Origin of the sequence: Paenibacillus sp. 2KB_20, from assembly GCF_052115765.1 — a bacterium.
GTDB lineage: Bacteria > Bacillota > Bacilli > Paenibacillales > Paenibacillaceae > Paenibacillus_AQ.
Genome location: NZ_JBFRHH010000011.1, coordinates 1 through 115,343, shown reverse-complemented (window position 1 = coordinate 115,343; position 115,343 = coordinate 1). Strand labels below are relative to the sequence as shown.

Genomic DNA, 115,343 nt, shown 5'->3' with positions numbered 1-115,343 from the left:
GCGTATCATCCAAAAAAGTATAGCGTACATGGAGCAGCATCTGGAGGAGCAGCTGACCCTCGCGGATATTGCATCCTATGCCGGTTTTTCGCCATATCACTTCCACCGCTTGTTTCGGAAGGAGGTCGGTATGAACATCGCGGATTACCTTAGAAAACGAAGACTCTGTTATGCGGCACAGCTACTGCTGCACTCCGAGGCTGCGATTATCGACATTTCCCTGCACTGTCACTTCGAAAGTCAGGAGTCGTTTACGAGAGCATTCAAAAAATTATACGGCATGCCGCCGGGGCGTTACCGGAGAATCTTTGCGGTTCACGCTCAACACGCAAGCTACTTTAAAGGAGAGGATCACATGGAGCAGCAATCTCAATCCGCATTAAAAGGCTGGTTTCTGAGCGGAAGCCACCCGCATGATTATGAAATCGGTGTCGATCGGTCCACCGTCCACCAAGGAAGCACTTCCGGTTACCTAAAAGCCCTAACCCCAATGGAGGCTGGCGCTTTTGCGACCATGATGCAGCAGTTCAAAGCCGATAAGTATGCGGGCAAACGGATGCGGTTCTTCGGATTTGTCAAAACCGAGAACGTCAAAGAATACTGCGGGCTGTGGATGCGTGTTGACAACAGAGCGGAAGACGTACTCCAGTTCGACAATATGAACGATCGGCGCATTGTGGGCAGCACGCACTGGAATCACTATGCCATCGTGCTCGACGTACCCGAGGACAGCGCCACGATTTCGATCGGTGTTCTGCTGATGGGGGCAGGCAAGGTGTGGCTGGACAGCCTCCGCTTTGAAGAGGTGGATCTTAGCGTACCGACGACGAACTTTGATTTTCACTATGAGCTCCTGGAGGAGCCTACCAATTTATCGTTTGAAGAGTGAGGCGCAGGGCTCCTGGCTTTCACACACCATTACAGAAATGAAATGACCCTAGCGCGCTGATGGATAGGGGAAGCTCCCATTCAACTATAACCTGGAAGTCTCTCCAAAAACGGAGGGCTTCTTCTTTTTTCTTCAAGGATGGATGGTGGTTGCGTTGCATCATGTTTACTCCTATGATGGGTCTTGAGCAATGCTCCCTACTATAGTAATAATATTGAATCCTTATGCTTTTTTTGTTATAATTCCCAAATGGCGGTGGTGGATTCGATGGATATTTATATGGTTATTCAGCAGTTATATCCGAGTTTCTCGAAGAAAGAACAGTTGGTAGCGAACTATATTCTTCAAGAAGGTCAATCGATTAATAACATGAATATATCTGTGCTCGCGAACCATGTTGGTGTCTCGAATGGGACAATCACGCATTTTTGCAAGAAGATTGGTTGCAATAATTTTGCCGAATTAAAGGTTCAGTTGGGCAGGCTACGAACTGCGACGGCTCCTTCGGTGGAGGACAATATTCTCATTCAAGTATCTAAATTCTATCAGACAGTTATTGAGCGTTCGAATCAATTACTGGACATTACATATTTGCATCAGCTTGCTGAAACGATTAAGGGCGCAGCACGGATTTTCATATACGGGATCGGAAGCTCGGGACTTTCAGCGAAGGAAATGATGCTTCGTTTGCTGCGTATGGGCTTCAATGTGCAGAGTATAACGGATTCGCATTTAATGCTGATCAATAGTTCGATAGTGAATGAGAATGATTTCGTTATTGCGATTTCCAGTTCAGGGGAAACGTCTGTCATTGTCGACGCAACCAGAATTGCAAAGAATAATCGGTGCAAAGTCATCTGTCTGACCAGCTTCTCCGAGAGTACGCTGGCGCAGCAAGTGGACTCTTTTATTCTGGTCCCGAATACATTGTTTGTTGATAAAGAAAGGTTTGTAAATAGTCAATTTTCCGTCATGTATGCGATCGATATTTTATGTATGATCTTACTCGCGGATGCGGATTTGAATAGACGGATGCAAATTACAGTTAATACGATTCTTGAACATAATCGAATGGATTACCAATAAAGCATTCATCGTACCTGTGAACCTCAGAAGTTGACGTATTTATCGTCTACTGGAGGGGCACAGGTTTTTTTATTAGTGAGTTGTTCATACTAAGGGTTGTCATGGATTTAATTTCCAGGCAATAATAAAATTATTTTAATAAAATTATATTTACTAAAATAATTTCATGATGTAGAATCGACATATCGCGATGGAAGTACAATGCTTGATCTAATAGGAGGAAAATCCATGTTTAAACAGTTGCAAAAGCTTGGTAAGTCATTTATGTTACCGATTGCAATCCTACCTGCTGCGGGTTTGCTGCTTGGGATTGGCGGATCCTTATCGAATGCAAATACGATTGCGGCATATCCGATTCTGAATACGCCGTTTTTACAAGCTATTTTTCAAATTATGTCAGCAGCCGGCAACGTTGTGTTTACCAACTTAGCGCTAATCATGTGTATTGGTCTTGCCGTGGGATTAGCGAAAAAAGATAAAGGTACTGCCGCACTGGCAGCAGCCGTCTCGTTCCTAGTTATGAATGCATCGATTGGTGCAATGATCACGGTATTCAATCCAAGCGTTGAGTCCATTGACACCGGGGTTGTAGGGGCTATTGTCATTGGTATCCTGGTTACTTATTTGAATAATCGATACCGGGGGATTCAATTACCTTCCTTTCTAGGATTTTTTGGGGGCTCGCGGTTTATTCCGATCGTCTCATCGTTTAGTGCTATTTTTGTAGGCGGGATCTTCTTCTTAATCTGGCCTACGTTTCAAGGATGGCTGGTAGCGGCAGGAACTGCTATTGCCGGCATGGGATATTTCGGAACCTATTTATACGGATTCTTGCTTCGTCTTACAGGTGCTGTCGGTCTACACCATATGATTTATCCGATGTTCTGGTTCACAGAGCTGGGCGGTGTCGCCACGGTTGCAGGTCAGCAAGTGGTGGGTGCGCAGAAAATCTTTTTTGCCGAACTGGCTGATCCGAATCATGTTGGAATGTTCTCCGAAGGAACCCGTTTTTTTGCAGGGCGTTTTGCTACGATGATGTTTGGTCTTCCTGCGGCATGCCTTGCGATGTATCATTGCGTACCGAAGAACCGTCGCAAACTTGTGTTTGGTTTGTTCTTTAGTGCTGCGCTGACATCGTTCCTGACAGGGATTACGGAGCCGATTGAGTTTATGTTCTTATTCGTCGCTCCATGGTTATATGTGATTCATGCGGCTCTGGACGGTCTATCCTTTATGATCGCGGATATGTTATCCGTTCGTATCGGGAATACCTTCTCTGGCGGGGCCATCGACTTTTTGCTCTTCGGGGTTCTGCAGGGGAATGCCAGAACTAATTGGATCTATGTCATCATTATCGGGCTCTTCTGGGCGATCATCTATTACCTTGTGTTCCGCTTCTTAATTACGAAATTCAATGTGGCGACACCTGGACGTGAAAGTGATGGGGAGAGCGTATCGGTTGAATCCAAGGACAGTATTGGAGATACCGCGATGAAAGTGCTGAGTGCGCTTGGCGGCAAGGAGAACCTGGAAGATGTCGATGCATGTATTACAAGACTTCGTGTTGCCGTCAAAGATGTATCGAAGGTAGATAAGGATACAATCAAAGAACTGGGTGCTACCGCAGTATTGGAAGTAAAAGGCGGGATTCAGGCTGTATTTGGCGCCAAAGCCGACTTAATTAAACAAAAGATAAATGAGACTATTGGTGAAGAATAAAACAGGATAGGGCATGGAGGGAACATATTGTGAATCGAGGATTAATTGTATCATGTCAGGCTTTGCCAGGCGAACCGTTGCATAGTTCATTTATTATGGGGCGTATGGCCATTGCGGCTGCCGAATCCGGTGCGGTGGGGATTCGTGCTAATAGCGTTGAAGACATCGAAGAGATTAAGAAGCAAGTTGAGTTGCCCATTATTGGCATTATCAAAAAAGAATACCCGGGTATGCAATCGTTCATTACAGCGACCATGACCGAAGTGGATGCGCTTGTTGGCACGGGGGTTGAAATTATTGCTGTGCAAGCAACGATGGATCAGGATGAGGCATTCCTGCGATCGATCTTTACAAAATACCCTTCGCAGAAGTTCATGGCGGATATCTCCACCACGGAAGAGGGGTTGCGAGCAGATCGATTGGGTTTCCACTACATTGGAACGACACTTATTGGTTATACACCGCAGTCTCAGCATGTGGAGAAGTTCACCGTGCTGGAAGAACTGATTAAGCAGTGTAAGAAACCAGTCATTGCAGAAGGCAACTTCAACACACCGGAGCAGGCTGCAAAAGCGATCAAAATGGGGGCTCATTGTGTGGTTGTAGGCAGCGCCATAACAAGGCCGCAAATCATCGCGAAATGGTTCTCTGATGAGGTAAACGAAGTTCTATAACAAAAGAAGCATAGAGGAAAGATTTGTTATGATATAGTCTGTCAATACCATAGCCATCCGCGCACTTTTAATAAAACAGGGCTGTCCCAGAAGTCATGAAAGATGACTTTGGGACAGCCCCTTTATACGTGCCCGAGCACCTCTAGGATTGTAAACGGTACTTGTAGAACGGTTTTACAGATAAAGCACCAACGCAATAATAGCAGCGAGCACGATCCGATAGATCGCAAACGGCACCAGCTTGATCCGGTTAATCAGCTTCAGGAAGAAGCGGATGGAGATCAAGGCGAAGACGAAGGCTGCCACGAATCCGGTGATGAAGAATGGAAGAGCCTCCAGCGTGAAGTATTCCCAGTTCTTCAGCAGCGACAGTAAGCTGGCTCCGAACATGATCGGCACCGCCATAATGAAGGTGAAGTCCGCCGCCGCGCGGTGACTCATACCGAGCATGACGCCTCCGGAGATGGTGGAGCCGGAGCGGGAGAAGCCTGGCCAGAGCGACAAACACTGAATCAATCCGACGCTGAATGCCTGTTTGTACGTTATTTGGTCGACAGTGACCACGTTCGGCTCTCTTTTCGAGCTGACTTTATCGGCAACGATCATGAAGATGGCCCCAATTACAAGTCCGATCAGCACCGTTTCGGTAGAAAACAAATGCTCGTCAATAAGGTCTTCGAACAAGACGCCCAGAACACCAGCCGGAATCAAACCGACGATAACCTGGCTGAGCTTCAGTCTGCCCGTAACCGCCGGTACGCCGGCTTCAGGCTTTTTGCGCTTGAGGCCCAAGAGATCCAGGAAGCGGTCCTTAAACACAACGAGGACGGCTAGAATGGAGCCGAGCTGAATGACAACCTTAAAGGTGTTGGCTACGTATTTCGTCAGAAACTCCTCGGATTTCAGCCACATATCATCAACGATGATCATATGACCGGTAGAGGATACAGGAGCGAACTCGGTCAGTCCCTCGACGATTCCCAGAATAATTGCTTTGAGGATGGTTAAAAAATCCATGACCTATAGCTCTCCCTTACTAAAATGTTAAATGTAATGATATGAATGATCAATGGCATGAATATGCGTAACTTTAAGCTGACTTTCTCCGCTTGCGGAAGAAAAAGAACAGGAACGCAATTACGGCCACAGCTATTACAGCATAAGCGATATTGGAATAGACGTCCATGAAGGCTACGATTTTTTCCCATGAATCGCCGACAGCGGCTCCCACGCATACCAGAATAATGTTCCAGATCAGGGTGCCGATGGTCGTGAAGAGGAGGAACATGCCGAACTTCATGTTGGACATCCCTGCCGGGATGGAGATCAAGCTTCGGATCAGCGGAATCATGCGGCAGAACAGCACGGTCCAGTAGCCGTATTTATCAAACCATGCATCCGCCTTGCGGATGTCTTCTTTTTTGACACGGAGGATATGCCCCCAGCGATCCACGATTTTTTCAAGCCGCTCGACATCGAGCAGGCGACCAATCCCGTACAGAATAACAGCACCGACGACAGATCCGATCGTAGCGGCAATGATAACGCCAGGCACCGTCAGTTTCGTGTAGGTGGTCATGAATCCGCCGAAGGTAAGAATGACTTCGGAGGGGATCGGAGGAAACACGTTTTCCAGAGCAATCATCAGCAGGATGCCGATATAGCCGAACTGCTCCATAATATCCGTAATCCAGTTTTCCAAGGGTTACACCTCTTTCAAAATAAGGATGCTGCTGCATCCTTTATATAAGGGTCTGCTTCAGCTTGCGCAGATATTGACTGCGGATAAAGAAGAAATACAGGACCTGCATCATCAGGAAGCTGATCAACACGATGCCCATTTCAGCTGCAATGGATAAATAGAAGTAGCTCTGCAGCGCGATAAAAGCAAAGATGCTGTGCACAATCGCAAGGCTGATCGGTACAAAAAACAGCAGCGCCAGCTGTCCGGTGACGATCCGCCGGAACTCCTTATCGGTCATTCCAAGCCGGGATATCGTGGCATAATGCCTGCGGTCATAATCCAGATCGGCATAGAGGCGGAAGTACAGGAAACTTCCTGCCGCGATAAAAAACACCGTGCCCACAAGCAGCGCCGCAAAGAGCAGCATATTGTACAGGCTGTCTCGAAGGGCAAAGAGCGTGCCGCTGACCGCCAGCGCATAAGGCTGGCCCATCTCATAACGCACCGCCCCGCGCGGGGCCAGATGGGGGACGATGCCCTCCGTCTCTGTGAAATCATCCACATAGAAGCCGGTGTACCGCTCTAGCCGGACCGGATTCGTGATGGCGGCGAAGGCTTCGTCACTGACCACAAGCCCGCCGAAGCGAGAATCGTCGTCCATTTCCAGCAGCAAATATTCCGGTACGCCGACATGATCGGAATAACCGATTTCATGCAGGAGAAGTTCGGAATCATGGATTCGGTACGAAGCGTGCTCCCGGTCGCGGATATAAGCCCTGTCATTTTGCGAAGCAATGAGGACAAGCGCATCCTCACCGCTTAGCGGCTGTTCATCAAATGGCAGTCCCGCCATTAGCACCGCCGCCTTATAGTCGGAGAAGGAGATCAGTGCCAACGGATTTTGCAACTGCCCGACCTGTGCGGAAGCTGGCTCAACTTCCGTATATTTCACGCGAAACGATAGCGTTTCAAACGGTATTTTTTTCGACTCAAGCTCCTGCCGGATTTCATGTAAATGCTGCTTCTCGGAGGTGTCCCCCGCTTTGGCGAGATAACCGATGGCAGCAGGGAAATCCTCGTTGAATTGCTTCGTGAGCACCGGGATGGAGGCAAATACGCCTACCGAGCAAAAGGAAACAGCCAGCACGATTGTCACCATCGAGAACATCTGTGCATGATCCCTAAGCCGGTAATGCAGGCTGGATAGCGAGACCAGCTTGGTCCTTCTCCAGGCTAACCGGCGGCTCTGCTTCAACCTTCGCACGAGAGCAACCCCTAGCTGCGTATACAACAGATAAGTGCCGATCATCGTCATTAAGGTAACCGGGAACATGCGCAGCGCCAGGGTCGACGCGCTTGTCGTGGCGGCCAAGCTGTAGCTGACCACCAGCAGCACGGCTGCCAATATCGATAACCAGGGCGATGTCCTGGGCGCGGTTTTCGGCCGCTGTCCGGACTGAAACAGATCGATCAACGCTTTAGGACGCAGCAGCCTAGAGGTGCACAGCGAGATAATGATAAACAGCAGCACATAACTTGCGACCGTCAGTCCAAGCGCACGCAGGGGCAATCGAAACGGCAGAGGCGGGATTCCAAGAAAGGCCGAGCCTGCCATCAGAAACAGCTTGCCTGTAATGATGCCGAACAGGATGCCTGTAGCAATGGCGCTTACGCCGATGATCATATTTTCGAGAAACACCATCTTGTTAAATTGGCGATCCGTCATGCCATGCATGAACAGAATGCCGAACTCGCGCTTGCGCGTCTTTAGAAAAGCACCCACGGAATACAGCACGAAGAAAAACGAGAATACATACATGATCAGCTCGGCCCCGAGCATCGCCTGGATAACAACCGGATAGAACATCTCGTCCGCTATCGAGGGATGGAACAGGAACAGCGCACACACGAAGAAAATCATGACGGAGAATGCGCTGCTTAAGAAATAGGCAGCATAGGTCCGCTTATTCCTCAGGACATTCCTAAAAGCGAATTGTCGAAAGGTCATGACTGCCTCCTCCCAGTAAAGCCAGCATGTCGATGATTTTCTGGAAAAAGGCTTGGCGGTTGTCACCGCAGTACATTTCATTATAAAGTTGTCCGTCTTTGATGAACAAGACGCGGTCACAGTAGCTGGCTGCCACCGGATCATGAGTGACCATGAGAATCGTTGCGGAAGCCTCTTTACTCGAAGCAGAAAGCGTCTGCATCACCTCTTTGGAGGCTTTGGAGTCTAGGTTGCCGGTGGGCTCGTCAGCGAGAATTAGAGAGGGCTCCTGAATGAGCGCCCTGGCAATGGCGGTACGCTGCATCTGCCCGCCGGATATCTCATAGGTATGCTTATGCAAAATGGACCCGATGCCGAGTCGATCTGCGATCCGGCTCAGCCGGATGCCCATTTCGTCAAGCGGCATGCCCTCCAGCGTCAACGGGAGAACGATATTTTCCTCAACGGTCAGCGTATCCAGCAGATTGAAGTGCTGGAAGACGAAGCCAAGCTCCCGGCGCCGGAACAGAGCGGTGTCGCTTCTGCTGAGAAGATGAGGATTGCGCCCGCCTATGATCACTTCTCCGGCTGTGGGCTGATCAATGGTTGCAATCAGATTGAGGAGCGTGGTTTTTCCGCTGCCGGAAGGACCCATAATGCCGACGAATTCCCCTTTGGTGACGTTGAAGTGAATATTGTTCAGCGCTTGGAACGCCACTTTGCCCTCATAGATTTTAGATAGATGCTTGACGCTCAGGATGGGCATATCTTCACTCCTCTATAACGATGATATCATTGTAAAAGATTCCTTCGCGTTCATGCCATATTCGTAACTTACAGTTACCTTACAACCTTGTAAGGTTTCTTTAACTGCCGTAAGTTAGATCAGGAACTGCCACTGCTATCGTTTCCGAATGGGCAAAAAGCGCTGCCCTGCCTGTCGTTGAACTTTATTGTGCAATGTGGCCTGAAGAATCCGCAAAAATGATGCGAACCGTCGTTCCTTCATCCACTTTGGATTCGATTTCGAAGGCATGTCCTAGCTTATCGCATATTTGTTTGACAAGAAACAGCCCCATGCCTGTCGATTCCTGGAACCTGCGCCCGTTCTCCCCGGTGAAATAGGGGTCGAACACTCGCGGCAGGTCGCTTTGGGGAATGCCGATGCCTTCGTCCCGGATTTCAAGTACAACTTGATTCTCGCGGGTGTAGCCGTTAAAAAAGAGGGTGCCTTGTTCCTTCAGCGTATACCGAACCGAATTGGTCAGCAGCTGTGTCAGCACAAAAGAGAGCCATTTCTCGTCCGTGGCCACCGTTAGTCCGGAATCGATCTGGATGGACGGATAAATTCTCCGCCGGATGAACAGACGCTTTTGCTCGGAAGTGACATTCCGGACGATTCGCTGAAGTGGCAGGTTCTCCACGTGAAAATCATGCTCGAACGTATCAAGCCTGGCGGTGTACAGCACCAGATCAAGCCCTTTTTTGAGTCGATCCAGCTCGTCGCCGATCGCGGCAAACCGGGGATCATCATCATCCTGAAGAATCAGGTGAATGACCGAAATCGGCGTTTTCATCTGGTGGGCCCATTGATTGATGAACTGAAGATGGCCCTCAATCTTATGCTTATAGTTATGCAGATCCGTGGTGTAATGCCGGAACTGGGTTTTCAGCAGTTGATGAAGCGCTTCGGCGAGCGGGGTATGGGAGGATTCTGCCGAGGATTCGCCGGTAAGGGATTCTCCCGGGAGCGGCTGTTCTAATCGTTTATAGAATGAACGGTTGGCTATAAATCGGAAGGCCAGATAGCCGAGAAGCAGCAGCAAGCTGATGATGCCTGCGTACAGACTAACCATCAAATTGCGATAGCCATCCAGTCTGTAAATGAGTGTTATCACGAGAAGCTGGGCTATGTAGACAATCATTAAGGGACGCTGTTCTTGCAGGAATAGCCTCATGCTTCGTCCCCCCAGTTCGGTACCAGTCGATAGCCGCGACCGCGCACGGTTTGAAGGCCATCCTCGATCCCAAGGGCAGCAAGTTTCTTGCGGACGCGGGTGATGTATACATTCAGTGTATTATCGTCCACGAAGGCCTGATCATCCCATATTTTCTCCAGAAGCCGGTCCCTGCTGATGATCTGCTCGGGCTTCTTCATTAACTCGTCCAAAATTTTGGCTTCAGTATGGCTGAGCTCCGTTTGGTTCTGCCCAAGCGACAGGGAGAGACGTTCAACGTCGAGCGTGAGTCCGGCAACGCTGAGCACGCGCTCATTCTGAGCGACAGCATAAGAGCCGTAGGCACGCCGGAGCTGGCTCTTGATTTTGGCCATGGCAATCTCGTAGTCAAAGGGTTTGGTTATATAATCATCGGCACCGTTCTCCAGCGCCATCACCTGATCCATTTTCCCGTCGCGGGCGGAGATGAAGATGATCGGGCAGGTGGAGAGGCTTCGGAACTGGCGGCACCAGTAATAGCCGTCGTATTTTGGCAGATTGATATCCAGAAGCACAAGGTGGGGGTCATACGATTCAAATTGATCGCGTACCGTCTCGAAATCATGAACGGACTGCGTCATGTAACCGAATTTATGAAGATACTCTTTCAGCAGGTTGACCAGCCCGGTATCGTCTTCGACAATAAAGATTTTGAACATATCGATCATAGTCCCTTCATTTTACATTCTTCTAGTACCGAGTGTATTGTACCAAATTGTCAGGATATAAGGAAAAATACGTTAGCAAAGACAGTGGGACATTAGGGAGAGCGGTGGGAAGTTATGTCTTGCGCACATCGTGATTTCTCTTAAAAAATGACTTGACGCTTGTGTCATCTGCTGATAATATACTTGGTAATTCCAATCGAATAACTATGATAAATTCAATCGACCAGTCTACTGGAGATCATGAGCATCCTTCATGATCTCCTTTTTTTTGTTGTTATGATCTCATATTATTTAGCAATCAAGGAGGGGGGATCATCGATTGCGTGCAAATGAGGAACTCAAACTGACGGCCGATGTTCTCGTCATTGGTGGGGGCCCGCCGGAGCTTGTGAAGGGGGATTTCAGGCTAAGGACTGAATGATACCCGGCCACTCGGCACGAAAAACCGTTCCTTGGTTGACCGTGCTGTCCACGCTCATCTGACCGCCATGTGCGGCAATGATGGATTGGGTAATGGATAATCCAAGACCCGCACCGCCGTGCTGTCTGGTCCGGGATTCATCGATGCGGTAGAACCGCTCGAACAGATGGGGCAGATGCTCCTCCGGAATCCCGGCTCCATTATCGCTAACCAGCAGTACGGCCTGGTCCTTGGTTTTATTAACCGTAAGGGTAATCCGCCCTATGGCAGAATCGGTATGCTGTACCGCATTATGAAACAGGTTATAGATGACCTGTTTGATCTTATCGGGGTCACACCGGCACAGCACCGGTACCGCTTGAATCGTTACAATCCTGCCTTGGGCAAGCATCCTCAGATGGGGCTCCATCTCAAGCAGCAGCTGATCCAGCCGGGTTGCCTGCAGATGGAGCTCCGGCTTGCGGTCAAGCTTGGCTAACAGAAGCAAATCCTCGACCAATTTCTTCATGCGCTTGGATTCCCCGTGCATGCTGGATAGTGCAGCATGCAGCTGCTCCGGGTTGTCGGCAGCACCGCGGCCAAGCACCTCCAGAAAGCCGTGAATGGAAGTGAGCGGCGTTCGCAGCTCATGGGAAGCATCGGCAATAAACCTCCGCATCTGCTCTTTGGCTTCTCGTTCCGTTTCAAACGCATCCTCGAGCCTTTCCAGCATGCCGTTAAACGATTCGGCCAAGCGGTCAATCTCCCGTTGACCCTGCACGGCAGGAAAACGCTCCGCCAAGTTCCCGGCGTCTGTGCGTTTTACCGCTTCGACCATTCGGTTCAGGGGGTGGAGCGTTCGGCGCAGCAAAGGCAGGTACAATGTAACCCCTGCAGCCATGGCCAGTAAAGCCAGTACGGCAAAAATCAGCAGCTGCCGCAGCAGAACGGCATGCAGGGGCTGCGTATCCAATCCAAGCTGCAGTACACCCGAGGGGCTGCTCGGATTGTCGTAAGGGCGAAAAACAATGATCTGCTCGGTGCCCTCGGCATTTTCGATTACTTCATACGGAATAGGCAGACGCTTCTGGAATTTCTCCAGGATCGCTGAATAAACCTCAGCTGTCAGCTTTGGCGCGGACAGACCGTTATCAGCGGCCAGGTCGGTGTAGTCTCCGTCGGTTTCGATCTTGGCAAGCGACATATTCGGCAGAAAGAACATCGGTCTGTCCCCCTTACGCGTATTTTCCGGAAAGGCTTCGTTATTTCGCCCTGCAGGCCGGTTACGCGGCTCCCGATCAGCCTCCCATAGCTCCACGGGGATCGACCGAGCCTGAAGGGAAAGCGCCTCGGCTTGATTGCGGAACAGGGCATTTTTCATTAACACATATTGCAATGCGCCGATCAGCACAAGCAGAAGCGCCAAAACGATGAGGGATCGTGACAAGAGCTGCGTACGTAGAGACGTAGGCCCGGATGAACGTGTACGGTTTCGCAAACTCATGGCAAATCGACCCGGTAGCCGGCTCCGCGAAGCGTGCGAATGACCCGGTGTTCCTTATCGCCGAGCTTCTCGCGCAGGGATCGGATATAAACCTCAACGATGTTATCCTCTCCGCCAAAGTCGTAATCCCACACAATATTCAAAATGTTCGTTTTACTCAAAACGCTGCCGTGTTTGGTCACAAGCAGATTAAGCAGCTTATACTCCGTGGGCGACAGCTCAAGGGCCTCCCCCTGGTATGCAATTTCCTTCTTCCGGTCATCGATGGTGAATGGGCCAAGCCGAATTTCACCCAGCAGGCTCGGGAACTGATTGCGCAGCCTTGCTTGAATTCGGGCAAGCAGCTCTTCGAAACTGAAAGGCTTGGCCATGTAATCATCCGCTCCGATCATGAGGCCCTTCACACGGTCATCAATCTCGTCCTTCGCGGTAAGCATAATGATCGCGACATCCCGCCCCTCCTCTTTCAACCGTCTGCATACCGAAAGTCCGTCCATTCCCGGCATCATCACATCCAGAACGATGATATGCGGCTCGAAGCGGCTTGCTTCCATTATCGCACGTTCCCCATCCGGGGCCGTTCGCACCTCAAACCCTTCATTTTGGAGACCAAGCTCCAGAAACTGCAGGATATGCGGCTCGTCGTCCACTAGCAAAACACGAATACGATGCGTTGATTCCATAGCACAAAACTCCCCTTATCTCATTCCTTCAACTTTATCATACGTGCTCTAGCTGAATGAAGACTGAACGTGAACTGAAAATAAACTGAAAAGTGATTCGCAAATATGCATCCGCAAGAAGGGAATTTAAGGATGTTGATATATATTCTGTTATCGTTGATACTATCTTAAAGCCGAGATAATCAATGGAGCACCTGTTCAAGGTCCATCATGGATGGGTGAAAGGAGGAGACTGGACATGATAGGAAATGTATATCCACCCGAGAATCAGAGCACGGGCTCTCTCGATGGAGGAAGGATAACGGAGCAGAAGCCGATCGGTTTCTCCGGAGAAGGGTCTGCCGTGACCCGGGTGGGGCCACTTTTCTATTGGTCCTGGTTCCGTTCGCCCGTCGAAGGTTATATTGCGCCTCATCCCCATCAGGGTTTTGAAATCGTGACTTATATGATTCAGGGAAAGGGCGTTCATAAGGATTCGCATGGCACGCACAGTGAGTTGGGGCCTGGAGGCCTGCAATTGATGAGGGCCGGTTCCGGGCTAACACACGAGGAACGTTTGACTGGACCGGATGCAGAAGGATTTCAGATTTGGTTCGAGCCGTATCTTCGCGATTCATTGAAACAGAATCCTGCCTGTCGTCAGTATCGACCGGATTCCTTCCCGGTAACCCGCATACAGGGTGGACTGGTCAAAACGATGATTGGCGGTTCTGCACCAACCGATTTATCCGTAGATGTGAGGATGCTGGATATTCAGATTCTGGCTGGTAATGAAGCTCAGTATGAACTGAAGTCCGGCAGGAGAGCGGCTGTGCTTGCCGTAAGGGGAACTGGCAGCTTTTGTGCCGAAGAGGAAAGCCTTCAATTTCGACAGCGGGACTTTATGGTAATGGATACAAAGCTGGACGAGACGCTAAGCCTTAAGGCGCAAGACAATGTCAGGGTTATCCTGATTGACGTACCGGAAAACCCTGGGTATCCGCTCTATTCCAAGAGGCCATAAGGTCAAATGTTTACAAAATTGTAGTGGAATGAAATTTAGGATGTACGATAAACTAAAGTCTGTCAGATGGGGATACCCGTCTGGACAGGCTTTTTTAGCTGTAGGAAGGATCGCAATATATACTCTCCTGCAACAATAGTAAGAAAAAATACGTATATATGGTAAGTAGAAAGACCCAACAGAGAATTCCGGCGTTTGTTATACCGGGCTGGTTGGGTTATTTTGGCATGTATTATTTCTATAATAATCTATTTATACTAAATTTAAGCATAAAAAGAGACTATAGTCCCCCTCTTTACCAATAGTTGGCATGCGTTTTTGTGAGGATGGTAGCATGCGTCCCGAGACATGGCCTGTCTATAATGATTGCGGGATCACGAAAATGACAATTTCGTCATTCCACAATCTAACGAGATGGGGGAGATCATTATTTTCTCGAAAAAAAGCTTTAAACAATTGATGGCCGGAGCGCTTCTATCAGCAGCGGTTCTTGGTTCTTACGGATATGGTTCTGTGAATGAAGTGGCTGCTGCCAGCGTGCAGTCTGCAACAAACGGCGTGGCAAGCTCGAATGTGTATATGCGCAATAAGGCTTCGACTTCGGGTAAAGTCGTTGACCGCGTGCATAAGGGTGACCGCGTTCAAATTCTGGGTAAGAGCTCAGGCTGGTATAAGATCAAAACTTCGGACGGCAAGCAAGGATATGCTTCGTCTAAATATATTAACCAAAGCAGCGGCTCTTCTAACAATTCCGGCAATTCGGGAAGTACTGCGCCTTCTGCCAGCGCCAGCGTTGAAAAAGTAATCAGTGCAGGCATGAAGTATCTTGGCACGCCGTACGAATTCAGTTCTAACCGGAATTCAACGAAGACCTTTGACTGCTCCGCTTTTGTTCGCCGCGCATTCATGGACGGCGCTAACATTACGCTGCCAAGCGATTCCCGCAAACAAGGGCAATACGTCAAGGATAAAGGAACGGCTGTTTACAACGTCAATCAATTAAAGCGCGGGGATCTTGTATTCTTCATGAGTTACAAAGGTTCATCGGCTTCCGCTTATGCCGGATTGGACAAGTCCAAACAACGGATTACGCATGTAGCGATATACCTGGGAGACAACAAGCTGCTGCATACGTACTCGAAACAATCCGGTGGTGTCCTCGTAGGTAACTTCGGCGATTCCTGGAAAAATCGCTTCATGCATGGCGGAAGCGTCCTGTAGCGCATCATAATTTTTAATTGGGTATGTGCCCGTACTTAGAATGAGATAGAAGGACTGTCCGATTCGAAGATCTGAATGATCTTTTAACGGGCAGTCCTTTGTTGTTTGGAATTTGCTTTTCAACCTTGATTTCAGTAAGGTGGACAATAGAGAATGGACAGTATCAAGAAATGGACAGGAGGGACAACGATGAACGGTGGGCAGCGTTCCAATATCAAACCGGGACTTGAGGTTGATATCGTATTGAAGCAGGATCAGCGAACGGGCAAATTAGCCCGCGGCGTGGTCAAGGATATTCTGACCAATTCCCCGAACCATCCGCATGGCATAAAAGTACGCCTTCAAGATGGCCAGGTGGGACGGATAAAGAACATTTATGAGTCTTGAAATTCGAAGCAGTCCTGTGGCCGTCAAAAAACTCAGGCTGCTATAAATAGAACAGTTTGATTATAAGTCGATCCAAAACTTCGCAATTCTGAGGAGTTTTGGATACGGCTTTTTTGCAGTTCTGTGCAACATTGCCCTCTGACCATCCGTCTGGAAGTTGAGGTGAAAATGAAGATGAAAAGATACCTTTATATGGGGTTTATCTTGATGTTGATGCTAACAGGTTGTGTGAAGCAGGAGACGCTAGGGGCGGCTCCGTCTGATCCTCCATTGAATATAGCTGCCAGGGGACATTATGCGGAAGTTCCTGACGGGGACTTCGTGTATCGCCTCGTTAGCGAGAAGGAGCAGTACGAGCATGGAGATCAGGTTCGAGTATACGCGGAGCTGGAGTATGTCGGCGAGTTGGATGAGGTTACGATCGGCCATGCGGCCTCCGCCTTTTATTTCCCGATGAAAGAGCTCACAAGGAACTATAACATTAGTTACGCCATGAATGAGCCCTATATTACAACCACGCTGAAGAAGGGCAAGCCCCTTCGCGAATATTATAAAATCGGCGGTGGTTACGACAGCAGTGACGACAAGAGGTTTAAAGATTTCGTCCGTTCCCTGAAGGATGGCTTTCCGGATGGGGACTACGTCGTCTATGGATCTGCTGATTTTGTGATTGATTCACAATCGCACCGCGCGGACCAAGGCGATTCGAACGGGGAAGAGCCAAAGAGGTATAAGATACAAGCTGAGATCGAATTCAGAGTAAGTGAAGAGAAGAAGTAGATAACAAAGAGAAGAAGTAGATAACGATAGAAGGGGTATCTCGTTAGGTCTTATCGACCTATGAGATACCCCTTTTAACATTTTTATTGGAAGCCTTGGCCTTGGTGTGTGTTAGGAAAACCCTGTTGGCCAAATGAAGGCTGAATGTGTTGTGTTTGGTTGTGAGCTTGCACGGAATTCTCGACTTGTCTAACGATTTGTGAGATTTGCTGATACTGCTGCATCGCCTGTTGATGTCCTTGAAGGGCAGACTGGATCATCTGTGCCGCTTGACGCTCACGTTGAGCGAGCTCCTCCAGGCGGGCTGCATTTTGCTGCTCTTGCTGCATCAGCTGCTGGTACATAGCCGAACCCTGCTGTGTTTGCTGGGTCAATTGCTGAAGAATTTGCTCGCACTGACGAATTTGCTGCGAAATTTGCGAGTTGTTGTTATTCATTTGATACATAGCTTGTATTCCTCCTAAGAATTGTGGTTTCAAATCCTTGGTTAGTGTACGGAAGAATACGTAAAAACATCCTGATTATAAAGTGAGCTGACCTTCCAATATATGGACAAACTCCTCCAGAAAAGCTTGATCCTCCTGATCGAAACGGTTCTTTAGCGGACTATCGATATCGAGAACGCCATACAATGCGCCATCCACCATGATCGGAACAACAATCTCGCTGTTCGAAGCTGCATCACAGGCAATGTGCCCGGGGAATTCATGTACATCGGCAACTAGCAGTGTCGTCTGTTCAGCCGCAGCCGTGCCGCAAACGCCACGATTCATTGGAATCCGAATGCAAGCGGGCAGTCCTTGGAACGGCCCGAGCACCAGTTCTTTACCATCATAGAGATAGAAGCCGACCCAATTCGTATCGGACAGAAACTGCTTGAGCAGCGCCGAGGCATTGGACAAATTGGCAATGGCATTGGGCTCATCGTGTATAAGTGCTTTTAACTGGTTCAGGACCTGGGCATATTGCTCGCTCCGGGTGCCTTCGTAGGGTGTGTTTTGAAACATGTGATTATCCGCCCTTCCTTTATTTTCGCGTTGGTTCCATCACCTTAGTATAAGTATATGATATTCGTCAAGAGACAAGCCAAGAGGAAGAAAGCTCCAAGTGAATCCAACTGATTCCTCTTCTAGGCGCAAGGGTAATGTATGACATGACCAGGTATCAATTTAATCAGGTGGAGGGAGAGAACCTTAATGCGGGCAGACGTACAGAATTTGTTTATCGGTATTCATATGCTCTATCACGCCCATGAGCGGGACCTTACGATCAGCGAAATGCAGCCCGAGCTGGAGCGCCATGGATATAAGGTTGGCGATAGGGAGGTTAAGCATGAGCTCGAACGATTGACCGAGGAGAACTTCCTGACGGCGCACGGTGAAGGATACAGCCTCACGGGAGCCGGAATCGAGGAGTTCAAGGAAATCCAGAGCAGGCTTAAGGAGCTTTGCGATGAAGTGCTTAAACCGGTGAATCCCAAGAAGGAAGACTCCATGGCGTAAGTAGATAACGGCATAACAATTGAAGAAGCCCCCGACTCACGCTGGTTTTTATGCGTGCAGGCGGGGGCTTTTTTGAAGAGATAAGAAAGGGTTAGAGCCAGCGGACTATATCGTTTCAAGCGAGCCGTCCAACTCCAACTGGAAAGGATGGGGTACAGGTGCAGTTTCTTTTTCCGGCTGCGTTGCTCGTTCAGCTTCCGCCTGCGGTACTCTCACGGGTTGATCTATATGTTCGCGAAGGAAAGAGTGCACGCTTTCCCGATATAACTTGGGATCAACATGATAAGCGTTCGCATGGATAGCGCCTTCGATAAGAAGAAGTTTTTTCGGGTCCGGTTTAGCCTCGAACATGTCGATACTCATTCGGGTAGGCACGTAATTATCCTTGGTGCCATGGATAAACATAACCGGCAGCGTGCTGTTCCGAACAGCACGGATCGGACTGACTTGATCGAGGCTGAACCCGGCTTTGCGCCGAATTCTGGCGTTGACCCAAGACAGGAACGGCACCGAAGGGATTTTGTTAATGCGCGTAAGCTGATGCCGCATTAAATCCGTCAAATCGGAATACGGGCAATCGGCGATGACAAGTTTAACCTGCGGCTCGGCAATGGACAAGTATTCAAGCACGGTTCCGCCTCCCAGCGATTGACCATGCAGCCCGATGGCCACATCCTGGCCATACTGCCGAATAAGCCAGCGTACCCACGCTTGCACATCGTGTTTCTCATAATAGCCGTAGGTGGTATAACGTCCTTCGCTTCGTCCATGCCGGCGTTGATCGATGAGGAGTACATTATAGCCCTCTTCTGTGAACAAATCGATAAATTGAGTGGATACGGCTCGGGATCCGGTATAACCGTGAGCGAGAAGCATCCAATGCTTGGAGCCGGGATTGTTCTCAATGGCTGCGCCGCACAGCTTCAATCCGTCAAAACTCGTGATAACCACTTCGTTCTTCTGAAGCGACTCATATTGCTTTCTGCTGTATAGTCCGGCTTTTTCGAGAACATTGAACAGCTTAAGATCGTTCTTTACTCTCATCCTTGTAATTTGCAGATATCCGATTTGTGTAATGGCAGCGGCAATGACAACGACGGTGAACAGCAAGACAATCGCGATATACATACTCAGATGATTTTCCTCCTTCTTCCGTACTGTACAAGGGGGGCCGTAACATGCGTATTGACGGAAGCCTCCCGAATCCATCAATATAGATACATCTAGGTTCTGAGATGCAGATGGATGACCAGGACACGGATTAAATGTTCGCTATACTCTTTTATACACGCACATAGTATCACCGGAAACAGCCCTTACAAGTCAGTTTTTTTGCAAGGAGGTGGGAAAGCCATGTATGTTTGCGAGGGAATCATTCCGGAAATAAATGGCGGGCGAATACGGCTGCGAAGGATGGAGGCGGATGATGCGGAAGCGATGCTGCGCTGTTGGTCCGATCCGAAGACGAGCGCTTTTCTGGATTTGCCTGCCATGCATTCGGCTGAGGATGCAAAGGCATTGATTCATTGGCTGCATCTGCTTGCCGAGCAGGACGAAGCCATCCGCTGGGGCATCGAAGTCATCGACACTGGCCAATTGATCGGCAGCTGCGGGTTTAATATTTGGCAGCTGGAGGGCGCATTCAAGGGCGAGTTCGGCTGTGAGCTCACAAGCGCTTATTGGGGGCAGGGCTTCATGTCGGAGGCGGCCGAAATGGTTGCGGCATTTGGGTACACATCCATGGGACTAAACCGGATTGAAGCTTTTGTTGATCCGAGAAATGAACGGGCATGTCGATGGTTTACGGGGATCGGCTATACGCGCGAAGGACTATTGCGGGATTATCGCCATACGCCAAGCGGTTATGTGGATGCCGTCGTTTTTTCGCGATTAAGAAAAGATTGGCCGATAGAGAGGCAGGAGTCGTAATATGCTGATTCAATATGAGAAGGGGAACACGCTTCTTCATCGATATGATCCATTAAGCAAGCTGGTGATATTATTTTGTACCGCTGTGATAGCCATGCTGCTTGACCAGGCCTGGCAGCAGGCAGTATTCCTCCTGCTATGCATCGGACAAGCCCGATTTGCAGGCCGGGTATCGGGCAAACGGCTGCTGGGTGGGATCCGGCTGATTGCGATGGTTGCCGTGCCCTATTTCATTCTGACCAGCCTGACGGTCACAGGAGAGACGGTATGGCTGCAGTGGGGACCCATCTCCCTGACGGTGGAGGCGTTAAACGCTGCGGGCGCCATGACGCTCCGGATGTTTACCTTGTTTCTAACCTCGATGGCTTATATCTTGACGACAGATCCGAGAGAACTGGTCGCCGAATTGACCCGACGTCTTCGAATCCCTTATCGGTTTGCGTTTGGCATATCTGCTGCGCTAACCTTCATCCCGCTGTTGGAGGAAGAGGGAACTCATATTCTGGCTGCCCAGCAAGTAAGGGGCCATCGACCTCCCAGGGGCCTCGGTAACCGAGTGCGCTACGGCTTGAAGTTTGTATCGGCTGTACTGCTCAATGCGCTGCGGCGTGTGCAGCAAACGGCGGGTGCCATGGAGTCCAAAGGCTTTGGCGCGTATCCGGACCGAACGTACCGCACGGAGGTTAACATCCCATCTTGGGCGGTCATATCGGCTGTCATGTATGTACTGGCAACCGTTTTCGTGTGGTGGATTGTCTAAATTGTTAACCGATAATAATAAAAATTAGGTTGACGTTAAGGACTGAAGCATGCAAAATATGAAATGAAGCATTCGAAAGCGCTAGTACAGCCGCCCATGGCTGGAAATAAGGAGGACTACATTTGAATTCATCATCATCCCCAAAAAAATGGTTTGCTTTTACGACGCAGGAAATTATTCTGATGGCGATGCTCGCTGCCGTCAATGCTGTTCTAACTGTATACATAGGGCCGGTTAACAAGCTGCTGAACAGTCTTGGCGGACCCATCGCAACCTCGACGACGACGGGCATCTACATGGTATATGGGCTCTTGGCCTATTACATCATTCGTAAACCGGGAACGGCGGTTGTCACGTTTGCGATCGGCGGCACGATACAGGCTCTGACGGGCACGGTATACGGCATCGCTTCGTGTTTTGTGGCCGCAGGCTGCTATATGATCGTGGCAGAGACGATTTTTGCCATCTACCGCCACAAAAAGTGGAGTGCCGGCGTGCTCATGCTGGTTGGCGGCGCGATGGTACCGTTATGGTTCCTATTCGCGGCCAATATGTTCGGATATACGTCCTGGCCGCTTGAAGTGCTTGGCATCGCGCTGGTTGTGCGCATTCTGAGCGGCGTGCTTCTCTGCGGTCTGTTAACCAAAGTGTTAGGAGAGGCGTTAGTGAAGACAGGCCTGCTTCGCCGGTTTGCCGTCGCCGTGAAGGGATAGTTCCATGTCGGGAACAACGGTAACATGCCGGGAACTCGGGTTTATCTATGATGGAGAAGAGCGCCCGGTTATACAGGATCTCCATCTGGAGATCGAGCAGAACGGGTGGGTCGCTATCCTTGGGGCAAGCGGCAGCGGGAAGTCGACGCTTTGCCAGCTGCTGTGCGGACTTCTTCCACGGAGCGGCGGAGGCACAAGAACAGGGGAAGTGCTGCTGGATGGCATTGATCCTGCAGCGGCGCCGATTGCCGACGTGGCTGAGGCGGTAGGGGTATTGTTTCAGGATCCGGATGCGCAGCTCGTTCAAGGCATCGTAGAGGACGAGGCGGCCTTCGGTCCTGAAAATATGCGGGTTTCACCCGCGGAGATCGAGGAGCGGGTGGTGCACTCCCTTACGGCGGTCGAGTTGCTGGAGCGCCGGATGGATCCGGTGCGCAGCCTGTCGGGCGGACAGCGGCAGCGGACGGCCATTGCCGCGGTGCTGGCGCTGCGCCCGCGGCTCTTCGTCTTCGACGACGCCTGCGCCAGCCTGGATGCCGCGGCGCAGGCGAACTTCCTGCAGCTGTGCCATAAGCTGCAGGCGGAGGGCCGGACGCTTGTCACCGCGTCCGGCCGCTTTGACGATGTCGCGCGCGCCGCGCAGCGCGTCATCGTCCTGGATGGCGGGACCGTCGTGCTTGACGGTCCGCCGGAGGAGCTGCTGCACCGCTGCGGGGAGCAGCTGGTGCAGCTGGGCTTGCTGCCTCGGCCCGCAGGCGAGGCAGCGGGTGCGTCCGCCGGAGACAATCCTGTCCCGGCGGCGACTCCCCCGCAATTGGCTGCGCGCCATGCGGGCAAGCCGATCGCCGCAGGTGCCATGCCTGCGGCGGTACCCCATGCAGAAGGCGGTAGGGAGTCTGCCGCCTCCCCGCTGCTCGAGGTCGATTCGCTAACATTTGCCTATCCCGGGGGCCGGGAGGCGCTGTGTGATATCCATGCGAACATTTACCCCGGCGACTGGGTGCTGTTAACGGGGGAGAACGGCTCCGGCAAAACAACCCTCAGCCGTCTGATCATGGGGCTGCTGCCCGCTCCGGCAGGCAGTATACGCTGGCAAGGGGAAGATACGAAGGGAATGGCCGTCTACCGCAGAGCCGAGATGATCGGTTATGTGTTCCAGCAGCCGGAATATATGTTTACCGCCCCGAATGTATGGGAGGAGCTGATCTACAGTCTTCATGGAGGGCTGCCCATGAAGAAGCGTCCGGAGCTGTCTGCCAGCCAACAGCAACGAGCGAGGTTCCTGTTGGAGAAGGCGGGACTTGCGGATCGGCTTCAGATGTCACCCTACCTGCTCAGTCAGGGTGAGAAGCGCCTTCTGAGCATCATCAGCCAATTGATGCTGGAGAGATCGCTGTACATCCTGGACGAGCCGACCTCCGGGATGGACTATGCCGCCATCGATAAGGTGATCGAGCTGTGTCGTTTTGTCATTGGGGAAGGCTCGGCCATATTGATGATCACTCACGATCCAGAACTCATGAAGAAACATGCTACATCGTTCATTCATCTGAAGAGCGGGAAAAAGTGACTGTGCAACCTTCAAGGTAACCTTTATAATAGGAAATATTACATGATATGAAAGCGCTCCTGGTATCGGGAGGCGCTTTTTATGCTGTTGGCCCCGGGCGCACCTTATTTTCTCTATTAAGGATACATGCCAGAAACCTGTTGCAGCAGGTCTGGGATTATGCCGGGGCTGTCTAGAGTAAAGGGGACGAAGGAACGTGGGTGTATTAAAACAAGACAAACGCGGTTATATCTTGGTTGGTATTCTGTTATCCACCTTTATGGCTGCGATCGAGGGAACGGTTGTCGGTCCGGCAGGTCCGGCGATTATCAGCAGCTTCGGCAGCGTGAGTCTGATGAGCTGGATCTTTACGGCCTATCTGCTGACGATGGCTGTGACGACGCCGATCTTCGGTAAAATAAGCGATTTATATGGACGCAAGCCCGTATTTTTATACGGCTCGCTGATCTTTCTCGTAGGCTCATTACTGTGCGGCCTGTCGCAGAACATGACGCAGCTGATCATATTCAGGGCGATCCAAGGGATCGGGGCGGGCGCCGTGATTCCGGTGACCTTCACGATTGTTGGAGATATTTACAATCTGGAGGAGCGCGGTAAAATTCAGGGGATGATCAGCTCCGTATGGGGAATCTCCTCTCTGATCGGCCCGCTGCTTGGCGGTTATTTTGTCGATTACCTGTCCTGGCACTGGATCTTTGTCTTTAATGTACCGTTTGCGCTGTTATCGATATGGCTGATTTTCCGTTATTTCAAAGAGGAACGCACCATCCGCGAGGTGTCGATCGATTACGGGGGAGCGGCTCTGTTTACCGTTGGGATGACAGCGCTGCTATTTGCGCTCGCGGTAGGAGGCGGAGAGACCTATTCCTGGACTTCTCCATTCATGCTCAGTCTGATCATCGGTTCCGTGGTGCTGCTGCTTGCATTCCTGGTAGTGGAGAGCAAGGTGAAGGAGCCGATGCTGCCGCTGCATCTGTTCAAGATCAGGGATATTACGGTATCGACGGTGGCCAACATTCTGGTCAGCGCGCTTATCATCGGGTTGACCACGTATTTGCCGCTGTGGATTCAAGGCGTTCGAGGCGGCAACGCGACCTTGTCGGGACTGACATTGGCCCCGATGTCGATCGGATGGCTCATCGGTTCGATTATCAGCGGCCGTTTGATCGTTAGATCCGGTTCCCGGAAAACGGCGATTATCGGCGTCGTATTCCTAATGATCGGAGCGGTGGGGTTGGCTTATATGCATAAGGATACAGCGCTGGGCGTGCTGCTGGTCTTTACTTTCATTTATGGCGTCGGCTTCGGATACATCTCGACGTTGTTCCAGATCATTGCACAATCCTCGGTGGGTTATCAGGTTCGGGGAGCGTCCACGGCGCTGAACTCCTTCATTCGGACGTTCGGTCAGACCGTGGGCGTAGCGGTGTTCGGATTATGGGTCAACGCGGGAATTGCGGGCAGACTTGCGGCGGAGCCGGATGCTGCAGGCATTACCAGCGACGACATTAACAAATTGCTCTCTCCGCATGGAATGGCTGAACTGCCTGAAGGGTCAGGCGGTCTGCTGAGCGGAATACTGGAGGGCAGTCTGAATTCGCTGTTTGTAGTGATGGCCGTAATGGCCGTGATCTGTTTGTTTATCGTGGCCGCCTTCCGCAATGCTCCTCCTGAACCGGAGGCGGAAACGGAAGAGGCGCAGACTTCAATGAAATGATAGATAGACTCTTATTAATAAGAAGAACCCTGATTCCGAGAAGGAGGAAGGGTTCTTCTCTTTGTTTTTTCAGCCTTGCTGGCGTACGATTTGCACCTGTTCCGCATGTTTGCCCATTTTACTCAGAAGCCCAATCAGTTGATACTTCTCTTCCTCATCCAATCCACCCAGGGCATGCTGGATGTGACGTTCATGCAGGGGGTAAAGCTTCTGCATCAATTGTTCTCCGGGCGGAGTCAGCTCGGCGTAAATCACTCTTCTGTCCTCGGGACAGGGCTTGCGGCGTACATATCCTTTTTCGACGAGCTTATCAACCACATAGGTTACGTTTCCGCTCTGCAGGAGCAGCTGTGCCCCGATCTGCTGGATGGGCTGGCGGCCTTTATAGAACAGTACTTCCATTACGGCAAATGAAGTTGGATTAAAGCCTTCGATTTTACTGCCATTCACGACATGTTCGTTGACGCTCTTGAATGACTTGGCAAACACCCGATACAGGTGCATAGCAAGCTGTGTATCGCGTTCATGTGACACCTTCATACATTCTCCCGCCTTTGATATGGACTCATGTCCTGAATTACTTCAAATCTAAGATTACGCTGAAATGAATAAATTCAACATGTGATTTGTCACAATGCAGCCGAAACATTTTCATTCTCCGGCTCCGTATCAACTACACCTCCAGCCCGATACGCCTTCTGAACGCCGATTTTATAATGAAATTATTCAGATGGGATGAAAAGGGTGGGGAACATGAATCAAGCACAAACCGTGGAATCAGAGGGATTAAAACCGCTGCTGCGCAATCGGAACTATATGTTATTGATGGGATCTCAGTTGGTGTCCAACATGGGAGAGTGGCTGTATATCATTGCGCTCTTGACGCTTGTCGGATTGAAATGGCAGGCCGCGCCCTGGGAAATAACGGCGATGACATTATGCATGGCCATTCCCGTCTTGATTGGCGGCCCTGTGGCAGGATGGATCGGTGACCGGTATGACCGCAAAAAAATCATGGTGATATCGGACGGGGTCAGAGTTTTTATCTTGATTGGGGTTTTGTTTGCAGGCAATCTAATACAAATTTATATACTGCTGATCGTTAAAGGCCTGATGGATGTCCTGTTCTCTCCTGCCAAGAGCGGCAAGATTAAAGAGATCGTAGACCCGAAGCACATCGATCAGGCGGTGACGATCAGTTCATCGATCGAGCAGTTGTCCAAGATCATCGGGCCGTCCTTGGGCGGTTTATTACTGGCGTTGTTCGGCATTCAGTTATGCTTCATTATCGATGCCGGCGCTTTTGTCGTATCGGCACTGTTTCTGCTTGGCGTGCCGGGTCGGAAGCAGCTTAAGCAGAAAGGATTGACCGGTGAGTCGCCAAATGAAGGGCGTAGTGGACATGACGGACGAAAAAAATCCTTCTTCAAGGAAATCGGGGAAGGGGTGCAGCTGATCTATGGCATACCGCTGCTGCTGGGAGGCGTCGTTACGATATGCGCAGTAGTACTGGTGCTGCAGATGGCTGATTCTCAGATTGTAACCTTGTTCCGGTTGATTCCGAATATATCAGAAGATCTGCTTGGTTACTGTATTTCCGCCAGCGGCCTGGGCACGTTGATCGCAGCTATGTTTGTCCGCAAGTTGAGCTGGAGCACGCTTGCCAAGATGGGAATAGGCGCTGCCGCAGCGGGTTTGGTGTTTGCCGTATGTGCCGTAGTCGTCGTGACCGAAATGCCGCATCTGCTGCAGAGCGTGGTGCTGTTCGGATCCTTCTTTCTGGCGGGTGCAGGCGGAGGCTTCGTGCTTGTACCGTTCCAGATGCTGCTGATGAAGAGGACCCCGGAGCATATGACGAGCCGCGTATTCGGAACGGTCAATAGTCTTACCAGCGGTGCGGCGATCATCGGACCTACGCTCGGCGGCGCTCTCGTTACAGGCCTGGGACCTGTGCCGACTTATATCGTTGCAGGGCTTGGAACTGCTGCAGTGGGTGCCGTGCTGCTGCTGTTCAAAGGCAGAATCGAACGGAAGGATGAAGCCTCTGCCACAGGGAATGGAGTCCATAGGGTCCCTGAAACTTCTACGATGTAATGTAAGAGTATTTCACTAAATGCAACGAATCCCCGTCCATCTGCGTAATACTGAGAATAGGATTAATGGATGGGGTGTTAAGATGCATAAGATTCAAGAGAATGGACTTGAGCCCGAGCCGGTGCTGAAGGTGGATATTCAGCAGGCGGGTTACGAACCAGGTCGCCCACGGATACGGGATATATCGTTTCAAGTGGTACCCGGCGAACTGCTGGGGTTGATCGGACCGAATGGAGCCGGAAAAAGCACGACCATTAAAACGGTGCTGGGGCTGCTTAAAGATAGTAAAGCCGACGTCTTTATTGCAGGCCATCCTCCCCGATATGCTTACGTTCCCGAGCAGCCGGTGTTTTACGAGGAATTGACGCTATGGGAGCATCTGGATTTGGCAGCTGCCGCATTTGGAATGGATGATGAACATTTCGAAGCACAGGCTGATCAGCTTCTCCGTCAGTTTGGAATGGAGTCGGTGCGCAATGAACTGCCAGGAGGCTTCTCCAAAGGAATGAAGCAGAAGATGATGCTGATGATCGGCTTTCTCTCCAAGCCAGACGTCTATATTGTAGATGAACCGTTTATCGGATTGGATCCCCGGGCCACCCGAGATTTTTTGAATCTGCTGCTTGAGGAGAGACGCCGGGGAGCCGGTGTATTGATGTCTACCCATGTGCTGGATACCGCAGAGAAAATTTGCGATCGCTTTGTGCTCATATCCGGCGGCCGGATTGCTTCGGAGGGCACGTTGGATCAAATCCGCCAGGCCGCTGATCTTCCCGGCGCATCGTTGTTTGATTGCTTCGATGCGCTGACATGAGGGAGGTGATGGATATGGATCGATCCTATCATTTTAGCCATCCGGGCGCCCTCTTTTGGCGAAGGGTAACTGCTCATTGGAAGAATCAACGCGATAATCTGGCAACCGTGGTCGACTGGACCGTGATGCTGTACATCATTGTTCCGGGTCTGCTGCTGGGAGGCGGGCTCTACCGCGAGTTATGGACGAGCCCGCTTCCCGGATGGGCACAGTTCTTCCCGCTGCAGGCGGTGGTAGGCATCCTGCTCTTTATGTTCTCCGGCAGAGTTCTGCTGTTCCTTGAAGAGGCTGACGTGTTGTTTCTTCGGCAGCAGGGGGGATGGATGAAGGGCTTAATGATCAGAGGCATGGTATACAGCCATACGGTCTCAGCGATCAAGGGATTGGTCGTTACAGTGCTTGCGCTGCCAATCCTGGTCAGGGAACATGGGATAACCGGTATTGTTCTGGTGACCTTGCTGATGATTACAGCTGTATGCGCCTGGTGCGCGAATCTATTAACCGCTATGATTCGTTCCAGCTATAAAGGCTGGCGGAAACATGTGCTGACTTATATCGTACGCTGGCTCTCATTCGGACTGCTGGCGCTGCTTGTTACATTTTGGCTTGAGTCCTACGTTGTACTATGGGCAGCTTCCTTGATTCTGCTCTTGGTGCTGTTTCTTCTTAGCCGCAAGCGTCTTGCCATGCAAGGGACCTTCATCGCAGATGCGCGTGAGGATGCGAAGACAAGGATCCAGTTGACGGAGAAGCTGCTCATTCAAGCTGTCGGTAAACCTCCCAGCGTACGAAGTAAAACCTGGTTTATGCGCAAGTCCGGCCGGTTGTTCAAAGGTACGGCGGAGAAGAGGCTTGCCGATGCGGGGTTAAAGGCGATTTTGCGCCACTCTGAGAGCTTATTATTATATATTCAGATTACGCTGGTCGGCATCCTGGCCGTCTGGCTGCCGCCGCCGATCATCAAAATCATCGTATATCTTGCTCTGGTATTGATGATGTCATATTGGCTGAATACAAGGTGGGCATTGTTCGCCAAAGCCGAATTTATGCAGGTGCTCCCGTTTACGAATCAGCAGCATCGTTCGGCTGGTGTTCTCGCGGTCCGAACCTTACTCGCTCTTCCCGCCTTTCTTTATTCGCTCATGACAGGGCTAACGCTTTTACAAGGGGGAATGGGATGGCTCGCCGCGCTTGTATTGACTGTGCTGGCTGTCATGGTCGCGCCCTCGCTCATGTCCTGGCCGGTCTACAAGGAGGAGAGACACCCGCAAGAATAATAAAAAGCGCGCTGGAATGCTCCAATGGATGGGGCATACAGCGCGCTTTATTTAAGATATCAGAAAGTATAAACTTCGAAGCTTGTGACTTCATGATATCGCAAGAAAAACTTCCTCTAACTGCGGTCTGTCATCTGTGAGAGTACGTCGATAGACGTTTTTCTTATTATTTGTTTATCACTGCGGCTTCGGCTGCATGCTTGCCTGCCGTATAACCGGTTGCAAAAGCGGCCGTAATATTGTAACCGCCGGTGTATCCGTGAATATCCAGAATTTCACCACAGAAGAAGAGCCCGGGCATCAGTTTGGATTCCATGCTTTTGGGTTGGACTTCCTTGAGGCTGACGCCGCCGCCTGTCACGAAGGCCTCCTTCAGCGAACGGGTGCCCGAAGCGCGGAACGTGAACTTTTTTAGAATGGAGGCAAAGGTTGTCAGCGCCGTTTTGGAGATACCGCTGCAGATCATGTCGCTGTCGATGGACGTCTTGGATAGCAGCAGGGGGATCATTCGTTCCGGGAGCATGCCTTTGAGCATGTTTTTGATGCTCTTTCTTGGCTCATCCTCCAGTCGACCTTTGAGCTCGGCCTCAAGCTCCGATTGGGAGCGGTCGGGGAACATATCGATGCCCATGTCCACATTCACGATATCAAACCTCCGCTGCACCTGGCGGATGAACTGACTGCAGCGCAGCGCGATCGGACCGGACAATCCGAAATGGGTGAACAGCATATCTCCCCGGTGGGCAATCACTTTTTTTCCTTTCGGATTCCAGACGGACAGCTCAACATCCCGCAGTGACAAGCCCTGCAGTTCTTTAGAGGCAATAAAAGGCTCGGTAGAGACGATAGGCACTTCAGTTGGATACAGCTCCGTGATGGTATGTCCTGCCGCCTCAGCCCATGGATAGCCGTCCCCCGTGGAACCGGTTTGAGGCACGGATTGTCCGCCCGTTGCAATAATCACACAGGAAGACTTGATTACTTCCCCGGATTTCAGTTCGACCCCGGCCGTCCGGCCGTTCGCATAGAGAACGCTCTTCACCGGACTGTTTGTCCGGATACCGGTACCAAGCTCCTTCACTTTGCCAATCAAGGCATTCACAACGCTCGAGGCTTTATCCGTCACAGGAAACATGCGCCCGTTGTCCTCTTCTTTGAGGCGAATGCCAAGCCCCTCAAAAAAAGACATGATATCTTTGTTGTTCCAATGCTGAAAAGCACTATATAAGAAACGGCCGTTTCCCGGGATGTTGGCAATCAATTCATCCTGTTCTTTGGCATTCGTCACATTGCATCTTCCGCCGCCCGATATGCCAAGTTTACGGCCCAGTTTATCTCCTTTGTCGATTAGCAGAACGGAAGCCCCTCTTTCCCCTGCAGCAACGCAGGACATCAATCCGGAAGGTCCGCCGCCGACGACAATAATATCATAATCAAGCATGTTTGCTCATAGCTCCTTTGGGGGTATATCAATTAATAGATGAATCTTATTATATAGGATATTTGCGAATTATCCCAAACCTCATGAAAAGGACACAGGATGGAGTTTCCCCAGACTTCGAATGAGAAATTACAATATATTGTAATATGATGTCGCCTATGCTTTAATCAGAAATATTAGATGCGTTGTCCAATTGAGGTGATCGATCGCTGTGCTGAGCCTATGGAAAGATATTTTGCTGCAAGTTTTGCTGTCTGGTACACTCATCTTTCATCTGCCGCTTCTCCTCGACAGACATCTAAAGTGCCTGAACAAGAAGAATCCGGATGATCTGCTTCGATTTCGCCAACATATTGTCATTGCATGCGGAATCAGTACTGTATTATGCGTCTTGATCTCGGCTATGAACGATTATTACGTTCCGATCCATCTTGGCGTAATCCCGTTATTTTTAGGCATATTATATGGAAGTCGGCGTTCAGGTCTATGTCTTGCAGCTATATATATCACAAGCTATGGGCTGATGAACGGCTGGTCCACGATCGGCCTCATTCTGTATATGCTGGTTCTAGGGTACTCGCTATTACCCTGGATTACCTCCAATTTCAAGAAAGGCTCCATGACCGAAAAGATTTGTTGGCTGTGGAGCGCGCTTATTCCGGCTATGCTGATTATTGTAGCCTCCCACGCGATTGAAGGAAAGGTTAACCAGGATGCTTTGAATCCGGATACGATTCTGGTAACCATTCTGTATATGCTGATCGGTATTTTTTATTCTGGAATGATTGTGTACTGGATCGAATTAACATGTGAGCGCCTAGGTGCAGGTCAATACGATGTGAAGGTCAAAGAGTGGTCATCTTTAACAAAAATGATGGAGATGATTCCTTTAGGAATGGTTGCGGTGGATCGAAGCGGCAATATCATCGCCTTTAATCAACCGCTTATCCGCAGCTTTCGAAACGTCTTTCCTAATCTGACGACCAAGGATGTCATCGACAGACCATTATTTGACTTATTGGACGGCATGATTCAAAAGGAGCATCTGCGCAGCCGGTTTCATAGAGCTATGGATGGAATCGAAAGCACCGGCGAGATTATGCGAAGCGCTACCCGGGTGTATTCCACCGGCATCTATCCACTTATACATAATGGGAACGGAGACATCTTGGGTGCGGTAGGAGTTATGGAAGACATTACGGAGCTGGAGAGGCTTCGCACGGAATTTATGAATGTAGAGCGTTTAAGCTTGGTTGGCCAAATGGCGGCAAGTATTACCCATGAGATTCGCAATCCGATGGCTGTCGTGCGCGGATTTTTGCAGCTGATGCAGGAGAAGAGTCCTGATACGCTGGACCATTATTACCGGATTGTCATGGAGGAGCTTGATCGGGCCAACGGTATCATCAGCGATTTTTTATCCCTCGCCCAAAACCGGGTGGCAGAAAAAGAAGAGTGTCACCTTCATGACATTATCCATGAGCTCAATCCGCTCTTGTGGGCCGACGCGAATTTGCGCGGACAGAGCATTGAGCTGAAACTCGGAACCGAAATTCCCCATCTGTACCTGAATACCAAGGAAATGAAACAGCTGATTCTGAATTTATGCCGAAACGGGATGGAGGCTATGGACGATAAGGGAACGTTGACGATTGAAACTCGGATGGAAGGAGACCGGGCGCAGCTGTACGTTGCGGATACCGGAATCGGCATCTCGGAGAATGAGCTGGAGCGCTTGTTTGAACCATTCTTTACGACGAAGAGTAAGGGAACGGGGCTTGGACTCGCCCTGTGCATGAGCATTGTACAGCGTCATCATGGAACCATTGATGTGAAGTCGAAGCTTGGCGAGGGAACGGTTTTCATTATTTCTTTTCCTCTTCACTCGTACCCGCAAGGTTTGCCGGAAACCCAGAGCGCTGCCGCTTTCGAATAAACGGATTGGTAATTAGGCATCATAAGGCAGAGCTTAGGGTAAAGGAGGGATTCGGATGAGTAAAAATGATTCCAAGCAACAGGAGCAGCAGGAGCGTGAAAACAAAGATCGCCGTGGTGAGCCCATCGTTGACAAGAAAAAAGATGGGGTAAACTATCCTGCTACCTAGTTCAACCAATGGAACATGAAAAACGGGCGGTATCCTATTTTGTGATGCTGCTCGTTTTGTATTTTCTTGCTTTCACTCTTTAGGATTGTATAATATAGATATCGATGAGCTGTTATAATTCGAACAATCTTGTTTATATAAGGAGTGAAGAGTTATGGGTATGTCTTTTGACCGATATATGCGCGATATGGTTCAACCGATGCGGGATGAGCTGACCAGCTTGGGAATCAAGGAACTGACAACACCTGAAGAGGTAGAGGAAGTTCTTCCTACAGCGAAAGGTACAACGCTGGTCGTTGTAAACTCCGTATGTGGCTGCGCAGCAGGGCAAGCGCGTCCTGGTGTAGCCATAGCGCTTGAGAACCAGGTGAAGCCGGATCAATTGTTTACCGTGTTCGCCGGACAGGATAAGGAAGCAACGGCTAAAGCGCGTGAGTATTTTGCTCCGTATCCTCCATCCTCCCCATCGATTGCTCTGTTGAAGGACGGGGAATTGGTGCACTTTATTGAGCGTCATCAAGTGGAGAATCGTTCTGCAGAAGAAATCGCGGCGGATTTGACCGACGCATTCAATCGCTACTGCCAGTAATCCGGCAGTTACATAGGCCCCGAAGCATTCGGCATATTCCGAAGCCGCGGGGCTTTTGTTATAGATATAGAATTTATAAGTTATCTAGCTACGCTGATGAAATTCTATATCGCAAGAAAAACTTCCGCTAAATGCGGTCTGTCTTCTGAGAAAGTACGTCGATAGACGTTTTTCTTTTATCAATGAAGTACTTCAGAAAGAGAGAACATACTGAAAGGAGTCATATATCATGAGCCTACAAGAACAAATTATCGCAGAGCTGGGTGTTAAACCTACCATTAATGTGGAGGAAGAGGTTCGCAAGCGCGTTGACTTTCTGAAAACCTATGTAAAGAACTCGGGCACTTCCGGACTGCTGATCGCCATTAGCGGCGGGATTGATTCGGCCGTGGCTGCCGGTCTGTGCAAGCGGGCCACCGATGAACTCACGGAGGAGATTGGCAAGGAATACAAGACACTCGGGGTGTTCCAGCCATACGGCGAGCAGGCTGATATTTCAGACAGCTATGCGACAGCAAATGCCTTCGATTTGAAACATACCGTCGAGACGAATATCGAGGAAACGGTGAACGAAATAGCTTTGGAGGTTGAGCATGGCCTGAAAAATATCGGGGTCCATAAGCATATGAGTATTCCGGGTAAAGGCAATGTGAAGGCCAGAGTGCGTATGGTGGTACAATATGCGCTGGCATTCGAGCAGAATTTGATCGTGGTCGGTACGGATCATGCTTCCGAGGCGATTACCGGCTTCTATACCAAGTGGGGCGATGGAGCAGTGGACATTACGCCGCTGAGTTCCCTGAACAAGCGTCAGGTTCGTATGCTTGCATCCTATTTAGGAGTTCCGAAATCGATTCTGGATAAAGCCCCTTCTGCCGGCCTTTGGGAAGGTCAAACAGACGAGAAAGAGCTCGGAATCAGCTACGAGGATAACAGCGATTACCTGGAAGGTAAGACGATTGATCCTGATGTTCAGCAGAAACTCGAGAGTTATTACGTCAAAACCGCACACAAGCGCAATACGATTCCAGGCATCTAACATACGAATATCCAGGCAACCAGCCTTCCGGTGGAATAACCTCCGGAAGGCTAGTTTATTTAGCGCGGCACTAGGTATATATGATATTGTAGGTCGGTTTGAGAACGCCGTTGGCATATTGCTTCATATCGACCAGTTCGAGTTTTAGCCGCGGTTTGACACTGCCGAACAACGGAACCCCGTCACCAACCATTACCGGGTTTACCTTTAATACAAGCTGATCGATCAGTTGATGCTGAAGCAGGCTTCCTGCCAATTCCCCACCGCCGCACAGCCATAGCTTGCCGTCTGTCTGTTGTTTAAGATTATGGATGTACGGGATGGCGTCCTCCTTGACTAATTCAACTTCTTCATTGGATTCGAATTCTAATGAGCGTGAGAATATATAATGCTTGAGTCCTTTGTAACCAGGCTCTCCTGGCTTAGCCCCCATCTTAAATCCAAACTCATACGTTTTACCGCCCATCAGCACAGCCTCAAACTCCTGGATTTCTGCCAAGAAGTCCGGAACATGCTCTCCATCGAATAAAAAGAGAGTTCGGTCGATCCTTCCATCCATCATGGCTTGATCGGCGATAAAATAGTCAAGCGAAACAGCCACGTGATAAATCAATGAGCCCATAATATGGTTCCCCTTTCACCATGCTATTTTGTACAGTCTATATAGATGAAATTTGAAATACAACAAATTTATTTAATTCATGTTGTTGTAACACCGTTGGTCTCGCGTTGACGTACATCGACTGATACAATAAGTAAGTGTATATTTTTTGGACAGGAAGACTGGATCCATGAAGGAGAGCGGACGATTGTGATCTACGGAATCGGACATGATGTGCTGGACATGAAGCGAATGGAGATGTTGATGACAGGCCCGCATGGAGAAAGATTCATGAAGCGCGTGCTTACGCAGGGTGAGCAGGTCATTGCCGCCGGTAAGGGGGCGAAACGGACGGAGTTTGTTGCCGGGCGCTTTGCTGCCAAAGAGGCGATATCCAAAGCCTTTGGCTCCGGAATTGGAGGTATAATCGGGTTCCGCGACATAGAAGTGCTGCCGGGTGTTCTTGGCAGGCCTGAGACTCGACTATCCCAGGAAGCCTGGGATCGCCTCGGAATGGAGGAGTCCGCACATTATGCGATTCATTTGACGATTTCGCATCAGACCACGCTGGCTTCCGCTTTCGCCGTGGTTGAGAAGATAAAGTAAGGTTGACGAAGGAGATTACTTATAGATGCATAATACGGAACACAAACAATACTTCAGCCAAGAGCTGCTGGATTGGTATGAGATCAACAAAAGGGATTTGCCATGGCGCCGGCATCGTGATCCCTACTATATATGGGTATCTGAAATTATGCTGCAGCAGACCCGGGTGGACACGGTAATCCCATATTTCCACCGGTTTATCGAGCGGTTTCCAACGATTCAGTCGCTTGCGGATGCGCCGGAGGACGATGTGTTGAAGTGCTGGGAGGGCCTTGGCTATTATTCCCGGGCACGCAACCTACAGGCTGCCGCAAGGCAGGTGACAGAGCAGTATGGGGGCGTTATGCCGAGCGGCAAAGATGAAGTGTCGGGACTTAAAGGCATTGGTCCATATACCTCGGGTGCCATTCGCAGCATTGCATTCAATATTCCTGCCGCAGCAGTGGACGGTAACGTCATGCGTGTGCTGTCCCGCTATTTTTTGATTGAAGAAGATATTATGAAAGTGAAGACCCGCACCAAGATGGAGGAGCTGGTGCTGACGCTGGTTCCGGATGGGCGAGCATCGGATTTCACTCAGGCGTTGATGGAACTGGGGGCGTTGATCTGTACGCCGAAGTCCCCCAAATGTCTGGTATGCCCTGTGATGGAGCATTGTACAGCACGGTTTGAGGGCAAAGAGGAGTCCCTTCCTATTAAGACGAAGGCCAAGCCGCCACGTCCTGAATACCGCCTCACGGCCATTGTAGAAGGCACTGGCGTGCACGAAGGGAAGATTCTGATCCGCAAGCGTCCATCCACCGGTTTATTGGCAGGGATGTGGGAGCTGCCACATGTGATCGTGTCGACTGAGGGGAGCGGCGTACCGGCCGTGATGTCCGAGGAGACGGCGATGAGCCGCTTGCGTCATGCCTTGCTGGAGGAAGGAGTTCCGATCCTGCCGATGGGCCATGTGATGGACGCCGAGCATACCTTTAGCCATATTCAATGGCATATGGGCGTGTACCGCTGTAAATGGCAGGATGTGCCGCCGGAAGCCCTGGAAGTAGCAGAGAGTGCAGCGGCATATGAGACAGGCGAAGAGAGCTTTCGCTGGATTCACGTTCATGACATGGAACGCTACGCATTTCCGAATGTGTTCATTCGGATTCTGAACTCGTATTTCTCATCTTAAAGCCGTATTTCCCTTGCAATGGGAGAATGTTGAAACGGCTTGTAAGGAGTAGTGAAGATTTTGCATAGCTGGAAGAATGCGCTTCTTTACATTTTTGGCATCGGGGTTTCCAATCTGGGAAACTGGATCTATCTGGTAGCGATTAATTTGCTTGTGCTGCATATGACAGGTTCTCCTGCGGCAGTGGCTGGATTGTTTATCATCCGGCCGCTCGCAACCCTGTTTACCAACTCCTGGGCGGGCAGTATTATTGACCGGGCAAATAAGCGCAGGCTTATGATCACCACCGATGTGATCCGGGGGGCTTTGATTGCCCTTATCCCCTTCATGTCCTCGGTTTGGGGCATCTACTGTATCATGTTTCTGATTAACGTTGCGGGGGCTTTCTTCGGGCCTACGTCCATGACATATATAACGAAGCTGATCCCGGCAGAGGAACGAAAGCGGTTCAACGCATGGTCCAGCTTTACGACATCCGGCGCGGTGCTGCTTGGACCCGCTATATCCGGTCTATTGATCGCTTATACGGACATTCGGATCAGCATCTTCATCAATGCCGTATCTTTCTTCATCTGCGCACTTGTCATTTACTTCCTTCCCGATGTGGATGGAAAGGAAAGCGCAGGCAATGGGCGGGATGCCATCACAATGAAGACACTGCTTCAGGACTGGGCTGCGGTTATTGATTTCGGAAAAGCGGCGAAGTATTTTATGCTTGTATACTCGTTATTTCAATCTGCCATGCTGCTAGGCTTCGCGCTCGATTCCCAAGAGGCAACCTTTATTAAACAGGTGTTGCTCCTCGGCGACGAGGATTACGGACTACTCGTCAGCGTAGCCGGAGCTGGGTATTTGGCCGGCTCAGCGGCTGCGTCTCTAACTGTCAAATGGCTATCATTGCGCATGTTTATCGGGGCTGGTGTGCTTCTATCGAGTGCCGGGTATATGATCTTCTATGCCGCATCCGGCCTCCTGACGGCCGTTATCGGCTTTATCGCGTTTGGTTTCTTCTCTTCGTATGCGAATGCGGGATATACTACCTTTTTTCAAAATCAGGTGCCTATTGATCTGATGGGGCGCTTTACGAGCGTGACCCGCTTATTGGAAGGGATGCTGCAGATTCTCTTAACACTTCTGCTCGGTTTTGCCGCCGATGCCTGGCCGCTGCAGGCCGTATGCCTGATCGGTGCAGGTGCAGCCGTCCTGATCTCGGTCATTCTGCTGGTGGTCATCTATGCACCATCCAAGGTCCGCCATTATGAGTCAGGCTCTGCAGCAGCGGTAAATAACACGTAACAGCATGATATAGATATAGAGAAAGGCTGCTTTCGCAGTAGACAGGGTCTACAGCTGAAAGCAGCCTTTTTTGGTATGATATCGGTTTTTAGTTAAGCGATATTATTTCGCGTTATCGTAACGTTTGCCGACTTCTTCCCAGTTCACTACATTCCAGAATGCGGAGATGTAATCAGGGCGTTTGTTTTGATATTTCAGGTAGTAAGCATGCTCCCAAACGTCCAGGCCGAGGAGAGGTGTTTGACCTTCCATGATCGGGCTGTCTTGGTTCGGTGTGCTGGTTACTGCCAGTTTGCCGTCTTTAACAACGAGCCAAGCCCAGCCGCTGCCGAAACGGGTTGTAGCCGCTTTTGCGAAATCTTCTTTGAATTTATCAAAGCCGCCCAGTTCACTGTTGATGGCATCAGCCAAAGCGCCAGTCGGTTGTCCGCCGCCGTTTGGTCCGATAACTTCCCAGAACAGGGAGTGGTTAGCATGGCCGCCGCCGTTGTTGCGAACCGCTGTGCGGATGCTTTCCGGTACAGCGTCAAGGTTAGAGATCAGATCCTCAAGGGATTTGCCTTGAAGCTCAGGAGCGTTCTCAAGAGCAGCGTTCAAGTTGGTTACGTAGGTATTATGGTGGCGATCATGGTGGATCTCCATCGTTTGTGCGTCGATATGAGGCTCGAGCGCGTCGTTTGCGTAAGGAAGTGCTGGTAATTGAAATGCCATAGTAAAAAACCTCCTGTAAATTTAGTTTTTGGTTATGATGAAAGGGTCTTCCTTCATCAGGAAGTCTTTATCATCCCGGAGACGTAATATGTAATCCGGCTACACTACATATATTAAACCGTTTTGGGTGATTAAATCAACTTTTATGTTTGAAAAGTCCGAGAGGGCTGATTTATTGCATGAACGAAAGTTGTGACATCGAAAATTAATGGAAAACTTTTCTGTGAAATTTGTCGTTATATATATAGTCTTGAACAAATCTATGATCGAAACGTCGATATAGAAGGGATATGTCGAGGTAGAAAGGAGTCGGTACATAACATGAATAGTACAAAGCTCAGAGTGACTGCCATTCTGATGGCTGCCATTCTGGCTGCGGCACCGCAAGTGGAAGCTGCAGCAACTAAGACACAGCCATCGCAAATCACGAAGTCGACTGCACAGAAGGGTGCAGCTCTGGCCTGGAGCGTGCAGCTTGGGAACAACGTCACAGCAAAGCTTGACCATGCCGACGTATGGCAGCAGACCGGCACGAATGTGGCGGTATTTACACTGACTTATAAAAACGGGGGGAAAAGCGCAGCGCGCCTGGTATCTTATTTTCCCAAGGTGGTGCTTCCCGGCGGTTCCGTGACGGCGGCCAATCCCATATCCAAGGATCTGGCCAAGAAGAAGGTAGAGCCCGGGCAAAGCCTGAGTGTAACCTACTATGCGAAGACCGAGAGCAGCTCATTGTCCGGCATGAAGCTGGTGATGGACGTATGGAATCCGCAAGTCAAAGGCTACCTGCAGCGTGTCGGAACGTACAGAATGCCCGCCAATTATACAGCAGCCGTACCATCTGGTTCGAGCTCCAAGCTGAATCTGGGCGGCACTCCGGTTACCGTACAGGCTGAATCACTGGAGATCATCAAGTATGACGGCAAAGTCATCGCCAAAGTCGGGATGTATATGACGAACCATGGTGGAAAGGTATGGAATGATCGGGGGTTCGAACCGTATTTGGCGACGGCAAGTGGCAGTTCGTTCCTTCTGCGTCATGAGGCAGGGGCTGAGGGTGTGCCTGTTCAGCCGAAAGAAAAGAAACTGGTTTATTACATAACAGAAGTTCCCTCTTATCTTAAAACGACCGGTTTGCATTTCCTGTGGACCGAAAACGATGAAACGCTGAAGCTGTCATTGCCGGTCGCATCCTTCAAGCTACCTGCGGCAACAGCTCCAAAGTGGGATGTTGCGGCGGGCGCGGCCAAGAAGTTGACCATCAAGGGGATTCCGGTCGATGCCAGAATCCTCCAAGCTTCGCTGCGTGCCTCAGGGGGGCAGGGCATATGGAATATCGAGATGGCCTTCAAGAATAAAGGAAAAAAATCGGTGGAGGTTCCGGCCTACGAATTTGCGATTAAAGCATCCGAAGGCTCCTTTCATCCTTACACTCCGGATAACAAAGCGGGTTTGACGCTGCGTCCCGGGGAAGAGAAAACGATGGTGATGGAAATAACGCTCCCGCTAGATCTCAAGCAGGACCGATTGAAGCTGCAAATGATCGGGACATCTGGACCAGCCAGCTCATCTAAACCGCCGGCGAGCTCGGGTGAACCGGCCGGTGAGCCGACCACCGAGGTCCAGGAGTCATTGACCCTGCCGATTGCATACTTTGCCATCCCTTATCAAACGGAACGCAAATCATCTATCGGTGTGGAGTACGACGCGCAGACAGCCAAAGGATTTGCGTACACGCTGGAATCCATCCAGCGCCTGCCATGGCAGGATCAGGATCTGATCGTTGCAAAGCTGCGCCTGCGGAATACGCAGGAATCCAAATCGCTGCCGCTGCCTGAGCTTAAAGTGAACGTCACAGCGGACGAAAAAACAAGTCTGGCTGGTTCGGAGGTTATTGCGGAGGAGCAGGGTTCCCTGATTTCCCCGGGGTCATCAACCGAGGTATATGTCATGGCCCGGATCCCGTATACCAAGGATATCCGTTCGCTTCGCTTCGAGCTGTTTACGCAGCAGGATACGGCCAAAACGTCGTTCCTTACCATGACCACGTCCGGCATGACGCAGTCGATCAGCACTTTGGAGAAAGGGAAGCCGTATACCGTTACCGCGATTGGTAAGCGCGCAGAGGCGCAGGAACGGCGGACGGTCATCTATGAAGGTGTGGACTCCGATATTGTCTATTCCGAGTTCTTGCTGACCAGCAATGAACAGCGCCGCGTCCAAGCAGCGGTGCTGAAGGGGTATTTCCAAAGCACGGATGGAAAGATCTATGAAGCGGAAACCATTCAGCCTGAAGCCTCGCTTCAGCCGGGGTCCAAGCAGTCGATTGTCTTTTGGGCCAGAGTACCGAAGGGGGCTGCAAGCGAACTGGGGCTTGCTCTGGGTACGGCGATGACCGGAGGCAAGTTTGCTGAAACGGGTAAAGATGCTACCGGCGTCATGGGCATGAAAAAATTGATGCTGAATCCGATCAGACCTGCCATAAGCTCCGGACTGACAAACCTCGATTGGTATCCTTACCACGTTTCGGTTACGAAAGCGGTAGGACATCTGCAGGAAGGCAGCTCATCCATTCCGCTGAATATCACGATTGATGTAAAACGCAGCGAGAGCATCATTGCGGCGGACTCCGGCCACAAGCTGATTTTAATCATCAAGGATAACCTCGGGCAGACACAGGAGCGCACGCTCACGCCAGGAACCGATATCCAGGTCCCAGGCACCCGGTCGATGTCGATCGAGCTGTCGGATGAGCAATACAAAAAACTTCGAGGCGGCTGGTTTAACTTGACCCTGGTGGATGAATTCCAGGATGAGCGGATCACGCTGGGCAGTCAAAGCTACAATCTGATATTCACACCTACAGCAGTTCCTGACGAGGAGAGTTAAATTAAGAACCGGAAAGGAATAGCGAACATGTTGCGTTTGGAGAATGTATCGCACAGCTTTAAGAACGGTAACGAAGTATTAAAAGTGCTCCATAATATCCAGTTCGAAGTCCAGAAGGGAGAGATGATTGCCCTGCTGGGCAGCTCCGGGTCGGGCAAGTCCACGCTGCTCAACTTGATGGCAGGACTGATGAAGCCGACGGAAGGCCATATTTATATTGCCGATCAGGATATTGTCAAGTACGGGGAAAACAAGCTTGCTGTCTTCCGGCGCAAGCATATCGGCTTTATTTTTCAGGCCTATGAACTGATCCCGACGCTCACGATTCGTGAAAACGTGGAGCTTCCCCTGGTCTTTCAATCCGTTTCTCCGTCCAAGCGCCGGAAGAAAGCGATGGAGCTTCTGGAGATGACGGGGATCGGCGATAAGGCTTCACTATACCCGTCCCAACTGTCAGGCGGACAGCAGCAGCGCGTTAGTATTGCGCGCTCGTTGATTACCGAGCCTTCCGTCATTTTTGCGGACGAGCCGACGGGTAACCTGGACACCAAAACGGAAGAGGAAATTATCCGAATCATGATGGCGCTGAACGAGTCCATGAAAACGACATTTGTCATCGTTACTCACGAGATGGAAGTCGCTGCCCAAATGAAAAAAACGATTATGCTCCGTGACGGTTATCTGGTTCAGCCGGAGGACTATACAACGCCAGCAGCAGGTCAACGGGGGCCAAACGGCCCCTCGTCCCTGCCTGGGGTCCCGGTTCATACGGAGGGGGCAGGTGAGGTCAGCTGATAATTTTAGACAGCATACGGCTGGCATGGGGACAGATTAAACGTCGTAAAGTGGTGACAGCCCTGTGCATGACTGGTATTTCGATTGGATGCGCGGCTATTATCGTAGCGATCAGCATTGGGAACGGCGCCCAGAATTATTTGGAGACGGAAATTATAGGCGGCATGAAGCTTGACGAGATTACGGTGACTCCACAGGGCTCAAGCGGGCAAGGAGAAGGCAGCGGCCCCGCGGCCGGAGCTGACCGGGGATTGCTAACGGATGATAAAGTTCAGGTGATTCAGGGCTTTGATCATGTCAAATCCGTTATAGCCACCAAGCAGCTCGGGTATTTTAGAGCCATTTCGTCCGACAACCTGATAAACGACGGCTTCAATGTCGTGGCCGTGGACCTGTCAAAGCTCAAAGAGCAGGGTAACAGGTTCAAGGAAGGTGGCGCGCTTGAACAGATTGGTGCCATGGTGCTCAATTACGGAGCAACAACCGGATGGAAGGATGCAGAGACGAGCGAAAGATTGATGAATATGATAAATACCGATCCCAATAACCCGAAGCTATGGGAAGAATATCAGATGTATGAGAGCACCGTTTCGGAGATGAACGGTAAAAATATTCAGCTGGAGTCGATGAACGCAGACAAGAAACAGCTTAGCCCACAGCTTTATGTTGGCGGCGTGCTGGATGTGCCTTCGGGGAGAGATGCCCAGTTTGCGTTCTACGATCGTCAGGCCTATATTTCCTTTGACACGGCGGAATGGCTAACAAACAGTTTGAACCTGCAAAATGGGACAACTTCGAAACAGCGAGTATACGATAGTCTAACCATCAAAGTGGATGATCTGCAGAATATTAAACCGCTTGAGGATTTAATCTCAAAACTTGCGCTGAATGCGAGCGACAATCTGGCCATGCGTGATCAGGTCGCTTCCCAATTGGATACATTCAAAGCGATCGCTCTCGGCATAGGCGTATTTATACTGTTATTGGCCTCGATATCAATCATCGTAGCCATGACGATGTCTACGCATCAGCGCCGTAGGCAAATCGGCATTATGAAGGTCCTTGGGGCGAATATGCCGCAAATCCGCAACATGTTCATCGTAGAAGCCAGCCTGCTCGGTTTGCTTGGTGGATTGCTTGGCATCGTATTCGCATTTTTGATCATCAAGGGACTGAATTCATTCATTATGGCTTCGGCGGGCATGTCAGGGCTGCAAATTGCGGTTACGTTGGAGACGCTGCCCATCGGCATCGCATTCGCTGTGATGACCGGAATCTTCTCGGGGATCTATCCGGCGATCAGCGCAGCAAGAACGAATGCACTTCTGGCCATCAAGCGGGATTAGGATAATGAGCATCGGAAAGGAAGCTAAATCGGTATGATAAAAAAAATCATAAAATGGACGGTTATCGTTGCCGTGCTGGGCTTGGTGGGATATTGGGGATACGGACAGGTCAAACCGAAAGAACCCGAGATTCCCATGATGGAAGAGCCGCAGGTCATCACATTTCCCGTAACGGAGGAAACCATCGTCTCGACCGTGCAGGTCAAGGGAACATCCGAATACGGGCGGGAGACCAATGTGTACGCACCTTTTGAAGCGAAAGTGGAGTCCTGGAACGTTGAGAACGGTCAGCAGATCAAGAAAGGCGATGCGCTTTTTAAATTAGAGCAAACGGCCATTCGCCAGCAGCTTCAGCAGAAGGAAGCCGAGCTGCAGAAGCGGAAGCTGGAGAAGGAACTGAAGGAGTTTACGTTAAATCAGGACCTCGATAGCGCCCCGACTTTAGCAACGGAGGCCGAACGCCTTAAAGTGCTGGCAGATCAGGAAAATGCTCGGCTGAGCAGTCAACTGGACGAGGTTACTAACGATATTGAGCGCCAGACGATGGCCGACTTGAATGACAGGCTGAAGAAAGCTACATACTTATCACCAGCAGCAGGCCTGTTTCTGTTCGACCCGACACAGCAGCGGCCGCAATCGGTGACGGCGAACCAGTATATCGGCAAAATCGTCGACCTGGATTCTCTTCGATTAGTGGCATTTGTCGGGGAAAACGATATATTCAGCATTAAGCCGGACATGGCGGTTGAGGTTAAGATGCCGTCCATCAAAGATCTAAAGCTGAAGGGAAAGGTGCTGGAAGTAGCTAAATTCGCCGAGACGACGGCCCAGGAGAAACAAACTTCCCAGACACCACAGTTTAAGGTGATCATCTCGCTGCCGAAGGAAGATCGTTTAATCGGCGGCCTGACGCTGAACGGAGACATTGTAACCAAACGGAAGGATAAGGCGGTTGTAGTTCCTAAACTTGCCGTTATGACGGACGGAGGCGCCTCCTATGTCATGGTGGACAAGGGAGGCGGCCAGATTGAACGGCAGGATATCGAGACCGGCTTGCAGACGCTGGATAAAGTCGAGGTTTTGTCAGGGCTGAAAGTGGGCGACACCGTCGTTCTCCAGTAAGTAAATATCATGATCAAAAAACACAGCGTTCCTCAGAGGCACATAGCCGAGAGGACGCTGTTGTTTTTTACTACATGTCTTTATCCTCGGTGGAACTAGAGAACGTTGGTTATTTTATCGAAGTATAAATCTCAAATAAGAAAGAAAACCGTTGGAAATTAATGGGTCTATTTTAACAGTGAGATAATGGTTTAGCAGCAGGAAACAAACCTAGCATTCAACAAAAAAATGGAATTTTATCCAGCTAAAATGATGAAAACGCTTCCTATAAAGCGCTTTCAGAAGAAAACTCGTGAATTTACGAGAAAGATGTGGTTTAATGGACAAGGAAAGAGGATTTTCGGGTTTTTTGTAGTAATATAAATGTCAGGTTTGCGTAAACGGAATACTAGATTTTTGTAAACCGGGTAAACCGCATCATGCTAACGAAAAGGGAGATTTTGAAATGCATGTTCGTTCCTTTCAGTTGAGTGACTGTAACCCCGTAACCGAGCTACTTCAGATTGCTTTATCGGAAGAATGCTACGAAAACACGATGGAGCCCTTCTCCAGGCAGCTAGCTTGGGATTCCGATCTGATTATGGTAGCTGAAGAAAACGGTGAAATCGTTGGTGCCTTAATCGGTACGATCGAACGCAATCATGGTTGTTATTACCGCATTGCCATTCATCCCGACTATCGTAGAAAAGGGATTGGCAAATCTTTGATTTCGGCAATGGAACAGCGTTTTCAATCACGGAAAGTCAGTCGGATTATGGTAGCCGGAGACGAGCACAACACCGCAGCCATGCCATTTTATGAAGCCATGGGATACGGTGCCAGCCAAATCCTGCGGTCGTTCCAGAAGCTCAGTATCCTTGGTCAATAGTCGTAATGACAAAAGCGGTACATACGAGCGACGCAAACGGCGGCTTTAAGCTTCGACAGAGATAAGAAACGACATTTTTTCGATATGAAGCATATCTTTCAGCCGTTGCAAATGGGTGGGAGATATGCTTTTCTATTAATGTACCTTTTTTTGAAGGTGCCGCCTTCGTTTTCCGGAGGTGAAATCGAAGTAAAGTAGGTGTAGCATGGGACAAGTGATTTCTCCGGATTCAACTGAGCATGGCGTGAACAACGAACCTCAGAATCAACCTGGCAAGAAGAACGGCTGGGCTGCCGAGCTTTGGGATTGGGTAAAGACGATTGCGATTGCATTTGTTATTATGGTGCTTCTAAATATGTTTGTGTTCAACCTGTCTATGGTTAAAGGTGAATCTATGCAGCCGACACTGGTAGCATCGGAGCGGCTATTTATTAATAAAGTGGTATATCGCTTTTCAGCACCGAGCCATGGCGATGTTATTGTACTTAAGGACCCGAGTGATGGCCCGGATAAGAAGGAGTTTCTGGTAAAACGTGTCGTGGGCGTACCTGGAGATACCATTGAGGTAAAGGACCAGAAGCTGTACGTAAACGGGGTTGCAAAGCAGGAAGGATATACCGATGTCCCGATCGAGGATCCTGGCTTTGAGCCTATAGTACTGGAAGAGGGTAGATACTTCGTTATGGGAGATAACCGCCATCTCGGAAAGAGTAAGGACAGCCGCATGTTCGGCAGCGTGAAGGAAAGCGACATCGTAGGCAGAGCCGAATTTATTTTCTGGCCGTTGTCCGAGATCAAAAAGCTGTAGCCTGAAAGACAGAACATCATCCCAGAAAAGGAGGCGCTGGAGAATGACCTACACACTCGGCTCGTACGCTCCTCCGCCTTCGGTATGGGAGGAGCTCAAGCAGGAGCTCAAGGCCGCTGCGCCGGAGCTTGGGATTGATGATATCGGCTTCGCTTCGGCGGAGCCGTTCCAATCCCTAAAGGGAATTTTGCAAAACCATCGGGATATGGGATATGAGTCCGGCTTTGAGGAGTCGGATCTGGATAAGCGGGTTACTCCCACACTCCCTGGCACGGAGCCGAAGTCCCTGATCGCCATCGCCATAACCTACCACTCCAAGATGGAGAACCCGCCCAAATCGGAGCCAGGTAAATACAGGGGGATTATGGCGCGATCAGCTTGGGGAAGGGATTATCATCAGGTGCTCCGGGAGGCCATGAGCCGTCTCGAGGAATACATTAAAGAACGCGTGCCGGATGCGAAGCTTGAAAGCATGGTGGACACCGGCGCGCTTGTCGACCGGGCGGTTTCGCAGCGAGCCGGGATTGGCTTTAGCGCCAAGAACTGCTCCATCATCTCCCCGAAATTCGGTTCCTGGATATTCCTTGGCGAAATGGTAACGAACATCCCGTTTCCTCCGGATACGCCGGTAACTGAGGATTGCGGGGAGTGCACCAAATGTATCGATGCTTGCCCAACCGGGGCCCTTGTCGGTCCCGGGCAGCTGAATGCTCAGCGCTGCGTTTCTTTTCTGACCCAGACCAAAGGGTTTCTGGACGAAGAGGCCATGCGCAAGATCGGCAACCGGCTGTATGGATGCGATACCTGTCAAATTGTTTGTCCGAAGAACCGGGGCAAGAACTGGACTCATCAAGAGGACTTCAAGCCCGATCCTGAAAAAGCCAAGCCTCTGCTCCTGCCCATCCTGGATATGAGTAACCGGGAATTCAAGGAGGCATTCGGAGATACGTCGGCTGCATGGCGCGGCCGAAAGCCGATTCAGCGCAATGCTGTCATCGCGCTTGGCAACTTTAAAGATATTTCAGCCGTACCGAAGCTGAGCGAAGTACTGCTGAAAGACCCGCGCCCGGAGCTGCGGGGAACCGCTGCATGGGCTCTGGGCCGTATTGGAGGCGAAGAAGCGTTGAACAACTTAGAGAAAAGCATGAAATCAGAAGGGGACTCCCAAGTACGAGATATGCTGCAGCAAGCCTTGAATAAACTGAATGAACCAAGTGAGAAAGAAGCGTCTGCCGTAGCTGCGGCTGCGGCTGCGGCTGATGCTTCCTCCGCTAGCACTCCTGTTGCAGGTTCCTCTAATGGGGACAAGCCGGGACAGGAAAGTCCTGTTATTCAGGGAGTCGAGCCGATGGCCGTCCCTGAGGGAGGACCGGAAATGCTGTATTACGATGAACTTCAATCTCCGATTGGACCGCTGACGGTCTGCGCAACGGAGAAGGGATTATGTCTTATTGAATTTGGCAGCTTCTATGTGAAAGAAGCGGTCATCCAGCAGTGGTCACGGACCTGGGCCGGTAACGGCGGCTATCAGCGTGACGAGGCAAGATTAGCTCCTGCGATCACGCAGTTGAAGCAGTATTTTGCAGGGGAGCTAAAGGCGTTCGACGTACAGCTGGACATGCGCGGCACCTCATTCCAATTGCAGGTATGGGAAGCGCTGAAGTCCATTCCTTATGGAACGGTTTGTTCCTATAAGGATGTAGCCGAATCCATCGGGCGTCCTAAAGCAGTTCGTGCCGTAGGTGGGGCGAACAACAAGAACCCCGTTCCGATCATCGTGCCGTGCCACCGGGTGGTAGGAGCCGATGGAGCCTTGATCGGCTATGCCGGCGGTCCGGAAATCAAGCGCACCTTGTTAACGATAGAAGGAGCCATGCCGGACCGGAAAGGGTCGTAGTTGACCAAGGCGTATCATCAGGCCTGTGCTGCCATGTATCTGTTATTTTCATTTGCTGTGATGAAAAGGACATGCTATGATAGGTTCGTGTATGCGCCATTAAATGGCAGATATTAGTAGAAGGTGGTCAAGTGATGGATATTGTCATTCCGATTATTACATTGATCGTGGGTCTGGTCGGCGGATTTTTCATCGGCGTATTCTATTTGCGAAAGCAATTGGAAAAGATGCAGAACGATCCACAAATGCTGCAGAAGATGGCAAAACAAATGGGGTATAACATGAACAGCAAGCAGATGCAGCGTGCACAGCAAATGATGAAAAATCAGCCTGTGCCGGGTAAAGGGCAAGGCCGTAAACGCAAATCATAATGCAAGAAAGCCCACTCCCGTCTGAATGGATGACGGAGGGGCATTTCTATTTAAAAGGCCGCTAACAGCGGCTATAAGTTAACCGTTTGCTTTTTATATGGAACGAAAAAGGGGGATGTACTGTGGCAGGTGTAAAGGATTATGTAAACAATAAAGTCGGCGATAACCGAGAGCAGATCGAGTATCATGTAGAGCAAATATTGAAACTGATCGGTGAAGATCCCCAGCGTGAGGGACTCCTTGAGACACCGGCCCGTGTGACGCGGATGTATGAGGAGATCTTTGCCGGATACGAAGTGGATCCCAAGGATGTTCTCGGGGTTACCTTTGACGAGAATCATGAGGAATTGGTTATCGTGAAGGATATCGTATATTACAGCCAGTGCGAGCACCATATGGCGCCGTTCTTTGGTAAAGTCCATATCGGTTATGTCCCTAGCGGCAAAATCGCCGGCTTGAGCAAGCTGGCACGTCTGGTAGAGGCGGTTACCCGCCGTCTTCAGGTGCAGGAGCGCATTACCTCGCAAATCGCGGATATTATGGTGGAGGCGCTGCAGCCAAACGGCGTGATGGTGGTAGTGGAAGGCGAGCATCTGTGCATGTGCGCGCGCGGTGTGAAGAAGCCGGGCAGCAAGACGGTCACGTCAGCTGTACGCGGTACCTTCCAGAGTGATTCTGCACAGCGTTCGGAATTTCTGTCTTTGATTAAAGACTAATCATGATCCAGACAAATGAAAAAGGCTTCGCCCACGGAGGCGAAGCCTTTTTTTGTGTTTAATAATGAATGTGAACTCATGATAATCGATGTTGGGCAAGGGTTCCTCAAGAAGCGCCATCCACTTGTTTCATATATTGCACATACTGGATGAGTGCATGTTTTTGCTCTTCGATATCCCGGATGCGGCGGGACATCTCCATAAAGAAGGTTCCAATCTGGTCGCGCAGCACATTGGCGGATTGTCCCTTCCAATCCTGCAGACGGGCGTACATGACCCTTGCCTCCTGTTCGTCGGCTCGAATGGCTGCCAGCAGTCCTGACAGCTCGCGTTCGGCTTGAAGCAAATCATCAAGCTCCAGCAGAATCTCTCGACTCATCTCCATCCCTCCCGGTAGTTTTCGTATCGATGGTTATCAGCTGTTGTCGGTCCGTTCAAATAAATCCGCTTTGAATTTAATATATTGAACGATGTCGGTGGTATGCTGCAGATGCCATTGACTCATCGACATGATGGATGTATCCAGCTGCTGGACAATCGGCTGTAGACGCCTGCTGTGGCTGGAGAACATGTATTTGGAGAGGCGCTGCCGGATTCCCTGTAGTTCGGCATCACTTTGATGGGCGTGTGCTCTCCATTTCTCGGCTACGCTTCGCAGCTCGGCAGGGGTCACCTGAATGGTTCCAGCTGAGCCTCCTGCGGAGCCGGCTATGGCTGCCAGCGAGCCGCCCAACCCTAAGCCCAGATTGCTCAGCGGCCCGCCAAGGCCAAACAAGAGATCGCTATGGGCAGGGATTCTGGGCGAATCAACGGCTTTGCCGGTAGCGCCGTCGTACAGAGGATTTGAGATGTAGCCATCCTCGAATCGATAGCGGTCAAGCTGATGATAATTGGGGCCGCCCAGTGTATTATCAATTTTTTCTTTTATACTAAGCCCGTCATTGGCGTCTTTATAACTGGAGTCTATGTAATAGGTTGAACCGACGTGGCCATCGAAGCCGCCGAGCGCACCGCTGGCAATAATGTCGCCAGGATGGGCGAAATTAGTGATTTGAGAGTCGAATTCCCCGTTCTCTGCCTTTCTTCTGGCTTCAGGGGAGAGGCTTCCGATGACCGACGGAGCACTGAAGGTGACAGCCGACATGCCCGTATAGGCGGCAGCATATTGCGCATTGGCTCCCCCCAAGGAGTGACCCGTAAGGGTGAAATCAACGTCCTTGTATTTCTCCTTCATTTCGAGCGCATAATCCTCGGCTTGATACAATTGGTTGGTTCCCCATATATCCGTTTTTTTATCGATCTGTCTAGATTGTTCACCGAACCAATCCGTGACATCGTTAATCCCCGTGACTTCTTTGACTTTGTCCACATGGTCCGCCCAAGGTGGTCGAAATTCCGGGATTTTTCTTTTGATCTCTTCAATGCCAATATCCGCATCAGCCAAATAATCGGGGAGAGCATGGGATAAATCTTTGCCTGCCTCTGTGCCCCGGTATGCGATAACGGCCTGGTTCGTTTCCTTGTTGTAGAAAGTTACCGCATCAAAACCTGATATGCTGTTGCTTTTATAGTCCTCAAGGACCTCCCATCCAGGCAAGTCCTCAACGGTATCTTCTTTTTTCAGATCAAGATAAGCCGCTTCTGACATCAATCGGTATGTCTCGTCATCCACTTGCGGTGAACTCAAATATACTCCCTCCTTAACATGACTCAGCAGGATCAGAACATGTAGTTACAGCCAAAAGGCAGCCGCAACCCATCACTCGCCCTTAATCGCTTTTCTGAGCTCCGGGTTCATCACGAAGTTGGATGTCTCGCCTGTGTTGAAATCAACGGATATTTTAAAGGTTTGTTCAGGATGATCTACGACAAACCCTTCGAGGTTGACCTTGTCCGCTACGATCGAAGGCATCATCTCTTCTTTGGTAATCTCTACATCCAAGTTGTATTTCTCTTTAAAATGCTGAACGGCTGTGGTTTTAGCCTTCGTTATGACTTCGTCCGAGCTGTCGTCTGTTGTGGCTTGGTTATTGTTCACGGGCTGACATCCTCCAACAATTAAAATGATAAGCACAAAAGCGAAAATGAAAACACGTGATCTGAACCTACTGTTCACACTGACCCATCCCTTCAGTGGTGATGTTCTGCTCTTACAGGCAAACTGTATCTTGTAGTCTTAGCATGGATCGCATAAGATTCTATTCCTTTTGCCTAGGCAATGTAGAAGCTGCATATCAAGCTCACTGTCATATCATAATCCAGCATATGGTAGCGTTCAACCGAATAAATAACCAGATATGTGGTAAAAAAGACCTAACAATAGGATCGGGTTATTCCTTAGCTTGAATTTCTTTTTCTAATTCTGGACTCATGACCAAGTGCCCGGTTTCAAGAGTCTTGTGGTTCACGGATATATTGAAAGTCTGATCGGGATGCCCTATGACATATCCTTCAACATCAATTTCATCGGCTCCCGATCCCTTTATCCAATGTGCTCCAGTGTACAGAGAGTCACCCCCTTGAATAATGATAAGCCCTCCTTAAACTCCATAATGAAGTAAGGAGGGCTATAGACATCATACCCAATATTAACCAATGTGAAGCAGCCCAGCTAGGTCTTGAATTAAAAAGGCTTCCATTTCAGCATGCTGGCATGCTTGAAGCGCTCCGCAACCTCCGGCCAGTAGACCACGTTCCACCAATCGTTGATGTAATCCTTGCGTTTATTTTGATGTTTAAGGTAATAGGAATGCTCCCATACATCCAGAGCGAGGAGAGGGACGACATCCCATTGGGAGAGATTCTGATGTTTCTCGGCCTGCAAAATTTCAAGTCGATGGCTGCGCGGACTCCAGACGAGGATTGCCCAGCCGCCGCCTTCCACTTTGTCTGCAGCTTCGCTAAAGTGCTTTTTAAAGCGGTCGAAACTTCCAAAATCCTTCTTGATCTGTTGGGCTAGCTCCCCGCCAGGCTCGCCACCGCCCCGCGGGTTCATAATGTTCCAGAAGATCGTGTGCAGATAGTGGCCGGCACCATGAAAAGCCAGCTCGCGTTCCCAATGCTTCACCAGCTCGAAATCACCGCTTTTTCGGGCCTCCTCCAATTTCTTCTCCGCCTTGTTCAGACCGTCGACATAACTTTGGTGATGGATGTCGTGATGAATCCGCATGGTTTTCTCGTCAATATGAGGCTCCAGCGCATTATAAGCGTAAGGCAGTGGAGGAAGGCGGTGCCCGCCAATCGGAACAGCCTTGCCGCCGCCGCTGTCTCCCATGCCTTGAATGGATAGCTCGGCCTCGGGAGGAGACGGCGGAGGAGACGTGGCCTCGTGTAGCGTCATCGACTGCATCGGCATATCCACATCCATGAATCTTTCCAGCGCTCCGGCGGAGTTGAGCGTCTCCAGCGTGTTCAGGAAGTATTCGGACTCCCGAATCACATGGTGCAGAACCGTGGCGGCGAGCGGAACTTTCTGAACAGCCTCACTATTCTCCTTCAATCCGTGGAGCTGGCGGATGAACTCTCTGGATTGCTCGCAGGAAGCACGCAACAGCTGCTCGACCTGGGCCAGCACTTGAGGTGAAGGAGGTCCGTCATAACGAAGAATGTGGCGCAGAAGTTCGTCTGCCGCCTTTTCCGTGTCAGCGAACACCACGGCCCATTGATCCAGCATCTTGACATAGACCGGCTCCAGATTCGGAACAATAGCTTTGATGAGCCCGGTATGCTTCCTTTCCTGATGTTTCCAATAGCGAATCTCTTCGAGTAATCGTATCGGGAGCTTCGCTCCGTAAATTAATAACATGTCCGTTCCCTCCAGTATCAGGTTCACTAAACACACTATATTCAGTTAGCGGCCTGTATTATGAGGAGGAAATTAAAAATCCCCCGCTGCATCAAAGCAGCGGGGGGAGATGGAGCGTATGATCAATAAAGCATCAGGATTCATCCGGAGTTTCCAGTTTTCCTAGAAAGGTGGATACTCTGCGCAGATATTCTTTAGGGTGCTCGCGGAAGATAAGCTCATGATGCGCATCCTCTACAATCCAGGAATCCGAATCCGTATGGGTCTGATTGGAAGCAATCTTCTCGGCGATCGGGTAAGGTGCCTTATCGTCGTTCGTTCCGTGGATGAACAAGGTCGGGAACGGATAATCGTGCTTCTTCACCTCATTGTAAGGGATCTGATCCAGGCTTGTGCCGTTAAGCACCGGGAAGAGCAGCTCCAGAATCTCCAGGGACGGATGACGAGGGAGATTGATCTGGTTGTGAATATTATGGTAAAGCGTGTCCGGCTCTAATAAAAAGGCGCTGTCCAGAATCATGGCATCCACATCCTTGGTCTCAAGCCCTGCCTGTAGTGCGGTTCCGGCCCCCATGGAGAAGCCCCAGACGACAATTTGCTTCGCGCCGCGCTGCTTCACATGTTCAATGGCTCCAAGAAGCTGGCGTTTCTCTTCCTTGCCTCCGGTCGCCACTTCCTTGCTGGTCTGGGAGGCAAAACCGTAATCAAACATAAGCACATTAAAATTCATATTATGCGCATAATGGGCGAGATCGTACATCGGTACCCAGGTTTCCTCCCGATTGGCGCCATAACCATGGCTGAGCACGATGGTTTTAGAAGAATTCTCGGCCGGTATATACCAGCCATTTATATTTCGTTTACCGTCAATGGAGTGGAATGTGACATTCTCGTAATTCATATCTTTAGCAAGCTTGGGGTTAGAATAGAGTGGAGCAACCGTTGGATTCGACAAAACCCAAGCAATATAAGCATGAAGCGCAATAAAACAGAAAACAAGGAAAAAAACGACAGATAATAACAACGCTAATATAATATGCTTTAAACGAACTAAGCCCGTCGACAGCTCGGCTGGCGTGTCATTTAATTGGGAGAGTGGGGCATTACTACCAGTCGTTGTGCTCATAAGTGGCCCCTCCTTACCATATAGTCTGGATATGTTTCGTTAACATGAAAGAGTTGAAATTATAATAATCGTATGCCCGGATGCCTATAAAGTCAATGCAAATCCATAGATTGTAAGACAACTGTAAAGTCCCTGTCTCGATGGTTTACTTTTGAGAAGAATTCTCATATAATTCTTGTAACCAGGTTTCATAGAATGAAACAGGAGAGGAGCTGGTCGGGATGGAAGATCGTAAATTAACGGTGCGTGCTGTAGAGCGGGCACTTGATATATTGATGTGTTTTACGAAAGAAAGTGAACTTGCCCTCACGGAGATTTCTTCCCTTATCGGATTACATAAAAGTACTGTACATCGGCTGTTAACAACGCTGGAAGACAAAGGATTCGTTGTTCGTAATAAAGAAACGGAGAAATATCGGCTCGGCTTGAAAATATGGGAGCTGTCTATGCATCTGTCCCAAAGCGACGACCCGGCGATTCGCCTTCTGCCCGCGATGGAAGCCTTGCGGGATCGGCTTGGGGAAACGGTGAGTTTGTATTTAAGAGACGGTTCGGATCGTCTTCGGATTCAAGCGGTTCAGAGCAACCAGGGCATTCGGCGGGTCGCCCAGGTCGGAGTACGACTACCATTGTCGGTTGGCGCCTCTAGCAAGGTTCTGGTGGCCTTTGCGCCACCGGCCGATCAGGAGGAGCTGCTGAATGCGCCGGATTGGCCGGAGTCAGTTGATAGGATCGTTTACCGGCAGCAGCTGGCCGAAATACTGGAGAAGGGATACGCGATCAGCATCGAAGAGCGCGAGCCTGGGGCCGCTGCGGTATCTGTACCGATCTTTGACCGGAATGGTCAAGTGGCGGCAGCACTGTCGATGTCAGGGCCAGTCACCCGTCTGTCAGCGGAAACGCTCCGCGAACATGCGCCAATCCTGATGGAGGCGGCACGGGAAATGGGAATGATGATTTAATTTATTCTATTGCGGGAGTGCGGACAGCATCACTATAAGTTATTGAATGACCGGGAGGCTCCATGTGTTACAGCCGCCCGGTTATTATTATGTGAGGGTCAACCGTTCGAAAACGGGAACGAAACGATACGATACGAGACGAAATATGCGAAACGATACGTTACATGGCAAGGCCAAAGGATATAAGGGAAGGGGTTTCAATCCTCATTCCAACAAAAAGACCACTCCCTACAATCTTGGCGATTGGGGACACGGTCCTTTTGTCGTAACGGCTCAACGATATAATAGGTAAGCGTCTCTTAGGTCAGCTTCAGATTCTTTTCCTTCATTTTCTGATTGAGGATCTCTTGGAAGGTGAGGGGTTTATCTTTCGCTTCCTCTCTTTTGGGTGCAGCCACCGGCTGTGGCCGTTGGTATTGATATTGGAGCGATGTCATCGTATGTATTTTGATCATGGGTACCTTCCTCCTAGGTCTGGATTTCCGCGAATGTTTTTTACCCATTAACCTCCATGGCATCATTCGAAACGGAGTTTCCAATATTCAGGAAAGAAGTACCGGAAAATAACAAAATCCCCATCATCCATGCGCGGATGATGGGGATTTATGACTAAGGCCAAATCACCTATAAGAATGCCTTATTGGTTCGATGCGATCATTTGACGCAGTACCGTTTGGAGGATACCTCCATTATGGTAGTAATCCACGTCCACCATACTGTCGAGACGGGCGATAGCTTGGAACTCGAATTGGGTTCCGTCTTCGCGCGTAGCGATAACCGTCAATTCCTGGCCTGGCTTCACGTCGTTGCTGAGGCCCAGGATATCGAATGTTTCGCGGCCGTTCAGACCAAGGCTCTTCCAGCCATGACCTTCTTGGAACTGGAGCGGAAGAACGCCCATGCCCACCAGGTTGGAGCGGTGAATACGCTCGAAGCTTTCAGCCAGGACAGCTTTGACACCGAGAAGATAGGTACCTTTTGCCGCCCAGTCACGGGAGCTTCCTGTACCGTATTCTTTACCTGCGATAACGACGAGGTTCTGTCCGCCTGCTTGATAATTCATCGAAGCATCATAGATGGACATCACTTCATCCGTTGGCAGGTAAGTCGTTACGCCGCCTTCCGTACCTGGAGCTACCTGGTTACGGATCCGGATGTTAGCGAAGGTACCGCGCATCATGACTTCGTGGTTACCACGGCGGGAGCCGTAGGAGTTGAAGTCTTTGCGTTCAACGTTGCGGTCGCTCAGATATTTGCCGGCAGGGCTGTTGGTTGCAATGTTACCCGCTGGGGAGATATGGTCCGTTGTAACGGAATCGCCCAAGAGAGCAAGCACGCGCGCTTCTTTGATGTCCTGGATGTCGTTCAAGCCGTTGCCGAGGCTTTCGAAGAATGGCGGGTTCTGAATGTAAGTGGATTGATCGTCCCACTCGTACAGCTCGCCTTCAGGAACAGGAATCTTGTTCCAACGCTCATTGGCGGTGAACACATTCTCGTACTTTTCACGGAAAGCGTCAGCGCTAACGGCTTGACCGATCGCTTCGCGGATTTCCGCGCTCGTTGGCCAGATGTCTTTCAGATATACAGGCTCATTGTTCGGATCGTAACCGATCGGCTCGTTCTGCAGGTCGATGTTCACTGTGCCTGCCAGAGCGTAAGCCACAACCAGCGGCGGCGAAGCCAGGTAGTTGGCTTTGACTTGAGCATGCACGCGGCCTTCGAAGTTACGGTTACCCGACAATACGGCGGCTACCGTCATGTCGTTGTCGGTAATCGCTTCGCTCACTTCATCCGGCAAAGGACCGGAGTTACCGATACAAGTTGCGCAGCCATAGCCTGCAACATAAAAGCCGAGAGCTTCAAGGTAGTGCAAGAGACCGGACTTCTCGAGGTAGTCGGTTACGACAAGGGAACCTGGAGTCAAGCTGCTCTTCACATAGCCGGGCTTTGTCAGGCCGCGTTCAACGGCTTTCTTCGCCAGGAGACCTGCGCCGAGCATAACGCTTGGGTTTGACGTATTCGTACAGCTGGTGATGGCTGCGATAACAACCGCACCCGTTCCCATTTCACTGGTAGAGCCGTCTTTATGATTGACTTTAACGGTTTCCGCGATTTTCTCATCGCTGAGGCCGTATCCGCCTTTGTCGATTGGCGTACGGATGATATCGTTAAAGTTTTGTTTCATGTTGGTCAGCTCGATACGGTCCTGCGGACGCTTTGGTCCAGCCAAGCTTGGTACAACCGAAGCGAGGTCCAATTCGATTACATCGGAGAACTCAGGGTCCGGCGTATCTGCCGTACGGAACATGTTTTGCGCTTTATAGTAGCTCTCCACGAGTTCAACCTGCTCGTCGGTGCGACCCGTATTGCGGAGATAAGCCAGGGTTTCACTATCAACCGGGAAGAATCCGATGGTAGCGCCGTATTCCGGAGCCATGTTGGCTACCGTTGCACGGTCAGCCAGGCTGATGTTAGCAAGACCCGGTCCGTAGAATTCTACGAATTTGCCTACAACGCCTTTCTTACGGAGAAGCTCGGTTACCGTGAGGGCAAGGTCGGTCGCTGTTGCGCCTTCCGCCAGGCTACCTGTCAGCTTGAAGCCGATAACTTCAGGTGTTACAAAATACAGCGGTTGGCCGAGCATGCCGGCTTCCGCCTCGATACCGCCTACGCCCCAGCCCACAACGCCAAGGCCGTTGATCATGGTTGTATGGGAGTCCGTACCTACGAGGGAGTCAGGGAAGACAAGCGTCTCGCCGTCAACCGTCTTCGTAGCTGCTACGGAAGCAAGGTATTCCAGGTTAACCTGGTGAACGATACCCGTTCCCGGAGGAACTGCGCGGAAGTTGTTGAATGCCGTTTGAGCCCAGCGAAGGAAGCGGTAACGCTCTTCGTTACGCTCAAATTCAAGCTTCATATTCGTTTCAAGAGCTTGGTCGGTACCAAAAGCGTCAACCATGACGGAGTGGTCGATAACGAGGTCAACCGGAACGAGAGGGTTGATCTGTTTAGGATCGCCGCCGGATTTCTTAACGGTGTCACGCATAGCTGCAAGGTCAACGACAACCGGAACGCCGGTGAAGTCCTGCAACACGATACGGGCAGGAATGAACGGGATTTCCTTGTTGTTGTCGCGTCCTTCATTCCACTTGGACAAGAGTTTTACGTGATCTTCGGTAATTGCGCGTCCGTCGAACTGACGTACGGCTGCTTCCAGCAATACCCGAATGGAGAAAGGAAGCTTGGATACATTGCCGTATCCTTGCTCTTCGAGCGCCTGCAGGCTGAAATAACGGTAACTTTTACCACCCACCTCGAGGTTGCGTGAGATGGAGAATTGATCCTTTGCTGGCATTGATGAACCTCCTTAAGTCATTTCATAAATCGAATAAAAGTGTGAGTTAAATCCTCTGTGGTTTCACTAGGTGAAACCTAATTTCATAAATTAACTACTTTAAGTATACCGTTTTCAACTCGCTGCGTAAAGCATTTTTTATAGAAGAAAAGTATTTCAAAAAGGTGAAAACAAGCCCGTTTTTAACCCGGATACAGTCGCTTGTGATCCCGGTCTTTCTGTATTCTCTTGACCGAAGTTCATAGCCCGGAGATTTTCTTCATATAGTTGTGATAGGGAACAGCGTGAAAGGCAAGGTTAGAGGAGGAGAGTAGATGAACAGTCTGAAGCAAGCAGAGAAGCCTTGGAAGCAAGCTCTATATATTTACGTCAATCAATATAACCAAAATCGCGTGGACTATTCTTCAGGCCTGAAAGAGCAGATTGTAGCGGATCTGAATTTCCTGGTAGAGAGAGGAGAAAGGCAGTTTCGGCTGCAGTCGTGGTATGCGCAGCGGGAGGCAACGCCGCTTAAGAGCGAGACCCGTGCCCGCCTCCTGCGCATTATGAGGGAGACGGATGATGATGTGGTCGCGGACGTGCGGCTTCACAGCGTATTTTATTATGAAAAAAGAGGCATGACGCACCGGGAAGATACGGTTTTTAGGGAGCGGCTGACGCTGATTCGGGACGGGGATGCCTGGTTGATCGTTGGCATTGAACGTCTGCAGGACGAACGCCATCCTCTGCAAAGAACCGATGTTCCGGCAGCAGGCGCGGATGGGGCTGGAAGAGAGCCGTCCATCCCCTATATGAATGGCCGCGTATACGCCGCCGGCAGCAGCACGCGGTCCGGCCGGTATGAGCGTGAAGCCGCAGCTGCTTATGCCGATCGTTGGTGGGATTCCGGGAATCCGGAGTTTGAGGAATTTGACGTGGATTGCACGAATTATATCTCCCAGTGCCTCTTTGCAGGCAAAGCCCCAATCCTCTATACTGGTAAAAGAGAAACGGGATGGTGGTACAAGGGGTACGTAAACAAGCGGGAATGGTGGAGTTACAGCTGGGCGGTATCGAACAGCTTTGCGCATTATTTGAACGCCAGTACCTCGGGGCTGCGGGCCGAGCGGGTGGAGCGTCCCGAGCAGCTGATGCTGGGGGATGTCATCGTGTACGACTGGGACGGTGACGGTGCGTTTCAGCACAGCACCATCGTGACGGCATTTGACGCAGGCGGCATGCCGCTGGTTAATGCACATACGGTGTCCAGCCGCCATCGCTATTGGGACTACCGGGATTCCTACGCTTGGAACGATAACACGGAATACCGGTTTTACCATATCCCCGATTATTTTTAAGATGACAGCATGTCATGCTGCAATACGGACAAGAGAGAGGTTAACATGGGACAGGATAAATTGACGGTTGGTTTAATATACGGGGGGAAATCCGGCGAGCATGAGGTGTCGCTATCCACGGCATTCGCGGTCATGAACGCATTTGATTATGATAAATATGAGATTGTTCCGTTTTATATTTCCAAGCAGGGTACCTGGAGAATCGGCAGCAAGCTGTCGGCTCCTTTTGCCCAGTTGGAGGAATTGAAGCTGGCTGAAGGGGAGGGCACGCAAACAGCGCTGAACGCCGTGTTCAGCAGATTGTATGGCCAAGAGACTCAGGCGGTGGATATTATGTTCCCGCTTCTTCACGGGACATTCGGGGAGGACGGAACGATTCAGGGACTGTTCGAAATGGCGGACATCCCTTATGTGGGAACCGGTGTGCTTGCGTCGGCTGCGGGGATGGATAAAGTCGTGATGAAGAAACTCTTCGCCCAAGCAGGATTACCGCAATGCGAGTATTGTTATTTCAATCGTACCCAGTGGGAGCGGAGCCAGCATGAAGTGCTGAAGGATATCGAGGACAAACTCGGATTCCCAAGCTTCGTCAAGCCGGCTAACCTAGGCTCAAGCGTCGGGATATCCAAGGCAAAGAACCGGGAGCAGCTTAAGGCGGCGATTGAATCCGCGCTCCGGTTCGATGACAAGATCATTGTTGAAGAGTTCGTCGATGCCCGCGAAGTGGAGGTCAGCGTGCTTGGCAATGATGAGCCGATGGCATCCGTTCCGGGTGAAATAGTCTCTTCCAGTGAATACTACGACTATGCGGCCAAATATACGGATGGACAGTCACAGATGCAAATCCCGGCCGAGATCGAGCCGGATACGGCTGATCGTCTGCGTGATCTTGCCATTACCGCGTTCAAAGCGATTGAAGGCGGCGGCATTACTCGGGCCGACTTCTTTGTCCGCCGTTCGGACGGCGCGATTCTGATCAATGAAGTGAACACGATGCCGGGCTTTACACCGTACAGCATGTACCCGCTTCTGTGGCGGGAAACGGGCGTGTCCTACCGCGAGCTGCTTGACCGGATGATCGAGTTGGGTCTTGAGCGGTACAACCGCAAGCAATCCCTAATTTATGAGAACCAGGCGTAAGCCGTCACAATAGGATATGAAACACCAGGGGGAGTCCGCGCTATTCATTACGGCTCCCCTTGAGTCTAATATTTTGGGATGAAAGGAAGATACGTAATATGGGATTTCAAACCGAGTTCAATTCCGTTTGTAAGTTTAAGAGTGAGCAGGAGCTCTATGAGCTGTTGGAATACGGCCGCGGCAAAATGCTGAAGGATGGGCTTCGGGTATTTCCGACAGGACAGAAGGTGATTGCTTATACGCCGGATAACCAGGCGGTGGCAATCGTTCTGATCACCGCATGCGTATCAGAGATTAACTTCCAGGGCCGCGAGGTCACTTCGGTCGAACTGCAGCTGATCCGCAAATTGACCGAAGAGGAAGCACGCATACAGACAGCCCTCGCTCACGAAATGTTTTTTGGAGATCATGCATGATTGTTCGTTTCGGTTATGTAGCCATGTCCACGGTTGTGCAGAATGCTTCTCCTTCCAAGACGATGACCATGAAAAGCTTTATGAAGCTGAATGACCGTGAGGCCGGCATACACAAACTGGAGCGGATCGCGAATGAGAATCTACATAATACCCTTCGGCTTCTGAAGCATAATGCGGCTCACGATATCAAGGTGTACCGCTTCTCGTCCAAGCTGATTCCGCTGGCTACGCATCAAGATATGCAGGATTGGGATCCGTTCCCGGCTTTGCGGGAAGGCTTTCAGGCCATTGGGGATTTTGTGAAAAAACACGGGATGCGGGTATCTTTTCATCCGGATCATTTCACGGTGCTAAGTACGCCGCGTCCTGAGGTGCTGGTCAACTCGATCCGTGATCTGAAGTCGCACGTCCATATGCTGCAGGCGATGGAGCTGCCTGCTTCCATGAAAAATAACATTCACATCGGCGGCGCTTATGGAGACAAGCCTTCGGCCTCGACCCGATTCGTGGAACACTTTCATGAGCTTGAACCGAATATTAAGGAACGGCTGACCCTTGAAAATGACGACAAAACCTTTACTGCGCAGGAAACGCTGGCCGTATGCCGACAAACGGGGTTGCCGATGGTGCTGGATATCCATCATCAGTGGGTCAATAACGATGGCGAGGCACCTTGGGAACTGTGGCCGGATATTCTTCGCACCTGGGAGACGCCGCTAGCGCAGGCGGATTCGGACCGGGCGCACCCGCTGCCGCCCAAGATTCACGTATCCAGTCCCAAGAGCCCTACCGATATCCGAAGCCATGCGGATGGGGTGGACGTTGTGCCATTGCTGGCGTTTTTACGGAAAATTGCGAGGTCTACGCCGAAGGTGGACGTTATGATTGAAGCGAAGATGAAGGACGGCGCCTTGTTTGATCTGATGAAGGATTTGGGAGATTATACGGCAGAGGGCGTAACGATTCTCGACGGTGCCTCCATACAAGTGAACCCTTAACCCGATAAGATGAGCTTGTTAACACTTGCAAGTTGATGGATTTTGGGTTACGTTGGAAGTATCCAAACAGAGATTCCCCTTAATACATGACATTGGATAAAAAGTTCGTTCTCGCCAAGCATTCAGGTGCACAGCATAGGACGGACTTTTATTGAAATAGGCGGAATTTTCGCGTGGCTGCCCTTTCGATTACAGCAATGACTGAATAGGATGTAGGGATTGTCAAAAATCACTAGATTGATATAGAAAGTAGAGTGAATGCTTTGAACGAGAATGAAAAGATTCCTTATGTTGTCAGCAGTAAGAGCTACACCGCCGTTGCGATTAATTGCGCCGCCAAAGCGGGAGAGTGGATTAAGAGCAAACTCGGTACAGTCAAGCAGTTGAGCACCAAGTCTTCGGCACAGGATATCGTAACCGAGGTGGACAAAGGCGCGGAGCAGATGATCCGCAAGCTGATCTTGACGCACTTTCCAGATCATGCGATTCTCGGAGAAGAAGGGGTTGCCCCGGGCACCGATGCCTATGTGAAGGCGCTCGAGGACGCCAAGGACGAAGAGTATCTCTGGATTATCGACCCTGTGGACGGAACGACGAACTATGTTCACGGATTTCCGTTTTACTCCGTGTCGATTGCACTGGCTCATCATGGTGAAGTCATTGTCGGCGTTATTTACGATCCTTCCCGGGACGAGTTGTTTGTTGCGGAAAAAGGAAAAGGAGCCTACGTTCACGGCAACCCTACCTACGTTTCCAAGGAAGATCAATTGTCGGACAGCTTGCTGGCCACGGGCTTCCCGCTGGACAGCACGGTCAACCTGCCGCTGAATATGGCTGAGCTGCAGGCGCTGCTGCCGATGGTTCGCAATGTAAGAGCCGGCGGCTCCGCTGCGCTTCATCTTGCTTATGTGGCTGCCGGCCGGCTTAGCGGATACTGGGAGCACGGTTTGAGCGCTTGGGACGTTGCCGCAGGCGCACTATTGGTTCAGGAGTCCGGCGGTAAAGTAACCGATACGGAAGGAAAGTCATACGATCTGTCGGTGCGTCATTTGGCGGCAACCAATGGGCTGATTCATCAGCGTTTTCTGGATACACTAAAAGACGCGGGCGAAGCTTTGGTTCGCTAACGACCCGGGACAACAGAGGAATGCAGGTCATTTACAACCGCTTGATAAAGGAGTGTGCTTACGATGAATGAGAAGTCGGATCAGGATTTGGAGCGCCAGCTCAGCGAGATGTTAACGGATGGTGAGATGGAGAAGAAGGATCGGGAGAAGGAGGAGCGCAGGCTTCTCTCTCCGAAATACGAGATCCGGATTCAGACGCAGCTCGATCCCATCGTGGAAGAGACGCAGAAATACCGCAGCATGGCGAAGGAAGTGGATGATCGCTATGACAAGTACATGGAGAAGGCAGTTAAGAAAGATAAGCCTGAGGATGCAGGTGAAGAAGCTTGATAGCGCTTTAGGAGATGTTTATGAAGCGGGACATCTCTATTCATGAAAGGCCGAATCAGGAATGGACAGCATAGAGCGAGCTGTCCATTTTTTTATGATCACTAGTCAAGGGAACACTTCTCAAGATGGCTCAAAATTGGAGTCGCGAGGTTTAGCCTTGTCCATAGGGGGGATTCTCATGAAACCCTATCGTCTTGGTTGATTCGGTACCATTCGCAGGTTGCTGGTGGTAAAATAAGGCTGTATCAAGATAATTGACGTTAAGGGAGTGAAGGCATGTTCAAACAATGGAAGAAGGGGCTGGCGGCAGTAACCGGCACCTTGACGCTCGCGGTGGCACTGGTTGGACCGGGCGTTGCGCCGGCTTATGCCGATGAGGTTACAGCCAAGGATACATATCATATTGTAGCGCTGGGGGACTCGCTGACCGTTGGGTATGAGCCGGGAATGGATCTGAACAGCAAGCCTTACGGTTTTGTTGACCGGCTGTATGAGCAGGGATTGTTCCATGGCCGGACAGAGGTAACGAATCTGGGGATCGGCGGCTTGAAAACCGATGGGCTGAACCATTACGTCAAGGCCGTCTTGGATGAACGCGCGATTACGGCAGAGGAGCTGCAGCCAGGGCTCAGCGGCATTGATCCGCGCACCAAGCAGATGGGCGCTGACGCAGCGAAAGCCAAGCCGATCATCGCCAATGCGGATCTGATTACCATTACCATCGGCGGCAATGACATGATGAGTCTGGTCAGTACCGTGGAAACATTAAGCGACGAAGAGCTGAAAGCAAAGATGCAGGAACTGTTCAAGACCTATACGGATAATGTCTCATCCGTCATTACCAACTTGCATGCCATCAATCCTGATGCCTCTATCGTGGTGGCGGATCAGTACAATCCGGTGCCCAAAGTCGCTGACGAGGTCGCATACGCCAAATTGCTTGCAGCATCTGGAGAGTTCACGAAGCTGGTGGAAGGCGTAGCTGACAGTTTTGCAACTCAGGGCGTAAACATCAAGGTAGCCCATGTTGCGAAGAAATTCGTGGGCTCCGAGCTGACGATGACCCATATCCTGAAAGACGATATTCATCCGAACCAATATGGATACGAGACCATGGCCGGCGTGTTCGCAGAGACGATCTGGGGCAGCTACAAGAATCCCCCTGTTCAGGAACAGGGGCAGCCGATGCGCATCATCGTGAAGGGGCAGGAGCTGAACACGCCATATAAGCCGATCCTACGCGATAACCTGAATTACGTCGCGATACAGGATATCGTAAATGCAGTGGGAGCGACGACCACATGGGAAAATAAAACGTCCAGTGCAACGATTACGTTCGGAGATCAGACGGTGGTGGTGAAGATCGGTGCCAAAACCGTTCAAGTTAACGGAACAGCTGTACCGATCGATACGCCGGCTTTCCTGCAAAAGGTTGGGAAAGAAGATAAAACTTACGTTCCGCTCGCGGTGATTGCATCCGGTCTTGGTTTTGATGTTCAATACAGCACCAAATTGCGTACCGCATTCATTAACTTGTAATCCCATAAACAAGCTGCACCGGCTGGAAGGAGTCGATGCAGCTTTTTTTGTTGTGATTACCGATTGTGGTGATGGCCAATGAGAGAAATCCATTTGATCTCCCCCGTTTGTTAACAGCGCGATAGAGAACATGCTTGGGATATAGATTAGAGATGTTTTTGCACAGCGGTGTGATATTTCTAACATGAGTAACTCCAAGCAGATGGTACAATACGACATCATTTCCTTTCATGCGTGGTTTGACATCAGATCAGAAATTGAACCCAGTTCTGACATGATGGAAAGCGGGATGCGTGAAAGCGGCAGGGAAAGGCTTATCGAATGTCGAATCTTGGAAGAAACATAGATATGGCATTATAGGGGGATCAAGGAATGAATGGACCGATGATCGTTACGTTGTCTGTTTTGGCCGTGGCATCCGTATTGTTCATGTCGGGAAAAGTGCGGTCGGATTTGGTCGCGATCGGCGTGTTGATGGTACTTATGTTAACGGACATTTTAAGTCCGTCTGAAGCCCTTTCAGGCTTTTCCAATTCGGTTGTCATTATGATGATCGGTTTGTTTGTTGTGGGCGGCGGAATTTTTCAGACCGGATTAGCCAAGATGGCCAGTGGTAAGCTGCTGAAGCTTGGCGGCGGAAGCGAGACCCGGCTCTTGATTATGATCATGTTGGTGACGTCGCTCATTGGCGGATTCGTCAGCAATACCGGCACGGTAGCGGTGATGCTGCCCATCGTTGTCAGTCTGGCGTTCAGCGCCGAGATTAATCCGGGGCGGCTGCTGATGCCCCTTGCTTTTGCAAGCAGCCTGGGCGGAATGCTTACGTTAATCGGTACGCCGCCGAATCTCGTGATTCAGGAGACATTGATCAACGCAGGATACGAACGGCTGTCGTTCTTTGCTTTTTTGCCAATCGGACTTGTGTGTTTGGCAACGGGGATCATCGCGATACTGTTTCTTCGCCGTTTTCTTCCCAGCAATGAAGAAGGGGGAGCTGGTAAACAGAGCGGGCGCTCGCTTCGAGAACTGGCCAAACAGTATCGGCTGACCCAGAACCTGTATCGGATTCAGGTTGGTGCCGATTCCTCCATTCGATCCAAAACATTGCGGGAGCTGGACATTTCGGCGAAGTTCGAAGTGAACGTCATTGAAATCCGCCGTAAAATGTCGGCCAAGAATCAATTCTTCAAGACGATCAACCAGGAAATCGCAGGCCCCGAGACCGTGATTGAGGAAGACGATATTCTGTATGTGAACGGTTCGTTCGAGCGGGCTGCGGAGTTTGCGGAGACGTATGGGCTTATCATGCTGGACCAGCGTGCACCAGAGCTTCGGAAACGTGCCGAAGAGTCGCAGTACGCCACGAGTGACGTCGGCATTGCCGAGGTGATGCTGACTCCATCTTCGCGCCTGATTGGCCATCTCGTTAAACATTCGGGTTTCCGGGAGAAGTATCGGGTGAACATTTTGGGCATCCAGCGAAAAGAACAGTATCTTCTGCACCATCTGAAAGAAGAGAAAATGCGCTTTGGCGATGCCCTGCTCGTTCAGGGCACTTGGAAGGATATAGCCCTCCTGGCTGCCGAGCAAACAGATGTCGTGGTGGTAGGGCAGCCAGTGGAAGAGTCGCGCAAATTGACGATGGACCATAAAGCGCCGATTGCGGCCGGGATCATGCTCTTGATGGTGATCCTGCTGGTGACGGAATGGATTCCGGCGGTCGCCTCCGTGATGGTTGCTGCGGTATTGATGGTTGTGTTTGGATGCGTGCGTAACATGGAGGAGGCCTATAAGACGGTCAATTGGGAGAGCATTGTGCTTATTGGCGGCATGATTCCGATGTCCATTGCCATTGAGAAAACGGGAGCTGCCACGCTGATTTCGGACATGCTGGTCCATTCACTGGGCAGCTATGGCCCGCTTGCCCTGCTGGCAGGGGTATACTTCACTACCTCGCTGCTGACAATGTTCATCAGCAATACGGCCTGCGCCGTATTATTTGCGCCGATTGCACTATCGGCTGCCATTCAGATGGGGGCGAGCCCGTATCCGTTTCTGTTCGCCGTCTCCATTGGAGCAAGCATGTGCTTTGCTTCTCCGTTCTCTACGCCGCCGAATGCACTCGTCATGTCCGCAGGCCGTTATAAATTCAGTCACTATGTGAAGGTTGGATTGCCGCTTCAACTGGTAATCGGCCTGGTCATGATGGCGGTACTGCCGATGTTCTTTCCGTTCTAGAGGGATTTTGCATATGAACACCTCTATGTTGGGTCCGTTAGGATCTAGCATGGGGGTGTTATTCTATTTGGCTATAATGCATTTTGGAGTGTACTTACCTATCAGGCAAATTTGCTCATGGTAAGTCCGTTAACAATTGGCAGGCCAGACTTAGTAAGAAGGAAATCGCCTGTCCCGAGGCTAATAGTTGAATTTGTAACTTCCTGCCTCATCGTAAAATTACGCATCATTTCCGTAGAAATGACTACGCTGGTGCTGCTGGATTGTTGCTATGCTTGAGAAAGCCGGAGGTGCAAGTACCGATGAAGAACCGCTTCAAAAATCCGCTGGGCCGCATGAATATCAAACAGCAGATGATTCTGCTGTTTCTGGTGCTGGTCATCCCGTTGTTTGCGCTAAATGCCTACGGGAATTCCATGGCCGGTCAAATCCTGAAGCGTCATGTGACTAATGCTTATATCGAACTGAACAAGCAGAACTTCAAACTGATTAACCGTGATATTGAAACCGTTAACAAAGTGACCTCTACGGTCATCCAAAACTCGCAGATCCAGCAGCTGGATCCCTTTGCGGAGGGCACTGTTCTTGCGCGCGTCAAAAACTACGAGCAGCTGGAAAAAATGCTGTTGTCCTTCTCTCAAGAGACGGATGAACGCGAACCAGTCTATTACTCGCTCTATGTGTATGATCCGGACAATAGCTACTTCTTTGCTCCCTATTACCCTGACCGCAGAAAAGCGGGGGTGTATTTTTTCTCCGACGAGAAGGAGAAGCCGGCATGGTTCGATGAGGCCGTGGCGATGAAAGGGAACGGATATCTCAAGCGGATAGCGAATCTGTCCCCGCCGGTACAAGGGCGACAGGATCAAGAGACCTTAAGCTATGTTAGGGCCGTTAACAATATTTATAGGGGCGGGACCATCGGCGTTCTGGTGGTCACGAATTTGGACGCGCGGATCGGCGAGTCGTTATCGACGGTTTCGATACCGGACGGGGAGTTGTATTTTACGGATTGGAACGATAATATTCTGACCTCGTCAGTACAGGGCATGGCGGGCAAACTGGAATTGCCGCCCGAAGCGGATCCGGGCCATTCCACGATCGGCGTCATGGACGTGATCACGTCTGATTTTATCTATGTCATCGATTATAACTACGTGCTCCAGCAAAAGCTGGTCTACAAGGTGCCTGTCAAAACGCTGCTCGCCCAGCAAAGCGAAATGAAGCGCGTCATTCAGGTCATCTCCATCGCTTACTTTGCCGTGGGCCTCATTATCGTTTTCTACTTCTGGCAGTCACTGATGACGCCGCTTCAAAAGCTGGCGCATTTCGTGAGAAGGTACGAACCGGGGAACGTCGTGCCGGAAACCCCCTATAGGCGCAGAAAAGATGAAGTCAGTGTCCTCATCTCCACGATTTATGATATGGCCCGCCGATTGAATGATCTGATCCACTACAAATACCGTATGGATCTGAAGCAGAAGGAAGCACAGCTGCAGCTGCTTTATCAGCAGATTAACCCCCATTTGCTGTACAACACCTTGGAAAGCATTTATTGGAAGAGCACGATGGAGGGCAATACCGAGTCCGCGGAGATGATCAAGGATTTGTCCAAATTAATGAAGATCAGTCTCAGCAGGGGGCGGGATCTCATCACGCTTGGGGAAGAGCTCGAGCATGCGGGGGCTTATATTAATCTCCAGCTGAACCGTTACGACTATCAGTTTACCGTCCGCTGGGAAGTTCCCGAGTCCTTGCTGGTGAACCATGTGCCGAAGATTACACTGCAGCCGCTGCTGGAAAACGCGATTATTCATGGCATTAAAAATATGGGCGAGGACGGAATCATTCGGATTTCAGGACATCTGGAGGATAAATGCTTCCGGATCGTCATCGAAGATAACGGCTTCCGTCCCGTAAACTACGAGTCTATTCATAGACTGCTCCATAATGAAGTGCAGGACCCTTCATCGGGCTACGGCATTCGCAATATCCAGGAGCGGATCCGGCTGCATTTTGGAAACTGCTATGGGCTGGAATATGAACCAAGAGAAGAAGGGGGAACCCGTGTGACGATTACGATTCCCCGAACAGAAGTTGCAACCATTACCACAACCGGACAGGAGGTCTCCTGATGTATAACATTTTGGTGGTAGATGACGAACCTTTGATCTGCAAGGGATTAGCCGGGCTGTTAACGTCCTCAGGCCTTGCCATCGATGGGATTACCACGGCTTACAGCGGGCAAGAAGCGCTGGATTACATACGGATGGGGGATATCGATCTGTTGGTCACTGATATCCAGATGGGCGAGATGAACGGCATCGAGCTGATGCAGCAGGCGAAGATCGTGAAGCCGTGGGTTCAGACAATCATTATTTCAGCCCATGAAACATTTCAATATGCGCAGCGGGCGCTTCAGCTTGGAGCCAAGGATTATTTGATCAAACCACTGAACAGTGAGCAGTTTCTGGATTCGGTCCGCAGCGTGCTGCTCAAGATGGACCGACCGGCGCCTCAGGTGGAGTCGTTTCTTATGGTCGATAACGAGCATTTTCGGATGGAGGAGCCTCCGTCCGAACGAATAGAGCGGCTGAACCAGCTGCTCTCCACAGAGTCGGATCAGCTGCAACTGGCCGGTCTAGACGAATCGGAACTGGGCTTGATTGGTCCTTATTTTGCGGTCATCAAGATGAAGCTGGGCCTAACGGAAGACAGCAGCGCTTCTTTTTCCAGGCAAGATATAAATCTGATTCAATATGCTGCGCTGAATATCGCCAAGGAGCTGCTGGAGCAGGAGCCGCACACCTTCGTGTTCTACTCGCCGGAGCGAGACATCAACATCATCCTTCAATGGAGCGAGCAGGAGATGGAGGAGAATGCGAGCAGCAAGATCCACCATCTGGAGATGATTGGCCGGAGCCTGCACCACCATGTGGAGCTGTACCTGAAACGTAGCTGTACCGTGGGGATCAGTCAAATACTGAGAGGGCCTGAATTTTTGAGTGTGCTCAGCCGTCAGGCGGACAAAGCGATGCTGTGGAGCGAGCAGCTGCATGATTTCCACGTGTTTTATTACGGGGATTTCAATTGGCACAACTATGCCCAGGAGACGTCGCAAGAGGTGCTCTCGAGCCAGAGCAACCGGATCGTCGAGAATACGAGGCAGTATATCGAGGAGCATTATCGCCAAAAGGGATTGACGATTCATGGTGTAGCCAAGAACAATCATGTGAGTCCGAACTATTTGAGTTATCTGTTCAAAAAATATACCGGCAGCAGCCTGTGGGAGTATGTCGTGAAGCTGCGGATGGAGGAGAGCAGGTCTCTGATCCTGAGCACGGATCTTCGCCGTTACGAAATCGCCGAGCGAGTCGGCTATGAATCCCCGGAGCATTTTAGCAAAATCTTCAAAAAATATTATGGTGTCAGCCCCAGCGAGTTAAAGAAGTAAGAACGGTTATACTTCACATAGTTTTAGACATGTTGTAAGACTCCCTTCCTTTTTACAATTAAAGCTGGACATTTAATAAAGGAATGAGGGAGTCAGATGGAAGAAACGGCCATGCCGCAAGGCCAGGCTCGGATAGAGCCCGGTCATCGCACCCGACAGGAGCACAAGCGCAAGCCGCTGTGGAAGAAGTATATATGGGGGTATTTGTTCCTCGTTCCGGCGATTGCGATCTTTATCGTCTTTTTGTGGGTGCCGATCTTTAAAGGGATTTTTTACAGCTTTTTTCATATCGATTTCGTAAAAGGAAACACCTTCGTCGGGTTCGATAACTATGCCAAGGTGCTGAGCAATCCGGATCTGCTGCTATCCGTTCGAAATACTTTATATTTCATGCTGTTAACGCTGGTCATCGGCTTCTGGGTACCCATCGCGGCCTCCATTGCCATCTCGGAGCTGAAGCTGTTCCAGGGCTTCGCCCGGATTGCAGCGTATCTCCCGTTTGTCGTACCCGGCGTCGTGCTCTACGGCATGTGGAGGTGGATGTATGATCCGGTAGGCCCGATCAACGCCCTGTTCGGCTTCTTCGGGGCAGAACCGGTATCGTTTATATCGGATAGCCGGTTCTCCATGGTGTCGCTTGTCGTTATGGAGACGTGGCAGCAATTCGGTTCGGCGATGCTGATCTATCTGGCCGGCGTGCTCAGCATACCGAAGGATTGGTATGAAGCTGCCGAAATCGACGGTGCGGGCGTATGGGCCCGGATTAAATACATTACGCTCCCCTCGATGCGCAATTTGATTATGCTCATGCTGATTCTGCAGCTGATCGGCACTTCGCAGGCGTATCAGTCGCAGCTTGCGATGCTGGATGGCGGACCGAACAAGGCCACGCTCACCTATGCGCTTCTAACCGTAAAGTACGCGTTTAACCAGCTGGATTACGGGGCAGGAACCGCCATGGGCATTTTGATGTTTCTGGTGCTGAGTTTGCTGGGCATCCTGCAATTCAAGATGAACAGGGAGGAGTACTAGGATGAAAGAGAGAGGCATACTGTCCGCATCGGATTTGAGAAAACCGTGGAACAAGGCGGTATACGGGTTTATGGTGCTGTGCATCGCGGTGATGGTCTTTACGATGCTGTACCCGATCGGCATGACGATGTTCAACGGGCTGAAGAGCAATCAGGAGATCAACACGTTTCCGCCACGCTTTTTCCCTTCGGAATGGCATTGGGATAACGTCCCAAAGGGGTGGGAATACATCGATCTGCCGATGTTTCTGAAGAATACGCTGCTTATTTTTGGCGGCAATCTGCTGGTGACGATTCTGGTACTGGGCTTGGCGGCCTTCAGCATTTCCCGTATCCGAGTTCCCTATCACCGCGTCATCTATTTCTTCATTCTCATGACCTTGTTTATTCCGGCGTCGAGTTACATGATTCCGAACTTCGTTAATTTGAAGGAGCTTGGGCTGTTGAATTCCTACTGGGCCTTCTGGCTGCCGGCCGGAGCCAATGCTTACTTCTTCCTGCTGATCAAAAACTTCTTCGATGGCATACATCCGGAGATCTTCGAGGCTGCGCGCATCGACGGCGCTTCGGAATTGAGCAGCTTTCTGCGGATTGCCGTTCCGCTGTCCGTCCCGATCTTCGCAACGCTGGCGATCTTTATCTTCTCCACGGCATGGAATGACTGGTTCTGGCCGTCGCTTGTCATGCAGACGCAGGACAAGTACACGCTGGCTACGGCCATCTACAAATATGTCATTAACGCAAGGAGCCTGGACAGCAGCATAAAATTTTCGATCCTGTTCATGGTCATGGTGCCGCCGATCTTTGTATTTCTGGTGTTCCAGAAATTCATTATGCGCAGCGTCAGTCTCTCGGCCGTTAAAGGGTAGGGCAGCGTATACCACACCATCGTAGCCCTGCACATGATCGTCATATGAATGCACATCGTCCTTTCCAGGTTTCAATTTTATGATGGAGATAGAAACGGACATTATCATTTCAATAAGGAAAAGGGGAGTATCCATGCGCAAGTTCTCAGCACTACTGGTCTGCCTTATGCTGTTCAGCTCCTTGCTCGCAGCATGCGGCGGCGGCAAAGCAGCACCGGAGGCCGGCAATAAAGACGGAGGGACCGCCAATTCGGGCGGAACGACTACAACGCAGACAGAGGAACCGAAAGAGGATATCGCGGATCAAAAGATAACGATCAAGATCCACTATCCGCTGCCGGATGACACAACGCTGCGTCAGCAGGAGGATGATAAAATCGCCCGTTTCCAGGCGAAATATCCGAACGTGACCATCGTGAAGGACGACTGGCAGTACAGCGTCAACGAAATTGGGGTCAAGATGGCTTCGAACGAAGCACCGACGTTTTATAACACTTGGGCTACGGAAGCACAGCTGCTCGTGGAGCGGGGCTGGGTGGCCGACATTACGGAGTTTTGGAACGACTGGGAGTACAAGGATGACATGAATCCCGTGCTGCAGGATCAATTCATCGTGGACGGCAAGGTGTACGGCGTTACGCAGAACGGTTATATCACGTCAACGATCGTGAACAAGAAGCTGCTGGACACGAAGGGCGTGCCCGTCCCGCCGATGGATTGGACATGGGACGATATGTACAACACGGCTAAAGGCGCTGCGGACCCGAAGGCCGGTATATCCGGAATCGCGCCGATGGGTAAAGGCAATGAAGCGGGCTGGAACTGGACCAACTTCCTGTTCGAAGCCGGCGGGGATATCGAAGTGAACGAGGACGGCAAAGTGAAAGCGGTGTTTAACTCGGAAGCCGGCGTGAAGGCACTGGACTTCTATAAGAAGCTGAGATGGGAAGCGAATGCTATTCCGCAGGATTGGGCCCTCGGTTGGGGCGATGCCGTCAGCTCGTTCCAGCAGGGACGTACGGCAATGGTTATTGCTGGCGCATTTGACGTGATCCAGCCGGCATTGAACGAGGGCGGCATGAAGCCTGAGGATGTGCTTGCATATCCGATGCCTGCGATGGAGAAAGGCGGAGCGCATCATGGCATTTTGGGCGGAAATTATTTGGTCATCAACCCGAATGCCACGAAGGAAGAACAGGAAATGGCATTCCGCTATATCACGTTTGATTATTTTACGGATGATGCGCTGAAATCGGTGGAAGATACGATTAATGCCCGCAAAGCCGAAGGCAAATACTTTGTACCGACGCCGCTTGAATATTTCAGCGATGATTCCGAGTATGCCGCGAAGGTGAAGGCCATCTACGATAAGTACGACAATGTCTACAAATATGATCCGCAGCTCTTCAGCCTGTTGGAAGGCAAACCGGAAGCGCAATTCGGAACCCAGGATTATTATGCGGCGATGTCCAATGTCGTGCAGGAATCGTTCTCGAAGGAAGGCACGGATTCCAAGAAACAGCTGGACGAAACAGCCAAGTTGGTTCAGGAGAATTTTTTCGATAAGATCGAACAGAAGTAAGGGTGCGGCTGTCCCGGATGGGATTGGGGAGAACTCTGCAGCACAAAAAAGAGAGACGCCGGAAACAGCGTCTCTCTTTGCTTTTTCATATCCTTGGCAATAGCTGCTAAAAGGCGGGCGAAAGGTCAGCCCTTCCCAAGCATGGCCGCCAGATTTGTGTCCGGGTCCCGAGACCGCCACAGGCGACTTTTTCTGTATTATCTATCATTTTTACTGCGTTTCTACGAGAAAAGAGCCAAAATTGGTATAATGATTGGCGATTATGATGTTTTTAAGCCAAGAGATATAACGCTGCTTACTTGGAATCAGGCTTCGGAATGATCGTATTGGCGATGCGGATCAGCTCTTCGGCAGCGATCTCTCCCTGGGCAGAGCTAAGCCTAAGCATGTAGCGGTGCCCGGTCGTTGGTTCTTCATAGGCCCAGTCCAACTGCACCGAGCTTCCGCCGTTCCACGTTTTTTGCAGAACGTCCTGCCCATTGATCTTGATCTTCCGGTTGATCATGTCACTATTGTCGTCCCAGTAGGAGGTCACGCTTCCGTGGTCCCCGTTATTCAGGATGGTCAGGGAGACTTCCTTGTTGCCGCTGGTATAATATACCGTTGAAATCCAGAAATTATCGGTGAACTTCACCGGCATCAGGGCGTAGTCCTTCCCGGAAGCTTTGGCTTTCTCAAGCAGCTTTTTGGCGATGTTGGCTTTTTCCTGCTCGGTCAGCGGGTTCACGTCAGTCTCGCGCTCCATGTGCACGCTGGCGTTATTGAACGTGTATGTGCCCGAACCGGATAGCTCCTTGGCCAGCGGCAAACCAGGCACGTTCACCATGCTTTGCAGCTTGGCGAAATCCTTGACGGCATGTGGAGTGGATTTGATATCGATGGCATGCTTCGGATTATCCGGTACGACATAAATGATGGCGGCTTCGCCCGGCTTGATCTGTTCGTCCCAGATGGTGTTCATCAGATGTATGCGGTTCAGTTCCTCTTTTGAATAGTTTTTAGGCGAAGGCGACTCTGCCTTCGATTTCTCCTCATAGACAACCTCTCCCTGGCCGTTGGTTAAAGAGTGGTACTTTACTGCTGCGAAACCGGTCGATGCGGTAAGCAGCATGCCGGTAATTAAGAGAATGCTTACTTTGTTTTTCACGAAAAATCGCTCCCTTTTAAGATGTTTTTCCCGAATTTGGTTCATGACGCGTTCCGGGAGGGCCGTCCCGAGCGGCTCAACCCTTTGAAAGAGTGGTTTCAGGTCCTGGTCGTTGTCCATGCTCATTCGTTTCTTCCCCCTCGGCCATGGCATAATGTTTGCGGAACTTGGCTGCGGCCCGCTGAAATTTTTTCCTAAGATAGGTCGTGTTTTGTTGCAAAATAAGGCTGATCTCATGATAGCTCTTGTCCTCAACGCAGCGCAGGATGAGCAGGCTCCGTTCCTCGGCGGTCAGTTTGGCTAGCGCCCGGAGTACGGACGGATTGTAGTATTTGTGCTCGATGACCTGATCGACATGCCTGTTATCCTGATCCTTCTGATACAGAAAGGGGAGGTATCGGGATATCTTTCGCTTACGGAGGTAGTCGATGCACTGGTTGGAGGCGATGCGGTACAGCCAGGCTTCGAAGGGCTTGTCCAGTTCGAATTTAGATAGATTGCGATAAGCTTTCAAAAAAGCTTCCTGGGTGCAATCTTCGGCTTCGGCATAGTCGCCAAGCATGTGATAGCAATAGTTGAAGATGGCTTTGTGGCAACGGTTCATGATCAGCTCATATTTGTCGATCTCTCCCTTCAAAACATCAGCAACGATCTGATGGAATGCTGGTTCATCCAAGTGGTTTCACCCCTTTACAATTTGTATTACGCTTGGGCAGAGCACAAATGTGACAAATGGATTCAATTAATCTTGGTTGCAGGAGAGCGCATTTCGAAAATCCGGTTGGAGTAAGGGAGCGCTCCCGGATGGGACTGGAGAAAATTCTGCATCGCAAAAAAAAGAGACGCCGGAGCGGCGTCTCTCTTTGCTGATTCATTTCTTTGCAATTGGGAGTTGATTTGGACCCGTGGTCAGTCCTCCTCGAGCACGGCTGCCTGATTCCATATTTGGAATCAAGGGAACTGCAGCTTCCGCAATCTTAATAAATCGCCTTCGCATCCGCTGGCAGCTGCCGGACATGCTGCAGGAAGCCCGTTACACGCCGATCCTGCCCCATATCGTATTCAAAGCCCAACTGCTCAGCGACATCCAGTGCGGTTCTGCGGAACAGCGCTCCCATCGTAAACAGCGCCTCCCACACCTCTTCGTAGGTTCCGCGAGGGTAGGTGGACATCAGCTCTTTCCAGCTGTCCGCAGACAGGTAGTTTTTCAAGTACTTGCCGTTCTTGCCCACGCTGAGCGAGAAATCGGTCTGGGTGCCTACCTGCCACTCCAGCATTTTCATCAGCATCGGCCGCATGATGTTGTGGAAGTGGTCTTGGGCATACAGTATTTCTTCCCGCCACAAGCCCTTGGCTACATACGTGGATACCCACCAGAACTCATTGCAGCAATCCTCGAAGAAGGCTGCGGACGGACGCTGTACCCAGAAATCCTCGTCGGACGGAGCAGGAATCTTGGGAAAAGTCTGATCTTTATCCATTAAGATCTGGATCAGTTTGTCTCCCTTGCAGTATTTCTCCTTCTCCTCGATGGGAATCAGAGTCATGTCAATCCGGTTGCCGTCGGTAAATAACATCAGGTACGAGAACCAGCCTCCAAGATCCGGAGGGAACATGGCCATATCTTCCGGCGTCTGCAGAATCAACTGCTCCCCGAAGACATCAATCCAGTTCGGATTCTGAATAAAGCTGTCCATGTCCGTAACATGAAAGCTGATATCGTAATCCTGAAAAATATCCTTCGGGACGTTGGGATTCGTTCGCGAGCCCTCCAGGGTCACCGCCCGAACCCGTTCGTCGCGGGCTGCGTAGCCCAATACCAAATCCATCATTTCTTGTTCGCTTCTCATGTTATCCAGCCTCCGCATTCATATTTAGATGACTCATGATTCGAATCGGACAGGTCAGGAGGTCCACGAATCCGGACCGTAGAAGCATGGCATGGATATGGAGCATGTTATAACTTGTTCAAGCGCTTTTTCATAAGGAAATCTCCTTTTCCGATGTTGAATGTATTTAAATTAATTCTTCATGGCCTTAAAAGATTCCTCCGCAGCCTCAAGCGTAGCCTCGATGTCAGCATCCGTATGGGCGGTGGTCATGAACCAGGCCTCGTATTTGGAAGGAGCCAAGTTCACGCCGCGGTCCAGCATATGACGGAAGAATGCAGCGAAGGCTTCACCGTCGGTGTCCTGCGCTTCGTCATAGTTCGTGACCGGATGATCGCAGAAATGAGTGGAGAAGGAGCCGCGGATGCGGTTGATTGTGAGCGGAATGCCGTGGCGGTCGGCGGACGCCTGCAAGCCTTCCGTCAGCTTGATGGTCAAGCGCTCCATTTCTTCATATACGCCTTCGCCCTGCAGAACCTCCAAGCAAGCGATTCCGGCTGCGATGGAGGCGGGATTACCCGCCATAGTTCCGGCCTGATAAGCAGGGCCGAGCGGTGCGACCTGTTCCATCACGTGTTTACGGCCGCCATAGGCGCCGATAGGCAGGCCGCCGCCGATGATTTTGCCAAGAGCCGTAAGATCCGGCTGAATCGCCTCGTGATTGGCCAGACCCGCATAGGTTTGGGTAGATCCGTAGTGGAAGCGGAAAGCGCTGATAACTTCGTCATAGATGACCAGCGAGCCGTTGTCGTGCGTCATCTGACATAGGCCTTCGAGGAAACCCGGCTTCGGCATCACCATCCCAAAGTTGCCGACGATCGGCTCTACCATAACGGCAGCCACATCATCGCCCCATGCGTCGAGGGCAGCGCGCAGGCCTTCCAGATCATTGAACGGAACGGTAATGACTTCCGTCGCAATGCTGGCCGGGATCCCGGCACTGTCCGGAATACCAAGCGTGGAAGGGCCGGAGCCTGCTGCCACGAGGACAAGATCGGAATGGCCGTGGTAACAGCCGGCGAACTTGATGATCTTGTTGCGCTTGGTGTAGGCGCGGGCGACCCGGATCGTGGTCATGACCGCCTCGGTACCGGAATTGACGAAACGCACCTTATCCATGGACGGAATGGCGGCCTTCAGCATTTTGGCTAAGGTGATCTCAAGCTCTGTTGGCGTCCCGTAAAGAGTACCGTTTTGAGCTGCTGTTGTGATTGCAGCCGTAATATGCGGATGGGCATGTCCGGTTATGATCGGACCATAAGCCGCCAAGTAATCGATATAACGGTTGCCATCCTCGTCCCAGAAGTGGGCTCCGCTTGCGCGTTTCATAAAGACGGGGGCACCACCGCCTACGGCTTTAAAGGAACGGGAGGGACTGTTTACGCCGCCTACGATATGCTGCAGCGCTTCTTGATACAGAGTTTCGGAACGGTTTCTTGATGTTGCCATGATAGTAAAACTTCCTTTCTTCATGAAGCAGGACAGGAAGCTAAAATGACGTAGCGTCCTGTCCTGCTTGCTGTAAGTGTATTAGTTACGATCCGTTGTTGCAGATGGGGCAGTGGAGCTTTCGGACTTACCATTCTCAGAATCGTTGTTCTCAGAACCACGGGTCTCAGAATTGTTTTCCGTACCTTCGCTGCCTCCGGTTTCAGGGTCAGGCGTTGGTGGATTTAAGATGTCCTGGATATACTGTTTCAGCGTATCCGGATTGCCTACCGTTAGAACGGCAGCACCGCCGATATGTTCTTCCTTCAGGAGTTTCATCGGAGGAACCTGTTCGCTGCCACTCATTTTACTCTTATAGGCAACGTTCGCAAGCTTCCACATATCCTCGACATCGAGATTGGTATCAATATATGGGCTGACGGACTTCAGAATGTCCGGAAGCTTCATGATGGACGTGGTGGTCTGCATTTTCTTGGCTACGGCCTTCAAAAGCTCGCGCTGCCGCTCGGTGCGGGTAAAGTCGCCCATCGCATCATAGCGGAACCGGACATATTGCAGCGCCGTGTTGCCATCTAGATGCTGCATGCCTTGCTTCAATTCAATGTCGTATTCGTTTTTGTCTGCTTTACTGGAATAATTCATGTCCTTCTCAACATAGAAATCAACCCCGCCGACGGAATCAACCAGCTTCATGAAACCCTGGAAATCCGTATAGACGTAGTATTGAACCGGAATGCCCAGCAGATCGCCTACAGCCTTCATGGCCGTATTCGGGCCGTGCGTGATGGCCGTATTGATTCGGTTTCGGTCATATCCGGGTATTTCTACGTAAGTATCGCGCAAAATAGAGAATAAGTGCATTTTTTTCTTCACCGGATCAATCGAGGCAACAAGCATACTGTCGGAACGAGGAATTTCGCCTTCCTCAAAACCGCGTGCATCAACGCCCATCAGCAGAATGTTAACCGTCTCCGTTCCTTCCCACTCAGGTGGCGCAGGAACCTTGGCATCTACCTTTTCAATTTCGCGAAAAGGGGAGGAATCACCTGATTTCTGAAGACTTTGCAAGCCGTCGTAGAACGACGCCGCATAATAAATGCCGTAACCAATAACAGCGGCGAGGATGAGGCTGACACTCCATATAATCGTCTTCTTTGTTTTTTTGGTCATTGTGTTCTTCCTTTCGGATTACGCTGATGAATAAATTCGATAGAACATTTGAACATTCGACATTCATTCTATTATAATTTTTTTCGAAAAGACAATCAATTTTCGGGACTAAAGTCCGTATAGTAGGAGTTGAGCCTTATCGTAGATCAAACGCAGTTGACAGTCGGAAGCCAGGTGCCGGATTTTTCACTTCCGGCTTCGAACGGGGAGAAGGTAGCATTAAGCGATTTTCGCGGACGTAAAGTCGTGCTGTTCTTCTATCCGAAAAATATGACCCCAACCTGTACCGAGGAGGCTTGCAGCTTCCGGGACAACTATGGTGCGTTGGAGCAAGCTGGCGCAGTGGTGATCGGGATTAGCCCGGATCCACTGAAATCCCATGCCAAATTCATTGATAAGCATAGCCTTCCCTATTTGCTCATGTCTGATGAAGAGCACAAGGTAAGCGAAATATTTGGCGTATGGCAGATGAAGAAGATGTTCGGCCGCGAGTATATGGGTATTGTACGCTCTACCTTCTTGATTGATGAGCAGGGAAAGCTTGCAGGCCAGTGGCGGAAAGTAAAAGTGAAAGGTCATGTCGAAGCGGTTCTCACAGCCGTGCTGTCATAGCTATATGAAGAACGGTCCCTCAGCATGCCTGGACAGGCATGATAAAGGACCTTTTTTTAACAAATAAGACCAGAGGAATAATGAATTCAGTTTACTCAAATTCTAGTCTTTTTTTGAAACACCCTCCATATAATCTATCAGGAAGCCGAACTCATAGAAACGATGGAGGTAGAGTTGATAATGAAAAATATGGTGCGGGTAACATCAATTGCGGTATTTTTCGGCGTATTGGCAGTGCTCATCATGATCGGAATGGGGCTTGAGGTCCAGCAGCCGACTGACATATATATGGAACACGCTCCTCTGGCAGCAGCGCCAATGACAGTGACTGGGCAGGATATACAGGTGAAGCCGGAAGCGTCAAGCAAGCCTATCGTTACGACTGCATACAAGAATACATCTGTTGTGAACGCCGCACCTGTTCAATATAAGAAACAAAGTGACAAAACGGTATACCTGACATTTGATGACGGGCCATCGGATTTGACGCTTGATGTGCTGAATATTTTGAAGCGAGAAGGAATTAAAGGCACGTTTTTTGTACTGGGTAAGGAAGCGGAGACCCGTCCCGAGATTATTAACCGCATCTATGAGGAGGGCCATGTGATCGGGAATCATACATATGATCATCGTTATGACAAGCTCTACGGGCATTTTCAGGATTTCTGGGGACAGATTAAGAAAACGGAGGAAATCATTCGTTTAATTACGGGGGAACGGCCGCAGCTGGTCAGAGCTCCCGGGGGAACGGCCGGCCATTTTGACGAAGCCTATTTTCAATTCATGAAGCAGGGGGGCTATCATGTATTCGATTGGAACGTCGACAGCGGCGACTCCAGGTATCGAGGCGTCCCGGTTAAAGACATCGTAAAAGGGGCAACCACGAAAGTGAACGGCAATGAGGCAATTGTGCTTCTTCATGACGGTAGAGGTCATGCCGAAAGCGTAAAGGCTCTGCCGGACATCATTTCTTATTATAAAAAGCAAGGCTATGCCTTTGATGTACTATCTCCGGAAATCCAGCCCGTTCAATTTCGTGCCCAGCAGAGTGCACGTAAGGTTTCGCAGCCTTCAAAGCAATGGATCGAGGAGCATGTCGCAGCCAATGCCGCGCTATTTGAGACTGGGCGAACGCTGGCCGTGGAATTCGGAGGAATGGAGACTGCGTTCGCGGCAGGGGAATACAAAATGGTGGACGGCCGGTTGATGGTACCGCTGCGCGCCCTGGTGGAGCGGCTCGGCGGAAGCGTGTCCTGGAAGTCTCACAACAAGACCGTGCAGGTGACGCTGGCAGGGAATCGCTGGGAAGCAGACCCGGTTGGCGGCTTGCTATTCCCCATGCAAACAGGGGGCAAACCGGTGTCTTCGGATGTTCATTTAATCGGCGGTACTGCTTGGATTCCGCTTCGGGAAGCGCTTGACTTTTCCGGCCGCCCTGTTACAAGAGTGACATATGAAGAAAGCGAGTATCGCGTTCTAACTTTGTAGTCGAAAATTGCATTTTATGTTTGTAATTATGCTTCACAAGTTATAGACTAGTACTTAGAGATATTTATCACAATCCCTAAGATTGTTTCAGAATAAAGGAGGGGGAAGTTTCCCCCTGCTTTATTTTTGGCGATAGTGAGTCACCCTTAAGTTCGCACTTTTGTAAGTGATGCATAATAGATACCGGTTATCCCAAAATTAAAGCTAACCGGTTCGATCGTCGCCAAGTCCATCTTGGGAATTCACTTAAAGAAAAGGAGGCAATTCTTTATGACAGAAACATCTTCTCCACAGCCGTCCGAAACTCCGGAAAATGTTGTAGGAAACCAAGAAGCTGCGGCGTCCAGCCGTCCTGATGTGCTGCTCGAACAACTGCTCAAGCCCGAGGTTCAGGAATCCCTCACAACTCTCGTGGACAATCTTCCAAAACTTGCAGAAATGCTGACCGTCATGACTAAAGCTTATGACTTCGGTAAATCCGTAGCTACGGATCCCGTGCTTGCGGAAGACACTATGGCTTCCCTTAGCGGATTCGCGAAGCCGGTCACGACAGCAGCGAAAAGCGTTGCATCTGCAGCTATCGAAGCCGGTGACCGTGTACACGCTCAAGGCGACCAGGCTCAGATTGGCGTATTTGGTCTGATGAAAATGCTGAAAGATCCTCAGGTTCAAAAGGGTCTTCGCTATGCTCAGGCTTTTTTGGACGTTCTTAACGAGCGCGACCAACAAAACAAGCGTTAATCCATAAATCATACGAAGAACGGAGGATGGTCATGTCTAAACATATTTTAATTTTGGGCGGAGGCTATGGCGGCTTGCTTAGTGCGCTTTCTGCACGCGAGCATTTTGGTGCTGGTGCAAAAATCACGCTGATCAACCGTTTCCCAACCCATCAGATCATTACGGAATTGCACCGTCTGGCAGCAGGCAACATCGCAGAGAAAGCAGTAGCTTTGCCGCTCGATAAGCTTCTGCGCGGCGCGAACGTTGACCTGCGCATCGGCAACGTTAAAGAAATCAAGCCGGATGAGCGTTCGGTTTCCCTCGATGACGGCGGAAACTTCACATATGATGCCCTGGTTATCGCACTGGGCAGCGAAACGGCCTTCTTCGGCATTCCAGGACTGCAAGAGAACAGCTTTATCCTGAAGTCCGTGAACGATGCTAACCGTCTGCGTGCTCATGTGGAGTCCCGCATTGCGGAATATAGCAAAACGAAAAACAAAGCGGACGCTACCATCGTTGTTGGCGGCGGCGGCTTGACAGGCGTTGAGCTTGTTGGTGAATATGCCGATATGAAAAGCGAGCTGGCTCGCAAATACGGTATCGATCCACAAGAAATCACGCTTTATTGTGTTGAAGCAGCTCCTTCCATTCTGCCAGGCTTCCCTGCAGAACTGGTTGACCGCGCAACAACAAGCCTGCAAAAACGCGGCGTGAACTTCCTGACCGGATTGCCGATTACCAAAATGGATGGCACTACCGTTGAACTGAAAGACGGCAGCACGATCGAAACCAGCACATTGATATGGACTGGCGGCGTACAGGGTAATTCCGTTGTGGCTAACTGCGGCATCGAAGTCAACCGTGGTCGTGCGGTTGTTAACGAATTCCTGCAATCCGCATCCCACCCTGACGTATACGTTGCTGGTGACAGCGCGGTTGTTATGGGACCGGAAGGTCGTCCATACCCGCCAACAGCACAGCTGGCATGGCAAATGGGCGAGCTGATCGGCTACAACATCTTCGCTCAATTGAATGGCGGCGTACCAGCTTCGTTCACACCGGTATTCTCCGGTACGCTCGGCAGCTTGGGACGTAAAGATGCCATCGGTACCATTGGTGCTAACAAGACCCAATTGAAGGGTCTGCCTGCAACCTTGATGAAAGAAGCAAGTAACATGCGTTACCTATCCCACATCAACGGTTTGTTTACACTGGCTTACTAAGCCTAGAAGGCGGCATTATATTCACATATAAAGAGATGGACCCTGAGTTTTCGGGTCCATCTTTTTTTATTTTGCAGCCCAAACATAAGCAGATGGACTTAGGGACATCGACATGAAAACATAATACGATGGTTACACCCGGGAGCGAGGAATACTAAGGGATTTCACACGCGTGCTCCAGAGCGGGATGTTAGAGAAGGAGGTAAGGGAGAGACTGAAAGGTCAAAGTCCAAAAGGAAGAAGAAAGAAGTTTAAACAGTTATGTAAGCGCTATCACAAAAGGTTCGCAGTTTTCATTTTATGAAACGGAGGGAGCATGTATGCGGGGATATCATCGCCTTCATTCCATTGTCATTCAACTTTTTTTGTTTTTTTTCATCGGCACCACACTCCCGGTTCTCATCATGGGTTTCCTGTCGTATCACAAGTCAGCCTCAATCGTGGAGGAGCAGGTCAGTAAAGTGGCTTCCCTCACGATCACCCAAGTCAGTGACAAGCTGAATATGTTCTTCAAGAAACTGGATGACTCCTCGATGATGGTGCTGAACAGCAAAGTGGTTCACGGCATCCTCGAGGATCAGGATATCAGTAAATACGACCTGACGTTGAAGGTGAAGGAGGGAAAGGATCTGTTGACCTCCATCATGATTAATTCGCCGGAGATATTGGACGTGTACGTGTTTGACGTGCAGCGGAACAATTCGGTCCTGAGCGCCGATTCCTTGATGTCCATCCCGGACCAGTGGGATTCTCCTTGGTATCGAGCGATACTGGAGGCGAACGGGCAGGCGGTATGGTTCGGCTTGTCGGATACCTCCTACCTGAAGCAAACGGGAATGGGATTTCCCGTGTTTGGGCTGGGCCGGGCAATCCGGAGCTGGGATACGGGGGAGATCGTCGGGGTGATGTTCATCGAGATTATGGGGGATGTCCTGATCGATGAATTAAACCATGTCCAATTCGGCAACACGGGGTATATGTACGTGGCCAATGACGAGAATCGTTACTTTTACCATCCCGATCCTTCCATGTACGGGAAGCCGTCCAAAATCAAGCTGCCCTCGGGATTGACGGAATACAACCTGAACAACAACAAAACGCTGATGATCCCTTCGCGCCTGAACAACGGCTGGCATGTGGTCGGCATGGTGCCGCTTAAGGAATTGACGGCCGATTCCGCCAGCATCCGGAGTTTCACGGTCTGGATTGTATTCGGATCGATTCTGGCAGCGATCGGGATCGGTTATTTCATGACGCGGAGGATCGGCAATCCGCTCGTTCATTTAAGCCGCTTGATGCGCAGAAGCGAAGCAGGCGATTTATCGGTCCGCAGCAAGAATGTGGGTCCCAGTGAAATCGGTCAGCTGGGCAGAAGCTTCAACAAAATGATTGAGCAGATCGATCTGCTGATCCGGCGAATCGCCGCGGAGGAATCCGAGAAAAAAAAGGCGGAAATCCGCGCGCTGCGGTATCAGATCAACCCTCATTTTCTCTACAATACACTGAACTCGATTCGCTGGATGGCCAAGCTGAACCGGACGAATGACGTGGATCGATCGGTTACGGCCCTTGTTCAGCTGCTGGAGGGGAGCCTGGAGCGCAATGGGGTGTTCATACGCCTTGGAGATGAACTGGAGCTGCTTCGGAAATATATGATCATCCAGAATTACCGATACGACCATCAAATTGAGCTGAGGATCGAATGTCCCGAGCCAATGGAGGATCTCTATGTTCCCCGGATGCTGCTGCAGCCGATTGTGGAGAATGCGATCTTTCACGGGATCGCCCCGCTTGATGATCCTGGCGTTATCACGATTCGAATAACATCGCACCAGCAGGATGTCATGGTTCGGATCGAGGACAATGGAATCGGCATCAAGCCCGAACGAATAGCCGGACTGCTGTCGTATGAGCAGGATCACTCCAAGCAAGGCATGACCCACATCGGGCTGCGTCATGTTCACCAAACGGTCCAGTTGTATTACGGCAGTCGCTACGGGGTATGGGTAGAAAGCCCGGAAGGCGGAGGAACGCGGGTCACGATAACATTTGCGAGGCAAAGGGGGGACGATTATGTACAGAGTGCTGCTCGTGGATGACGAAGCGATCGCACGTACAGGACTTCGATCGACCTTCGATTGGGAGAAATATGGTTACCGGCTTGTGGGCGAGGCCTCCAACGGACAGCGGGCCATGAAATGGATTCTGAACGGGGATCTGGACATTCTGATCACGGATATCGCGATGCCGGTCATGGATGGTTTGGAGCTGACCCGCCGGACAAGGGAGCTTTGTCCTTGGGTGAAAGTGCTGCTGCTCAGCTGTCATAGCGATTTTGAGTTCGTGCGCGAAGGCATCAGGCTTGGCGCATCGGATTATATTCTCAAGCCGACGCTGGATGCGGACTCTTTGGGTGCTGTGCTTGATCACATGCGTTTGAAGCTGGAAGAGGAGAAGCAGATGCAGCGGATTTTGACCGAGCATGAGCAGCAGCAGCGTTTGAATCAGAAGAAGGCCGCGGAAAAAGTCCTCTTTCAGGCGCTGTCCGGGGAGCCCGGTGCGCTCGCAAAGCTGGAAGCATGGAACCATAACGGTCCTTATCTGCTGGCCGTGCTCCAGCTTAATTCTGATCCAGAGGCTTGCGCGACCGGGGTTCAGCACAAGGATTGGCATGACGAGATCGAGCGATTAATGGGACAGTTATATGACCAGGTGCCGGAGGCGCTGGCAGCTCGGCTGGAGACGGATCGGATCGCTGTCTACAGGCCCCTACGGCATGCAGGAAGGCTGCCAGCTTCAGAGCACGAAGCGGCCATCCGTCTGCCGATCCGATGCGCGATGGGGCTCAGCAGGAGATATAACGGCATGGATAAGCTGCAAGAAGCGTTTCAAGAAGCTAGCGAGTGCCTGGAAGGCCTCTTCTTTCATAAAGATCAACAGATTCTTCGGGCAGAGGAGCTCCCTCTGACCGAGGCCGATTCGGCTCAGGAGAGGCCGGCCGCTGAACTGCATGCCCTAAGAGCCGCGCTGACCGTCGGGAACATGGGTATCAGCGAAGATCGCCTGCAGTCCATTATGCTGCGCTGGCAGCCCGGAAGGATGAAGAAACGGGCGGTCCTCCGGGAAGCAGAGGAGCTTCTGAGCTTGCTCGCTATGTTTCATCTTCCCGGCTGCCCGCCGTTTCCGCAAATCGGAGAAGTGGGCAAGCTTCGCTCGGTGGAGGAAGTGAAAGAGCTGGTGCTCCAAGGCTTCCATACTTTGCGGGAGGAAGCCATGCGTCACCCCGTACCGGAATCCACGCTGCATGAGCGAATCGTGCTGCAGGCAGTCCAATATATTAAGGCGCACTTCAATGAGCCGATCTCCCTGCAGGAGGTGGCGGACGAGGTGGCCGTAAGCCGCAACTATTTTAGCGAATTGTTTAAGCGCGTCACGGGGCACAACTTCATTGACTATGTGATTGATCTGCGGCTGAAACGGGCCAAGGAGCTGCTTTCCACCACATCGCTACGAGTGTATGAAGTGGCGGATCGTTCCGGATTTAATGACGTGAAATACTTTAGCAAGCTGTTCAAGAAGTTGGTAGGCATGACGCCTGCTGAGTACCAGGGACAGCATCGAAAATAATGGGAATTTCTTAGGATCCGAAAAGAATCCACTTTTTCGGAACATAATCCGTTCAAAAACTTTTTGCCAAAATTTTATAATTAAAGCGTTTACAAGAGCTGTGCCAGCGAGTCCAAATCTGGTTTGAATGGAGGAAATGAAATGACAAGGAAACAGGTGAGAGGGTCATTGCTTGCAATCATTCTTCTACTATCATCCATACTCCAAGCGTGTGGAGGCGGCGGAACATCAGAAGGCGGTGAGCCCGGAAGCGGCGAGAAGGTCAAGATTAAATGGGCGACCTGGGGAAATCCCGGGGAGCTTAGCCGCTTTCAGGAGCTCACGAAGGACTTTAATAAGAATCACTCGGACATTGAGGTCGAATTTATTCCGATTCCGGGCGAGTATGATCAGAAAATATTAACCCAATTAACAGGTGGGACGGCACCGGATATCTTCTATGCAGGGGACGCCCTGGTCGTGAAACTGATCGAGAATCAGAGCATTGAGAATTTGACGCCGTATATGGAAGCACCGGAAAGCGTGATCAAGAAAGAGGATTATTTCGAAGGCTTGTGGGGCGCAGCCGTACGGGATGATCAGACCTTCGGGGTACCGGTGGACTGTAACCCGATGGTGCTGTGGTACAACAAGAAGGTGCTCAAGGAAGCAGGGATCACCGAGATGCCGGCCGATCTTCAGGCGAGCGGACAGTGGACCTGGGACAAATTCAAGGAGATGTCGGACAAGATCCGGGACAGCAAAAAGTACGGCTACGTGCTGGATAACTCCTGGAACAGCTACCACAGCTGGGTTACTTCCAACGGCGGCCGGGTGTATGACGACGAAGGGAACTTCGTGGCGGCTTCGGATCCGAAGGCGATGGAGGCGTTCCGCTTCCTGTACGACAACGTAAAATCCAAAAACATCACCTTCTCCGGCACGCTTCCTAAAGGGCAGGGCGGGGATGCCATGTTTATGTCCAACCAAGTTGGATTCGTTGCTGCAGGCCGCTGGTACTTGCCGCTGTTCAAGAAGAATCAAGGACTTGAATATGACGTGGTCACATGGCCAACCAATACCGGCAATAAGATCGAGCCGGCCGGTATCCCGACCGCATACATGGTGATGAACAAGGCATCGAAGAATAAGGAAGCGGCATACACCTTCTTCTCCGAGTACGTAAGTAAAGAGGGTCAACGCTTTCGCCTGCAGGGCGGCGGCAATGCTGTCCCGTCGGTACAGGGAACGGATGAGGTGGTGCTGGAAGGGAATCTGCCGGAGCATGCCCAGTTATTCCTGGACGCGCGTGAGATCGGGTATTCCCTGACTCCGTTCGAGGCCGGCATTCCCGGGCTTAGCCAGGATATTACGTCCAAGTTCGAGGCACTATGGCTGAAAGATCAGGATCTTGAAAGCTCGTTGAAGGACATTCAGGATATGGCTAACAAGAAAATTCAAGATTACAAGAGCGGCAAGAATTGATCCAGCTCTGGGGAGGAACGGTGAGATGAAATGAACACGCAGCCTGCAGGAAGCTCCGGCGCCGCTCCTTCTCCGGAGCGGTTTCCGGAGAGGAGAACGACCTTAAAGAGCAAGACGTCCGATGGTTTATGGGGCTACTTTTTTATCTTTCCCCAGATGATCGGCTTGATCGCTTTTTCATTGATCCCGCTCATCTCGGCTTTTGTCATCAGCATGATGAACTGGGACGGAATGGGAGCCAAGAAGTTTATCGGTCTCCAAAATTTCGTGTCCCAGCTTCAGGATGAGGAGTTCCACATCGCACTGGTGAACACGGTGTATTACACGATTCTTTCGGTACCGACAGGCATCGTTCTGGCCATGCTGGTGGCGGTAGGCTTAAACCGGGTTCGCGGGAAGATTCTGTACCGGCTGATCTACTTCATGCCGAACATTACGATGTCCGTTGCCGTCGCCGTCGTGTTTATGTGGCTGTTCAACGCCGACTTTGGCCTTATTAACATGTACTTGCAGCAGTGGTTCGGGATAACGGGCCCCTCCTGGCTGACGGATTCCAGGTACGTGATGCCTTCAATTGCCCTGCTGAGCGTCTGGATGGGGCTGGGAGGCAATATGGTGCTGTTCCTTGCCGGGCTTCAAGGCATATCGAGAAGTTATTACGAGGCGGCCGAGATTGACGGTGCCGGCAAATGGCAGCAGCTGATCCATATTACGATTCCGCTGCTGTCCCCGACGACCTTTTTCGTAACGATCATGTCCATTATCGGTTCCTTCCAGGTGTTTGACCAGTCGTTTGTCATGACTTCCGGCGGACCGGCGAAGGCCAGCTATACGCTTGTCTATCACATCTATGAGACGGCCTTTGCGGACTTCACTTTTGGCAAGAGCACGGCGTCGGCGGTCATCCTGTTCGTGATGATCCTGTCGCTCACCTTGTTCCAGATGAGGATGTCCAAGCGGTGGGTGCATTACGAAGACTGACGGTCGAACCTTTAGGAAGGAGGGAAAATGAATGATACATCGGGGATTGAGGATGTCCACCGTAGTGCTGCATATCGTGCTGATCATAGGCGCGTGTATGATGGCCTTGCCGTTTGTCTGGATGGTGCTCAGCTCGCTCAAGGATTTGTCGCAAGTATTCGTCGTTCCGCCCAAATGGATTCCTGACCCGTTCATCTGGTCCAATTACAAGGATTCGCTGACGGCGCTGCCGTTCGGGCGCGCGTATTTTAACAGCTTCTACATCAATATGATCGTTGTGGTTTCACAGCTGATTACCTGTTCCATGGCGGCCTATGCGTTTGCCAAAATCACGTTCCCGTTCCGGGAGCCGCTGTTCATTCTGTTTCTAGCTACCATGATGGTGCCGGGACAAGTGACCATCATTCCGCTCTATCTGATCATGAAAAATATCGGATGGCTGGATACACATCTGGCGATTATCGTCCCTTCGGCACTTCTCAACGCCTTCGGGGTGTTTCTGCTCCGGCAATTCTTCAGAGGCATTCCGAAGGAAATGGAGGAGGCGGCCATCGTGGACGGCGCGAACCGCTGGACGATATACACCCGGATTATGCTGCCTTTAATCAAACCGGCTTTATCGGCACTCGGGATTTTTACCTTCCTCGGGATGTGGAACAACTTCTTTAACCCGCTGATTTTTCTCAGCAGCACGGATAAGTTTACCGTGCCGATGATGCTGAATTTGTACCGGGGCATGTATTCAACGGATTGGACGCTCATGATGGCCGGAGCATCCATTGCGCTCATCCCGGTCCTCATCGTATATATCATCGGTCAGAAATATATTATTGAAGGCGTTACTTTATCCGGGATTAAGGGATAGGTGAGCTTAATCAGCCCGTAAGCGGAGCTCCTTGAATGAGGAACCCGCTAACGGGTTATTTGTGTTCTGACCAGAATCAAGAGGGAGTACAAGCAAGGTACAAATACGCTTCATGTGAATGATTTGTCAGCTGAAGAACGGCTTCTGCTCCAGAAGAGGGTCATGGCTGAGGCGGAGGGAGAACTGTGCCAATATAAAGCAGCCGAGCTGCAGTATATTTTCATAGATATACTAGTATGGTAGTACAAGGTAAAATGGATGCGCTTACATAATTACGCTCGTGAAGGGGGACGAGGATATTGTTCAATGTACTTCTGGTGGATGATGAACCATGGGTCCTAGAGGGACTTCGAACCATGATCGACTGGAACCGGTTTGGATTTCAAATATGCGGAGAAGCTCTGAGCGCTCCGGAAGCGCTAAAGTTAATGGAACAGTGGAAGCCCGAACTGGTGATGACGGATATACACATGCCAGTCCTGAACGGCCTTGAATTGATTGAGCACAGTAAACGGATACTGCCTCTTCCTCCGAAATTCGTTATTTTGAGCGGTTATGATGATTTTGGATATGCACATCAAGCCATGCGCCAACGGGTCGCCGAGTATTTGCTGAAACCGATAGATGACGAGGAGATCGAAGCTGTGCTTGCCAAGCTCAGCCATGAGATCCGGGAAGAACGAGACGCTGAACGCAGCCACCGGAAGAAGGCGGGCCTTGCCGTCCATTATTTGTTGAACCGGTTAATTCAGGATGAGCTGAGCCATGATTTGGCCGAGCAAGCGCGCAAAGCGATGTTAATCCAGGGCAAGCCGCTGCTGCAGTGCCTACTGATTGAGGCGGAGATTATTGAAACGGGAGTGGATTGGATCGAATGGATGGCCGATTATGGGCCCGGGAGCTCGCTGGGATGCTTCCAGGACAACAGCGGGAGCATCGGAGTGGTGCTTCATGTGGAGCATTCGACTCCGGATGATGTTATGGAGACCGCGCTTCAATTGCAATCCGCTCTGGCCCAGGAGCTGAAAGGACCGGTTATCGCAGCGTTAAGCGGAATGGGGACAGGAATTCAGGCGATTGGAGAGCTTTACAGGCAAAGCGCGGAGGTGCGTGATGATAAACGGAGCCAAGGCAGAAGCGGCGTGTTTTGTTATCAAGAGTGGAGGAGGGGCGAGCACCTCCGGTGGCTACCCTTCGGATGGATAGACGAATTGTTTTCTGTGATTATGGCGGGGGAGCAAGCGTTCATCGAGTCATGCTTGGCACGGATTTATGCAGCCATGACTGATCACCTGCCCCACCTGAGGGCTCTTCAAGCCGATGTGGCCGATCTGGAATTGAAGCTGTGCTGAAGGATCGCGGAGATGAAGGGAGATCCGGATCTTTTCATGAACCGGCTGCAAGGGGAACTTGGACATCTGGGTGAAGCTTGCCATAACGCAGCGTTAAAGAATTATTTGCGGCTGCTCTCGTTCGAGGCCGCTTCGCAGTTGGCCGAGTTAAGAAAGCTTAACGAGCACAACACCATTTTTCAAGTGATTCAGTATGTCGACAGAGAATATCGAAGCAAGCTTCAGCTACAGGATTTGGCACGGCATTTTCATATGAACGCCACTTATTTGGGACAGCTGTTCAAGAAGCATGCAGGCAAGCCGTTCAAGGAATATCTGAATGACAAGCGGATCGAGGAGGCCAAGCTGCTGCTGAAACGTAGCGGCATGAAGGTTTCTGAGGTTGCGCTCCATGTCGGGTTCCCGAACGCGGACTATTTTATCCATAAGTTTAAGCTGACAACCGGGGTACTGCCCTCGAATTACAAGAATCATGTTGAAAGCAAGCAGCGCTAAACCGGGAGGGTGCCTTCATGAAGAGGATGTTCAGGCTGGGGAATTTCGTGAACGATATTCCGCTGAAAACTAAATTTTTTCTTATTTTTGTCGTTGGGGTACTGCTGCCTATTCTGGTGGTCAACCTCATCTTTATGGATCGGATGTCGGAGCTGAGTCGAGAGAGAGAGGAGCAGAACCTCGATATTTCGATGGAGCGGGCTAGGAAGGATATCCATAATTTCATCGACGGTGGGGTCGCTGTAAGTCATGCGCTGAGCACAGATAAGACCCTATACGAAATGCTCGACCGTGAATATGAGTCCCAGTTGGACTTCTACGAGACCTTTGATGAGCAGCTCCGGAGCCGGGTAACCAGCTACATACCGGTTAACAACCAGATTCAGCGAATTAGCATCTTTACCGAAAATTCCACTATTGTGTCCGGCGGCAATTATCATGTGATTGACGATAACGTGCTTGAGAGCGACTGGTATGCGTTGTGGAAGAGTTCGGCCCATCCTGTGCTGGTGGCGGCATATAGGGCTACGGAGGCAAACAACTCGGCTTCGACGGTTCCATATTTAAGCGTCATTGAGAAGATGGATTATTTTGATAGCTATGCTACCTATGAGAAGCTGCTTCGCATCGACATCGACCTGAGCAAGATCTATGACGTCATAGTGCGGGAACGCGATTACCTGGATATGTATTTGGTCAACGAGAACAATGAGATTATTATGTCGGCAAGCAGCGGTTATGAAAGAGGGAAGTACAGCGCATATTCGAAGTTTGATCTGGGGCAATACGATGAAGAGGATCGGCATGTGTTCTCGATCGGAACAGCCAGGTACGTGAAGGGATGGAAGCTGATCGGCATCAACCGGGGCAGCCGGATCACGAGCGCCATGCTGGATATGCAGCTGTTTACCGTCGTATTGGCAGCGGTTGTTACGCTGGTTGCGGCGGTCTTTATTACCGTTATGCTCCGGTCCTACAATTACCGGGTGAAGCGTTTGTCCCGTCATATGCAGAAGGTGAGCAACGAGAAATTCGACTTGATTGAACTGGACGAAGGCCGGGACGAGATCGGCGGACTCATCCGGAATTTTAATCAGATGACAACGAAGATGAACTCCCTGATCAACAATGTGTACAAGCTGGAGATTCAGAAGAAGAGCCTGGAGATGGAGCGGGTTCGGGCTGAATTAAACTTTTTGCAGAGCCAGATGAATCCCCATTTCCTGTTCAATACCCTGAATGCGATATTGGTGGTCTGCACGAAGAACCGTTACATGGAAGTGACGGATATTATCAAAAGCTTGTCCAAGCTGCTTCGCAGACTGCTGAGCTGGAGAGAGGATCTGGTCTCCGTGGAGGAGGAATTCAGATTTATCGAAATGTATCTCAAAATCGAAAAATTCCGCTTTCGGGATAAATTCGAATATCAATTCAACATCAATTTGGAAGCGCTTCATTATAAAATTCCGAAAATGAGCATTCAGCCGCTCGTTGAGAATGCATGCAAATATGGTCTGCAGGCGATGGATGGAGCCGGGTTGGTGACCATAAGCGCTTCGGTTGCCCACGACTACCTTCGCATCGTCATAACGGATAACGGTAAGGGAATCGAGCAAAGCAAGCTACGGGACATTATTCTCTCGGTCCGTAACGAGCAGTTCTCGGGCAACAGCTTCGGCATTCGAAACGTATATCGGCGGCTGGAGCTGTACTACGACGATCATGTCATTTTCAACATTGCCAGCACGCCGAATCAAGGGACAACCGTTTCCTTCGAGATTCCGATCCGGCTGTTGGAGCTTCGGGAACATGAAGGCGGAGGGGAGGAGAACCATGCCATTCAAAGTGTTGTTGATCGATGACGAACCGGGTGCGCTGGAAGGGCTGGCGCTGTGGATCGATTGGGAACGCCTGGGGTTTAGCGTCTGCGGAACTGCCGGCAACGGAGTGGAAGGCTTGAAGATGATTCATGGGCTTGCGCCGGATTTGGTCATTACCGATGTGAAGATGCCGCTAATGGACGGACTTCATATGATTGAAACCTGGCAGCAGCATCACCATGACAGCGGCGTGAAGTTTGCCATTATGAGCGGCTACAGTGAATTTGAATATGCAAGGAAGGCATTGCGGCATGGCATCCATCACTATATGCTGAAGCCTATTATCGCAGAGGAAGCCGTGGAGGAGCTCGGCAAGATTCATGCAGAGCTAATGCAGGAGCATCGCAGATTAAGCCTGAGCGTGATTGCTAAGAGGGAAGAGGATGTTTCGCTGATCAAGCAATCGCTCCTGGAGATGCCGCTTCGGGCTAGCAGCCTGTCGAAGCTTCAGGTTATATCCTCCGCCCATCAAGAGTGGAACGTATGTCTGATCCAGGCCGAGTCTGCCTTGTTTCCTGACGTCAGGGAAACCGTCGCCCGTTTGTCCGCCCAAGCGAATTCGGAGTATGTCATCGATCTGGAACCGAACCGGCTTGGTTTGGTGTACGGCTATTCTCCTGACAAAGGGATCGTACCCTCGGGCACGATCCGCGAGCTGCTCCGCCGTTTTGAAGGTCAACGGGTGCTTATGGGTGAAGGAGAAGGGAGGCCTTCTCTGATGTTGATCCATCATTCCTACGGGACCGCCAAGGAGGCTGTCGAGCATACATTTTATGATACGGATAATGGCCGGGTTATATCTTATCTGGAGGCACGGGATCGGCCGTTTCGTTATCATTACCCCACAAGTCTGTTGGATGAGGTCATCAGGTCCGTGGAGCTCCTCAGCAAGGATGATTTCCGTAAGGCTACCATATTAGCGGCATCCAGGCTTCGGGAGCAGCGAATTGCACCAGTCATCGTGAAGAAAATGGTCATCCATGTTCTATATAAGATCAGGAGCCTGGTGAAAGAGACTGGAGGCGGGGAAGATCATATCCTGTCAGCTAAAAATAATATAACCGAGTTAACAGACGGGACGACCCATTTGGACGATTGGTTCAGGGAACTGATACGCTGCGGGGAAGCAAGCATCGAGCTTCTTCTCAAGGAGCAGGCCCGGCAATCGCAAGGCGTAATCCAGGAGATTAACGATTATATTCGGCTGCACTACCGCGAGAATCTGACGATTAAGCGATTGGCGGAGCTTTTTTATCTGCACCCCGTCTATCTCGGCCAACTGCTGATGCGTAAAAATGGGATCGGCTTCAACGAACTTATACATAATTTGCGGATCGAGGAAGCGGTCGCGCTGCTGAAACAGAACAAGCTGAAGAACAGTGAGATCGCCGAAAGGGTCGGCTACAGCCATTACAATCAATTCCTTAAGCATTTCGAAAAAAGATGGGGCATGGCACCGAATGAATTCAAGAACAGGATGTTCTAAAGTTTTTAAGGTTAATGCTTTAATTATAGTATAGTCCGCCTTTGAAAGCGCTTTTACAATATAGATAGGTTACACGCAGAGGCATTTTAACCAACGGTGTAACCACATTATGACGGAGGTGCTTTTATGGGGGGAAAGACAAAATCATGGCTTCGGCTCAGCACGGTGTTGTTGTTGTCGCTTAGCATCGTCCTTACGGGCTGCGGGGGCGGAAACGGGAATAACGGGGCGAAGCCGGAACCAAAGGACTCCGCTGAACAAACAACACCCGGGACGGACGGGAATAAGGTCGAACCATTTGAGGTGAGCGTTTTTATTGGGGAGGCTGGGCAGCAGCCGACACCGGATAACAAAATCTATAAGAAAATCAAGGATGAACTCGGCGCCACCTTTAACTTTGAGTTTCTGGCCGGCGATATCAATCAGAAACTGGGCGTTATGATTGCCGGTTCCGATTATCCGGATATGATGACCGGAAATACGAAGCTTACAGCGGCAGGCGCTTATATTCCGCTGGAAGATCTGATTGAAGAGCATGCTCCCAACTTGAAAAAGCATTATGAAGACTACTGGAACATGATGAAGGACCCGAATGACGGACATATCTATATTCTTCCGAATTATGGCGTGTTCAACGGCAAGCTGAACAGCACATGGTATTCGGGTCCGGCATTCTGGATTCAGAAGGCCGTGCTGGAGGAGTTCGGATATCCGAAGGTAAAGACGCTGGACCAATATTTTGATTTGATCGCCAAATATAGAGAGAAATATCCGACGATTGACGGCAGCCCGACGATCGGGTTCGAGATCCTGAATTATGACTGGAGAAACTGGGGGCTGTTCAATGCGCCGCAGCATCTGATCGGACATCCGAACGATGGCGGCGTCGTCGTTAAGAATGGCGCTGCCGAGGTGTTTGCCAACAAGGATTATGCTAAGCAGTACTACCAGAAACTGAACGAGATGAATGCGCAGGGCCTGATTGATAAAGAGACCTTCGTGCAGAACTATGACCAGTATCTGGCCAAGCTGTCCAGTGGGACGGTGCTGGGGATGTTCGACCAGCACTGGAACTTCCAAAACGCAGAGAATTCCCTGATTACGCAGGGCAAGGATGAAAGAACGTATGTAGGCCTTCCGCTGGTCTACGACGAGAGCATCAAGGATCACTACCGCGACCGGGGGCCGCTGAACCTGAACAATGGCTTCGGCATCAGCGTGAATGCCAAGGATCCGGTCAAAATCTTGAAGCTGCTCGACGCCTTGATTATGGAGGATTGGCAGAAAGTATTGAGCTGGGGAATCGAAGGCGAGGATTACATCGTGAATGAGGAAGGCCGCTTTATGAAAACGCAGGAGCAGCGTGATGCGTTTACAGACGGGACCTGGAAATTGGCGAACAAAGCGGATGCCTTCTTCGGCTTCGCGCCAAAAATCGAAGGAAGCTTCAGTGACGGCAACGCCACGGATGCGGCGGCTCAGCCTGAGGAGTATAAAGCCGGCCTGAAGGAATACGACAAGAAGTTCCTGGAAGCTTACGGCTTTGACAGCTACGTGGACTTCTTCAGCGAGCCGCCGGAGAATGAGGTGGCCTACCCGGCATGGACCATCGATTTGGTTGAAGGATCCGAGGCGAAGGTGGTCAATACGAAGCTGAATGACTTGTCTACCAAATACCTGCCGAAGGCCATCCTGGCTAAACCGGCTGATTTTGAATCGGCATGGAGCGAGTATACGGCCGAAATCGGAAAAATCAACATCAAAGCCTATGAAGATCGAATTAACGAACAGATCCAATGGAGAATCGACAATTGGAGCAAATAACCGGTTGAAGATCAGAGGGTGGAAGGCGAGCTATTGGCCTTCCACTTTCTAAAATTAAGGTTGGTGGGGAGAGCAGCTTGATATGGATGAGACCTTAGCGAAAAAAAGAGCCATGCGAAATCCCAAGAGGGGGAAGAAACAGCCCATCACATGGACCCTCATCAAAAATCAGAAGCAGCTGATCATGATGTCGGTCCCGTTGATGCTGTACATTATCCTGTTTGCCTACGTTCCCATATGGGGCTGGACGATGGCTTTCCAGGATTACAAGCCGGCCAGGGACTTCGGGCAACAGACGTGGGTGGGGCTGAAACACTTCAAGTTCCTGTTTACGGACGACAATTTCCTGCGCGTGCTGCGCAATACGGTAGGCATGAGTTTGATCAATCTTGTGCTTGGGTTTGTTACCGCCATTATTTTGGCGCTCCTGTTGAACGAAATCAAGAAAGTATTCTGGAAAAGAACCGTCCAGACCATTTCGTATCTGCCCCATTTTTTGTCCTGGATTATCGTAACGGGCATCGTGGCTACCTCACTGGCCTCGGATGGGATCATCAATGATCTGTTGATGAAGCTGCAGATCATCCAGGAGCCAATTCTTTGGTTGAGCGAAGGCAAATATTTCTGGGGCATCGTCGGGAGCTCCCATGTTTGGAAAGAGGTGGGCTGGAACACGATCATCTACTTGGCTGCCATTGCCTCCATTGATCCGGCGCTCTACGAAGCCGCCGAAATTGACGGGGCCAGCCGCTATCGCAAGATGCTCCATGTGACACTGCCCGGCATCAAGGCAACCATCGTGATCCTGCTGATTATGTCCATCGGACACATCCTTGAAGCCGGATTCGAAGTGCAGTATCTGCTTGGCAACGGGCTTGTGGTGGATTGGGCGGAGACGATCGATATCTTCGTACTGAAGTATGGAATTGCGCAAGGGAACTACTCGATGGCAACGGCCGGCGGGATCTTCAAGACGGTGGTCAGCGTCACTATGCTGCTGCTTGCCAACTGGACCGCAAAGCGGCTTGGGGAAGAGAGGTTGTTATAGACATGGGAAATCAGCAGCTCAGCCCGCCAAACGCGGCAAACGCTCCCGTGAAGAAAGATATCGTCAGAACGCGCGTGGAGCCGGTTCTGTTTAATATGTTTAACACCGTATTTATGGTCTTCCTCGTGATCGTGACGCTGTACCCGTTCCTGAACACGATTGCGGTGTCGTTCAACGCGGGGAACGATACGATCCGCGGCGGAATCTACCTGCTCCCGAGAGAGTGGACGTTGCAAAATTACAAGGCTGTATTCGCTTCGGGAACGATCTATGACGCATTCTGGATCACGGTCGCTAGAACCGTGCTCTCCACCGTATTGAATATCTTCCTGACGACGATGCTGGCTTACACGTTAAGCCGGCGCGAATACGCCTTCCGCAAGCCGATTACGCTTGTATTTGTGTTAACGATGTACTTTAACGCCGGTTTGATTCCGGGTTATTTCCTCATCAAGGATCTGAATTTGCTGAACAGCTTCTGGGTATACATCCTGCCGTCCATGGTAAGTGCCTTCAACCTGATTGTGATCCGAACCTATATCGGCACCCTTCCCGAAAGCCTGGTCGAATCCGCAAGAATCGATGGCGCGGGGGATTTTAAAATCTTCATGCAAATCATCTTCCCGCTGTGCAAGCCGGTGCTTGCCACGATCGCGCTATTTGTTGCAGTAGGCGCATGGAACACATGGTTTGACGCGTTCCTGTATACGTCGTCCACGCAGAAGCTGAGCACGCTGCAGTATGAGCTCATGAAGCTGCTGTCGTCGAGCATGAATTCCAACAGCAATCCGAATGTGGCCGCTGGAGCAGGCATGACCCAGGATTCTGCCGCCGCCATGGTAACGCCGTTGTCCATACGGGCGGCCGTAACGGTCGTGGCTTCTGTACCCATTCTGGTGGTGTATCCGTTTTTGCAGAAATATTTCGTTGTTGGTTTGAACGTGGGCAGCGTCAAAGAATAACCAAGAATTCGATAAAAGACAGACTAAATATGCAACGAATGAGGAGGCAAGCATTCCGTGTCTAAGAGAACCATCATTAGGAAGATCAGCCTGATGCTGATCGCGTCCCTGCTGCTCATTCCGCCCAGCTGGAGTGTGGCGGCAGTTGAACCGGCCCATACGCCCGCTGATCAGAATCTGGTGATTCACCATCATTTTGATGGCGGGACGGAGGGGTGGTTTAAGCGAGGGACGGAGACGGTGACTTCCGCGACCTATGCCTATGAAGGGACAGGGAGTTTATTGACGGAGGGAAGGACGGAGACCTGGAACGGACCTGGGTTTAATCTAGCCGCCACGAATCGGATGGACAAGGGAGCTACCTATGAAATTTCCGCATATGTCCATCTGAAGGAGGGTACCCAAGGGTCTCAGAAGCTTCAGCTTGCCATGCAGCAAACCGGAGCTGAGCCGGAATACGTGAACTTCAGCAGCCCGGTCGATGTAACTGCCGACGGGTGGGTAGAGGTGAAAGGCCATTATAAATACGATGCTAACGCTTCAGCACTGCAGGTTTATCTGCAATGCCCGAGCAGTCCGGACGCTGCTTATTATATGGACGAATTCAAGGTTCGGTTGATTGAGCCGGCACCAGACCCGGGGAATGGGGTACCAGGAGGAGAGAATACGGTCGTATGGGATTTTGAAGACGGAACGACGATGGATTGGGGACCACGCGATTCGGAGACCGTAGAAGCTGTGCCAGAAGCTGCCCATAGCGGCGGCTACGGATTAAAGGTCCATGATCGGACAAACAACTGGAACGGACCTAGCCAAGACGTGAAAGGCATCATGGTGAGCCAAAAAACGTATACGATCTCAGCCTATGCGAGGCTTGAGCAGGCGCCTGCCGCTCCGGTCAAAATATCGCTTTCGATGCAGAACAAAGCGGCGGGCGCAGCGGACACATCCTATACGACCCTCGCCTCAGCCTCGGCGAGCGGCACGGAGTGGGTGGAGCTGAAAGGAACCTTCGGCTTCCGTTCGGATATGGAAACATTGAAGCTGTATATGGAAACCTCGGATCTTTCCAATTTCTATATCGATGACATTAAGATAGCACTGCCGGGCTCCATTCAGACGGATATTCCCGCACTGAAGGATGTGTACCAAGAGTATTTCGAGATCGGGGCAGCCGTTGAACCCAAGCATCTGTCCGGCGTGCACAAGGAGCTTCTCGATTACCATTACAATTCACTTGTTGCCGAGAACGTGATGAAACCGGAATCTCTTAGTCCGAGCGAAGGAACTTATAACTTTACCAATGCGGATCTGATCAGGGATTATGCCAGGGATCATGGCATGAACCTCCGGTTCCATACGCTGCTGTGGCATCAGCAAGGAGCCGAATGGATGTTGAAGGATGATCAGGGCCATTATCTCGAAGCCACGCCGGAGAATAAAGCGCTTGTCCTTCAACGGCTGGAAGCTTACATCCATGAAGTGGTCGGTCGTTACAAGGATGACGCCCGGGATTGGGACGTCGTGAATGAGGTCATTGACGAAGGGCGTCCGGATGGCATGCGAGACAGCCAGTGGTACCGGATGACGGGGCTGGATTATATTCGTACGGCATTTTACGCGGCCCGCGATGCAGCCGGTCCCGAGGCCAAGCTGTACATCAACGATTACAGCACGCACAATCCGAAGAAGCGTGATTACCTGCTGAAGCTTGTGAAGCAGTTGAAGGCCGAAGGCGTTCCGATCGATGGCGTGGGCCATCAAACGCACATCAATATAAGCGGGCCGTCCATCCAGCAAATCTCGGATTCCATCCGGATGTTCGGCGAGGCGGGCTTTGACAATCAGCTTACCGAGCTGGACGTTTCGGTGTACACGAACAATACCGACGTCTACCAGACCGTTCCTCAGGAATTGCTCGACAAGCAAGGCTATCGATACAAAGAGCTGTTTGAAGAATTGAAGCGGCTGGACCAAATGGGCGCTGATGCAGGCGTAGAGGGGGGCTGGATCAGCAATGTCACCCTTTGGGGGATTGCAGACGACCATACCTGGCTGCATGATCGTCCCGCGGGGACGGGCCGCCAGGATGCCCCGTTTCCTTTTGACAAGCAATATCAGGCCAAACCTGCTTATTGGGGAATGGTCGATCCTTCCCGATTAACGATCGTGAGAAAGACCGGAACGGCTATTGAAGGTACAGCAGTCATCGACGGACAACCGGATTTTGCATGGAATCTGGTTCCGGCACTTAAGACGGAGCAACTAGGATCGTTATCTGCTGAATTTAAGACACTATGGGACAAGGAGCACATATATGTCAGGGTTGACGTGCAGGACGGATCGATATCCCCAGGAGATAAGATTGACATCTTCGCTGTGGTGAATGGTACCCTGCAAAAAGCCCAGATTCAACGTGGAGCCGCCAACACGGCAGAGACCGCTGGAGGTTACGCAGGGGAAGCGTTGCTTCCGCTTAACGGAGAAGGATCGCTGGGCGGCGACATTTATTTCGATATCAGAGTAACGGATTCCGGTACGGATGACGGCTCCGAGCATGGCAAGAATGGGGCGATGGTGTCCTGGAGCGATCCAAGGCATGCCCAGGAGAGCGATCAGACCGGACTCGGCATTCTTACGCTCGCTGCCGCGCCGAAATCGGCCCAGACCCGCTATGGCACCCCGAAGGTTGACGGCGAGCTCGATGGTATCTGGAAGGATGCCGGGGAACTGGCAACAAACGTGTGGGTCGAGGGAATCAGCGGCGCGACCGCTACATTCCGGACTCTGTGGGATGAGAATCACCTGTACGTTTATGCCGTCATTAGCGACAGCTTGTTATCGGATGCGAGTTCCAACGTATGGGAGCAGGATTCGGTAGAGATTTTTGTGGATCAGAATAATGGAAAGACGGATGTTTACGAAGAAGATGATGGACAGTACCGGATAAACTTTAACAATGTTCGTTCCTTTGGCGGTCATGCGGGCGAGGATAACTTTACATCCGCAGCGAAGGTAATCGACGGGGGATATGTTGTTGAAGCAGCGATCGGCCTGGATAAGATTAAACCTCAGAAAGGGACTGTGATCGGGTTCGATTTTCAGGTGAACAACGATGAAGACGGCCAAGGTACAAGAGACAGCGTGGCCATATGGTCGGATCCGACCGGCCAATCCTATCAGAACACGACCAGATTCGGCGTGCTGGAATTTACGAAGAGCTCCGCTCCCGGCGGAGGAGATGGAAGCGGCGGCGAACATAACAGCGGCGGTAACGTAGGGAGCGGTGGAACTGCGGGCGGTGGCGGAAGCAGTACGAGTCCAGCTCCAAGCACGCCTTCACTCGAAATCCGGAACCATGACGGGCGGATCACGGTTGGAGTCTCGAGCCTAATGCTTCAGCAGGCATTGGAAAGGGCAGTGGCTGGTACGGACGGAACGAAGCGGACGCTTGTAGACGTTCCGGTGCAGAAAGGAGCCCAGTCCTATGATATTCAGCTGCCGGGTAAGTGGCTGCTGAGGAATCCGCAGGCAGCTCTCGTAGTCCAAACGGAGCTTGGTACGCTGGAAATGCCAAGCGTGTTGATTCAGGGGACCGGTGTAACGGATACGGAAACCGTAACGCTGCGTCTGGAGAAAGCGTCGGGCGGCAGCCTGGATGCGGCCCTTCGCTATAAGATCGGCGATCGTTTGGTGTTCCGGGTAGAGGTTCTTGCTGGCGAGCGGGCTTTGTCCTGGAAACAGGGCACGCCTCGTCTCATCTGGTCGGTGCCTTATTCCCCAACCAAGGAAGAGCTTGCACGAACGAATCATATCATAGTTTGGAGTATCGACTCTAACGGACGCGGGGTTCCGCTTTCCAACAGCCGGTATAATTCCGCAGATGGGATCGTTCGTGCTGCGCTGCCGCATGGAGGTACGTTTGCAGTCGCTTCCGCGTTCAAGACATTTCATGACCTGAAGCATGTGCCATGGGCGATCGATGCGATCGAAACGATGGCATCTCGCGGGATCATTCAAGGTGAGACCGAAACGAGATTCAATCCGTTGAACCCGATTACTCGAGCCGAATTCCTCGTTATGCTCGTACGCGCGTTGGAGCTGGAGGGCTCGGGCGAAGGCCGGGCAGCGTTCGGAGATGTTTCGTCTTCGGCATATTATTACGAAGACGTGCAGATTGCCGCAGAGCTTGGGCTGGTCCAAGGTGTCGGAGGAAACCGTTTCGTGCCGGACACGCCAATGAAACGCCAGGACATGATGGTGATGACGCAGCGTGCTCTGGAGGCAGCCGACAAGAAGCTGAAAGGACAGGGGTCTCTGGATTCTTTTGCTGATGGGGATCAGGTTGCCGAGTATGCCAAATCGAGTGCAGCGGCGCTTGCAGGTTCGGGCATCGTGAGCGGCATGAACGGCAGCATTGCGCCTAAGGCGTACTTTACGCGTGCTCAGGCTGCGGTGATCCTTGACCGGATTTGGAATTGGAATGATTAAGGATGTGAATCGTTAATATGATGATCGGACGTGAACGATGAAAGTCAGCATGTAAGTAGAATGAATTGGAGGCCAGCCGTGAGCAACGGGCTGGCCTTTTTCGTGTAGATGCCGATCAGGCTAGGTGGACCGTACGCTATAAATCATGGAGGAAAGGCCAATCCTTTTCTAGCAAATGACGTCTATCTTCTTGCTTTCTTGGAAAACCTATTCATAGATTCAAGATTCCAAGTTACCGCTATCTAATAATCTATGAACATAGGTTGGAGGTTGATGTTCTTGTTTAGTTCATCCGTTCATGCTGAAGAAGCAAATCATCCGGAGTGGGCACCTGAGCTTCTGGGGAGGGTTACCAAACGGATCGGGAGTGTCATTGTCGGACATGAGGAGCAAATCTCGTTAACGATGATTGCCTTACTGGCCGGAGGTCATGTGCTGCTGGAGGACGTGCCGGGAGTCGGGAAGACCATGCTGGTGAAGTCGGTGGCTGCGTTAATCGGCTGTGATTTCAGCCGCATTCAGTTTACGTATGATTTGATGCCAGGTGATATTACAGGGGCGTCGGTCTATTATCCGCATACGGGAGAATTTGTATTTAGGCCCGGACCCGTGATGTCCAATATTGTGCTGGCCGATGAAATTAACCGGGCATCGCCACGGGCACAATCCGCGCTGCTGGAGGCGATGGAAGAGGGGCGCGTCACCGTGGACGGCCATACGTATCCGCTGCCGGCCCCCTTCTTCCTGCTGGCAACACAAAATCCCTATGAATATGAAGGGACAAGCCGTCTGCCGGAGGCGCAGCTGGACCGCTTTTTGATGAGATTATCGCTGGGATATCCCAATATAGAAGGCGAATTGGAGCTGCTGGAGCGGGGGATGGGCAGTTCCAGACTGGACGATCTAAAGCCCCTTATGATGGGATCTGAGCTCATCCGGATGCAGCAGATGGTTTCCCGTGTATTTGTGGATGACACCATAAAACGTTACATGGTCAGTGTGGCCGATGCTTCCCGAAAACAGCAGGGCGTGACCCTGGGGATTAGCCCGAGAGGGACATTGGCGTGGCTTTGCGCTTCACAGGCGGCTGCGTTTCTGACGGGACGAATGTATGTCATCCCGGATGACTGCCTGCGTGTTGCCGTACCGGTGCTGACCCACCGGATTCATCTGTCTCATGAGGCACGCACTGCCGGCGTAACTTCTTATGAAATGGTGGAGTCCATCATTACGAGGTTTGATCTGCCGCGCCAGCGAAGCCGCAAGGGAAATCCGTCATGAGACGCCGTCTGCTGGAATGGTCGAGAGGAGTGGCCATCTGGTCCGTTTCGTTGGGCCTTTATGTTTGGTTAGGCGGGGAATCGCTGCGGCTTGTATGGTGGGCATCCACGATTCTATTGCTTGGCGGGGCTTTAACGAGCTTGCTGGGCCCAAACCGAATCACCATATCACATACAAGCTTTCCTTCGTGCATAAAGGCGGGAGATTCTGCTCAGATGACGGTTCAAGTAACCTATCGTTCCCTTCTGCCCGTGCCGTGGCTTATCATAACCGACCGGATCGGCAGCAGGGAGTATCGCAAGCTGCTGTTCCCGGGCATGAAGCGAAGGCTCGAGTATACCTACAGACTGAACCAGGCTCCCCGCGGAGTCTGGTCTTCGATCTATAGCGAGGTGGAATGGGGCGATATGTTCGGCTGGTTCAGGACAAGCCGGAGTGTGGAAAGCGATACAGCCGGCATGATCGTGCTGCCAAGGCCCTCCGCGTGGCCGGAGGCCCAGGTGCCCATGCATGGAAGCGATATGGACATGGAAGATGAACGGGTACGCTTCAAGGTTTGGAATGAAATGAGAGGATCGGGCGTGCGCGACTATGTTCCCGGTGATCCTATGAACCGGATTCATTGGAAGAATTCCGCGAAGCTCGGACGCCTGCAATCCTTCATGCCGCATGAGGGTTATGGATCAAGACAGGGGGTTGTCCTGGATACATCGCTCCAAGGGTATGCAGGTCTTGGAGCCTTGAAACCGGAGGATGCATTTGAAGACGCGGTATCTGCGGCAGCAGGATTTGTATCTCGGCTCATCCGCTACAAAGTTCCCTATCAACTATGTATGGATGGGGATGGGATGGAGGATCGGTGGATCGAATACAAGGGTGTGTTCAAGGCGCAGCAGGATACGTTAGTACCGTTTGCCTCCGTTCAGCTAACCGGGAAAGATCCTTTACGGAACCGAAGTTTCGAGAAGTCTCTATCTCCCTCGCAAAAGAATACAGATTGGGCGATTATCACAGGCGTTTTTCATCAGGGAGCGGCTGTTGCAGCGATCAACCTGCTGAATGCTGGAAGCAGAAAGGTTACCATCTTCTGTACGCAAAGTGTAAAGCGCTTGAAACCGGCTGGAAATTCAAGCTCATGGGTTAGTCCAAATAGTCCAATGGAGAATCAGGCGAAGCCAGAATGGGCACGAGAGTTCTTCAGCAAGGGCGGGAGACTGGTTTATTTGCATGAACAGCCGACAGAAGGGAAGCCAATGCAGATAGGAGGTGCCGGCCATGATCGAACCGGAAAGCTCGCCCGTTAGGGAAGGAGGCCATCGGAAGACCAGTATATCCGGAGCCCATAGTGTACCCCATATTTTCGTCTCCCGATTGTCGCACGGAACGCTTCTTCATCGCATATTGATTACTCTGCCGGTTATGGGACTGCTGTCAGAGTGGCTCTTGCCACTTCGGGATGCAGGGGACATGGGCGGCCATCTTATGCTGCAAACCTTATTCATCTGGGCTTTATTCTTGCTGCTTCAAGGATTGTTTACGCTGCGGGGCTGGGTATGGCTGCCGCTGAACGCTGTTCTGGTGGTCTGGCTGTGTGCCCGATTGTTTGAATATAGCGATCCGCTGGCATGGTTATCCGATTATGCTTCGGCTATACTTCCGGGTGACGTTTCGATATTCGGAAATGTGTGGGAGTTTACTGCCTTAAGCCAGGAGACGAGAACGATCATCCTGCTTGTCGGCTGGGCTATCATGGTATCCGCGGTCCATATGCTGGCTTTGTATCGCCGAACCGTGTGGTTGTTTGGCGGTTCGACGCTGGTTTATTTAGCAGTGCTGGAATCTGCCATGGATGAGAGCATATACCGTGATATGCTGCGGGCTGTATTGTATATTTTGCTGGCCCAGGGCATGATGCTGATTCTTAAGCTGAAGCAGGAAACCGTTGAGGCAACCCATAGGGGAGCGGACATCCCTGAGCCTGTTCGATCCGGCCGCTTGTCTGGGCTGCCTGTGCTTCGCTGGAGTCTGGTGGTGGTGCTTGCTTCCTGTCTAATCGCCGGAATGACCCGAGTGGGAGGAGCTTTTAGCGAGCCTTCGGCGGGTATGGGATTAACGGTATCCGAAATGGCGGAACGTATGACGGGATGGGGGGATCGGCTCTGGAGAAACGCGGAACCGTCGATTCCTGCCTCTCAGGTTGCCGGATACACTTCCCAGGGAAAAGATTTGGGGGGTCCGCTGACGCTGAGTGATGCGTTGTATTTTACCGCCCAATCGCCTGAACCGACTTATTGGCGGGGGGATACGTATAACCGGTATGACGGACGGAAGTGGGATGCAGATCCTTCCATCCGCAAGCCCGTCAAACTATCCGAAGACTTGAGCGGCATCCTGCCGTATTGGGAGCGTCCTTCTGGAGAGACGATCGTTCAGTCGCTGACTTTTGAACAAGATACCCCCGTGCAATCTTTGTTGTCCGGAGGTATTATTACCCGCGTAAAGGAGATGCATTTCTCCAAAGAGAGAGGTACACCGAGGCTTGCCGTTGACAGGCTGTCCGAAACGGTGTCCCTGCAAGGCGATAGGGCGGTATCCGGTTATTCCATAGAAACTCTATATAGTCAGCCGGAGGAGCAGTCGCTCCGAAGTGCAACTAACAACGATCCCGAATATATGAAGGAGATGTACCTGCAGCTTCCTGAGGAGCTGCCCCTTAGGGTGAGGGATTTAGCGCAGAAGATCACATTGGACGCTGAGAACAGGTATGAAAAGGCGAAAGCTATCGAATCCTATTTGGAGAAGAACTATACGTATACGCTGCAAACATCCGTGCCACCGGAGGGCCGGGATTTTACGCATCACTTTTTGTTTGATACGAAGGAAGGGTACTGCGTTCATTTTGCTACGACAATGACCGTCCTGCTCCGATCTGAAGGCATCCCCGCACGCTACGTGACCGGATTTGCACCGGGTGAGCGGGTAGCAGGTACGGTTGATCGTTATGAGGTGGCCCAAAAGAATGCGCATGCATGGGTTGAGGTTTTTTTTCCGGGACAAGGCTGGGTGATGTTTGATCCGACCCCAGGCTTTGGCATCGAGCAGATATCCACTCCTCCGATTGCCGGTGATTTTGGTTCTGCCGGGCTTAAGTACTGGAACAGCATGTGGAATTCCATGCTTTACGGCGTCGTTAAAGTACTCTTTTTGATAGCCGCCATCGGTCCTGTGATGTTTGGGGGCGTTCTACTATTGATTCTTCCCATCCTTGTGGCAGTTGTTTATCAAATGCCGACCGTGCGCCAAAGCTTGGCCTTCATGAGGATGGCCAGAACGATAGCGATAAGCAGGCGGGAGGGGCTCGTATCGGCCTCAGTGTGGGTTTGGGACAAGCTCCAGCGAAGATTTGGAGATGTGGAAAGAGGGCAGACCATGCGTCAATACGTCAATGCTTTGTCGATTGCCGATGTCGAATTCAGGGCGGAGCTGGAGCAGTTTGCGCAGCGCTGGGAGCGGGCGGCATACTATGATAAACCGTGGTCCCGTACCGAAAAAGTACTCTTTTTACGCCAATGTATTCGAATTGTCAAAAAACTGGCATGAAAACAAAAGGCCCTCTTTCTTGACGGTATGAATTCGGGTTGCGTATAATTAATTTCATTAATCAAGGGAGGCCCGGTAATGAATAAGCCTAATGAAATCATCGTCGTTTTGGACTTCGGTGGACAGTACAACCAACTTATAGCACGACGCATTCGCGATCTTGGCGTTTATAGTGAGCTTCTGCCATACAACACGCCCGCTGAGAAAATCAAAGAACTTTCCCCGCGCGGCATTGTTTTCTCAGGAGGTCCTTCCAGCGTGTATTCCGAGAATGCACCGCATGTGGACCCAGCCATCTATGATCTGGGACTGCCGATTTTCGGCATTTGTTACGGCATGCAGCTGATGGCTCAACAACTGGACGGAAAAGTAGAACGTGCTTCGAAACGCGAATACGGTAAAGCCGAATTGGAATTTGCTCCGAACTCGACGCTTGTCAAAGGGATTGAGCAAAAACAAACCGTGTGGATGAGTCATGGTGATCACGTGGTATCGCTGCCTACCGGGTTTAAGCTGGATGCAGGAACGGAATCCGCTCCGATCGCTGCGATGAGTAACGAGGATAAGAAGCTGTACGGCGTGCAGTTCCATCCAGAAGTTCGTCACTCCGTCCACGGTAATGAAATGATCAAGAATTTCTTGTACGAAGTGTGTGGTTGTGAAGGCAACTGGAGCATGGAGACTTTTATCGAGGACCAGGTTCGCGAAATCCGCGAAGTTGTCGGCGAGCAAAAAGTGCTGTGCGCGCTGAGCGGCGGCGTTGATTCCTCCGTTGTGGCCATGTTGATTCACAAGGCAATCGGTGATCAGCTGACATGCATGTTCATCGATCATGGACTGCTGCGCAAAGGCGAGGCTGAGAGTGTTATGGAAACCTTCGTTGGCAAGTTTGATATGAAGGTTGTTAAGATTGACGCTCAGGAACGCTTCTTGTCCAAGCTGAGAGGCGTAGACGATCCGGAGAAAAAACGGAAAATCATCGGCAACGAGTTCATCTACGTATTCGATGAGGAGTCCAGCAAGTTTGACGATTTTGCATTCTTGGCACAAGGCACGCTGTATACCGATATCGTGGAGAGTGGTACGGACACGGCGCATACGATCAAATCCCACCACAATGTCGGTGGGCTGCCTGAAGACATGAAATTCACACTGATCGAGCCGTTGAAAGCTCTCTTTAAGGATGAGGTTCGTAAAGTCGGCGAGGAGCTTGGTTTGCCGGATGAGATCGTTCACCGTCAGCCTTTCCCTGGACCGGGTCTTGCGATCCGCGTACTGGGCGAAGTAACGGAGGACAAGCTGCAAATCGTTCGTGATTCCGACTACATCCTGCGCGAAGAAATCGCGAAAGCGGGACTGGATCGCGAGATCTGGCAGTATTTCACGGCGCTTCCGAACATGAAGAGTGTCGGCGTAATGGGTGATGCACGTACGTATTCCTACACCGTAGGTATCCGTGCCGTAACCTCCATTGACGGCATGACAGCGGACTGGGCGCGTATCCCATGGGATGTGCTGGAGAAAATCTCCGTCCGCATCGTGAACGAAGTCGAGAACGTCAACCGTATCGTGTATGACGTGACGTCCAAACCGCCAGCAACGATCGAGTGGGAGTAGTTTATTTTCTGCTGTACTAAAACAAATGCCTTCAATCCACATCTGTGGGATTGAAGGCTTTTTTATGTGTGGTTGTACCACACGAACTTTTTCCTGTAATCAATAGACGGATAGATGCCCATGGTTTTATTGTATGCATCTTTTGTGTAATAAGATCAATAATACGTTAAGGTGCAAAAGTTAGGTGCGAGCGTTTAGGAGGTTGAGCCGAGTCCTAAAAGGAAGTTGAACCAAGACCGAGGAGGAAAAAGAATGAAAGCTATCGTCATTGATCGATATGGGGGCAAGGAGGAACTACAGGAAAGAGAAGTGCCTACCCCTACACCACAAGCTCATCAGGTCTTAGTTAAGGTGGCCGCCACCTCGATAAATCCAATTGACTGGAAGCTCCGTGAAGGCTATTTAAAACAAATGATGGATTGGGAGTTCCCGATTATTTTAGGTTGGGATGTTGCCGGGACAATTTCAGAAATTGGGCACGAGGTAACGGATTGGAAATTGGGAGACGAAGTGTTTGCCCGTCCGGAAACGACTCGTTTTGGCACTTATGCCGAATATACTTTGGTGGATGAACACCTGCTGGCGCGTAAGCCTGCTGCTATTTCATGGGAGGAAGCCGCATCCGTTCCGCTCGCAGGGCTGACTGCTTGGCAGGCGCTTTTTACACATGGTGAACTGACCAAAGGAGAGAAGATATTGATCCACGCAGGCGCAGGCGGTGTTGGGATGTTCGCTATCCAGTTTGCTAAACAAGCGGGAGCCTACGTTATTACGACCGCTAGTGAGCGTAATCATGAACTGCTGGCTTCACTTGGAGCTGATCAGATTATTGACTATCGCACGACCCCATTTCAAAATGTATTATCGGATGTGGATGTTGTGTTCGATACGATGGGCGGTGACGTTCAGAAGAACAGCTTTAAAGTGTTGAAAAAACACACCGGGCGAATCATATCGATTGTCAGCGATTTTGATGAGGAGCTGGTAAGAGGATACGACGTAACCGCCAAAAATATATGGCTGGATCCCAATGGTCAGCAGCTTCAGGAAATAGCAGATCTGTTGGAGCAAAAAAAAGTAAGATCAGTAGTGGGAGCTACGTATCCTTTTTCGCAAAAAGGGCTCTACGATGCCCAGGCATTAAGTGAGACCCACCATGCTGTCGGTAAAATAGCAATAAGTTTCTCCTGAGGAGCACACGATCCCAATTTCTCCCTGCGTGGGAAACAATCCGGTTTCGACTGCTTCTGCTACCATCGAGTGAAACACCTCCCGAACGGATTTCAGTGATCATGTGCGCCATATTCCATGGTGTATTTTGTCGTATGTAGTTCAGTTGTCCCAGAATCAATAGGTGGCGAAGTATCAATTTCCGAACATTTCTTTAAATTGACAAGTATAATATTCGCTTTTCTTATTGACAAGATTGGGCTTCTCGTCCTAGAATATGTGTAGAAACTGACATGACAACTACAAATAACGAGCTTTTTCGTATAATCCTGGGAATGGGCCCGGGAGTCTCTACAGGTCACCGTAATGATCTCGCTACGAAAAGAAGAGCGGCAATATAATGATGCGGACTCGTCCAGCATTCGAGATATCGGCCTGTTTATGGAGCGCCGCTCCATAAAGCAGCAGCCGGTTATTCGATAAGGATGCTGCCTGGCAGCATGCGAATGATTGTTTTGCGGCTCTTTTTTCAAGCGATGGCCCTGGGGATTTATCCTTAGGGTCTTTTTGTATGTTGTCGGTCATTAATTTTAAGGGGGATATCTCTACAATGGAGCGTTTCTTTAAACTAAAGGAACACGGAACAAATGTAAGAACCGAGATTATCGCAGGCTTGACGACATTTATGACCATGGCTTACATCCTGCTGGTCAACAATCTGTTCCTGGGTCCTGATGGCGCAGGTATTCCGCAGGAAGGCGTATTTTTCGCTACTGCAGTAGGTGCCGGCCTTGTGACGATGGCGATGGGCTTCTTCGTTAACATTCCGGTTGCGTTGGCACCGGGTATGGGTTTGAACGCATATTTCATGACAGTTGTATTAAGCTCGAACGGAGCGATTACTTGGCAGGCCGCACTTGGTGCAGTATTCATCTCCGGTATTGTCTTCATTATTCTTACGGTTACCAAAGTCCGCCAAATGCTGCTGACTGCGGTTCCAAACAATTTAAAGATTGCCATTACGGTCGGTATCGGTTTGTTCATTACCATCGTTGGTCTTAAGCTGGGCAACATCGTGACGGCTTCCATTAACCCAGGAACGGATATTACTCATCCGGTACCAGGCGGTGCCTTCAATCTTGGTCTTGGGAATTTCATTCAGAACAAAGATACGCTGCTTGCGATAATCGGGCTGTTCCTGATCGCCATCCTGATGGTTCTCAAATTGAAGGGCGCTTTGCTTATCGGTATCGTGCTGACAACGCTGATTGGTATTCCAATGGGAGTAACCGATCTGTCAGGTCTGAGTACTGCAAGCTGGATTCCTTCATTTGATAATCTGGCTGTCGGTCAGATGGACTTGAAGGGCGCGCTTGGCATGGGTCTTCTAGAAGTTATTTTCATCTTTACATTCGTTGAACTGTTCGATACGTTCGGTACATTGGTTGGTACCGCAGGCCGTGCGGGACTTCTGAAGAACAAAGAGGAAGGCGAGAAGAAGCTTGGTAAAGCGATGCTCGTGGATGCCGGCGGCGTAAGCGCGGGCGCATTCCTTGGAACAAGTACAATCACTGCTTTCGTAGAAAGTACCTCCGGTGTTGCAGAGGGTGGACGTACAGGTTTGACTGCGGTTACTACTGGCGTGCTCTTTATTCTGGCATTGTTCTTAGCTCCGATTGCTCTGGTTGTTCCTTCGGCTGCTACAGCTCCAGCGCTTGTCATTGTCGGTGTACTGATGATGAGTCAGGTACGCGATATCGAGTGGGATGACTTCAAGCAGGCGTTCCCGGCATTCTTGACCATCATCCTGATGCCTTTCACTGGCGGTATCGCAAACGGTATCTCTGCCGGCATCATTGCTTATGTGATTCTTGCAGTATTCGGCAAGCTGACTGGACGTACAGACACCAAGGTGCACTGGCTAATGTGGATCCTGTTTGTGATCATTTTGATCCGGTACGCTTTCCTCGGTGCCGAATAGTTTCGGAATTCTATTCTAATGAACAATTAAAGCGAAGGCTTCGGGTATCTATCCGGAGCTTTCGCTTTTTTTATGTCTACAAATGCATGAACGGCTTTTTACTAAGATAACAGGATTTTGGAAAGCTGAGGGCTAAGTTGGTCATATTATTATAGAAAGGTTCCGTCATCGAGTAGACATGTCATCAAGAGCAGGAGCGAAAAAGGGTTCTGTTTCTTTTCTAATTCATTATGGGACTGTAATTGACATCTGCTCATTACGAACACATGTGTATATCCGATAAGAATGTTGCTTTTATTGTAGGAGTGTCACAGCCTATACTATATTCAGTGGTCTTTATATTAGATAGAGAGCAATTCTATGAAAAAAACTTTTGAAAAAGACTTGCATTCTAGTTCCGCCCATGGTATATTATATTTCCGGCCAAGAAATACGGTCGAAACAAACGTTTGGGTCAACAAGCCAAAATGAATTTGAAAAATAAATTCAAAAAAAGCTTGCAATGATCGAGCGGATGTGATAAGATATAAGAGTTGCTAACGAGATAAAATGTTGGCGGCAAACGAAGAAGTTGATCTTTGAAAACTGAACAACGAGTGAGTAAAACGAACCACTTAGGTGGAATGTTGAAATAGAGAATTGAACAAATTCTCGTCAGTTAAGAAATGAGCAAGTCAAACACTTTATTGGAGAGTTTGATCCTGGCTCAGGACGAACGCTGGCGGCGTGCCTAATACATGCAAGTCGAGCGGACTTGATGGAGTGCTTGCACTC

The 115,343-nt window shown here is 50.8% G+C and carries 96 protein-coding genes, 1 rRNA gene and 1 riboswitch (1 of these 98 running past the window's edge); of the genes, 70 read left to right on the top strand and 27 right to left on the bottom strand.

The annotated features are described in order from the left end of the window. The 4 genes from AB4124_RS25795 to AB4124_RS25780 form a co-directional block, all read left to right on the top strand. A protein-coding gene (locus tag AB4124_RS25795; protein ID WP_076325941.1) for a helix-turn-helix domain-containing protein crosses the window boundary here: on the top strand, positions 1-889 show its 3' portion. Its footprint begins 11 nt before the window's first position; the window shows 889 of its 900 coding nt (coding positions 12-900); its start codon lies beyond the left edge, outside the window; it ends in the stop codon at positions 887-889. 267 nt (positions 890-1,156) lie between these two features. Next, positions 1,157-1,975 carry a MurR/RpiR family transcriptional regulator gene (locus tag AB4124_RS25790; RefSeq protein ID WP_339270292.1) on the top strand — a complete coding sequence of 273 codons (819 nt, stop codon included), beginning with the start codon at positions 1,157-1,159 and terminating at the stop codon, positions 1,973-1,975. 228 nt (positions 1,976-2,203) lie between these two features. After that, on the top strand, positions 2,204-3,694 hold the full coding sequence (locus tag AB4124_RS25785) for a PTS transporter subunit EIIC (protein WP_076325939.1): 1,491 nt from the start codon (positions 2,204-2,206) through the stop codon (positions 3,692-3,694). A gap of 29 nt (positions 3,695-3,723) precedes the next feature. Next, positions 3,724-4,368, top strand: a complete 645-nt coding sequence (locus tag AB4124_RS25780; RefSeq protein WP_441974604.1) for an N-acetylmannosamine-6-phosphate 2-epimerase — start codon at positions 3,724-3,726, stop codon at positions 4,366-4,368. A gap of 174 nt (positions 4,369-4,542) precedes the next feature. Here the strand turns inward: AB4124_RS25780 and AB4124_RS25775 are convergent, their stop codons facing one another. The 8 genes from AB4124_RS25775 to AB4124_RS25740 form a co-directional block, all read right to left on the bottom strand. Then, the gene (locus AB4124_RS25775; protein ID WP_441974603.1) at positions 4,543-5,385 is read right to left on the bottom strand and encodes an undecaprenyl-diphosphate phosphatase; all 843 of its coding nucleotides are present in this window, start codon (positions 5,383-5,385) and stop codon (positions 4,543-4,545) included. Positions 5,386-5,458: 73 nt separating this feature from the next. Continuing rightward, positions 5,459-6,070, bottom strand: a complete 612-nt coding sequence (locus AB4124_RS25770) for a DedA family protein (RefSeq protein ID WP_430111053.1) — start codon at positions 6,068-6,070, stop codon at positions 5,459-5,461. 40 nt (positions 6,071-6,110) lie between these two features. Beyond that, a complete protein-coding gene (locus AB4124_RS25765; RefSeq protein WP_441974602.1) occupies positions 6,111-8,060 on the bottom strand; it encodes an ABC transporter permease in 1,950 nt (649 codons plus the stop codon). Then, complete coding sequence (locus AB4124_RS25760) at positions 8,035-8,805, bottom strand: ABC transporter ATP-binding protein (protein ID WP_076325934.1); 771 nt, start codon at positions 8,803-8,805, stop codon at positions 8,035-8,037. Before AB4124_RS25760 ends, AB4124_RS25765 begins: the two co-directional genes overlap by 26 nt. A gap of 184 nt (positions 8,806-8,989) precedes the next feature. Continuing rightward, positions 8,990-9,997, bottom strand: a complete 1,008-nt coding sequence (locus tag AB4124_RS25755) for a HAMP domain-containing histidine kinase (protein ID WP_441974601.1) — start codon at positions 9,995-9,997, stop codon at positions 8,990-8,992. Continuing rightward, positions 9,994-10,695, bottom strand: coding sequence for a response regulator transcription factor (locus tag AB4124_RS25750; RefSeq protein WP_339270300.1), 702 nt, complete (start codon positions 10,693-10,695; stop codon positions 9,994-9,996). The genes AB4124_RS25755 and AB4124_RS25750 overlap by 4 nt, the downstream gene beginning before the upstream one ends. Before the next feature lie 410 nt (positions 10,696-11,105). Continuing rightward, positions 11,106-12,608, bottom strand: a complete 1,503-nt coding sequence (locus tag AB4124_RS25745; RefSeq protein WP_441974600.1) for a sensor histidine kinase — start codon at positions 12,606-12,608, stop codon at positions 11,106-11,108. Continuing rightward, positions 12,605-13,291: a response regulator transcription factor gene (locus tag AB4124_RS25740; RefSeq protein ID WP_430205305.1), complete on the bottom strand. Its 687-nt coding sequence runs from the start codon at positions 13,289-13,291 to the stop codon at positions 12,605-12,607. Before AB4124_RS25740 ends, AB4124_RS25745 begins: the two co-directional genes overlap by 4 nt. A 238-nt stretch (positions 13,292-13,529) precedes the next feature. Between AB4124_RS25740 and AB4124_RS25735 the strand changes: the two genes are divergently transcribed. The 4 genes from AB4124_RS25735 (at position 13,530) to AB4124_RS25720 (ending at position 16,682) form a co-directional block, all read left to right on the top strand. Then, positions 13,530-14,294 carry a pirin family protein gene (locus AB4124_RS25735; RefSeq protein ID WP_441974599.1) on the top strand — a complete coding sequence of 255 codons (765 nt, stop codon included), beginning with the start codon at positions 13,530-13,532 and terminating at the stop codon, positions 14,292-14,294. A 414-nt stretch (positions 14,295-14,708) separates the two neighbouring features. Continuing rightward, positions 14,709-15,515 (top strand): C40 family peptidase, encoded by an 807-nt coding sequence (locus tag AB4124_RS25730; protein ID WP_379416743.1) that lies wholly within the window; start codon positions 14,709-14,711, stop codon positions 15,513-15,515. 189 nt (positions 15,516-15,704) lie between these two features. Beyond that, positions 15,705-15,902 (top strand): YwbE family protein, encoded by a 198-nt coding sequence (locus AB4124_RS25725; protein ID WP_441974647.1) that lies wholly within the window; start codon positions 15,705-15,707, stop codon positions 15,900-15,902. Positions 15,903-16,076: 174 nt separating this feature from the next. After that, positions 16,077-16,682 (top strand): hypothetical protein, encoded by a 606-nt coding sequence (locus tag AB4124_RS25720; protein ID WP_441974598.1) that lies wholly within the window; start codon positions 16,077-16,079, stop codon positions 16,680-16,682. An 83-nt stretch (positions 16,683-16,765) separates the two neighbouring features. Here AB4124_RS25720 and AB4124_RS25715 read toward each other — a convergent pair whose 3' ends face one another. Further along, on the bottom strand, positions 16,766-17,128 hold the full coding sequence (locus tag AB4124_RS25715) for an AMP-dependent synthetase and ligase (protein ID WP_098741910.1): 363 nt from the start codon (positions 17,126-17,128) through the stop codon (positions 16,766-16,768). A gap of 75 nt (positions 17,129-17,203) precedes the next feature. Further along, positions 17,204-17,689, bottom strand: a complete 486-nt coding sequence (locus tag AB4124_RS25710; protein WP_076325928.1) for a GAF domain-containing protein — start codon at positions 17,687-17,689, stop codon at positions 17,204-17,206. A 189-nt stretch (positions 17,690-17,878) separates the two neighbouring features. On the opposite strand from AB4124_RS25710, the gene AB4124_RS25705 reads away from it, so the two are divergent. After that, positions 17,879-18,184: a hypothetical protein gene (locus tag AB4124_RS25705; RefSeq protein ID WP_430111069.1), complete on the top strand. Its 306-nt coding sequence runs from the start codon at positions 17,879-17,881 to the stop codon at positions 18,182-18,184. Positions 18,185-18,289: 105 nt separating this feature from the next. Here the strand turns inward: AB4124_RS25705 and AB4124_RS25700 are convergent, their stop codons facing one another. Continuing rightward, entirely contained in the window at positions 18,290-19,312 is a 1,023-nt protein-coding gene (locus AB4124_RS25700; protein WP_441974597.1) for an alpha/beta hydrolase, read from the bottom strand. A gap of 225 nt (positions 19,313-19,537) precedes the next feature. On the opposite strand from AB4124_RS25700, the gene AB4124_RS25695 reads away from it, so the two are divergent. The 5 genes from AB4124_RS25695 to AB4124_RS25675 all read left to right on the top strand — a co-directional run bounded on the left by AB4124_RS25695 (position 19,538) and on the right by AB4124_RS25675 (position 24,873). Next, positions 19,538-20,113 (top strand): GNAT family N-acetyltransferase, encoded by a 576-nt coding sequence (locus AB4124_RS25695; RefSeq protein WP_441974596.1) that lies wholly within the window; start codon positions 19,538-19,540, stop codon positions 20,111-20,113. A gap of 1 nt (position 20,114) precedes the next feature. Beyond that, positions 20,115-20,873, top strand: coding sequence for an energy-coupling factor transporter transmembrane component T family protein (locus tag AB4124_RS25690; protein WP_441974595.1), 759 nt, complete (start codon positions 20,115-20,117; stop codon positions 20,871-20,873). 122 nt (positions 20,874-20,995) lie between these two features. Next, entirely contained in the window at positions 20,996-21,586 is a 591-nt protein-coding gene (locus AB4124_RS25685) for an ECF transporter S component (RefSeq protein ID WP_372238824.1), read from the top strand. Between the two features lie 4 nt (positions 21,587-21,590). Then, complete coding sequence (locus tag AB4124_RS25680) at positions 21,591-23,156, top strand: ABC transporter ATP-binding protein (protein ID WP_441974594.1); 1,566 nt, start codon at positions 21,591-21,593, stop codon at positions 23,154-23,156. 196 nt (positions 23,157-23,352) lie between these two features. Continuing rightward, positions 23,353-24,873 (top strand): MDR family MFS transporter, encoded by a 1,521-nt coding sequence (locus AB4124_RS25675; protein WP_441974593.1) that lies wholly within the window; start codon positions 23,353-23,355, stop codon positions 24,871-24,873. A 69-nt stretch (positions 24,874-24,942) separates the two neighbouring features. Here the strand turns inward: AB4124_RS25675 and AB4124_RS25670 are convergent, their stop codons facing one another. Then, positions 24,943-25,413, bottom strand: a complete 471-nt coding sequence (locus tag AB4124_RS25670) for a MarR family winged helix-turn-helix transcriptional regulator (protein WP_076325923.1) — start codon at positions 25,411-25,413, stop codon at positions 24,943-24,945. 213 nt (positions 25,414-25,626) lie between these two features. Here AB4124_RS25670 and AB4124_RS25665 point away from each other — a divergent pair, with 213 nt between their 5' ends. The 3 genes from AB4124_RS25665 to AB4124_RS25655 all read left to right on the top strand — a co-directional run bounded on the left by AB4124_RS25665 (position 25,627) and on the right by AB4124_RS25655 (position 29,058). Beyond that, a complete protein-coding gene (locus AB4124_RS25665; RefSeq protein WP_430111083.1) occupies positions 25,627-26,967 on the top strand; it encodes an MFS transporter in 1,341 nt (446 codons plus the stop codon). An 82-nt stretch (positions 26,968-27,049) separates the two neighbouring features. Continuing rightward, on the top strand, positions 27,050-27,781 hold the full coding sequence (locus AB4124_RS25660) for an ABC transporter ATP-binding protein (RefSeq protein WP_339270322.1): 732 nt from the start codon (positions 27,050-27,052) through the stop codon (positions 27,779-27,781). Between the two features lie 14 nt (positions 27,782-27,795). After that, positions 27,796-29,058, top strand: coding sequence for an ABC transporter permease (locus tag AB4124_RS25655; RefSeq protein ID WP_441974592.1), 1,263 nt, complete (start codon positions 27,796-27,798; stop codon positions 29,056-29,058). 166 nt (positions 29,059-29,224) lie between these two features. Here the strand turns inward: AB4124_RS25655 and AB4124_RS25650 are convergent, their stop codons facing one another. After that, positions 29,225-30,499: an NAD(P)/FAD-dependent oxidoreductase gene (locus AB4124_RS25650; RefSeq protein WP_441974591.1), complete on the bottom strand. Its 1,275-nt coding sequence runs from the start codon at positions 30,497-30,499 to the stop codon at positions 29,225-29,227. A 211-nt stretch (positions 30,500-30,710) separates the two neighbouring features. On the opposite strand from AB4124_RS25650, the gene AB4124_RS25645 reads away from it, so the two are divergent. The 3 genes from AB4124_RS25645 (at position 30,711) to nadE (ending at position 34,232) form a co-directional block, all read left to right on the top strand. Beyond that, a complete protein-coding gene (locus AB4124_RS25645) occupies positions 30,711-32,435 on the top strand; it encodes a two-component system sensor histidine kinase NtrB (protein WP_441974590.1) in 1,725 nt (574 codons plus the stop codon). Positions 32,436-32,758: 323 nt separating this feature from the next. Next, on the top strand, positions 32,759-33,193 hold the full coding sequence (locus AB4124_RS25640) for a BrxA/BrxB family bacilliredoxin (protein WP_076325917.1): 435 nt from the start codon (positions 32,759-32,761) through the stop codon (positions 33,191-33,193). Positions 33,194-33,422: 229 nt separating this feature from the next. Continuing rightward, positions 33,423-34,232 (top strand): ammonia-dependent NAD(+) synthetase, encoded by an 810-nt coding sequence (nadE, locus tag AB4124_RS25635; protein WP_441974589.1) that lies wholly within the window; start codon positions 33,423-33,425, stop codon positions 34,230-34,232. Between the two features lie 70 nt (positions 34,233-34,302). On the opposite strand, the gene AB4124_RS25630 is transcribed toward nadE, so the two are convergent. Then, the gene (locus AB4124_RS25630) at positions 34,303-34,854 is read right to left on the bottom strand and encodes a dihydrofolate reductase family protein (protein WP_339270330.1); all 552 of its coding nucleotides are present in this window, start codon (positions 34,852-34,854) and stop codon (positions 34,303-34,305) included. Between the two features lie 189 nt (positions 34,855-35,043). Here AB4124_RS25630 and acpS point away from each other — a divergent pair, with 189 nt between their 5' ends. Genes acpS through AB4124_RS25615 form a run of 3 tightly spaced genes read left to right on the top strand, consistent with a single transcriptional unit; the run spans position 35,044 to position 37,909 of the window. Continuing rightward, positions 35,044-35,439, top strand: a complete 396-nt coding sequence (gene acpS, locus AB4124_RS25625; RefSeq protein ID WP_076325914.1) for a holo-ACP synthase — start codon at positions 35,044-35,046, stop codon at positions 35,437-35,439. Positions 35,440-35,464: 25 nt separating this feature from the next. Beyond that, positions 35,465-36,613 carry an A/G-specific adenine glycosylase gene (gene mutY / locus AB4124_RS25620; protein ID WP_379414523.1) on the top strand — a complete coding sequence of 383 codons (1,149 nt, stop codon included), beginning with the start codon at positions 35,465-35,467 and terminating at the stop codon, positions 36,611-36,613. A 60-nt stretch (positions 36,614-36,673) separates the two neighbouring features. After that, complete coding sequence (locus tag AB4124_RS25615) at positions 36,674-37,909, top strand: MFS transporter (RefSeq protein ID WP_076325912.1); 1,236 nt, start codon at positions 36,674-36,676, stop codon at positions 37,907-37,909. 102 nt (positions 37,910-38,011) lie between these two features. Here the strand turns inward: AB4124_RS25615 and AB4124_RS25610 are convergent, their stop codons facing one another. Then, positions 38,012-38,620 (bottom strand): superoxide dismutase, encoded by a 609-nt coding sequence (locus AB4124_RS25610; protein WP_339270336.1) that lies wholly within the window; start codon positions 38,618-38,620, stop codon positions 38,012-38,014. A 321-nt stretch (positions 38,621-38,941) separates the two neighbouring features. Here AB4124_RS25610 and AB4124_RS25605 point away from each other — a divergent pair, with 321 nt between their 5' ends. The 9 genes from AB4124_RS25605 (at position 38,942) to folE (ending at position 49,432) form a co-directional block, all read left to right on the top strand. Further along, complete coding sequence (locus AB4124_RS25605) at positions 38,942-41,509, top strand: hypothetical protein (RefSeq protein ID WP_441974588.1); 2,568 nt, start codon at positions 38,942-38,944, stop codon at positions 41,507-41,509. A 27-nt stretch (positions 41,510-41,536) separates the two neighbouring features. Continuing rightward, a complete protein-coding gene (locus AB4124_RS25600; RefSeq protein ID WP_053490009.1) occupies positions 41,537-42,304 on the top strand; it encodes an ABC transporter ATP-binding protein in 768 nt (255 codons plus the stop codon). 68 nt (positions 42,305-42,372) lie between these two features. Next, positions 42,373-43,650, top strand: coding sequence for an ABC transporter permease (locus AB4124_RS25595; protein ID WP_441974587.1), 1,278 nt, complete (start codon positions 42,373-42,375; stop codon positions 43,648-43,650). Positions 43,651-43,683: 33 nt separating this feature from the next. Beyond that, positions 43,684-44,772 (top strand): efflux RND transporter periplasmic adaptor subunit, encoded by a 1,089-nt coding sequence (locus AB4124_RS25590; RefSeq protein ID WP_379414526.1) that lies wholly within the window; start codon positions 43,684-43,686, stop codon positions 44,770-44,772. Positions 44,773-45,217: 445 nt separating this feature from the next. Continuing rightward, complete coding sequence (locus AB4124_RS25585) at positions 45,218-45,640, top strand: GNAT family N-acetyltransferase (protein WP_430111105.1); 423 nt, start codon at positions 45,218-45,220, stop codon at positions 45,638-45,640. Positions 45,641-45,845: 205 nt separating this feature from the next. Then, complete coding sequence (gene lepB / locus AB4124_RS25580; RefSeq protein WP_339292379.1) at positions 45,846-46,448, top strand: signal peptidase I; 603 nt, start codon at positions 45,846-45,848, stop codon at positions 46,446-46,448. A gap of 43 nt (positions 46,449-46,491) precedes the next feature. Then, positions 46,492-48,345 (top strand): tRNA epoxyqueuosine(34) reductase QueG, encoded by a 1,854-nt coding sequence (queG, locus tag AB4124_RS25575; protein ID WP_441974586.1) that lies wholly within the window; start codon positions 46,492-46,494, stop codon positions 48,343-48,345. Positions 48,346-48,479: 134 nt separating this feature from the next. Further along, positions 48,480-48,716, top strand: coding sequence for a YneF family protein (locus AB4124_RS25570; RefSeq protein WP_098741934.1), 237 nt, complete (start codon positions 48,480-48,482; stop codon positions 48,714-48,716). Between the two features lie 122 nt (positions 48,717-48,838). After that, complete coding sequence (gene folE / locus AB4124_RS25565; RefSeq protein WP_071220880.1) at positions 48,839-49,432, top strand: GTP cyclohydrolase I FolE; 594 nt, start codon at positions 48,839-48,841, stop codon at positions 49,430-49,432. Positions 49,433-49,538: 106 nt separating this feature from the next. On the opposite strand, the gene AB4124_RS25560 is transcribed toward folE, so the two are convergent. The 5 genes from AB4124_RS25560 to AB4124_RS25540 all read right to left on the bottom strand — a co-directional run bounded on the left by AB4124_RS25560 (position 49,539) and on the right by AB4124_RS25540 (position 54,363). Beyond that, entirely contained in the window at positions 49,539-49,811 is a 273-nt protein-coding gene (locus AB4124_RS25560) for a hypothetical protein (protein WP_441974585.1), read from the bottom strand. A gap of 36 nt (positions 49,812-49,847) precedes the next feature. Beyond that, positions 49,848-51,119, bottom strand: coding sequence for a lipase family protein (locus AB4124_RS25555; protein ID WP_441974584.1), 1,272 nt, complete (start codon positions 51,117-51,119; stop codon positions 49,848-49,850). Between the two features lie 72 nt (positions 51,120-51,191). After that, a complete protein-coding gene (locus AB4124_RS25550) occupies positions 51,192-51,470 on the bottom strand; it encodes a hypothetical protein (protein ID WP_076325901.1) in 279 nt (92 codons plus the stop codon). A gap of 585 nt (positions 51,471-52,055) precedes the next feature. Further along, the gene (locus AB4124_RS25545; protein ID WP_441974583.1) at positions 52,056-53,237 is read right to left on the bottom strand and encodes a Fe-Mn family superoxide dismutase; all 1,182 of its coding nucleotides are present in this window, start codon (positions 53,235-53,237) and stop codon (positions 52,056-52,058) included. 133 nt (positions 53,238-53,370) lie between these two features. Beyond that, entirely contained in the window at positions 53,371-54,363 is a 993-nt protein-coding gene (locus tag AB4124_RS25540; protein ID WP_441974582.1) for an alpha/beta fold hydrolase, read from the bottom strand. Positions 54,364-54,584: 221 nt separating this feature from the next. Here AB4124_RS25540 and AB4124_RS25535 point away from each other — a divergent pair, with 221 nt between their 5' ends. After that, positions 54,585-55,325 (top strand): IclR family transcriptional regulator, encoded by a 741-nt coding sequence (locus AB4124_RS25535; protein WP_076325898.1) that lies wholly within the window; start codon positions 54,585-54,587, stop codon positions 55,323-55,325. 299 nt (positions 55,326-55,624) lie between these two features. Here AB4124_RS25535 and AB4124_RS25530 read toward each other — a convergent pair whose 3' ends face one another. Continuing rightward, positions 55,625-55,780 carry a hypothetical protein gene (locus tag AB4124_RS25530; RefSeq protein WP_339292386.1) on the bottom strand — a complete coding sequence of 52 codons (156 nt, stop codon included), beginning with the start codon at positions 55,778-55,780 and terminating at the stop codon, positions 55,625-55,627. Positions 55,781-55,962: 182 nt separating this feature from the next. Beyond that, positions 55,963-58,680 (bottom strand): aconitate hydratase AcnA, encoded by a 2,718-nt coding sequence (gene acnA / locus AB4124_RS25525; protein ID WP_430111126.1) that lies wholly within the window; start codon positions 58,678-58,680, stop codon positions 55,963-55,965. A 314-nt stretch (positions 58,681-58,994) separates the two neighbouring features. Between acnA and AB4124_RS25520 the strand changes: the two genes are divergently transcribed. The 13 genes from AB4124_RS25520 (at position 58,995) to AB4124_RS25460 (ending at position 74,741) form a co-directional block, all read left to right on the top strand. After that, the gene (locus tag AB4124_RS25520) at positions 58,995-60,017 is read left to right on the top strand and encodes an amidase domain-containing protein (RefSeq protein ID WP_441974581.1); all 1,023 of its coding nucleotides are present in this window, start codon (positions 58,995-58,997) and stop codon (positions 60,015-60,017) included. Between the two features lie 45 nt (positions 60,018-60,062). Beyond that, positions 60,063-61,157 (top strand): D-alanine--D-alanine ligase, encoded by a 1,095-nt coding sequence (locus tag AB4124_RS25515; protein WP_213647812.1) that lies wholly within the window; start codon positions 60,063-60,065, stop codon positions 61,155-61,157. A 98-nt stretch (positions 61,158-61,255) separates the two neighbouring features. Then, a complete protein-coding gene (locus AB4124_RS25510) occupies positions 61,256-61,573 on the top strand; it encodes a hypothetical protein (RefSeq protein ID WP_322398503.1) in 318 nt (105 codons plus the stop codon). Further along, positions 61,570-62,571: a UV DNA damage repair endonuclease UvsE gene (gene uvsE / locus AB4124_RS25505; RefSeq protein ID WP_441974580.1), complete on the top strand. Its 1,002-nt coding sequence runs from the start codon at positions 61,570-61,572 to the stop codon at positions 62,569-62,571. The genes AB4124_RS25510 and uvsE overlap by 4 nt, the downstream gene beginning before the upstream one ends. Before the next feature lie 263 nt (positions 62,572-62,834). Next, positions 62,835-63,698, top strand: a complete 864-nt coding sequence (locus tag AB4124_RS25500; RefSeq protein WP_372238823.1) for an inositol monophosphatase family protein — start codon at positions 62,835-62,837, stop codon at positions 63,696-63,698. A gap of 63 nt (positions 63,699-63,761) precedes the next feature. Next, positions 63,762-64,028, top strand: a complete 267-nt coding sequence (locus tag AB4124_RS25495) for a hypothetical protein (protein WP_379414536.1) — start codon at positions 63,762-63,764, stop codon at positions 64,026-64,028. A 276-nt stretch (positions 64,029-64,304) separates the two neighbouring features. Further along, positions 64,305-65,567 (top strand): stalk domain-containing protein, encoded by a 1,263-nt coding sequence (locus AB4124_RS25490; protein WP_441974579.1) that lies wholly within the window; start codon positions 64,305-64,307, stop codon positions 65,565-65,567. A gap of 372 nt (positions 65,568-65,939) precedes the next feature. Next, positions 65,940-67,805: an SLC13 family permease gene (locus tag AB4124_RS25485; RefSeq protein ID WP_441974578.1), complete on the top strand. Its 1,866-nt coding sequence runs from the start codon at positions 65,940-65,942 to the stop codon at positions 67,803-67,805. 302 nt (positions 67,806-68,107) lie between these two features. Next, a complete protein-coding gene (locus AB4124_RS25480; RefSeq protein WP_379414559.1) occupies positions 68,108-69,940 on the top strand; it encodes a cache domain-containing sensor histidine kinase in 1,833 nt (610 codons plus the stop codon). Then, on the top strand, positions 69,940-71,259 hold the full coding sequence (locus tag AB4124_RS25475) for a response regulator transcription factor (RefSeq protein ID WP_441974577.1): 1,320 nt from the start codon (positions 69,940-69,942) through the stop codon (positions 71,257-71,259). Before AB4124_RS25480 ends, AB4124_RS25475 begins: the two co-directional genes overlap by 1 nt. 96 nt (positions 71,260-71,355) lie before the next feature. Beyond that, a complete protein-coding gene (locus AB4124_RS25470; RefSeq protein WP_076325886.1) occupies positions 71,356-72,291 on the top strand; it encodes a carbohydrate ABC transporter permease in 936 nt (311 codons plus the stop codon). 1 nt (position 72,292) lies between these two features. After that, positions 72,293-73,159, top strand: coding sequence for a carbohydrate ABC transporter permease (locus AB4124_RS25465; RefSeq protein ID WP_098741950.1), 867 nt, complete (start codon positions 72,293-72,295; stop codon positions 73,157-73,159). Positions 73,160-73,292: 133 nt separating this feature from the next. Next, on the top strand, positions 73,293-74,741 hold the full coding sequence (locus tag AB4124_RS25460) for an ABC transporter substrate-binding protein (protein WP_441974576.1): 1,449 nt from the start codon (positions 73,293-73,295) through the stop codon (positions 74,739-74,741). A 295-nt stretch (positions 74,742-75,036) separates the two neighbouring features. Here the strand turns inward: AB4124_RS25460 and AB4124_RS25455 are convergent, their stop codons facing one another. The 5 genes from AB4124_RS25455 to AB4124_RS25435 all read right to left on the bottom strand — a co-directional run bounded on the left by AB4124_RS25455 (position 75,037) and on the right by AB4124_RS25435 (position 80,396). Beyond that, positions 75,037-76,014, bottom strand: coding sequence for a DUF4367 domain-containing protein (locus AB4124_RS25455; protein WP_441974575.1), 978 nt, complete (start codon positions 76,012-76,014; stop codon positions 75,037-75,039). Continuing rightward, positions 75,965-76,564: an RNA polymerase sigma factor gene (locus tag AB4124_RS25450; protein WP_441974574.1), complete on the bottom strand. Its 600-nt coding sequence runs from the start codon at positions 76,562-76,564 to the stop codon at positions 75,965-75,967. Before AB4124_RS25450 ends, AB4124_RS25455 begins: the two co-directional genes overlap by 50 nt. 301 nt (positions 76,565-76,865) lie before the next feature. Beyond that, positions 76,866-77,738, bottom strand: a complete 873-nt coding sequence (locus tag AB4124_RS25445) for an aminoglycoside 6-adenylyltransferase (RefSeq protein WP_441974573.1) — start codon at positions 77,736-77,738, stop codon at positions 76,866-76,868. A 171-nt stretch (positions 77,739-77,909) separates the two neighbouring features. After that, entirely contained in the window at positions 77,910-79,226 is a 1,317-nt protein-coding gene (locus AB4124_RS25440) for a glutamate-1-semialdehyde 2,1-aminomutase (RefSeq protein ID WP_339270387.1), read from the bottom strand. A gap of 81 nt (positions 79,227-79,307) precedes the next feature. Next, positions 79,308-80,396, bottom strand: coding sequence for an LCP family protein (locus AB4124_RS25435; RefSeq protein ID WP_441974572.1), 1,089 nt, complete (start codon positions 80,394-80,396; stop codon positions 79,308-79,310). A 129-nt stretch (positions 80,397-80,525) separates the two neighbouring features. Between AB4124_RS25435 and bcp the strand changes: the two genes are divergently transcribed. From bcp to AB4124_RS25315, 24 genes are all read left to right on the top strand, one after another. Beyond that, positions 80,526-81,008: a thioredoxin-dependent thiol peroxidase gene (bcp, locus tag AB4124_RS25430; protein WP_076325878.1), complete on the top strand. Its 483-nt coding sequence runs from the start codon at positions 80,526-80,528 to the stop codon at positions 81,006-81,008. A 180-nt stretch (positions 81,009-81,188) separates the two neighbouring features. Then, on the top strand, positions 81,189-82,496 hold the full coding sequence (locus AB4124_RS25425; protein WP_441974571.1) for a polysaccharide deacetylase family protein: 1,308 nt from the start codon (positions 81,189-81,191) through the stop codon (positions 82,494-82,496). Between the two features lie 270 nt (positions 82,497-82,766). Next, positions 82,767-83,237 carry a DUF1641 domain-containing protein gene (locus AB4124_RS25420; RefSeq protein WP_076325876.1) on the top strand — a complete coding sequence of 157 codons (471 nt, stop codon included), beginning with the start codon at positions 82,767-82,769 and terminating at the stop codon, positions 83,235-83,237. Positions 83,238-83,269: 32 nt separating this feature from the next. Continuing rightward, a complete protein-coding gene (locus tag AB4124_RS25415; RefSeq protein ID WP_076325875.1) occupies positions 83,270-84,445 on the top strand; it encodes an NAD(P)/FAD-dependent oxidoreductase in 1,176 nt (391 codons plus the stop codon). 320 nt (positions 84,446-84,765) lie between these two features. After that, complete coding sequence (locus AB4124_RS25410) at positions 84,766-86,544, top strand: sensor histidine kinase (protein WP_441974570.1); 1,779 nt, start codon at positions 84,766-84,768, stop codon at positions 86,542-86,544. Next, positions 86,519-88,072, top strand: coding sequence for a response regulator (locus AB4124_RS25405; RefSeq protein WP_441974569.1), 1,554 nt, complete (start codon positions 86,519-86,521; stop codon positions 88,070-88,072). Before AB4124_RS25410 ends, AB4124_RS25405 begins: the two co-directional genes overlap by 26 nt. Before the next feature lie 141 nt (positions 88,073-88,213). Further along, complete coding sequence (locus AB4124_RS25400) at positions 88,214-89,536, top strand: ABC transporter substrate-binding protein (protein WP_441974568.1); 1,323 nt, start codon at positions 88,214-88,216, stop codon at positions 89,534-89,536. 30 nt (positions 89,537-89,566) lie between these two features. Next, positions 89,567-90,517, top strand: coding sequence for a carbohydrate ABC transporter permease (locus tag AB4124_RS25395; protein ID WP_083659825.1), 951 nt, complete (start codon positions 89,567-89,569; stop codon positions 90,515-90,517). Positions 90,518-90,548: 31 nt separating this feature from the next. Continuing rightward, complete coding sequence (locus tag AB4124_RS25390) at positions 90,549-91,382, top strand: carbohydrate ABC transporter permease (RefSeq protein WP_076325872.1); 834 nt, start codon at positions 90,549-90,551, stop codon at positions 91,380-91,382. Between the two features lie 299 nt (positions 91,383-91,681). Beyond that, positions 91,682-92,734, top strand: a complete 1,053-nt coding sequence (locus AB4124_RS25385; RefSeq protein ID WP_441974567.1) for a response regulator — start codon at positions 91,682-91,684, stop codon at positions 92,732-92,734. 12 nt (positions 92,735-92,746) lie between these two features. Further along, complete coding sequence (locus AB4124_RS25380) at positions 92,747-93,229, top strand: helix-turn-helix transcriptional regulator (protein ID WP_441974566.1); 483 nt, start codon at positions 92,747-92,749, stop codon at positions 93,227-93,229. A 17-nt stretch (positions 93,230-93,246) separates the two neighbouring features. After that, the gene (locus AB4124_RS25375; protein WP_441974565.1) at positions 93,247-95,091 is read left to right on the top strand and encodes a histidine kinase; all 1,845 of its coding nucleotides are present in this window, start codon (positions 93,247-93,249) and stop codon (positions 95,089-95,091) included. After that, positions 95,063-96,595: a response regulator transcription factor gene (locus AB4124_RS25370; RefSeq protein ID WP_441974564.1), complete on the top strand. Its 1,533-nt coding sequence runs from the start codon at positions 95,063-95,065 to the stop codon at positions 96,593-96,595. The genes AB4124_RS25375 and AB4124_RS25370 overlap by 29 nt, the downstream gene beginning before the upstream one ends. Positions 96,596-96,721: 126 nt before the next feature. Next, positions 96,722-98,419, top strand: coding sequence for an ABC transporter substrate-binding protein (locus tag AB4124_RS25365; RefSeq protein ID WP_339270407.1), 1,698 nt, complete (start codon positions 96,722-96,724; stop codon positions 98,417-98,419). Positions 98,420-98,501: 82 nt separating this feature from the next. Further along, the gene (locus tag AB4124_RS25360; protein WP_441974563.1) at positions 98,502-99,467 is read left to right on the top strand and encodes an ABC transporter permease; all 966 of its coding nucleotides are present in this window, start codon (positions 98,502-98,504) and stop codon (positions 99,465-99,467) included. A gap of 2 nt (positions 99,468-99,469) precedes the next feature. Then, on the top strand, positions 99,470-100,429 hold the full coding sequence (locus tag AB4124_RS25355; RefSeq protein WP_430180843.1) for a carbohydrate ABC transporter permease: 960 nt from the start codon (positions 99,470-99,472) through the stop codon (positions 100,427-100,429). A gap of 57 nt (positions 100,430-100,486) precedes the next feature. Further along, complete coding sequence (locus AB4124_RS25350) at positions 100,487-104,920, top strand: endo-1,4-beta-xylanase (protein WP_441974562.1); 4,434 nt, start codon at positions 100,487-100,489, stop codon at positions 104,918-104,920. Positions 104,921-105,193: 273 nt separating this feature from the next. Next, positions 105,194-106,201 carry an AAA family ATPase gene (locus tag AB4124_RS25345; RefSeq protein WP_441974561.1) on the top strand — a complete coding sequence of 336 codons (1,008 nt, stop codon included), beginning with the start codon at positions 105,194-105,196 and terminating at the stop codon, positions 106,199-106,201. After that, on the top strand, positions 106,198-107,505 hold the full coding sequence (locus AB4124_RS25340) for a DUF58 domain-containing protein (protein ID WP_441974560.1): 1,308 nt from the start codon (positions 106,198-106,200) through the stop codon (positions 107,503-107,505). Before AB4124_RS25345 ends, AB4124_RS25340 begins: the two co-directional genes overlap by 4 nt. Continuing rightward, the gene (locus AB4124_RS25335; protein WP_441974559.1) at positions 107,477-109,801 is read left to right on the top strand and encodes a transglutaminase family protein; all 2,325 of its coding nucleotides are present in this window, start codon (positions 107,477-107,479) and stop codon (positions 109,799-109,801) included. The genes AB4124_RS25340 and AB4124_RS25335 overlap by 29 nt, the downstream gene beginning before the upstream one ends. Before the next feature lie 78 nt (positions 109,802-109,879). Continuing rightward, complete coding sequence (gene guaA, locus AB4124_RS25330) at positions 109,880-111,418, top strand: glutamine-hydrolyzing GMP synthase (protein ID WP_076325868.1); 1,539 nt, start codon at positions 109,880-109,882, stop codon at positions 111,416-111,418. Positions 111,419-111,670: 252 nt separating this feature from the next. After that, a complete protein-coding gene (locus tag AB4124_RS25325) occupies positions 111,671-112,609 on the top strand; it encodes an NADP-dependent oxidoreductase (protein WP_441974558.1) in 939 nt (312 codons plus the stop codon). Positions 112,610-112,887: 278 nt separating this feature from the next. After that, a riboswitch (purine riboswitch) is annotated at positions 112,888-112,986 on the top strand. 212 nt (positions 112,987-113,198) lie between these two features. Beyond that, complete coding sequence (locus tag AB4124_RS25320) at positions 113,199-114,569, top strand: NCS2 family permease (protein ID WP_441974557.1); 1,371 nt, start codon at positions 113,199-113,201, stop codon at positions 114,567-114,569. 683 nt (positions 114,570-115,252) lie between these two features. After that, a 16S ribosomal RNA gene (locus tag AB4124_RS25315) occupies positions 115,253-115,343 on the top strand; the annotation flags it as partial.

Excerpts from the sequence above, each read along its gene's own strand:
- AB4124_RS25790 (WP_339270292.1), top strand. The coding sequence starts at position 1,157 with ATGGATATTTATATGGTTATTCAGCAGTTATATCCGAGTTTCTCGAAG.
- AB4124_RS25785 (WP_076325939.1), top strand. The coding sequence starts at position 2,204 with ATGTTTAAACAGTTGCAAAAGCTTGGTAAGTCATTTATGTTACCGATT.
- AB4124_RS25775 (WP_441974603.1), bottom strand. The coding sequence starts at position 5,385 with ATGGATTTTTTAACCATCCTCAAAGCAATTATTCTGGGAATCGTCGAG.
- AB4124_RS25765 (WP_441974602.1), bottom strand. The coding sequence starts at position 8,060 with ATGACCTTTCGACAATTCGCTTTTAGGAATGTCCTGAGGAATAAGCGG.
- AB4124_RS25760 (WP_076325934.1), bottom strand. The coding sequence starts at position 8,805 with ATGCCCATCCTGAGCGTCAAGCATCTATCTAAAATCTATGAGGGCAAA.
- AB4124_RS25755 (WP_441974601.1), bottom strand. The coding sequence starts at position 9,997 with ATGAGGCTATTCCTGCAAGAACAGCGTCCCTTAATGATTGTCTACATA.
- AB4124_RS25750 (WP_339270300.1), bottom strand. The coding sequence starts at position 10,695 with ATGTTCAAAATCTTTATTGTCGAAGACGATACCGGGCTGGTCAACCTG.
- AB4124_RS25745 (WP_441974600.1), bottom strand. The coding sequence starts at position 12,608 with ATGAGTTTGCGAAACCGTACACGTTCATCCGGGCCTACGTCTCTACGT.
- AB4124_RS25740 (WP_430205305.1), bottom strand. The coding sequence starts at position 13,291 with ATGGAATCAACGCATCGTATTCGTGTTTTGCTAGTGGACGACGAGCCG.
- AB4124_RS25735 (WP_441974599.1), top strand. The coding sequence starts at position 13,530 with ATGATAGGAAATGTATATCCACCCGAGAATCAGAGCACGGGCTCTCTC.
- AB4124_RS25730 (WP_379416743.1), top strand. The coding sequence starts at position 14,709 with ATGGGGGAGATCATTATTTTCTCGAAAAAAAGCTTTAAACAATTGATG.
- AB4124_RS25725 (WP_441974647.1), top strand. The coding sequence starts at position 15,705 with ATGAACGGTGGGCAGCGTTCCAATATCAAACCGGGACTTGAGGTTGAT.
- AB4124_RS25720 (WP_441974598.1), top strand. The coding sequence starts at position 16,077 with ATGAAAAGATACCTTTATATGGGGTTTATCTTGATGTTGATGCTAACA.
- AB4124_RS25715 (WP_098741910.1), bottom strand. The coding sequence starts at position 17,128 with ATGTATCAAATGAATAACAACAACTCGCAAATTTCGCAGCAAATTCGT.
- AB4124_RS25710 (WP_076325928.1), bottom strand. The coding sequence starts at position 17,689 with ATGTTTCAAAACACACCCTACGAAGGCACCCGGAGCGAGCAATATGCC.
- AB4124_RS25705 (WP_430111069.1), top strand. The coding sequence starts at position 17,879 with ATGCGGGCAGACGTACAGAATTTGTTTATCGGTATTCATATGCTCTAT.
- AB4124_RS25700 (WP_441974597.1), bottom strand. The coding sequence starts at position 19,312 with ATGTATATCGCGATTGTCTTGCTGTTCACCGTCGTTGTCATTGCCGCT.
- AB4124_RS25695 (WP_441974596.1), top strand. The coding sequence starts at position 19,538 with ATGTATGTTTGCGAGGGAATCATTCCGGAAATAAATGGCGGGCGAATA.
- AB4124_RS25690 (WP_441974595.1), top strand. The coding sequence starts at position 20,115 with ATGCTGATTCAATATGAGAAGGGGAACACGCTTCTTCATCGATATGAT.
- AB4124_RS25680 (WP_441974594.1), top strand. The coding sequence starts at position 21,591 with ATGTCGGGAACAACGGTAACATGCCGGGAACTCGGGTTTATCTATGAT.
- AB4124_RS25670 (WP_076325923.1), bottom strand. The coding sequence starts at position 25,413 with ATGAAGGTGTCACATGAACGCGATACACAGCTTGCTATGCACCTGTAT.
- AB4124_RS25665 (WP_430111083.1), top strand. The coding sequence starts at position 25,627 with ATGAATCAAGCACAAACCGTGGAATCAGAGGGATTAAAACCGCTGCTG.
- AB4124_RS25660 (WP_339270322.1), top strand. The coding sequence starts at position 27,050 with ATGCATAAGATTCAAGAGAATGGACTTGAGCCCGAGCCGGTGCTGAAG.
- AB4124_RS25655 (WP_441974592.1), top strand. The coding sequence starts at position 27,796 with ATGGATCGATCCTATCATTTTAGCCATCCGGGCGCCCTCTTTTGGCGA.
- AB4124_RS25650 (WP_441974591.1), bottom strand. The coding sequence starts at position 30,499 with ATGCTTGATTATGATATTATTGTCGTCGGCGGCGGACCTTCCGGATTG.
- AB4124_RS25640 (WP_076325917.1), top strand. The coding sequence starts at position 32,759 with ATGGGTATGTCTTTTGACCGATATATGCGCGATATGGTTCAACCGATG.
- nadE (WP_441974589.1), top strand. The coding sequence starts at position 33,423 with ATGAGCCTACAAGAACAAATTATCGCAGAGCTGGGTGTTAAACCTACC.
- AB4124_RS25630 (WP_339270330.1), bottom strand. The coding sequence starts at position 34,854 with ATGGGCTCATTGATTTATCACGTGGCTGTTTCGCTTGACTATTTTATC.
- mutY (WP_379414523.1), top strand. The coding sequence starts at position 35,465 with ATGCATAATACGGAACACAAACAATACTTCAGCCAAGAGCTGCTGGAT.
- AB4124_RS25610 (WP_339270336.1), bottom strand. The coding sequence starts at position 38,620 with ATGGCATTTCAATTACCAGCACTTCCTTACGCAAACGACGCGCTCGAG.
- AB4124_RS25605 (WP_441974588.1), top strand. The coding sequence starts at position 38,942 with ATGAATAGTACAAAGCTCAGAGTGACTGCCATTCTGATGGCTGCCATT.
- AB4124_RS25600 (WP_053490009.1), top strand. The coding sequence starts at position 41,537 with ATGTTGCGTTTGGAGAATGTATCGCACAGCTTTAAGAACGGTAACGAA.
- AB4124_RS25595 (WP_441974587.1), top strand. The coding sequence starts at position 42,373 with ATGACTGGTATTTCGATTGGATGCGCGGCTATTATCGTAGCGATCAGC.
- AB4124_RS25590 (WP_379414526.1), top strand. The coding sequence starts at position 43,684 with ATGATAAAAAAAATCATAAAATGGACGGTTATCGTTGCCGTGCTGGGC.
- AB4124_RS25585 (WP_430111105.1), top strand. The coding sequence starts at position 45,218 with ATGCATGTTCGTTCCTTTCAGTTGAGTGACTGTAACCCCGTAACCGAG.
- lepB (WP_339292379.1), top strand. The coding sequence starts at position 45,846 with ATGGGACAAGTGATTTCTCCGGATTCAACTGAGCATGGCGTGAACAAC.
- queG (WP_441974586.1), top strand. The coding sequence starts at position 46,492 with ATGACCTACACACTCGGCTCGTACGCTCCTCCGCCTTCGGTATGGGAG.
- AB4124_RS25570 (WP_098741934.1), top strand. The coding sequence starts at position 48,480 with ATGGATATTGTCATTCCGATTATTACATTGATCGTGGGTCTGGTCGGC.
- AB4124_RS25560 (WP_441974585.1), bottom strand. The coding sequence starts at position 49,811 with ATGAGTCGAGAGATTCTGCTGGAGCTTGATGATTTGCTTCAAGCCGAA.
- AB4124_RS25545 (WP_441974583.1), bottom strand. The coding sequence starts at position 53,237 with ATGTTATTAATTTACGGAGCGAAGCTCCCGATACGATTACTCGAAGAG.
- AB4124_RS25540 (WP_441974582.1), bottom strand. The coding sequence starts at position 54,363 with ATGAGCACAACGACTGGTAGTAATGCCCCACTCTCCCAATTAAATGAC.
- AB4124_RS25535 (WP_076325898.1), top strand. The coding sequence starts at position 54,585 with ATGGAAGATCGTAAATTAACGGTGCGTGCTGTAGAGCGGGCACTTGAT.
- AB4124_RS25530 (WP_339292386.1), bottom strand. The coding sequence starts at position 55,780 with ATGATCAAAATACATACGATGACATCGCTCCAATATCAATACCAACGG.
- acnA (WP_430111126.1), bottom strand. The coding sequence starts at position 58,680 with ATGCCAGCAAAGGATCAATTCTCCATCTCACGCAACCTCGAGGTGGGT.
- AB4124_RS25520 (WP_441974581.1), top strand. The coding sequence starts at position 58,995 with ATGAACAGTCTGAAGCAAGCAGAGAAGCCTTGGAAGCAAGCTCTATAT.
- AB4124_RS25515 (WP_213647812.1), top strand. The coding sequence starts at position 60,063 with ATGGGACAGGATAAATTGACGGTTGGTTTAATATACGGGGGGAAATCC.
- AB4124_RS25510 (WP_322398503.1), top strand. The coding sequence starts at position 61,256 with ATGGGATTTCAAACCGAGTTCAATTCCGTTTGTAAGTTTAAGAGTGAG.
- uvsE (WP_441974580.1), top strand. The coding sequence starts at position 61,570 with ATGATTGTTCGTTTCGGTTATGTAGCCATGTCCACGGTTGTGCAGAAT.
- AB4124_RS25495 (WP_379414536.1), top strand. The coding sequence starts at position 63,762 with ATGAATGAGAAGTCGGATCAGGATTTGGAGCGCCAGCTCAGCGAGATG.
- AB4124_RS25490 (WP_441974579.1), top strand. The coding sequence starts at position 64,305 with ATGTTCAAACAATGGAAGAAGGGGCTGGCGGCAGTAACCGGCACCTTG.
- AB4124_RS25485 (WP_441974578.1), top strand. The coding sequence starts at position 65,940 with ATGAATGGACCGATGATCGTTACGTTGTCTGTTTTGGCCGTGGCATCC.
- AB4124_RS25480 (WP_379414559.1), top strand. The coding sequence starts at position 68,108 with ATGAAGAACCGCTTCAAAAATCCGCTGGGCCGCATGAATATCAAACAG.
- AB4124_RS25475 (WP_441974577.1), top strand. The coding sequence starts at position 69,940 with ATGTATAACATTTTGGTGGTAGATGACGAACCTTTGATCTGCAAGGGA.
- AB4124_RS25470 (WP_076325886.1), top strand. The coding sequence starts at position 71,356 with ATGGAAGAAACGGCCATGCCGCAAGGCCAGGCTCGGATAGAGCCCGGT.
- AB4124_RS25465 (WP_098741950.1), top strand. The coding sequence starts at position 72,293 with ATGAAAGAGAGAGGCATACTGTCCGCATCGGATTTGAGAAAACCGTGG.
- AB4124_RS25460 (WP_441974576.1), top strand. The coding sequence starts at position 73,293 with ATGCGCAAGTTCTCAGCACTACTGGTCTGCCTTATGCTGTTCAGCTCC.
- AB4124_RS25455 (WP_441974575.1), bottom strand. The coding sequence starts at position 76,014 with ATGAGCATGGACAACGACCAGGACCTGAAACCACTCTTTCAAAGGGTT.
- AB4124_RS25445 (WP_441974573.1), bottom strand. The coding sequence starts at position 77,738 with ATGAGAAGCGAACAAGAAATGATGGATTTGGTATTGGGCTACGCAGCC.
- AB4124_RS25440 (WP_339270387.1), bottom strand. The coding sequence starts at position 79,226 with ATGGCAACATCAAGAAACCGTTCCGAAACTCTGTATCAAGAAGCGCTG.
- AB4124_RS25435 (WP_441974572.1), bottom strand. The coding sequence starts at position 80,396 with ATGACCAAAAAAACAAAGAAGACGATTATATGGAGTGTCAGCCTCATC.
- AB4124_RS25425 (WP_441974571.1), top strand. The coding sequence starts at position 81,189 with ATGAAAAATATGGTGCGGGTAACATCAATTGCGGTATTTTTCGGCGTA.
- AB4124_RS25420 (WP_076325876.1), top strand. The coding sequence starts at position 82,767 with ATGACAGAAACATCTTCTCCACAGCCGTCCGAAACTCCGGAAAATGTT.
- AB4124_RS25415 (WP_076325875.1), top strand. The coding sequence starts at position 83,270 with ATGTCTAAACATATTTTAATTTTGGGCGGAGGCTATGGCGGCTTGCTT.
- AB4124_RS25410 (WP_441974570.1), top strand. The coding sequence starts at position 84,766 with ATGCGGGGATATCATCGCCTTCATTCCATTGTCATTCAACTTTTTTTG.
- AB4124_RS25405 (WP_441974569.1), top strand. The coding sequence starts at position 86,519 with ATGTACAGAGTGCTGCTCGTGGATGACGAAGCGATCGCACGTACAGGA.
- AB4124_RS25400 (WP_441974568.1), top strand. The coding sequence starts at position 88,214 with ATGACAAGGAAACAGGTGAGAGGGTCATTGCTTGCAATCATTCTTCTA.
- AB4124_RS25395 (WP_083659825.1), top strand. The coding sequence starts at position 89,567 with ATGAACACGCAGCCTGCAGGAAGCTCCGGCGCCGCTCCTTCTCCGGAG.
- AB4124_RS25390 (WP_076325872.1), top strand. The coding sequence starts at position 90,549 with ATGATACATCGGGGATTGAGGATGTCCACCGTAGTGCTGCATATCGTG.
- AB4124_RS25380 (WP_441974566.1), top strand. The coding sequence starts at position 92,747 with ATGAAGGGAGATCCGGATCTTTTCATGAACCGGCTGCAAGGGGAACTT.
- AB4124_RS25375 (WP_441974565.1), top strand. The coding sequence starts at position 93,247 with ATGAAGAGGATGTTCAGGCTGGGGAATTTCGTGAACGATATTCCGCTG.
- AB4124_RS25370 (WP_441974564.1), top strand. The coding sequence starts at position 95,063 with ATGCCATTCAAAGTGTTGTTGATCGATGACGAACCGGGTGCGCTGGAA.
- AB4124_RS25365 (WP_339270407.1), top strand. The coding sequence starts at position 96,722 with ATGGGGGGAAAGACAAAATCATGGCTTCGGCTCAGCACGGTGTTGTTG.
- AB4124_RS25360 (WP_441974563.1), top strand. The coding sequence starts at position 98,502 with ATGGATGAGACCTTAGCGAAAAAAAGAGCCATGCGAAATCCCAAGAGG.
- AB4124_RS25355 (WP_430180843.1), top strand. The coding sequence starts at position 99,470 with ATGGGAAATCAGCAGCTCAGCCCGCCAAACGCGGCAAACGCTCCCGTG.
- AB4124_RS25345 (WP_441974561.1), top strand. The coding sequence starts at position 105,194 with ATGTTCTTGTTTAGTTCATCCGTTCATGCTGAAGAAGCAAATCATCCG.
- AB4124_RS25340 (WP_441974560.1), top strand. The coding sequence starts at position 106,198 with ATGAGACGCCGTCTGCTGGAATGGTCGAGAGGAGTGGCCATCTGGTCC.
- AB4124_RS25335 (WP_441974559.1), top strand. The coding sequence starts at position 107,477 with ATGATCGAACCGGAAAGCTCGCCCGTTAGGGAAGGAGGCCATCGGAAG.
- guaA (WP_076325868.1), top strand. The coding sequence starts at position 109,880 with ATGAATAAGCCTAATGAAATCATCGTCGTTTTGGACTTCGGTGGACAG.
- AB4124_RS25325 (WP_441974558.1), top strand. The coding sequence starts at position 111,671 with ATGAAAGCTATCGTCATTGATCGATATGGGGGCAAGGAGGAACTACAG.
- AB4124_RS25320 (WP_441974557.1), top strand. The coding sequence starts at position 113,199 with ATGGAGCGTTTCTTTAAACTAAAGGAACACGGAACAAATGTAAGAACC.